Genomic DNA, 113,461 nt, shown 5'->3' with positions numbered 1-113,461 from the left:
CCTTCTTTCATGTGGCGGTACAGCGAGCGCCAGTAAGGCTGGATGGTCACGCCTTCTTCCTGGATTAGGGCTTCGCCCCTGGCGACGACTTCGCGCCGCTTGTCTGCATCGGCCAGAGCCAGTGCTTCACCAAGGATCGCGTCGAATTCGGGGTTTGCCCAGCCGAATTCGTTCCAGGCCTCGCCGGAACGATAGGCCAGCGCCCAGATCTGGACTCCAAGCGGACGGTGGTTCCAGTTGGTCGAGCTGAACGGATACTTGGTCCAGTCGTTCCAGAAGGTCGAACCGGGCAGCACTGTCCGCTTGACCTTGAAGCCTGCGTCACGCAGCTGCGCTGCAACGGCGTCGGTGGTGTTCCGGCGCCAGTCGTCGTCGATCGAGACGATTTCGTGCTCGAAATCCATCATGCCGGCTTCTTCCATCAGCGCCTTGGCCGCAGCCGGGTCGTGCATGCGCGGCGGCAGTTCGGCATATTCGGGATGGCTCGGGCCGACATGGTGGTTTTCTGCCACCGCACCGCGTCCGCCATAGCCCAGTTCGAGGCAGACAGCGTTGTTTACGGCCATGGTAATGGCCTGGCGTACGCGCTTGTCGGCATAGGGCTTCTTGCCGTCAACCTCTGCCAATTGGTTCGGCCGAATGACCAGCGTACTCATCGTCACGACTTCGGATTTCGCGTAGCCCAGACCATCCATCACGTCGATGAATTCACCCACGGATTCGTGCAGCATGTCGACTTCGTCGGATTCCAGTGCCGAGAGCCACGCCGACGGGTCGGTGCCGTAGTCGATGTATTCGATCCGGTCCAGCGCAGCCGGACCAAAGACGTCGTCGCCCCACCATTTATGGTTCTCGTTGCGAACCAGGGTGCATTTCACGCCGACTTCCAGTTCCTCGATCACATAGGGGCCGGTGCCGACGTTGTTGGTCAGGTCGCTTTCGCTGAACGAGCTGTGCACGATGGCCGCCGGGTAGTCGGACATGCCGGCAATCAGCGAAATGTCCGAATTGGGCAGGTTCAGGCGAATGGTGTGGCTGTCGACCACCTCGATGCCGCCTTCGATCGCCTGACCGGTATCGGCGTCGATCAGGGTTGCGAAACGGCCCGCCATCGAGTTGGTTTCCGAGGTCTTGTCGCACCAGCGCGCGATGTTGCGGGCCACGTCATCGGCGGTGAAGTCGTCGCCGTTGTTCCACTTGACGCCCTTGCGGACATTCAGTGTGTAGACGGTTGCGTCGTCGTTGATTTCCCAGCTTTCCAGCAGCATGCCGCGGAATGTACCGTCGGAGTTGTACTCGACCAGATACTCCATCGTGCCACGGGTTTCGTTGCCCAGTTCGGACCAGTCGTAGGTACGCGGATCCTTCAGTTCACGCACGTTCATCTGAACGCGGATGGTGCCACCCTGCTTGGCCTGCGCCGCGGCAGGGGTCGGCGCAGTCAGGCCGATCAGGCCATAGGCGGCTGCGGCACTCACGCCGAGGCCGGTTGCGCGGGCGAGGAATTCGCGGCGGCTCAGTTTGCCATCGCGATATTCTTGCGCATGCATTTCCGCCGCCCAGTGAACGGGCTTGGATGATGTGTTTTCGACAGTCATGAAAGTCTCCCTGTGACTTCTTTCTTGTTCCTGAGGGATGTCTTGCCGAAGGCGCCTTGATGCGCCTCGCCGGTCTCCCCCGCCTTATGGAATTCTTGCGTCCCCATTACCCTATTCCGCAATAGAATTGCCCGGACGTCAATGATTGGTTTCGTCACATGATGATCGAAAAGCGACATCGGCCAGTCGAATTGATGCTCTGCCGTGGTTAAAATGGACAGGCATGTCCAATTCCTCAGGCGCCACGGTCCCGCAGGGCGCGCGGCGAATGACCTGTCTGGTGACGGACGAACCTGGAAAAAGACTGCGCGCTGGAAAACCCGAGCGCTCTGGATATGTCGCCAAAAGAGGCCCCCGAGTGGCAAACCAGAGTCCGTGCCGCGTGTTCGACGCGGCCCGACAAGAGTTCATGTGCGGTCAGACCGGTTGCGCTTTTGCACATGCGCGTCAGGTGCTCGGGCGAAAACTCCAGCCGGGAGGCGATATTGGATACGTTATCGCCGCTGTCAAAGCGTTCCACTATCGCTGCGAGGTATGTTCGGCACAATCGACGAGAGGGAGAGTCGATGCCATATATCTCCTGTTTTTCGTCAAAACGGCGCAGCCAGATTGCTACCAGCTCTGTCCAGGCGGCGATTGCACTTGTCGATAACGGCCGATTGCCGGATTGCTCGCGCCCAACTGCCTCGAGCAGGCCCGACAGTTCCGCCTGCGAGCCCGAGTCGCGTACGCGCAAGTGTCGCGGCCGCGCGGGCAGGATAATCCCGGTGTGTCCGGGGATGGCCAGCGCCAGTCCGATGCAACCACGACCGGGGTACAGTGCCATCAGGTGCCGGGCCGGCACGAAAAGTGCGTTGTGCGCGCCAAAGCCTTCGCGGGCCCCATCCAGCAGGCATGTTCCCTGTCCGCGGGTGATCCAGACCAGCAGATGATGGTCGCGGTCGTGTGGCAGTTCGATCTGCCAGCGGCCACCGGCGGCAAGCTGTGCCAGCGTCTGCAGCCGGATCTCGGCAAGGGGTTCTGGGACAAGGGCCATGCGACTCCGCCTTTGCTGCGTTTGTCCGGGATTTCCAACCGGTCAGGTCGGCACAGTTAGCGAGTGCCATTTCCCCATCCGTGCCCTGAACCAGGTCCGTTGTCTTTTGGCGTATTGGCGCGTGGCAATTGTCGCTTTTTCGCGGGCTTCGTCCAGAGTGATCTCGCCGCGCAGGTGTGCCATGAGTTCGGGCACGCCAATGGCCTTGAAGGCCGGCAAGGAGGGATCGTAGCACGCAGCAGCCCTGGCGACCTCGTCAAGGGCGCCATTGTCCAGCATCTGATCGAAGCGGCGGGCGATCCGGTCCCACAGCCAGTGTTTTTCGACCTCCAGAACCAGAGGAACGGTGGCTGCCAACGGCAGGCGCGGTGCCGGGGTCTCGGCTTGCCACAGGTGCAGCGCGCGGCCGGTGGCGCGTTCGACCTCCCAGGCGCGCTGGACGCGGGCCCGGTTCATCCGGTCCAGCCCGGCGGCCGTGACGGGATCGATCTGGTCCAGCAGGACGTCCAGCGGAAGGGCGTCGGCCGCTGTCCTGATATCGGGCGGGGTGGCCGGGATATCCGCCATGCCTTCGGTCAGCGCCGAAAAATATAGCCCGGTCCCGCCCACGATGATCGGGCGATCCGGCCCCTGGAGCAGCGCTGACACATCGCGCAGCCAGTGACCCGTCGAATAGGACACGCCGCAGGAGACATGGCCATAGAGCAGGTGCCGCGCGCGCGCCTCGTCGGCGACGGAGGGGCGGGCGCTCACCACGCGCCAGCAGTCGTAGACCTGGCTGGCGTCCGCATTGATGATGACGCCGCCAAAGCGCTCGGCAATGCGCAGCGCCAGTTCCGATTTGCCAGAAGCGGTTGGTCCCGCGATCAGCACCGGTTCTTGCGGCGGGATCGGCGGCAGTTGGTCGATCAGCCCCATTGTTTTCCCCGGATCAATTCTTTCATTCTGTGCAACCTGGTGCGACCCGCATTGAACCTCTTGGGGTTTTCCTTCATTTTGCGCCGGAAAAATAGACCTGTGCCAGAGCGGAGCGCAACATGACCTCTTCCCGGACCCCGGATTCCCCTGAAACAAAGTACCAGCGCGTGATGCTGAAGATCTCCGGCGAGGCGTTGATGGGGGATCAGGGATTCGGCCTGCACCCGCCCACCGTGCAGCGGATCGCGCAGGAGGTGAAGTCGGTGCATGATCTCGGTGTCGAGATCTGCATGGTGATCGGAGGCGGCAACATCTTTCGCGGCCTCAGCGGCGCCGCGCAGGGGATGGAGCGCACGACCGCGGACTACATGGGGATGCTCGCCACGGTGATGAACGCGCTGGCCATGCAGGCGGCGCTGGAAAGCCTGGGTGTGTTTACCCGGGTCATCTCGGCGATCCCGATGGATCAGGTCTGCGAGCCCTACATCCGCCGCCGCGCAGTCCGGCACCTAGAGAAAAAGCGCGTCTGCATCTTTGCGGCGGGAACCGGCAACCCCTATTTTACGACGGATACGGCGGCGACACTGCGCGCGAACGAGATGGGATGCCAGGCAATTTTCAAGGGCACGAAGGTCGACGGCGTCTATGACAAGGATCCTGTGAAGTTCCCGGATGCCAAACGTTACGAGGTCGTGAGTTATGATGATGTCCTGGCCAAGCGGTTGGGGGTGATGGATGCGAGCGCAATTGCGCTGGCCCGCGACAACAACCTGCCCATCATCGTGTTTTCGCTGGACGAGCCTGGCGGGTTCCGCGGCATTCTCGCCGGACGCGGCACATATACGACGGTCTGCGGCTGAGACCGGGCCGATGATCATGCAACGGCTGGCCTCGGCACGGTGCCGGCCGCTGATGATTGCTATACATCCAGATGACGATGGCGTAAGACCCAACGGAACAGAGCCTGAATTAAGGGAGTGAGCAGCATGTCTGACGATTTCGAGCTGGACACAGATGATCTCAAGCGCCGCATGGACGGAGCGATGCACAACCTGAAGACCGAGTTCGCCTCGCTCCGGACCGGGCGTGCCTCGGGGTCGATGCTGGAGCCGATCCAGGTGGACGCTTATGGCCAGATGACTCCGATCAACCAGCTCGGAACGATCAACGTGCCCGAGCCGCGCATGGTGACCATCAACGTCTGGGACAGGTCGATGGTAGGCAAGGTCGAAAAGGCGATCCGCGAATCCGGCCTCGGCATCAACCCGCAGCTCAACGGCACAATCATCATGCTGCCAATCCCCGAACTGAACGAGGAGCGCCGCCGCGAATTGACGAAAGTTGCCGGGCAATATGCCGAACATGCCCGCGTCTCCATTCGCAACGTCCGTCGTGACGGCATGGACCAGATCAAGAAGGCCAAGGCCGACGGCATGTCCGAGGACGACCAGAAGTTCTGGGAGTCCGAGGTGCAGGAACTGACCGACAAGATGATCAAGGCGGTGGATGCGGCACTGGAGACCAAGCAAGCCGAGATCATGCAGGTCTGACACCATCCATGGCGAAAGACCCCAGAACCGAACCGGAACTTCCTGGCCCGCACCATGTCGCCATCATCATGGACGGAAACGGTCGTTGGGCGCAGGCCCGGGGTCGTCCGCGCCTGTTTGGTCATCATGCCGGGGCAAAAAGGGTGCGCGAAGTCGTTGAGGCATGTCCTGCTCTCGGGATCAAGTATCTGACGATATTTGCCTTTTCCACCGAGAACTGGAAACGTACCCAGGTCGAGGTGGCCGGGTTGATGAGCCTCTTCCGCCGCTACATCGCCAAGGAAACCCGGGCGCTGCACGCCCGTGGCGTCAGGGTCCGGTTCATCGGCGACAGGGTGCGGCTCGACGCCAAGCTGATCGCTCTCATGGACACTCTCGAAGAGCAGACCCGCGACAATGATGGCGTACACCTGACCATCGCGCTCAACTACGGCGGCCGCGATGAGGTCGCTCGCGCCACCCGGCGTCTGGCCCGCGATGTCGCCGAAGGCCGGCTGAAGCCCGAGGACGTCGACGAGGAAACGCTGCCGCGCTACCTCGACACGCGCGTGCTGCCGGATCCCGACCTGGTGATCCGCACCAGCGGAGAAGCGAGAATTTCCAATTTTCTGCTCTGGCAATCCGCGTATTCGGAATACGAGTTCATCGACACGCTGTGGCCCGACTTCACCGCCGAGGAACTGGCGCGTCTCTGTCGCGGCTACGCCCGCCGCGACCGCAGATATGGTGCGGTAAAGGCATGAGCGAGGGGCGCTGGTCCGACCTGACGGCCCGCATAGGGTCGGCGGCCGTACTGACGGCGGTGGCCGGAACCGAAGTGTGGCTTGGCGGGTTGTGGTTCGAAAGCTTCATCGCCGTCGTCGGCGGGCTCATGGCATGGGAACTGGTGCGGATGATCGCACCGGAGAGGCGTGACCTCTCGATACAGATGGCGGTACTGACAGGCGTGGCCGTCATGCTGGCCTACCACCTGCCGCCTCTTTACCGGCTGCCGGTTCTCATCGCTCCCGCCCTGGTCGGTGCCGGGCAAGTGACGCGCTTGAAAGGGCTTTACCTGACCTTTGCGTTGTGGATCGCGCTTGGGGGGCTGGGTTTCATATGGATACGCGAGTCGATGGGGCTGGTCTGGATGCTCTGGCTGATCCTAGTCGTCGTTGCGACCGATGTGGCCGGGTATTTCGTCGGCAAGTCCGTCGGCGGTCCCAAGTTCTGGCCACGGATCAGCCCCAAGAAAACCTGGTCCGGTATCGCCGGGGGGTGGGGCGCGGCGGCCTTGATCGGGGCGATCTTCGCATTGAATACAGAGGCCGGAGTCTCGCTGGTTCTTCTCTCAGTGGTCGCGTCGATGTCTTCTCAGGCAGGAGATATCGCGGAAAGCGCCCTCAAAAGACGAACCGGCGTCAAGGACAGTTCGAACCTGATCCCGGGCCATGGCGGGTTTCTCGATCGGTTCGATGGGATGATGGGCGCGGCGGTTTTCGTGCTGCTGGCAAGCCTTATTTACGCGCCCGGAGTGACGTGATGCGCAGGGTTTCGATTTTCGGTGCAACCGGGTCGATCGGGCAGAACACCATTGATCTGATCGCGCGCGATCCGGATGCCTATGACGTGGTGGCGTTGTCCGGCGGCGCCAATATCGCGCAACTGGCGCAGGATGCGCGGCGGCTTGGCGCGGATGTGGCGGTGACCGCCTTTCCCGAGAAACTCTACGATCTGCGCGCTGCGCTGGCCGGCAGCGGTGTCGAGGCGGCGGCCGGGCCCGTGGCATTGGTCGAGGCAGCCGCGCGCCCGGCCGACTGGGTGATGTCGTCGATTGTCGGGGCAGCGGGGTTGGCGCCGGGCCTCGAGGCATTGAAGCAGGGCGCAACCCTGGCCCTGGCCAACAAGGAAACGCTGGTATGTGCCGGGCCACTGGTGCTCGAGACCGCCCAGGCACATGGCGCCCGCCTGCTGCCGGTGGACAGCGAGCATTCGGCGGTGTTTCAGGCGCTGGTGGGCGAGGATATGGCCGCGCTCGAACGGATCGTGATCACCGCCTCGGGCGGCGCCTTTCGGGATTGGCCGCTGGAAGATCTGGAGACTGCGACCGCGGAGCAAGCGGCGCGCCACCCCAATTGGACCATGGGACAAAGGATCACCATCGACAGCGCCTCCATGTTCAACAAGGCCATGGAGGTGATAGAAACAAAGGAGTTTTTCGGAATCGAGCCGGATCGGATAGAGGTTATCGTCCATCCTGAATCGATGGTGCATGCGTTGGTCGGTTTCCGGGACGGGGCGTTGATGGCGCATCTTGGGGCACCCGACATGCGGCATGCCATCGGCTATGCCTTGCACTGGCCCGAGCGCCGTGAGCTACCGGTTGCGCGTCTGGATCTGGCCGTGCTGGGGCAGTTGAATTTCCGCGCTCCTGACGAAGCGCGCTATCCGGCCCTTCGGCTGGCCCGCCACGTGATGGCACGCGGGGGGCTTTCGGGCGCCGTGTTCAACGCGGCAAAGGAACGTGCGCTGGATCATTTCATAGCCGGACGTATTGGTTTTCTCGACATGGCCCGGCTTGTCGAGGCGGTTCTGGACAGGTTTGAGTCCGACCCGGGTCTTATTGATGCCCGATTGACACTTGATACAGTGACACAAACCGACCATCTGGCCCGTCAGAGGGTGGACGAGGCAATGGCGAAACGAGCAGGGTAGGGACTTTGGAAACTTTGGGTTTGATACCGCAATTCGGCGGATTGCTGTACACGGTCGCGGCTTTCATTGCGGCCTTGTCCGTAATCGTCGCAGTCCATGAATACGGCCATTACATTGTCGGCCGCTGGTCGGGAATTCACGCCGAGGTCTTCTCGATCGGTTTCGGTCCGGTGCTCTGGAGCCGCGTCGACCGGCGCGGCACGCGCTGGCAGATCGCGGTTTTGCCCTTTGGCGGTTACGTGAAATTCATGGGCGATGCCAATGCCGCGTCCGGCAAGGACGGCGAGACAATGGCGGAGATCTATCGCCGCAATCCCGAGGAACTGCGCCGGACGATGCATGGTGCGCCACTTTGGGCGCGGGCAGCGACGGTTGCGGCGGGGCCGATTTTCAATTTCGCGATGTCGATTCTGGTCTTTGCGGCCATCTTCATGGCGCGCGGTGTCCCGGTCGAGCCACTGACCGTTGGCCAGACTCGCGACCTGCCCGGCATCGAAAGCGCGCTGCTGCCGGGCGACCGGGTGGTCTCGATCGCGGGCAATCCCGTGCCGGCCGGTGCGGAAGCGATGGATTGGGAAGGGTTCGAAGCGCGGTTGCCGCTGGAGAGCCCGCTGGACTATGTGATCTTGCGTGATGACGCGGAACTCGAGGTTCCGGGGCCGCATCTCTATCCCGCTATCGTGGGCTCGGTGATTCCGCGCAGCGCGGCGCAGGACGCGGGGTTGCAGCCTGAAGATGTCATCATGGCAATCGACGGCAGCCCGATCGTCGCCTTCAGGCAATTGAAGGAAACGGTCGAAAGCTCGGATGGCAAGGCGCTGGTGCTGGATGTCTGGCGTGAGGGCCAGGTGCTTCAAATGCTGTTGGTTCCACGCCGCACCGATACGCCGACCTCGGATGGAGGATACGAGACCAACTGGCGGATCGGCGTCGCCAGTGGCCAGGCCTTTGATCCCGCAACGACCACGCCGGGACCTGTCGAGGCGCTGAAGACCGGCGTTCAAAGCACCTATGAAATCGTCCGGTCATCGCTTTCGGGGCTTTGGCACATCATTGTCGGACAGATTTCGACCTGCAACATTTCCGGTCCAATCGGCATCGCGCAGGCGTCAGGCGCTGTCGCGTCGCAAGGGGCACAGAGTTTCATCGCGTTTATCGCGGTCCTGTCCACGGCCGTGGGGTTGTTGAACCTCTTTCCAATTCCGGCGCTCGACGGAGGACATCTGATGTTCTACGCCTACGAGGCCGTGGCAGGCAAACCTCCCAGCGACAACGTGCTGCGTGTGTTGATGGCGATCGGGATTACCCTGATCCTGTCGCTGATGCTGTTCTCGCTGAGCAACGACCTGTTCTGCTGAGCCGTCACGGTAGGCGCACACGCCCAAGTCTCGCCACATTCCATTGCTAGGTTCGACGCTAACGAGACGTTAGCAGGAGCAAGGCAATGCAGATGTTGCAGCAATCCTACCGAGGGCTGGGGCTATTGATGCAGTTGAACTGGGACAGGATACTTTTTGTCGGGGCGATTGCGGGGGCACTGTTTTTGGGCGCTTTCCTAGGCAGTCTGTGATCTTTGCTCTACAGATAGGGAACAGAACGCGGCCTTTCAGGCCGCGTCTGTCGTTTGGGCTTTTGACAACCCGGCCCAATCCCGGTACTGACTTTCCAAAGTCGGCTGGCAATCTGGGTTGATACTGAAGATGAATATCGGGAGTGGCGCAGGTATATTCTGTGGTGGCGGTTTTACAGCCCGCCATATGTTGAAGAATTCTGTCGCGGCGGTTTTTCTTGTAACCGCTTCGAGCCTGGTTAGCCTGCCCCAAGCGGCAACGGCGCAGACCTATACCTTTACCTCGGTTCAGGTCGAAGGAAATCAGCGTATCGAAAGTTCGACCATCGTGGCGCGCACCGGACTGGAGCGTGGGAGAGAGGTCACTCCCGGACAACTGAACGATGCGTATCAGCGTGTTCTGGACAGCGGGGTGTTCGAAACGGTCGAACTGATCCCGCGCGGAAACACGTTGGTTATCAAGGTTGTCGAATACCCGACGATCAACAAGATCAATTTCGAAGGCAACAGACGAATCAAGGACGACACGTTGCAGGGCGCGATCGCTTCGGAATCGCGGCGGGTCTTCACCCCCGAGCAGGTCGAACGTGACGCCGCCACGATCGCCGAGATCTATTCTGCCCAGGGCCGCGTGGCGGCAACGGTCGTACCCAGGATCATTCGCCGCAGCGACAACCGCGTGGATCTGGTATTCGAAATCGCCGAAGGCGACACGATCGAAATCGAACGGGTGAGCTTTGTCGGTAACCGGGCCTTTTCCGACCGGCGTTTGCGGCGCGTTCTCGAAACCAAGCAGGCCGGGTTGCTGCGCACATTCATCCGGTCGGATACCTTCATTGCGGACCGGATTGAATTCGACAAGCAGGTGATGCGCGATTTCTACCTGTCGCGTGGTTATGTCGATTTCCGTGTCAACAGCGCCAATGTGGAATTCACCCGCGAAAGGGACGCGTTCTTTCTGGTACTGGATGTGACAGAGGGTCAGCAGTTCTCCTTTGGCAAGATCACGACGGTCAGTGAAATTCCCGGCGTTGACCCAGCCGCGTATCAGGAAGTTCTGAAAATCAAGCCCGGGGTGGTTTATTCTCCGAGCCTGGTCGAGAATTCTCTTGCGCGTCAGGAACGTCTTGGCCTGAAGAATGGCGTGGAATTTTTGCGGGTTGAACCGCGTATCAAGCGCAACGACCGCGATCTGACACTGGATATCGAGTTTGCCCTGGTCAAGGGACCGCGGATCTTCGTGGAACGGATCGACATTGAGGGCAACACGACAACGCTCGATCGGGTGATCCGGCGGCAGTTCCGTACGGTCGAGGGCGATCCCTTCAATCCGCGCGAGATCCGCGAAAGCGCTGAACGCATCCGGGCCCTGGGTTTCTTTGCCGATGCCAATGTTGAAACCCGTGAAGGATCGACCCCGAGCCAGGTGATCGTCGACGTCGATGTCGAAGAACAGCCTACCGGTTCGCTGAGCTTCGGCGGCAGCTATTCGGTATCCGATGGTTTTGGTGTGGCAATCGGCCTGAGCGAGAGCAACTTCCTCGGGCGTGGGCAGCGGCTGGGCGTGACCCTCTCCACAGCGCAGGATGCAGAACAGTATATCCTGTCGTTCACCGAACCACAGCTTCTGGGGCGTGATCTCAGGTTCGACATCGACCTTGGCGTTGCGGCAACGAACTCGAGTTTCGCCAGTTACGACACGGACCGACGTTTCTTTGAGCCCGGATTGACCTTCCCGCTTGGCGAGTTGTCGAGCCTTCAGGTGCGGTATCGCTGGGATGCCAGCGAAATGACCCAGCGGACAGCGACAACGGTCAGCGGAGCGGTGATTGCCAGCGAAATCGCTCAGGGGCGGTTGTCATCCAGTTCGCTAGGGCTGACCTATGCATATGACAGCCGCATAGGTGGGTTGAACCCGAATGCGGGCGTGTTGTTCGAAGTGGGCGTCGACGCAGCCGGTCTGGGCGGCGACAACGAGTATTTCAAGACAACGGCGCGGGCCATCGCCCAGACCCGTGTCTGGCACGAAGAAATCACCCTGCGCGCCTCTCTGGATCTGGGTGCCTTCAGCTGGCAGGGATCAGGGTTCAGCCGGGCCATTGATCGTTTCGTGATTGGTCCCAACACGTTCCGCGGGTTCGAGCCTGCCGGTGTCGGGCCTCGTGATCTCTCCAACGGTGTGAACGACGCGCTCGGCGGCAACTTTTACGCGGTGGCACGGTTCGAAGCCGAGTTTCCGTTGGGCCTGCCAGAGGAACTCGGCCTGCGCGGCGGGTTGTTCTACGACGTTGGGAACGTCTGGGACCTGAGCGATGTGAACACTGCGGGAGGTACGATTGTCGGGGCGGACGGCTCGTTCCGGCATGTTGTCGGCTTCTCTTTGTTGTGGACCACTGCCTTCGGACCGTTGCGGTTCAACTTCTCCAAGGCGCTCAAGAAAGAGACCTTCGACAAGGAGCAGAGCTTCGACCTGACGATCCAGGCGCGGTTCTGATTCCGAATGCGGCGCGCGGGCTCAGGGTGGGGATCTGCCAGCCTCGGTCTCGTGCTTGCCGTGCTCATGCTGTCAGTACCCATGAGGCCCTTGACTGCGCAGCAGCTTGGGTTTCCGCGTCAGGAGGTGCTGACCATTTCCGGTGAGATCCTGTTCGCCAAATCGGCCTACGGGCGTCGGGTGATCGACGAATTGGAGGCGGAAGGCGCCCTGCTTGCAGCGGAAAATGAACGCATCGTGGCAGAACTCAGCCGCGAAGAGCAGGAACTGACCGAACGAAGGGCGAGTATGGAACCTGACGCGTTCCGGATCCTTGCCGAAGCCTTTGACCGTAAGGTGCAGTCGCATCGCGAAAACCAGGAGGCCAAGAGAGAGGCTCTGGAGCGGCGCGGCGACGAGGCCCGCGTCGCTTTTGTCGAGTTGGCCCGCCCCATTCTGGGGGGGCTGATGCGTGATACCGGCGCCAGTGTCATTCTTGACCGCTCCATCGTCTTTTTCAGCCTGGATTCGACCGATGTCACCGCATTGGCGATCAGCCGTATTGACGAGGCGATCGGCGATGGCAGTGCCCTGCGCAGGGAAGGCAACAATTGACCCAAATGGCTATGCTTGCCGTTGTCTGTCAGTATTGTTAATTCCAGATCATCACTTCCGAACACAGGACATGCGCCTTATGAGCTCCGAGACCAAGAGTGCCGACATTCAACTGATCCAGCGGATCCTTCCGCATCGCTACCCGTTCCTGCTGGTGGATAAGGTTGTCGAGATCAACGGCTACTCTTCGTCCGTGGGAATCAAGAACGTGACCATGAACGAGCCGCATTTCCAGGGACATTTTCCCGGAACGCCGATCATGCCGGGCGTGACCATCATCGAGGCGATGGCGCAGACCGCCGGCGTGATGCTGGGCGTCGGCATGAACATCATCGACAGCGAATTGCTGATCTATTTCATGAACATCGACAACTGCAAGTTCCGCCGAAAGGTGGTTCCGGGCGATGTGATGAAGATGCATGTCGAGACGCTGCGCGGCAAGATGGGCGGAAAGATCTTCAAGTTCAGGGGCGTCGCAACAGTCGATGGCGAGGTTGCCGCCGAAGCGGAATTCTCTGCATATGTCGATCTGACCGGGGAAAAAAGCAAATGAGCCGCATCCACCCCAGCGCGGTCATCGAAGAGGGGGCGCAGATCGGTCGGGATTGCGTGATCGGTCCCTTTTGCTGGGTCGGTCCGAATGTCGTCCTGGGCGATCGGGTGGAGTTGAAAAGCCATGTTGTCCTGACAGGAAACACGACGATCGGCGAAGATACCGTGATCTTCAATTTCGCAGTCGTCGGTGAAATCCCTCAGGACAAGAAATTCGGAGGCGAGGAAACCCGGCTCGAAATCGGGGCGCGCAACCGCATCCGGGAACATGTCACGATCAATACCGGAACAGCCGGTGGCGGCGGTGTCACGCGCATCGGCAATGATGGCCTGTTCATGGCGGGCTGCCACATCGCCCATGACGCCCAGGTCGGCGACAGGGTGATCGTGGTCAACAACGTGGCCATCGCCGGACATGTGGTGCTGGAAGACGATGTTATTGTCGGCGGCCTGGCCGGGGTTCATCAATGGGTCCGTGTCGGTCGTGGCGCGATCATCGGCGGCCTGGCCAAGGTCACGCATGACGTGATCCCCTATGGCCTGGTCAATTCCGATAGCGGCGTTCTGGCAGGGCTCAACCTGGTCGGGCTCAAACGCGCCGGTTTGCCGCGCGCTGATATCTCGGCGCTGCGGGCTGCATTCAAGGAACTCTCCGAAGGCGACGGTACTTTTCTGGAACGGGTCGACCGTGTGGCCGAAGGCACAGATAACGCCTATGTCTGCGAAATCGTCGATTTCGTGCGTGCCCACAGCGACCGTTCTTTCCTGACACCCGGAGCCTGAGAAATGATCGCGCTGCTTTGCGGGCAAGGCGCATTGCCGAGTGCCATTGCTGCGGCCTCGGCAGAGCCGCCATTGGTTTGCGCCCTTGAAGGCTTCGAACCAGATGGTCTGGACATCGACTTGTCGTTTCGCCTGGAAACCATGGGAACGCTGATTGCCACACTGAAACAGCGTGGGATCAGCGAAGTTTGCCTTGCCGGAGTGATCCGCCGACCGCAGATCGACCCGTCGAAAATCGACGCTGCAACCTTTCCATTGGTTCCCGTCTTTCAAAAAGCGCTGATGGCAGGTGATGATGGGGCTTTGCGTGCCGTGATGAGTGTGCTGGAGCATTCGGGTCTGACCGTGCGGGCCGCGCATGAGATCGCACCTGATCTGCTGCTGCAACCGGGCTGCGCCACCGCCGCCAAGCCCTCGGATGCGGACCAAAAGGATGCCGCACGTGCCGCTGACATCATCATGGCGCTGGCGCCGACGGATGTCGGGCAGGCCTGCGTTGTCTACAAGGGCCAGGCGCTGGCCATCGAAACCGTCTTTGGCACCGACTGGATGCTGCAAAGCCTGACCCAGCGCCCGGATGCCGGTGGCGGTGTGCTCTACAAGGCGCCGAAACTGGGTCAGGATCGGCGGGCGGATATGCCCACCATAGGACCTGATACAGTGACGGCGGCCGTGGCCGCCGGCCTGTCGGGTATTGCCATCGAGGCGGGTGGCGTGATCGTTCTGGACCGCGACCGGGTGATTGCCGAATGCGACCGGCTCGGGCTGTTCCTGACCGTGCTGGAACGGGCGTCCTGATGCGCGTGTTCATCCTGGCGGGGGAACCTTCGGGTGATCGGCTGGGGGGCGCGTTGATGGAGGGGCTCCGGACGCTCCGTCCGGAGGCGGTGTTCGAAGGTATCGGCGGCCCCGCGATGGAGGCCCAGGGATTGCGCAGTCGCTTTCCAATGTCCGAACTCAGCATCATGGGGCTGGTCGAGGTTCTGCCTAAATACTTTCATCTTAAGCGCCGGATCGAAGAGACCGCCCGGGCGGTTCTGGAGATGCGGCCCGATGTTCTGATCACGATCGACAGCCCCGATTTCAGTCTGCGGGTGGCCAGGCGGGTCAAGGCGGCCAGCGATATCCGGACAGTGCATTACGTCGCGCCCAGTGTCTGGGCCTGGCGGCCGGGTCGGGCAGACAAGATGGCAAAGGTCATCGACCATGTGCTGGCGCTCTTGCCGTTCGAGCCGCCCTATATGGAACGGGCCGGGATGGAGTGCGATTTTGTCGGTCATCCGGTGGTGGGGGAGCCACAGGCGACTCTCGCAGAAATTGCCGAGTTCCGCGCGGCATCCGGCCTGGGCGGCGCACCGCTGTTGCTGGTTCTTCCTGGTTCACGCCGAGGGGAAGTAGAACGGCTGGCGCCCATCTTCGGGGCCGCGTTGAAGATGTTCTTTCATGATAACAAGGATATGCGCGTCGTTGTTCCGGTGGTTCCGCATGTGGCCGATCTGGTTGCGGACCATGTGGCGCATTGGCCCGGTGCGCCGGTGCTGGTGGATGCGCGTGGATTGCAGGCCGAACTTGCCGCAAGCCGCAAGCGTGCGGCTTTTGCGGCGGCAGAACTGGCCTTGGCTGCATCGGGGACGGTATCGCTGGAACTGGCGGCAGCGGGCACGCCGATGGTGATCGCCTACAAGCTGAACTGGCTGACTCAGAAGATGGCGGAACGACTGGTCAAGGTCGATACCGTGACGCTGGTCAATCTGGTCAGCGAAACGCGGGTCGTGCCGGAATGCCTGGGGCCGGGCTGTACGCCCGAGGCGATTGCGGCCTGCCTGAGCGACGTGCGTCGCGCCCCGCACGCACAGGATCAGGCAATGGCCCTGACGATGGAGCGCCTGGGGCGGGGCGGCGAGCCTCCGGGTCTTCGGGCGGCGCGGGCCGTGCTGCGCCGTCTCCGGGCCTGACCGGCGGGCTCAGTACCCCCGCCAGATCCAGCCACCGCCAAAGATGCGGCTGCCTTCGCTGGCATAGAACACGCAGGCCTGTCCGGGCGAGACGCCCTCTTCGGGGGTCAGCAATTCCACCTCGGCCTCGGTCTCGCTGATCGGCCGCACGATGGCCTCGCGCGGGGGGCGGGTCGAACGGACCTTGACCGACAGGCGCCATTCGGGGCGCGATGTGAAGGGCACATCGCCAAGCCAGTTGATTTCACGCACCGGGATGGTGCGGGTGGCCAGCATCTCCTTGGGGCCGACGACGACCTGTTTCTTGTCCACGTCCAGGCGCACCACGTAGAGCGGATCGCTGAGGCCCCCGATGCCCAGGCCGCGCCGCTGGCCGATCGTGTAATGGATGACACCCTCGTGGCTGCCCAGAACGCGGCCGTCGGCATGCACGATCTCACCCGGTTCGGCCGCACCGGGGCGCAGTTTCTCGATCACGCTGGCATAATTGCCATTGGGAACGAAGCAAATGTCCTGGCTGTCGGGCTTGTCGGCCACGGCCAGGCCATATTGGGCCGCCATTTCGCGGGTGGCATCCTTGGACGGCAGATGGCCCAGCGGAAAACGCAGGTAATCGAGCTGTTCCGGGGTGGTTGAGAACAGGAAATAGGACTGGTCGCGCGTCGAGTCCTCGGCACAATGCAACTCGGGCCCGTTCGGACCCATCTTGCGCTGGATGTAATGACCGGTGGCCATGCAGTCGGCCTCGAGATCGCGGGCCGTTTCCAGCAGGTCCTTGAACTTCACCCGCTCGTTGCAGCGGATGCAGGGCACCGGGGTGGCGCCCGCCAGATAGCTGTCGGCGAACTCGTCGATCACCGCATCCTTGAAGATGTTCTCGTAGTCGAGAACGTAGTGGGGGAAACCGCGCTCTTCGGCGACGCGGCGGGCATCGTGGATGTCGATGCCGGCGCAGCAGGCGCCTTTCTTCGCCAGCGCCGCGCCGTGATCGTAAAGCTGCAAGGTTACGCCCACGACATCATAGCCCTGATCCGCCAGATAGGCTGCTACCACAGAACTGTCGACACCACCCGACATGGCGACGACCACTCGCGTTTCCGAGGGAGGCTTGGCAAAGCCGAGCGAGTTCAGCGGTATTTCATGGTCCAGCGCCATGCGGGCAACTCCTGAAGATCAAGGAAGACCGGCAGAATATAGGAAAATACGAAATACTCTCAAGAGGCGGTTTCATCCCGCATTAAGTAGGCTGCCACCAGAGTTCCTTTGTCAGAGGAAGGGATAGGTGATGTTCTTGCGAAAGGTTGAAGGCCCCCGATCGGTAACCCTGCCGGATGGTTCCATTATGACACGGGCGGATCTGCCCCCGCCCGAGACCCGCCGCTGGGTTGCCTCGCGTAAAATCGCGGTCGTCCGGGGGGTCTTGTACGGGCTGATTCCCATGGTCGATGCAAAAAGAATCTACGGGCTCAGCGACGAGGAGTTCAACAGCTGGGTTTCAGCCTTCGCAGAGCACGGGAAGGATGCGTTGAAAGTGACCGCCCTAAAAAAATATCGACAACTATAAGTTGATTGTGGCAGGATAAATTATTGGTAACGTAGAGTTAACCTTTGTTCGGCAGATTTGATTTCAAATTTGAACGGATCGAAGGCGGAGAATAAAGATGCGCATCCTTCTGGTAGAAGATGACTCGACGACGTCGAAAAGCATCGAGTTGATGCTTACGCATGCAAACCTGAATGTCTACGCGACAGACCTGGGTGAAGAAGGCATCGACCTTGCGAAACTCTATGACTACGATTTGATCCTTCTGGATATCAACCTGCCAGATATGAATGGGCACGAAGTCCTGCGCCAGTTGCGCTTGGCCCGGATAGAGACGCCGATACTCATCCTCTCGGGGGTTGATGACACTGAAAGCAAAATCAAGGGTTTCGGATTCGGTGCTGATGATTACCTCACCAAACCGTTTCATCGGGACGAACTGATCGCGCGCATCCACGCAATCATTCGCCGTTCCAAGGGGCATTCGCAGTCGATCATCCGGACAGGCCCGATAGCGGTGAACCTTGACGCGAAAACGGTGGAGGTGGGCGGGCAGGCCGTGCATCTGACCGGGAAGGAGTATCAGATGCTCGAGCTTCTCAGCCTGCGCAAAGGCACGACCTTGACCAAGGAAATGTTCCTGAACCACCTTTACGGTGGAATGGACGAACCGGAACTGAAGATTATCGACGTCTTTATCTGCAAGTTGCGCAAGAAACTCAGCAATGCAACGGATGGAGCAAATTTCATCGAAACCGTCTGGGGGCGGGGGTACGTTCTGCGCGATCCCAAGTCGGTGGAGGATCCCGAAACCCGGATTGCGGCCAACGCCTGAAGACGCCTGCTGATACCGTCGCGGGTCCAGCGCGGCGCCACCACTCACACAGACAGTCTCTGGACCTGACCAAGGCCTCGCCCTATCACTGGTCGAAAGACCAAGGGGGCAGGGCGAGGCCATGGCAGAAATTCTTCCGGTGGAAACAATGAGCGAAAAGGAGGCGGCTGCGGAACTGGCCCGCCTTGCGATCGTCATTTCCCAGGCGAACCTCGCCTATCACACTCAGGACGCGCCCGAGATCTCTGACGCCGAGTACGACGCGCTGAAAAGGCGAAACGAGGAGATCGAACGGCGATTCCCGCATCTGAAGCGCGATGACAGCCCGTCTGACCAGGTCGGTGCGCGACCGGGCGAAGGGTTTGCCAAGGTCGTGCACGCCATGCGCATGATGTCACTGGGCAATGCGTTCGACGATGTGGAAATCGCAGATTTCGACCGTTCGATCCGCAAGTATCTGGGGTTTTCGGACGCAGAGCCGCTTGCCTATACCGCCGAGCCAAAGATCGATGGCCTGTCGCTGTCCTTGCGATATGTCGATGGCACTCTGGTGCAGGCTGCCACCCGTGGCGACGGAGAAACTGGTGAAAACGTGACCGCCAATGCCCGCACTATTGCGGATATTCCGCAACGGGTCGAAGGTGCCCCTCAGGTTCTCGAGGTGCGCGGAGAGGTCTACATGAGTCATGCCGATTTTGCGGCGCTCAATGCGCGCCAGCAAGAGACGGGCGGCAAGACCTTCGCGAATCCAAGAAACGCCGCAGCCGGATCGCTGCGCCAACTTGATCCGTCGATCACACGAGAGCGTCCGCTCCGGTTTTTTGCCTATTCCTGGGGCGAACTTTCCCACTCTCTTGCAGCAACCCAGATGGAGGCAATCGAACGGCTGCACGATTTCGGGTTCCAGACCAACCCCCTGACCCGCCGGTGTACCGGCCCTGCCGAAATGATCGCGCATTACCGCAGGATCGAGGCCCAGCGGGCGACACTGGGCTATGACATCGACGGAGTCGTGTACAAGGTCGATGATCTGGCCTTGCAGGCGCGGCTGGGGTTCCGGTCGAACACGCCGAGATGGGCAATCGCGCACAAGTTCCCCGCCGAATTGGCCTGGACCCGGCTCGAGGCGATCGACATTCAGGTTGGGCGTACAGGGGCGCTCAGCCCCGTGGCGCGTCTTGCGCCCGTGACGGTGGGCGGGGTGGTGGTTTCGAACGCCACCCTTCACAACGAGGATTACATTGCCGGGCTGGATGCGCGCGGACAGACCATCCGTGACGGCAAGGATATCCGCGTCGGCGACTGGGTGCAGGTGTATCGCGCGGGAGACGTCATTCCGAAAATCGCCGATGTCGATCTGTCGAAACGGCCCGATGGTGCAGAACCCTATGTCTTTCCCGATACCTGCCCGGACTGTGGCAGCCCGGCTGTTCGAGAGGATGGGGATGCTGTGCGCCGTTGTACCGGCGGGGTGATTTGTCCCGCCCAAGTCGTCGAAAAGCTGAAACATTTCGTGAGCCGGGCCGCCTTTGACATCGAGGGGCTTGGAGCCAAGCAGGTAGAACAGTTCCACGCCGATGGCTGGATTCGCGAGCCGGCCGATATATTCGAGCTTCGCAGCAGGTATGGAGAAGGGTTGCAGCAGCTGAAAAACCGCGAAGGCTGGGGCGAAAAATCCGCTGCAAACCTGTTCGACGCGATCGATGAACGGCGCAATATCGCGCTGGCCCGTCTTATCTTTGCTTTGGGGATCCGCCATGTCGGCGAGGTCGGCGCCAAGGATCTGGCGCTGCACTACCGCGATTGGCAGTCATTGGAGCGCGCGATCGACGCGGCCCGCCCCGCGGCGCTTGCCCATCGTGCCGCGGACGAGGCCGAAGAGGCCGAGCGGATCGCGGCCATGACAGAGGGCCGCCGGGCGCGCATCACCGATACGCGCGCAGCCGCTGTCGCGGCCTGCAATGTTTCACCCGAGGCCGCAGCCGCCTGGGAGGATCTGATAGGGATCGATGGCATCGGCGCCACGCTGGGCCTGTCGCTGTCAGATGCCCTGGCCAATCCCGAAGAGCGGGCGGCCTTTGACAGGCTGGTGGCCAAGTTGACGATCGTGCCCCCAGAATTGCCGACGCAGGACAGCCCGGTCGCGGGCAAGACGGTCGTGTTCACCGGCACTTTGGAAAAGATGACGCGGGCCGAGGCCAAGGCAAGGGCCGAGGCATTGGGCGCCAAGGTCGCGGGATCGGTCAGTGCCAGGACCGACCTGCTTGTCGCCGGGCCGGGTGCCGGCTCCAAGGCGAAAAAGGCGGCGGACCTGGGGATAGAAACACTGGACGAAGACGGTTGGCTGCGGCTGATCGGGGATCTATGAGCGGACGACCGGAGCAGCTTTTCCCGCTTTTTGCGGGGTTGGAAACGCTGGAGGGTGTTGGTCCCAAGACGGCCCAGCTTCTCGGGCATCTCGATGTCGAAACGCCGCGCGATCTCTTGTTCACGTTGCCTTATGGGGTCGTGGACCGGCGCCGTCGGGACACGATCCGGGGGGCCGATCTGCCCGCTACGCTGACGGTCGAGATCACGGTCGGCGCGCACCGGCCGCCCCGGGGGCGTGGCGGTGCCTACAGGATCTTTGTCGAGGATGCCCAGACCGATTTCCAGCTCGTGTTCTTTCACGCGCGCGGGGACTACTTGAAGAAGGTGCTGCCCGAAGGTGCGCGCAGGGTGGTGTCCGGCAAGGTCGAATTGTTCGACGGCATGGCCAATATGGTGCACCCCGATCATATCTTGCCGGTTGCCGAGGCGGCCGAGATCCCGGAGTTCGAGCCGGTCTATCCGCTGACTCAGGGGCTGACGCAGAAAATTGCCTACAAGGCGGTGCAGAGTGCCCTCGCGCGGCTGCCGGATTTGCCGGAATGGAGCGACCCGGCGCTTGTCCGGCGCGAAGCTTGGCCCGATTGGGGCACGGCGGTCCGTTCGGCGCATGGGCCGCATGGGCTTGACGACGTGGCGATGACCGCGCCCGCGCGGGTCCGGTTGGCCTATGACGAATTGTTCGCACATCAGCTGACGCTGGCGCTTGCCCGACGGCGCGAACGCAAGGCCCGTGGGATTTCCAGCGTTGCGACCGGCAAGTTGCAGTCCAGAGTCCTGTCCAGCCTGCCGTATCGGCCGACAGATGCGCAGGCGCGCGCGATCGAGGAGATTGCCGCCGACATGGCCGCACCCGCACGGATGAACCGGCTGTTGCAGGGCGATGTCGGAGCGGGCAAGACCCTGGTTGCGTTCATGGCGCTGCTGGTCGCGGTCGAGGCAGGCGGGCAGGGTGTCATGATGGCCCCGACCGAAATCCTTGCCCGCCAGCATCTCGAAGGGTTGCAGCCCCTGGCCGAGGAGGCCGGCGTCGTGCTGGAACTGCTGACCGGACGCGACAAGGGGGCGGAACGGCAGGCAAAGCTCGACGCGCTGGGTCGCGGCGATATCCAGATCCTGGTCGGGACACATGCAGTGTTCCAGCCGGATGTGGCATTTTACGATCTGCGCCTGGCGATCATCGACGAACAGCATCGGTTCGGGGTGCGTCAGCGCATGGAACTAGCGGAAAAAGGTGTCGGCGCCGATGTGCTGGTCATGACGGCGACCCCGATCCCGCGAAGCCTGGCCCTGGCGCAATATGGCGATATGGATGTGTCGGTGCTGGATGAGAAGCCGCCAGGCCGCAAGCCGATCCGAACCGCAATCGTCAGTACACAACGACTGGACGAGGTGATCGACCATCTGCGCAAGGCGATCGCCGAGGGGCGGCAATGCTATTGGGTCTGCCCGCTGGTAGACGAATCCGAGGTGAGCGACCTCATCGCTGCCGAGGAACGGTTCAAGCGTTTGCGCGCCGTGCTGGGCGAGGGGATCGTGGGCCTGGTGCACGGGCAGATGCCGCCTGCGGACAAGGATTCGGCCATGGCCGGGTTCCAGTCCGGTCAGACCAAGGTGCTGGTGGCGACAACCGTGATCGAGGTGGGCGTGAACGTGCCAAACGCCACGATCATGGTGATCGAAAGAGCCGAGATCTTCGGCCTGGCGCAACTGCACCAGTTGCGGGGCCGAGTGGGTCGGGGCGAGGCGCAATCCACCTGTCTGCTGATGTACCAGCCCCCCCTGACCGAAGGCGGACGGCGCAGGCTGGAAGTTTTGCGCGAAACCGAGGACGGGTTCCGCATTGCCGAGACCGATCTGGAAATGCGTGGCGCGGGCGATCTGATCGGCACCGCACAATCGGGCCTGCCCAGGTTCCGCATTGCGGATCTTGAGCGGCAGGCAGCGCTCATGGCTCTGGCGCAGACGGATGCGCGCGCGCTGCTTGCCGCCGACCCCGCTCTTGACGGTGCGCGAGGCAAGGCGGCGCGAATGCTGCTCTGGCTGATGAAACAGGATCAGGCAATTCGTTTGATTTCAGTTGGATAGGCGTGGAATTCGCAAAAGTTCACAAATGTTCTCAAAAAGTTCTTGATCGAGTCGCGGAAAAATGAGAACAAAAGGTCAACAAAGGATTAACCGATGACCCGGAGGTGAACCGATGATGACCCAGATCAAGATAGTTCTGTCCCGTTCCCAGGACACACTTTTGCAGGACGCGATCGGTGCGGCCTCGCTCTTGGTCATTCTGCTGGTCGCGCTTCACATGCCGGGCGCGTATTAACCTTTTCTGCCTGCGATCTCGTTCCGGCGTGCTGCGCATCCTGTCCCATTCGATGCAAGGGTGACCTGCCTGTCCAAAGACCCTTCCCTGGGCCAGCCTCGGCCCAAGGCGTAGAACTGCCGGATCCCCTGCGAGAAACGCATGACTTGCCGCCGCCCTTCATGCCCGAAGGTGCGGCGGTTTTTTCGAGATGTCATTGGGTGTTCAGGAATTTTGCAAGCGGGACAGGGGTATTTCGGGCTTTTCCGCAAGAATACCGGCACCTTTAGGCGCAGTTTGCGCGCTCTGCCTGTTCCATCGCTTCGAGCGTCGCTTCGAGCGCCAGCAGGATCGAGGCATGCCGGTTCTTGTAGTCGCGTGCCGGCATCAGAACTTCCAGACCGTCAAACGGGGCATCGGGTACAGGCCCGTTTTCCTTGAGCATGGCCTTCAACTGATCCCGCGCTTTTTCGACCTGGGCGCGTGTTGCCCCGATGACCGCGCCGCCAACCACAGCGGCAGATGCCTGCCCCAGCGCACATGCCTTTACATCCTGCCCGAACTCGGTAATGCGACCGTCGTGCATCGTTACATCCACCGTCACGGTCGAGCCGCAAAGTGGCGAGCGTTTCTTGGCTGTTGCATCCGGGCTGTCCAGCCGGTCGAGATGTGGAATATCGGCTGCCAAGGCCAGGATGCGGCCCGAATAAAGCTTGATCAGATCGGTTTCCGTGGACATGGCTTTCCCTCTTGGGCTGTTCCCCATACATAGTGGCCGACAAACTGGATGCAAAAGGTTTTTGATCATGTCCTTTGACCCTTCGACACTAAAGTACGATGCAAATGGCCTGATCCCGGCCATTGCGCAGGACGCGGTGACCAGCGACGTGCTGATGATGGCCTGGATGAATGCCGAGGCCGTGGCGCGCACACTGGCCAGCGGTCGGGTGACCTATTGGTCGCGGTCGCGGCAGAGCTTCTGGATCAAGGGCGAAAGCTCGGGGCATGTCCAGGAACTCGTCGACCTGCGGGTCGATTGCGACCGGGATTGCCTGCTGGTCATGGTGCGCCAGACTGGTCCGGCGTGTCACACGAACCGACGCAGCTGTTTCTACACCGCGGTGCGCGAAGGTGCAGAAGTGGAACTGATGCAGCCCGAAGGCTGAGGTCAGAGCCCGACCATCCGGCGGATATCCTGTGGCGTGGCCCCTTGCGCGCGAAAAGTTGATATTGCACGGGCATCGTCGCGTTTGGCGAGCCGTTTTCCCTGTTCGTCGCGGATCAGGGCGTGATGGTGATAGACTGGCGTGGGCAGGCCCAGCAGCGATTGCAGAAGCACGTGGATGCGGGTTGCTTCGAACAGGTCTTCACCCCGGATGACATGGGTGACGCCGCAGGCGGCATCGTCGATGACGACGGACAGGTGATAGGAGGCGGCCATTTCACGCCGGGACAACACGACGTCGCCCACCGACTGAAGCAGGTCCCCAGCCGCAAGCTTGTGAAGTCCGAGATGACGGGGGCCGGTTTCGGAGAACTCCGCCGGAAGTCCGGCCGCACAGGCACGGGCGATGTTCAAGCGGCTGCAGGTCGTGGCCGCGGGCGGCAAGCCAAGCTCGCGGCAGGTGCCAGGATAGATCCGTCCGTCGGGGCCGAATTCCGGCACACCTTCTTGCGGGGCATTTGCCGCAGTCTCGATATCGCGGCGGGTACATTGGCACTCGAAAATCAGCCCGACCGCGCGCAACTTGTCGAGCGCGTCGGAATAGTCCTTGAAATGTTCCGATTGGCGGCGCGGCGGCGCGTCCCAGGAAATGCCCAGCCAGTGCAGATCGTCCTGCAACTGCGCCTCCCATTGCGGCCGGGCGCGGGACTGGTCGATATCGTCGATCCTCAGTAGAAAACGCCCGCCCGAGGCTCGGGTCAGGTCATGCGCCAGGAGCGCCGAATATGCATGTCCAAGGTGCAATGGTCCGGTTGGAGACGGCGCAAATCGGGTGGTGAAAGTCACGCTTTTTCAACGATGAAGATGTCAGAGTTCAGGTCGATACCCGGCAGGTGCGGGCCCGAGTTGCGCGCCAGCAATCGCGCCGCGCCCATGTCCAGCCAATCGTTCAGGCGACCGATATAGGCGCGGTCGGCCAGCGCAATGTCGTTCAGCGAGAATCCCAGTACGCCCCCCTTGGGCAAGGCCCGCAGCAAATGGTCGATTGTCTCGGGAGGCGCGGCGCCCTGTCCGATGACACCGATTGCCGTGATGGCGCGATAAGCGCCCTGTGGGATCGGCGGTGCGGCCGTGATGTCAAAGCCGCTCAAGGTTCGATAGATGCCCTTGTCCTGTGCGGCTTCCAGCATTCCCGGTGTCGGGTCCATTCCGTCAAGTACCTGGAATCCTGCTCTGCGCAAGGCGAGACCTGACAGACCGGTGCCGCAGCCGAAATCGAGAACCGGCATCTGGCCGTCCGGGCGTATTTCCCACAAGGCAAGCGCCAGCCTGTCCGGCGTCGCATAGCCGTTTTCGGTCAGTTCCTCGTCATAGCTTCCGGCCCATTTGTCATAATGGGCCTGCGTATCCTTTGGAGAGGACAGAGAGTAGGTGGATTTGAGAAACCGCAGGATCATGCCGGATGTTAGACACAGGCCGCGATTTCCGTCCAGTCAGGAGTTTGCCAGCCAGGCGCTCCACGCCTCTTTGGCACGGTCTGTATAAGCCTTGTAGCGATCCTTGCGTCCCCTGCGCCCGCCTTTCAGCCCGTCCACGGGACGAAACAGTCCGAAGTTGACGTTCATCGGCTGAAAGGTCCTTGCGTCGGCACCACCGGTTATGTGGTGGATCAATGCGCCCATGGCGCTGTCCTGCGGTACCCGGGGCAGGCTGCGACCTTGCATCTCGGCGGCGGCGAGACGCCCGGCAAGCAGCCCCATCGCCGCGCTTTCGACGTAACCCTCGACCCCTGTGATCTGGCCTGCAAAGCGGATATTCGGGCGGGACCTGAGTCTCATCTGTTCATCCAGAAGCGTTGGCGAATTGATGAAAGTATTGCGGTGAATGCCGCCCAGACGCGCGAAACCGGCCTCTTCCAATCCCGGTATCATCCGGAAAACAGAAGTTTGTGCACCATACTTCATCTTGGTCTGAAAGCCCACGATATTGTAGAGTGTGCCAAGGGCATTGTCGCGGCGCAGTTGTACAACGGCATGCGGCTTGACTTCGGGCTGGTGCGGGTTGGTCAGACCCACCGGTTTCATCGGGCCGTGGCGTAGGGTTTCGCGCCCGCGTTCCGCCATCACCTCTATTGGCAGGCATCCGTCGAAATAGGTTGCGGTCTCACCTTCATGGAACTCGGTTTTCTCGGCCGCCAGCAGCGCGTCGATGAACGCTTCGTACTGGTCCTTGTCCATCGGGCAGTTGATGTAGGCGGTTCGTTCCTCTTCGGTGTCGCCCTTGTCATAGCGCGATTGCAGCCAGGCGCGGCTCATGTCGATGGTGTCGGCATAGACGATCGGCGCAATGGCGTCGAAAAAAGCCAGCGAATCGGCCCCGGTCTCGCGCCGGATCGCCTCGCCAAGGGTGGGAGAGGTGAGCGGGCCGGTCGCGAAAATCCAGTGGCCCTCTTGCGGTAGCCCGGTGACCTCTTCTTCGGTGACGGAGATGTGCGGGTGTTCGCGCAACCTGGCGGTTACCGTTTCTGCAAAGGGATCGCGATCCACCGCCAGCGCTCCGCCGGCCGGCAGGCGATGGGCATCTGCGGCGGCCATGATCAAACCGCCGGCCGCCCGCATTTCCCAATGCAGCAGGCCAACCGCATTCTGTTCGTCATCGTCGGACCGGAAGGAGTTCGAACAAACCATCTCGGCCAGGTTGCCAGTCTGATGGGCAAAAGTGCCGATTTTTGGCCGCATTTCGTGGATCACCACGTCTACGCCCATTTCCGCCGCCTGCCAGGCGGCCTCGGACCCGGCCATGCCGCCGCCCACGATATGCAATCTGTCTGTCATGGGACGCCAAATAGGGCAGGGCGCGGGGTGGCGCAATGGTGCAGGTGGCCAACAATAGGAAATGCCGGACCGGCCCTCAATATTGGCGGGAGGAAGTTCTTTTGATCCGGGAATTTTGGGGTCGCCGCTGCGGGAATGTCGGCGCCGGTGAGAGAGTCCGGCTGGAGGGACCTTCCGCCCACGGCGACCCAAAAGTCAGAAAGGCATAGGCCTTGCCAAAGCTTTGCCACAGTGTTGCCCAAATTAAAAGTGCTCGTTTGGAAACAATTCCACACTATTGATCACATGATCCGTCTATTGGCTCCAATCGGGGGGGCGCTTCTCGATAAAGGCGGCGATGCCTTCCTCGGTGTCGCGATAGAGCATGTTCTCGACCATGACATCGCCGGTATACGCATAGGCCTGGTCCAGCGGCAACATCTGCTGGCGGTAGAAGGCTTCCTTGCCGATACGCACGGCGGCGCCAAGTTTGCCTGCGACGGTTTCGGCCAGTGCGCGGGTCTCGTCCGCGAGACGTTCGACGGGCACCACATGATTGACCAGTCCAAGCTCGGCGGCGCGCTCGGCTTCAATGAACCGGCCGGTCGTTAGCATTTCGAACGCCTGCTTGCGCGGGATATTGCGGCTGAGCGCGACCATGGGCGTCGAACAGAACAGGCCGATATTGACACCGTTCACTCCAAACCTGGTGCCTTCGGCCGCGACGGCCATGTCACAGGTAGCGACCAGCTGGCAGCCTGCGGCGGTGGCGATGCCGTGGACCTGGGCGATAACGGGTTGCGGCAGCGACTGGACCGACATCATCATTCGCGCGCAGCGGTCGAACAGATCCTTGAAATACGCCTTGCCGCCATCCGGAGCCTGCCTGCCCGCGGTCATCTGCTTCAGGTCGTGGCCCGCGCAGAACGCCTTGCCGGCGCCCGAAAGGATGACGGCCCGGATGGTCCGGTCGCCGCGCAGGCTGTCAAACTCGGCCTGAAGCGCAGCGAGCATCTCGTCGCTGAGCGCGTTGAGCCGTTCCGGTGCATTCATGATCAGTTGCGCCACCGCGCCCGTGTCGTGACGTTCCAGAATTGTCATCTTGCCCTCCGCTGCAAACTCGGGGCAACTCTAGGCTCGGATGTCGAGGAGGGAAAGCATGACATTGGCGTTGAATCAGGGGGAATTGTCGCAATATCTGGCCGAGGTATTTCCCCAGGTGCGCGAGGATTTCGCCATAGATGAGCTGACCGAGGACACGGTGACCATGCGGCTCTTGACTGCCGAGCGTCATCTTCGTCCCGGCGGCACAGTATCGGGGCCTTCGATGTTCGCCCTGGCCGATGTCTGCGTCTACGCGATGGTATTGGCACGGCTGGGACGTCAGGCGCTGGCCGTGACCACAAACTGTTCGATGGATTTCATGCGCAAGCCCGAAGGTGGTGCGCAGATCGTCGCCGAATGCCGTCTGTTGAAACTGGGCAAGACACTTGCGGTGGGCGATGTGCTGATGTTTTCGCAGGGGTCGGGCAAGCCGGTGGCGCGGGCGACGATGACCTATTCCATTCCTCCGGCCGGCAGCGCCGCGGCGGCATTTTCACAAAAAATGGCCGGGGCGAGCCCCGGCCAGTGAAGAGGTCCCATCAAGGGACTGGGGAATTCGATTCAGCCCTGCCAGAACATGCGGGCGGTCTCATGGCGCATCTGGCTGCGGGTGAGGCCGACGTTCTGCAAAAGACGATCGTCCAGCCGCCCGAGATTCAGGCGGGTGCGCCGACGTTGCTCCCACTTGGTCACGGTCGCGGCAAATCCCACGGCCAGAGCAGCGATCAGCGGCAGCCGGGGGCTGGCGTTCAGCAGCATCAGGGCGGGCGAGGGCATTGCGCGTGTCATGACAGTGGTCCTTTTCGATTGTATTGACACAAATTGGATAATCTTGATACACAGTTGGTACATTTGAAGGTGATATGAGATCAAAGGAAAGATTGTAATGGGTACAATTTGGCCGGACTCTCTTCCTTCAGCCAAGGGGCCGAAATACACTCTTGTTGCCGATGCCATCAGAAAAGCCATCGCAAACAAAAGTCTTGAGGTTGGGGCAAAGCTGCCCCCGGTGCGTGATCTTGCCTACAAGCTGAGCATTACGCCGGGCACGGTGGCGCGCGCTTATTCGATCCTGACGGATGAGGGGCTTTTGTCGGCCGAAGTTGGGCGTGGTACATTCGTGGCGGAACCCAAGCGTCCGGTTCTGGATGACGTGTGGTCGCGACAATTGTACCGGCTCGAAGAGCAGGACGACCACCACGTCAGCCTCTTCAGCCCCAGGCTGGCAGACGTGGGCCAGGTGGCCTTGATTCGCGAATGCCTGGCGAAAATCGCGCGGGGCGATCCGGCCATGTTCCTCAACTATCCGACGCGCGATGCCTATGCCGGGGTGCGCAAGGCCGTGGCCGAGTGGCTGGCGAATCTGCCGCTTGGCCCGCTGGCCCCGGATGATATCGTTCTGACCCATGGCGGTCAGAACGGGCTCTGTGTGGTGTTCCAGAGCATCTTTTCCGGCCCCAAGCCGGTGGTCTTCGTCGAAGATCTGTCTTACGCAGGGTTCCGCCGTGCTGCCGAGTTGATGCGGGCCGAGGTGGTGGGCATCCGCATGGACAAATGGGGTATCGACCCCAGGTCACTTGATCTTGCCGCGCGCCAGGCTCCGGCGCAGGCCGTTTGCGTATCGCCTGAGGTGCAGAACCCGACCGGCAGCCATGCCCCACTGGAGCGCCGGAAAGAGGTGGTCGAGGTGGCGCGCAAGCATGGCCTCCAGATCATCGAAGACGATTGTTATCGCATCGGTCAGCCGCGCGCGCCCAGCTATCGGGCGCTTGCGCCGGAACGGGGCTGGCATGTGTCGTCGATCTCGAAATCGCTTACACCTGCCTTGCGGGTCGGCTTTGCGATTGCACCGGCGGGGCAGGCGGCACGGCTGCGTCGGTCGGCTGAATACGGGTATTTTGGTCTGGCACAGCCTCTGGCGGAACTGACGCGGCTGTTGCTCTCGGATCCCCGGGCGCGACAGTTGGCATTGGACGTTCGCAAGCGTATGTCCGAATATGTTCGTGTCGCGGTCAACACGCTTGGGGCATTCGATCTGGTGTGGGATCCGGACGTGCCCTTTGTCTGGCTGCGTCTGCCCTCGGGCTGGCGCTCGGCCGCCTTTACCCGTGCGGCGGAACGCGCCGGCGTCCAGGTCCGCTCGGCGGACGAATTCGCGCTGCGTGACGGGCGTGCACCCAATGCGATACGCATTGCCGTCAATGCGCATGTATCCTTGGAAAGCTTCGAGGATGCCATGCAGCGCCTGCGGGGGCTACTGGACAATCCGCCGGAGCAGATCAGCGTCTGAATTGTGGGGTATTTTAATACCTATTTTGCAAGTCATTGAAAATCAATGATTAATACTGAACCTGTTCGCTTGACGCGGTATCTGGCAATCACTAGAAACCGCCCATCGGATAAGGGCCGGCCGCTAGCGGTCGGTCTGTCACATCAAACAGGACCATCCTGCCATGAAAACCTTTTCTGCAACACCTGCAGACATCGACAAGAAGTGGATACTGATCGACGCCGAGGGCGTCGTTCTGGGCCGTCTTGCCTCGATCGTTGCCATGCGCCTGCGTGGCAAGCACAAGCCGTCGTTCACCCCGCACATGGACATGGGCGACAACGTTATCGTCATCAATGCCGACAAGGTGCAGATGACCGGCAAGAAGCGCGAAGAGCACTTCTACTGGCACACCGGCCACCCGGGCGGCATCAAGTCGCGCACCAAGCAGCAGATCCTCGAGGGTGCCCACCCCGAGCGCGTGGTCTATCAGGCCGTCAAGCGCATGCTGCCGGGCAACCGCCTGTCGCGTCAGCAGATGACCAACCTGCGTATCTATGCCGGGACCGAGCACCCGCATGAAGCTCAGGCCCCCGAAGTTCTGGACGTCAAGTCCATGAACAAGAAAAACACCCGGAGCTGAAACCGATGGCTGATCAGATCAATACTCTCGAAGAGCTGGGCGCCGTCGCAGGCCTCGAAACACTGGCTGCCGACGAACCGCGCGAACCCGTTCGCGACGAGCTGGGCCGCTCCTATGCCACCGGCAAGCGGAAGGACGCGGTTGCCCGCGTCTGGATCAAGCCGGGTTCGGGCAAGGTCATCGTCAATGGCAAGGACCAGGACGTGTATTTCGCCCGCCCCGTTCTGCAGCTGATCCTGCGCCAGCCGTTCCAGGTGGCTGGCGTCGAAGGCCAGTTCGACGTGATGGCGACCGTGAAGGGCGGTGGCCTGACCGGTCAGGCCGGTGCGGTCAAGCACGGCATCTCGAAGGCGCTGCAACTCTATGACCCGAGCCTGCGCGGCGCGCTCAAGACCGCCGGCTTCCTGACCCGCGACAGCCGCGTCGTGGAACGCAAGAAATACGGCAAGCGCAAAGCCCGCCGTTCGTTCCAGTTCTCGAAGCGCTAAGTTTCGGACCCAGAACAGAAAAGGCCGCGCTTTGCGCGGCCTTTTTCATTTCGGGCGCAGGTGGGCGGGGCTCACTCCTCGCGTATATACCAATCGTCGAACCGCGATATGTCTTCCAGAACGCGACGGTATCCCCTGCCGGTCAGCAGGGCATGAATGTCTTCGCGCTGGGGGGCGTGGTTGTGTTCCACCGTCATCACCCCGAATGTCCAGCGATCGAAGTCGAAGGCGTTCAGGATGTCGAACTCGCTGCCCTCGGTGTCGATCGAGATATAGTCGATATGCGCGGGGGCCTGGTGTATTTCCAGCAGATCGACCAGCGAGATTGTTTCAACCTTGTAATTCTGCCCGCGAATCCGGCGCGAGGATTTCACGAAAGTCGAAATGCCCGAGTTCTCGCCGCGCGGCGCCTCGGTAAAGGCCAGCGTTTCGCCCGTGGTGTGCCAGACACAGCGGGTTTCCACGGTGCATTTCCTGTTTGCCTTGAGCGCATCGTGCCACCCGCGGGCCGGTTCGGCCAGAATGCCGGACCAGCCAAACCGGGTTTCCAGAAGGTAGGAGTTATTGAGCTCGACGCCATCGGTCGCACCGAACTCGACGAAAAAGCCGCCGGTCTTGAACCCGTTCCTGCACAGGGCGAACAGATCCTGTCGCAGCTGCGATTTCGACTGATCGAGGAGATCGATGCAGCGGTTCCTGTCGTCAGGATCCATAGCCTTGAGGAACTCCAGGTCGAACCATGACTTTTCGCGTTGCTGCAATTGCTTCAGGCGATCGCGGCGGACAAGGGTAGTGTTCGAAATCAGGTGGCTCACGAGGTCGTTACTCCGAAGTTGCCGCTTCTGGGTACCGATCCGGACAGGTGCAGGCAAGAGACTTTGTCAGTCTGGGGCGATCAGTCCCAACCCGCGCAAATAGATGCCGACCCCGGTTTCAAGCAGGTCCTCCGGCGAAAAAGGTGAAGCGGCGCCGGTGTTTCTGGCAAACAGTTCAACCACGCCATGGCTCATGGCCCAGATATGGGCGGACACCATTGACGCGGGCGGGCGCCGGTCGGGCGGGATATGCTTGCCCAGGTCGGTTGCGGCCTGTTCCAATACGGCCTTGGCCCGGTTCGCCGCAGCGGCAAGTTCCGGTGTGCGGTTCAGCGACACCCCGCTTTCGAACATCGCGATGTAATGGCCGGGATGTTTGCGGGCAAAGGCGAGATACGCGCGGCCGGTTGCCTCGAACGCAGCCATCGCCGAGGGCTGGCCCTTGTCATAGGCATATTGCATCAGGTCCGCGAACATCTCGAAGCCCTGGCGGGCGGCTTCGGCGATCAGGTCCTCGCGCCCGTCGAAATGACGATAGACTGCCGCCGGGGTGACACCGGCGGTCTTTGCGGCCTCGGACAGGGTGAAACCCGTCGGCCCCTTTTCACGGATCAGTTCCAGCGCGGCGTCGATCAACGCCTGGCGCAAATTGCCGTGATGGTAACCCTGCTTACGCATCCCAGATGTCCGGGCCGCCGCAAATAGCGCTGTCGATCCGGCCCAGCGCCTTGGTATCCTTGTCGTCGTAGTCGATGGTCGACAGAACCGTCTGGATGGCCGCGATGCGGGCGCGTTTCTTGTCGTCCGAGCGCACGACCGTCCAGGGTGAGCGTTTGGAATGGCTTCGCGTCAGGGTTTCAGAAATGGCGCCGGTATACTCATCCCACTTGTCCAGACCGGCGACATCGACCGGGCTCAGCTTCCAACTCTTGAGAGGATCGTTCTCGCGAGCGAGAAACCGGTGCAACTGTTCGGCGCGCCCCACGTTGAGCCAGAACTTGAACAGGTGAATCCCGTCTTCGATCAAAGCATGTTCGAAGGGCAGCGCCTGTCGAAAGAAATGCTCGCGCTCTTGGGGCGTGCACCAGCCGAATACATGTTCGACCACGCCGCGATTGTACCAGCTTCGGTCAAAGAACACGATCTCGCCGGCTGCGGGCAGGTGCTGGATGTAGCGCTGGAAATACCATTGCGTGCGCTCGGCTTCGGTCGGCTTTCCCAGCGCCACCACGCGCGCGCCGCGCGGGTTCAGGTTCTGGCGGAACCGGCTGATCGTTCCACCCTTGCCCGCGGCGTCCCGGCCTTCGAAGACGATGGCAATGCGCGCGCCGCTTTCCTTGACCCAGGCCTGCATCTTGACCAGTTCGATTTGCAGCGCTTCCATTGCCTTGTCGTAGTCCTTTGACGACATCTGCTCGTCATAGGGATAGGTATCGCTGAGGATATCATCCTTGCCCGCCGCCTCGATCGCCTCGCGGATCGACTTTGGCGCCCGGTCCTGAAAATAGCGGGTGATCTGGCCGGCCTGAGTCTTTGTCATCCGCTTCGGTCCTTGATCTGGTTGACTTGCCGTCACTATGTAAGCATCCGAGGCTCAACGCAAACCCGCACGCTGGGCCGCGCGCAGGACGGCGGCGGCGACCTCTTCGGAGGCGACATGGTGGGGCATGTGTCCGATGCCGGCAAGCGCGCGCAGTTGCGCCGCAGGGATCTGGCGGGACAGCGAAACCGAATGCAGGTCGAAATTGACCGTGTCATCGGCGGTGCCATGCACGATCTCGGTCGGAACCGCGATCTCGCCATAGCGCCGATGCAGGGCCCGGATTTCATCCAGCAGAATGGCCCGGTGCCAGGCGTTGGCGCGCAACGAACTGCGCCGCAGCGATAACCCCGGGCCGAAATGGGCGGCATAGTCAGGTGGTTCGGGTTGCGGGGCGAACACTTCTTGGAGCGATCTGATGACGTACGAGTCAGGCACATAGGCGGTGATCAGCGGCACCGCGATGGCGGCGCCAATCGGCGACGAGGTGACGCGGTAGAGCGGATCAAGCGGCGTTGTCCAGGGGTTTGAGGCGGCGGAAACGGCAATGAGACCCGAGATGGCCTCGGGATGGTGGACCGCCCAAGCAAGCGCCACCGCGCCACCGTAGCTGTGGCCAAGCACCATCGGACGATCCGCGCCAAGTTCCCGCGCCGCCTGCATCATGGCCGCGGCCTGATGGGCAATTCCTGCCGAGGGCTTCGGCAGCGGGTCGGAAAAGCCCAACCCTGGGCGGTCGAAGAGGATGACGCGAAACTGCCGTGCCAGTAATGGCGCCAATGCATAGGTCAGGTCGCGTGTATTGCCGTTCGAGCCGTGGATCATCACGAGGTCCGGCCCGTTGCCCATTACCTCGGCGTGAATGCGTAACCCGTCGATCTCGACGAATTGCCCGCGCGGCGGGTGAGAGGCCTCGGCACGTGCTTCGTGCCGTGCTGCGCGCCAAAGGGTAAACATCCAAAAGGCCGCAACAGCCAGGCCGATTGCCAGGATGATCCACACCGGCCGTCACCTTCGCAAGTCGGTGGTTTCCAGCCCGATCCGTTCGAGGTCATAGGGCGTTGTCTCGTAGATCTCGCTGATCCAGTTGCCGTAGAGCAGATGCGCATGGCTGCGCCAGCGGTTCAGCGGCTTCTGCGAGGGATCGTCATCGGGATAGTAGTTGAGCGGTACGTTGATTGCGGTGCCGCTGGCGACATCGCGGTCGTATTCCTGTTTCAGCGTATCGCTGTCATATTCGAAATGGTTGAAGATGTAGAGCGCCCGGTGGCCGGGATCCTCGACCAGACAGGGGCCGACCTCGTCGCTGCCCAGAAGTGTGCGCAGGCCCGGCACCGCGTCGATCTCGGCCTGTTTCATCTCGGTCCAGCGGCTGACGGGAATCACGAAATCGTCCGAGAACCCGCGCAGATAGGGCGAGGCCGGGGCAAGGTTCTTGTGCCGGAAACAGCCGAATGCCTTGTGGTCCAGCATGTGTTTCCGCACGCCATGAAAATGGTTGATCATCGCCATGCCACCCCAGCAGACCCCAAAGGTCGAGTGCACGTTGGTCTGGGTCCAGTCAAAGACCTCGCGCATTTCGCCCCAATAGGTCACGTCGCCGAATTCGAGGTGTTCGATCGGTGCGCCGGTGATGATCAGCCCGTCGAACTTCTCGGCCTTGACCTCCTGAAAGGGTCGATAGAATTCCTCCATATGCGCTGCGGCGGTATTCTTGGTCTGATGCTCGGTCATCCGGATCAGGCTCAGCTCGATTTGCAGCGGCGTGGCGCCGATCAGGCGGGCGAACTGGTTCTCGGTCTGGATCTTTTTCGGCATCAGGTTCAGCAGCCCGATCCGCAGCGGGCGGATATCCTGCCGCGCGGCCTGATCCTCGGACATGACCATGACACCCTCTCGGCTGAGGACGTCATAGGCGGGCAGATGTGCGGGGATCTTGATGGGCATTTTCGGACTGTCTTTGTGAACTGAATTGCGGAAACTAGGTCTGTGCGCTGCGCGCCTCAAGAGCATTGGCGATCAAATCGTCGAAATCGGCCGCGTCTCGGACGGATCCCATCTGGTCGGCGGTCACGGTGATGCCCCAGTTTTCCGCCATCGCCGCATAGCGCGGCTGCCGGTGCGCAAGGGCCTGGGCGTAGGTCCAGCGCAGAAACGCCTGCGGATCGACGCTGTCCGGCGACAGGTCCTTGAGGGACAGATAGTCATCCCACATGCGGGTCAGCAACTCGGACTGGTAGGCCATTGGCTTGGGGTCGCGGTCGAAGCGGCGGATCAGTTTTTCGGTATGGGCTTCGTCGCCCTTGATCCAGATCATCAGCGTATGCTGGCTGAGGTTCTTCAGGATCGGGTCCTCGGGGTTGTCGGGATTCACCCATTCGCAGATCGAACCGCCGGTGTCGCAGATGAAATGCGGGTAGCCATAGAGCCGCTCGGCCCGGTCGATGAAATACTCGGTGTCGAGCAGCGCATAGATTTCGGCATGCCGGAACTGGTCCTGCCGGCGGCGGTATTCGGCGATGTCGAGTCCTCCCTTTGCCGGATCGCCCGGAGTGCCGAGGTAGGAGGCAACGGGCTTGAGGTTCTCGAAGCTGATGTTGGATCCGATATAGATCGAATCGGTCATCAGAAGGTCGCGGAGAAATGGCACTTTCATCGCCTCGGCCTTGGCGTTGTCAGCGATGAACTCGCCCATGTAGCGGGTGCCGATGCGATAATCGATCGAGTAATGGAACCAGTTTCCGGCATCCCGCAGGATGTTCGAGACATAGGTCTTGCCCAGACCGGACATGCCGAAGAACAGCACCTTCTTGCGCGGCGCGTCGCGCCATTCCTGAGCCGAGCCGTAGATCATTGTGCACCGCTATCCCGTTGTTCCGGCCGTTGTTAATGGGCGCCGTGGGCTTGGTCAATCGCGGCGGCGCGGGCCGTTCAACACAATCAACCCCAGGGCCAGCAGGGCAAAGCCCGCATAGGTGTTCGCGTCCAGGGCTTCGTGTCGCACCAGCGCGCCCAGACCGATTGCCACCGGCGGGATAATCAGCGTCACCAGCATCAGGTTCGCCGACCCCGCCATCGCCAGAACCCGGTAATAGAGCAGATAGGCACCCGCCGTCGCGACAAGTGAATAATAGGCGACCGCAGTCCAGGTTCCGAGGCGCAGGTCGAACCGGGGCGGGCCTTCGACCAGGAGTGCAAGCGGCAGCAGGACGAGCGTGGCCCCTGTCAGCATGCCCGCAGCCGCCAGTTGCGGTGGCAGATGGCCGAGGCGCAGCCGTGCCCAGACGCCGGCCAGCGCATAGCACAGCGTGCCGGCCAGCACCGCGACTTGCGCCGTCGACCGCAGGTCGAATTGCGCCAAATGACCAAGACCAATGGTTGTCGCCACGCCGAGAAAACCCAAAGAAACACCCAGGGATCGGCGCTTTGTCAGTCGCTCGTCGGCAAAGACTAGTGTCGCGACCAGGATGCCGAAAATCGCCGTCGTGGCGTTCAGGATCGAGGTCAGCCCGGTCTCGATATGTTGCTGCGCCCAAGCCATCAGGGCAAAGGGCAATACGTTGTTGAGCACGCCCATCAGGACAAAGGCCGCCCAGACCCGAGGCTCGCGAGGCAGGGGAATCCGGCCTGCCAGCACGACCGCCCACAACACCACGGCGGCCCAGAAGGTGCGATGCAAAACCGTGGTCAGAACCGGCAGCTCGTCAAGCGCAATGCGGATCGACAGGAACGAGGCGCCCCAGATGAGGCCGAGCAGCAGAAGCTCGGCCCATGCGCGGGGAGAGAGAGATTTCTGAACGGTCATGGTTCCTTGTGCCCAAAGGGAAGGCGCCGCTCCACCCGATTCCTGCGCTTTTGTCAGCTCAGCGCAAGGGTGATCCGTAAACCGGCATCACAGGCGCTGTTGCCGGTGAACTCGGTTTGAAAAAATTGTTGGCGACAATTGCCCAAGGGCACGCCACCCAAGCTGCCGCCACCTGTCAGGCACAGGGGTCGGGCGACCACTGGCCGAACGTCACCACGCACCAGATTGAAGCTGCGTTATCGGGCCCTGCTGCGGGTCTCGGCCAGCAGGTTGAGATAGTTGCCGCCAAAGATCACGGCCGCGCCAACGAGGACCCAGACATCGAGTGGTTCGCCGTAAAGCAGCATGCCGACCACGGCGATTGTGGGCAGGCGGACGAAATCGATAGGGACAACCACCGTGGCGGGGGCGATAGCCAGGGCATTGGTGATGCAGAAATGCGCCAGCAACCCCGCGAGGCCGACCAGAATGAGAAACGGCGCCGTTTCGGCCGTGGGCAGGGCGATCTGGCCGTCATAGCCCGAGGCGGCCAGCCCTAGGACAGCCTGCATGACGGTGAGCCAGAACATGATGCAGCCGATACTTGCGATCCGGGTGAGCCTTTTTGTTGAAATCGTTGTCAGTGCGAAGAAAAAAGCCGACAGGGCAGCAGTGAGAATGCCGATGTTCAGGCTGCTGGCGCCGGGCCGGGCGACGATCAGGATGCCGATGAACCCGATCACTGCTGCTGCCAGTCGGACCGGGGTCATCCGCTCTCCCAGAAGCAGGGGCGACAGCAGGATGACCCAGAGGGGCTGGGTGAATTCCAGCGCAAAGACCTGCGCCAGTGGAATTACGGTGACAGCAAAGAACCACAGGTTCTGGCCGGTGAAATGGACCGTGTTGCGCAATGCATGCAGTCCCAGCGCGTGGGTGCTGACCTGATGCCACTTGCCCGTGACCGTCAGCGCCAGCGACACGACCAGTATGCCTACAAAGCTGCGGTACATCATGATCTCGAACGTATTGTGTACCGCACTTAGCTCGCGCCCCGCCACGGCCATGGTCGAGAAGGAGGCGATTGCGCCGGTCATCCAAAGCGCGGCAGTGAAGGTGGGGTTCATGTCGGGGGAAACTCCGGGTGAGCCGGTGTCGCGGCAATTCAGCGAATGGGAACCGAGCGTGCAATGCTGTGGCAATGTCCGGCACTTTCACGCTGCATGTTTTCTACAGCGGAAGATCTGGCAAGGCCAGTGCATTGAGCAACGGAGGAAACCACGCACGCCCCTCCGGGTTCGCAGGGGCCGCAGGGGTCAAGATGGATGCGACAAATTGAGTCACCACGGATTGCATGCTGCTTTCGACGTACTCCCCGGGTGGTGGGTTGTGGTAGGGCGCGACCAAATCGTCGGGCAGTTGAATTGCATTTTGTTATTTATTAACAATATGTTAGACTGGAAATCTTACCTTGTTTGACCTGGAGTTTCACTGATTGCGCCAACCGGAGCGCTGGCCGGGTCTGATGGTCGCATCGGCACAGTGTCGTTCACCGGCGCAATGCGGGAGCGTGCATTGGCGAACATGAATGCACATCTGCAGACGCGCTACCGGCAATATGACATGCTTGCCAATCTCGATGCGGTGCCGTCGCGGGACTTTGTCGTGGGTGCGACCGCTACTGTCGAAACACCGCTCGCGACGCCGGCGGCCGAGGTGACGGGCTTTGGTCCTTCGATCAACGGCGGGACCTCGCTCGACCTGCATCTGGCGGCGTTCAACGACGACCTGGCCACACATGGCGACGACCTGTTCCTGCGGATGGTGCGCGTCGAAGTGACCGGATTCGCGGACATTGCGGCGGATATCAAGCGCGGACCGACCGAAATCAGCGGCCGCGTCCGGTATGATGCGACGCTCGATGCGCGGATGAGCGCACTCGGCGAAGGTTTGCGTGATTTCGACCGCCGTGCCGGGCATCTCAACCCGGCGCAGCTGGCAGTGACCGACGAGTCGTTCGATCAGTAGGGCGCTTCGCTGAAACTGATGTTCTGATCACGCCGGGCTGTCTTGCTATACACCTCAGGCGGGGTGTCGACATGCCTGGTACGCGTCACTCCCACTCGATGGTTCCCGGCGGTTTCGATGTGATGTCATAGGTGCAGCGGTTGATGCCCTTGACCTCGTTGATGATCCGGGTTGCGGTCTCGCCCAGGAACTCGTGACTGAACGGGTAGTAGTCGGCGGTCATGCCATCGACCGAGGTCACCGCGCGCAGCGCGCAGGCATAGTCATAGGTGCGCCCGTCGCCCATCACGCCGACAGTGCGGACGGGGAGGATGGCGACGAAGGCCTGCCATATCTCGTCATAGAGCCCATGCTTGCGGATCTGGTCGATGTAGATCGCATCGGCCTCGCGCAGGATGTCGAGCTTTTCGCGGGTAATCTCGCCGGGGCAGCGGATGGCCAGGCCCGGACCGGGGAAGGGATGCCGGCCGATGAAGCTTTGCGGCAGGCCCAGTTCGCGGCCCAGCGCGCGAACCTCGTCCTTGAAAAGTTCGCGCAGCGGCTCGACCAGTTTCAGGCCCATCTTTTCCGGCAGGCCGCCCACGTTGTGGTGGCTCTTGATGGTGACCGAAGGGCCGCCCGAGAAAGAGACCGATTCGATCACGTCGGGGTAAAGCGTACCCTGGGCCAGGAATTCGGCGCCCTCGATCGTGTCGGCATGTTTCTGGAACACGTCGATGAAGAGCCGGCCGATGATCTTGCGCTTGGTCTCGGGGTCGGATTGCCCTTCAAGCTCTCCGAGGAACAGCTCGGATTCGTCGGCGTGGATCAGCCGGATGTTGTAATTGTCCCGGAACATGCCGACGACTTCGGCGGCCTCGTTCTTGCGCAACAGACCGTGGTCGACAAAGACGCAGGTGAGCTGGTCGCCGATCGCCTCGTGGATGAGGATCGCCGCGACCGAGCTGTCGACGCCGCCCGAGAGGCCGCAGATGACCTTCTTGTCGCCGACCTGTTCGCGGATCTTGCGGATCATTTCCTCGCGGTAGGCGCCCATGGTCCAGTCGCCCTTGAATCCTGCAAGCTTCACGAAGTTCTCGTAGAGCTTGGCGCCGTTCGGGGTGTGGTGCACCTCGGGATGGAACTGGACGGCATAGAAGTGCCGGCTGGTATCGGCGGTAATGGCAAAGGGCGCACCGGGCGAAGTGCCGAAAACCTCGAAACCGGGGGCGATCTCGGCGACGTGGTCGCCGTGGCTCATCCAGACCTGTTCGCGACCTTCCGCAAACCAGCCATCCAGAATGTCGAGTTTGCCCTTGGGCGTCACATAGGCGCGGCCGAATTCGGCGGTTCCATGGCCGGATTCGACGCGCCCGCCCAGCTGGGTCATCATCGTCTGCTGGCCATAGCAGATCCCCAGGATCGGCACACCGTAGTCGAAGATTTCCTGCGGGGCGCGCGGGGACCCCTCGCGCGTGACGCTGTCCGGCCCGCCCGAGAAGATCACGGCCCGTGGCGCCATTTGGCGCACGAAGTCCATCGTGACGTTCTGGTAGGGGTGGATTTCGCAATAGACGTTCAGCTCGCGCAGGCGGCGGGCGATCAGCTGCGTTACCTGGCTGCCGAAGTCGATGATCAGAAGGCGGTCGTGGGATGTCTGGCTCATGTCTGGCTCTTAGGACGCGCATGGGGGTTAGGCAAGGGGCGAGATGGGGGCATCCTGTCGCCTTTGTGCGCGAAACATGTCGCTTTTCCCCCGATAGCGCCGCAATCCACATTCGGGCAATGCGCAGTCCTGATAAAAGGCGGTCAACGCAAACCAATCAGCCAGGGGATCAACCATGGAAGAGGCCAACACGCGTCGACGCGCCCGGGGTGGCGGCGGTGCCGCACGGCGGGCGGAACGCACCGCGGTGCATATCGAAACCGCCAAGTACATCGAACGCAACATCCCCAATTTCGAAGTGCTGAACGAAGAGGCACTGGAAATCATCGAGGCCAACGCCGAAACGGTGCTGGCCGAGATCGGTGTGAATTTCGTCAACAACCCCGCGGCGCTTGAGCGCTGGCGCGCGGCGGGTGCCGAAGTGCAGGACGAGCGGGTGCGCATTCCGCGCGGCCTTGCGCGCCAGTTGTGCGCGACCGCGCCCAGCCAGTTTACCCAGCATGCGCGCAATCCCGAGAAATCGGTTGTGATCGGTGGGCGCAACCTGGTGCTGGCGCCGGTCTATGGCCCGCCCTTCGTGCGCGACGCGCAAGGCGGCCGCCGTTATGCCACCATGGCCGATTTCGAGAAATTCGTGAAACTGGCCTACATGTCGAAATGGCTGCACCATTCCGGTGGTACCGTCTGCGAGCCGACCGACATTCCGGTGAACAAGCGGCACCTGGACATGCTGCTGGCGCATATGACGCTGAGCGACAAGCCCTTCATGGGGTCGGTTACCGCGCCGGAACGGGCGCAGGATTCGGTCGACATGTGCGGCATCCTGTTCGGCAAGGACTTTGTGCGCGACAACACGGTGATGACCTCGCTGGTCAACATCAACTCTCCCATGACGTTTGACGACATCATGATGGGCGCGCTCGAGGTCTATGCGGCCAACAACCAGGCCGCGATCGTATCGCCCTTCATCGTCGGCGGCGCGATGGCGCCGGTGTCGGTTGCGGGGACCCTGACACAGGTTCTGGCCGAGGTTCTGGCCGGTGTGGCCTATAGCCAGCTGGTGCGTCCCGGCGCGCCGGTGATCTTTGGCGCCTTCGTGTCGTCCATCGACATGAACTCGGGAGCGCCGACCTTTGGTACGCCCGAGGCGTCGCTGATCACCTATGGCGCGGGCCAACTGGCGCGCCGCCTGAACCTGCCGTACCGCTCGGCCGGGTCGTTCTGCGGCTCGAAACTGCCCGATGCGCAGGCGGCCTATGAGACCGCGAATTCGCTGAACATGGGGCTGATGGCGGGCGTGAACTTCATGCTGCACGCCTGCGGATGGCTCGAAGGCGGTCTGGTAGCCGATTTCGAGAAATTCGTGATGGATGCGGACCAGCTGGGCGTTCTGCACGGTCTGGCCAAGGGCATTCCCGTGGATGTGAACGCCCAGGCGATGGACGCCATCCGTGAAGTGGGGCCGGGCGGGCACTACCTGGGCTGTGCGCATACCCAGGCCAATTTCAAATCGGCGTTCTGGAAAACAGAGCTGCTGGATTACAAACCCTTCGAGACCTGGGAAGAGGAAGGCGCAAGGGACACTTACGCCCTGGCCTCGAACCGGGTGGAGAAACTGTTGGCCACGTATCGCCAGCCGGACATGGACCCGGAGATCGCCGGAGCGCTTGCCGCCTACGTGGCCGAAAAGAAAGCGTCGATGCCGGACGCTTTCATGTAATCAATCCTGGAGCGAGGCGCGGTTGGCCTGAACCAGTTGCGCCTCGCCCATCATGGCGATCAACAGATCGACATGCCGTGACAGCGAATATCCCGCATCCTCCGCGCGGCGCTGATCATCTATCTCCCGCTCCATTTCCATAAGTCTCAGAAGCGCCACCGCTGGCCGTGGCAGGCTGCCGTATCCCAGTATCCTCTGGAGGTGGCGGTCTCTGTTGTATTCTGCCTGCCCGATCCGTGCGGCACGTATCAAAAGGCGCGGACGGCGCAGGGCGGTCAACATGGAGAACACATCTTGCATTGCAATACCTCGGCTGAGTGAGTGTTGGTGTTTGCTCGAAGATAAAGCAACCCAAGGTAGTGTTGCGCTTGATGGGAAATACCGCGCGGTCGCTTCAGTTTTGTTTATTTTTTTGAAACAAATATGGCGTTCAAGTGCCAACAGTTAACCACAGGGTAACAAAAAAACACGTAAAACGTGTAAAATTTGTGGATAACTCGGGGATAACAGGAATAGCCAAAGTGTCGTCAGGGTTCGAAAACAATGGTTGATGTATTTGAAACCGCGATCCCGGGATGGGTGCCTGAAAGTGCGCAACACTACCTTGCCCATACCGAGGCCGGTTTTTCGATACGAGATCTGGCGCGTGGAGCCGGGTGCCATGCCTCGACCGTGCTGCGTCAGATACGAAGGGTCGAGTTGCGGCGTGACGATCCGTTGGTCGATGCCGCTCTGCACACTTTGGCAGCAGCCCTCTTTCCGCCGCTCGGCGGACGCCCCACAAAGGATCATCCTGCAATGAAATCTTTGGCCGTACAAACCGACGAAACGCTCGATTCGCTGACATTCTACCGTGAAGCCGTCCGGGTATTGCGCAGGATGTGCGAAAGTGGTGCGGTCCTTGCAGTGGCCGAGGATATGGACAAGGCCGTTGTAGTGCGAGACGACCGGAATGGCGGGAACACGCGTACAGCGGTGGTCGACAGCGGCATGGCGCAGGCTCTGGCGCTCAAGGATTGGATCGCCTGTGACCATCCGGGACGCATAAGCCGCTACTACATCACTTCGTCAGGGCGCAGCGCCCTGAGCAGGCTGATTGCGGAAGAAGAAAACCGGGTTCGCGCGGCAAAGGATGGTTTCGCCGAGGCGCAAAGCCCGTTTCAGTTACAAGATCGGTCAACGGGTCCCGGATCGGCAATGGGCGACGGCAATGACCGACCACGCAGGGTACGTTACGGTGGGGTGGAAAGCCCGCTTGTCACACTGGCGAGGCGCAAGGACCGCGATGGAACGCCCTTTCTGGACGATACATTGGTACGGGCGGGAGAGCGGTTGCGCGAGGACTTCGAACTCGCGCAACTGGGTCCAGGTGTGACACAGAACTGGGATCGATTCCTGACAGGCGGCGTGCGGGGCAGCCTGCCGGGAGACGGCGGTGTGGGGCATGGACCCGACGCGGCTCGGAAACGGGTGGTTCGGGCCTTGTCGGACCTTGGTCCGGGGCTCAGCGACGTGGCGCTGCGATGCTGCTGCTATCTCGAAGGGCTGGAGCTGACCGAAAAACACATGGGATGGTCCGCCCGCTCCGGCAAGATCGTGTTGCGCATCGCGCTGCAGCGCCTCAAACGCCACTATGACGAACAGGCGTCCAGCGATCGCCTGATCGGCTAGGACCGCACGCCCTGGCATGCCACGCGCCCTGCGCCATCCAGGGCCAACCCAAGGGTTTCGGTTCTGTCTTTGCGTCCGGTTGAAGAACCAGTTTTTTCGGGTGATCGTTGGCCCGCCGTTTCACGCAGTTCGAACGCGACGTTCCAGGGGATTTCCGGTCGACCGAGAAACGCATTGCGGATTTTCGTGAAGCTCTTAGAGTCTTCCAATGACCTTCACCCTGCGGCAACTCCATTATTTCAAGGCTTTGGCCGAACAACGAAATTTCGGGCGGGCAGCCGATATCTGCCATGTCTCTCAACCGGCGCTATCGGTGCAGGTCCGCGCACTTGAGGAGAGCCTTGGCGGCAGGCTCGTGGAACGCCGCGCCCGCGACGTGGTCTTGACGCCGTTTGGCCGCAGCATCCTGCCGATGATCGAAGAGGTTCTGACAAGCGCGGATCGCCTGGAGCGGTTTGCCCAGGCCCAGGCCGGGGCGGGTGTTCTGTCGCTGGGCCTGATCCCGACCATGGCGCCTTATCTGTTGCCCGGCGTCCTGTCCGAACTGCGGGCACGGAATGTGGCGCTCAAGATTCATGTGCGCGAAGCCCGCACCGAACAGTTGCTGAACGCCCTGACCAAGGGCGAACTCGATGCTGCGGTGCTGGCCCTGCCGTTGGGGCAGGCCGGGCTTACGGCCGTCGAGCTTTTCGAGGACCGCTTTCTGCTGGCCGGGTCCGCGGAACGGCTGGACCGTCTGCGGCAACAGACCGACAGGGTCAGGCCGACCGACTTGCAACCGGCGCAATTGATGCTGCTGGAAGACGGACATTGCCTGACGGATCAGGCCCTTGAGGTTTGTGGCCGGGACCGGAGCGGGGCGGGCATCAACATGGGGGCATCGTCGCTGGCCACCCTGTCGCGGCTGGTGGCGGGCGGGTTCGGGTTCACCCTGATGCCCGAGCTTGCGGCCAAGGCGGAAATGGCGGCGGTTCCCGATCTGTGTCTCCACCGGTTTCCCGGCCCCGAACCAAAGCGAATCGTTGGCTTGGCCAGGCGCAGCTCGACCCACCGCGAAAGCTGGTTCGACGACTTGGTCGATGTCATCCGTTCCGTGGGGCAGGAGATCGTATCGCAAACGCGCAACGAAAAAGTGGCGACCTCGGCACACGGGTGATCAGCGGTTCGGCAAACTTGCATGGCGGCCATGCGTCGCTGGCCTTACACGCGACGTAACGTTATGTTACAGACACCGCAGACATTTCCAGCCAAGGGAAATCCGCCCGTGCGTGACCTGAAGATCCCCGAGCAGCGCCACCCCGAAAAGGCGCACCGCCCCGACCAGTCGCAGCCCAAGAAACCGGACTGGATCCGGGTCAAGGCGCCAGGCGGCAAGGGTTATGCCGACACCCGCCGGATCATGCGCGACAACAACCTTGTCACCGTCTGCGAAGAGGCCGGATGTCCCAATGTCGGCGAATGCTGGAGCCAGGGCCACGCCACCATGATGATCATGGGCGAGATCTGTACGCGCGGCTGCACTTTCTGCAACATCGCCACCGGTCGCCCCGATGCGCTGGATGCGTTCGAGCCGGGCCGGGTGGCCCATGCGGTCGAGAAACTGGGGCTGAACCATGTGGTGATCACCTCGGTTGACCGGGACGACCTCGCAGATGGTGGGGCCGAGCATTTTGCCCAGACCATCCGCGCCGTGCGTCACCGCAGCCCGACCACCACGATTGAGATCCTGACGCCCGATTTCCTGAAATGCGCGCCCGAGGTGCTGGAGGTGGTTGTGGCCGCGAAGCCGGACGTGTTCAACCACAACCTGGAAACAGTGCCGGGCCTTTACCCCGAGGTGCGCCCCGGTGCCCGCTATTTCCATTCGCTGCGCCTGTTGCAGCGGGTCAAGGAACTCGATCCGTCGATCTTCACCAAGTCGGGGATCATGGTTGGCCTGGGCGAGGATGCACAGGCAGTGCGACAGGTGATGGACGACATGCGCGCGGCGGAAGTGGATTTCCTGACCATTGGCCAATATCTGCAACCGACGCCGAAACATCACCGGGTCGACCGGTTCGTCACGCCCGAGGAATTCGCCTCTTACGAAAAGGCGGCCTATGGCAAGGGCTTCCTGATGGTCTCGGCAACCCCGCTGACGCGGTCGTCCTATCATGCGGGCGACGATTTTGCGCGCCTGCGCGAGGCCCGGCAGAAGAAGCTCGGCCTGGCATGACGCCGGCCGATCTGGACCGGTTGACGGCGCTGCGCCATGCCTTGCACCGCCGGCCCGAGATTTCCGGCGAGGAAAAGGAAACCGCGGCCCATCTGGCCGGTCTGCTGCGCAGCATGGGGGCGGACCGGGTGCTGACCGGGATCGGTGGGCATGGCGTGGCGGCAGTCTTCGAAAGCGGTGTCGAAGGGCCGGTGGTGGGTCTCCGCTGCGAGCTCGACGCGCTGCCGATCACCGAGCTTGGGCTCTCGGACCATGTCAGCGAGATTGCCGGGAACGGGCACCTGTGTGGCCATGACGGCCATATGGTGACGGTTCTCGCGGTGGGCGAGGCGCTGGCGCGCACAGGCCCGGCGCGGGGCCGCGCGGTGCTGATATTCCAGCCTGCCGAGGAGACGGGCAAGGGGGCGGTGGCCTATCGCGCCGATCCGCAGTTTGCCGATATTGCGCCCGATATTGTCCTGTCGCTGCACAACCTTCCGGGATTGCCGATGGGCGCGGTCGAACTTTGCACAGGTGCCGCCAATTGCGCTTCGCGGGGGATGGCGATCCGGCTTTTTGGCAAAACCGCGCATGCCGCCGCACCGCAGGACGGGTTGTCGCCCGCTGCGGCCATGGCGGCGCTGATGCCGCGTCTGGCGGCGCTGGGGCCGGGCGGTCCGCTGGATGACCGGTTTGCCCTGACCACGCTGACCCATGCGCGCCTGGGACAGGCTACCTTTGGCGTGTCGCCCGGCGAGGGCGAATTGTGGGTGACCCTGCGCACGGTGACGGATGCGCGCATGACGGAACTGATGGCTGAGGCCGAGGCACTGGTGCAGGCCGAGGCGGCAGCGGCCGGGCTGGGCGTCGAGATATTTTATGACGACGTGTTCGAGGCCTGTACCAACGATCCCGAGGCGGTCGAACTGCTGAAAACGGCCTGCAACGACGGCGCGGTGCCGCTGCGCCTGACGAGCACGCCGCAGAAGTTTTCCGAGGATTTCGGTCAGTTCGGCAAGGGGGCGCGGGCGGGCATGTTCTGGCTGGGCGCGGGCGAGGATCATCCGCGCCTGCACAACCCCGACTACGATTTCCCCGACGCGCTGATCCCGGTCGCTGCCGGCATCTTCGAACGCGCCCTGCGCGCGGTCCTGGGGCACGGCCCGGTCAATTCGCAGGCAGCGCCTTGAGATAGGCGGCAATCGCGGCCCGGTCCTCGGGCGGCAGCAGCGCGGTATTCTGGATCACATCGGCCATCGCACCGCCTGCGCTGTCGAAATCAGGGGTGAACCCGGTTTCGAGGTAATAGGCGATATCCTCGGCGCTCCATTTCAGTGCATTTGGGGTCAGGTCGGGAAAGCGGCCCTTGCTGCTGCCGGGGATCGGGCCGCCGGTCAGCCATTTGTCGCGCTGCATTCCGCCCAGCGCATCGCGGGGCGTGTGGCATTCGCCGCAATGGCCCAGCGCCTCGACCAGGTATCGCCCGCGGGCAACCTGTGCATCGCCGGGATCTGCCATGACCCAGCCCTTGCCCACGTTCAGCCATTTCCACAAACCCAGCCCGCGCCGGATATTGAAGGGAAAGCCCACATCATGGGCGCGGCTCGGGGTGTCCGAGACGGGCAGGGTGATCAGATAGGCATAGAGATCGGCGATATCGCCCAACTCTGCATTTGCGTAGGAAACATAGGGAAAGGCGGGATAGTAATGCTGCCCTTCGGGCGAGGTGCCGTGTTGCATCGCGTTGGCCAGATCCTGCGCGCTCCAACCGCCGATGCCATGGTCGGGCGAGGGCGAGATATTGGGCGCATAGAAGGTGCCGAAGGGGCTGGCAAAACCTTCGCCGCCTGCCAGCACCAAACGCGCCTCGCCCTCGGCCCCGGGCGCGGCATGGCAGGCGGCGCAACCGGCGGCGGCAAAGACAAGCTGCCCGCGCGCCGCATCGCCGGTCATGCCCGACATCGAGGAAGGATCGAGGCGCTCCGGCCGGGTCAGAAGCCAGAAACCGGCGAGACCGGCCAGCACCAGCAGGCCGAGATAGCGAAACAGCCGCATCCATCCCTCCAATCTCAATGGACAACCGGCCCCAGTCTAGCCGGGACCGGGGCTGACGTCACTCTTCGGCGCGATAGGCCTTGTGGCAGCCACCGCAGGCCGCGCCAACAGGGCCGATGGCGCCACGCAACGCTTCCAGATCGGTGCCAGCGGCGGTCTGCAGGGCAGCAACAGCTTCGCTCAAGGCCTGCGCCTTGGCGCCGATGTCGGAATCGCCGGCCCAGATCGCGGGCAGGGCGCGCGTGCCTTCGGTCGAGGCATTGTCGGACCCCTCGGGCCATGCCGTCGGCATCCAGATTGAGCTAGACGCAGCCAGGTTCGAGGCCGCCAGCCCGGCGGCTTCGGCATCGTATTCCATCTCGCCCTTGGCCATTGCGCCAAGAATGCCGAGGTTGAAGGCGTTTAGCGTCATCTGCGCCTGGCGCGCCTTGATTTCGCGGGCGAATTCGCCTTGCGAATGGCTTGCGGCAAAACCCACGCCGGACATGGCGACCAGCGCGACGGCTGCTACGGAAATTCTGGCTTTCGAAATCATGTAACGTCTCCACTGTTGGAAAGTTATTGGCAACACTTAAACTCTAGCTGTGATAATCTGCGAGTGTAGTCGGTAATTCTGTCAAAAGGGTAACAATTTTTGCACAGGCTGAATTGGGACGATCTGCGGTTCGTGTTGGCCGTGGCCGAAGCGCAAAGCGTTGCCGGCGCGGCGCGACAACTGGGTGTGAACCATGCCACCGTGTTGCGGCGGATCGCAGCCTTCGAGGACAGCGTCGGGACCCAGGTTTTTGACCGGACGCCGAGGGGTTATACGCTGCGGCCCGACCGGTTACGCCTGATCGCGGCCGCCCGCGAGGTCGGTCAGGCTGTCGGCACGCTGCGGCTTCTGGCAGATGGGATGGATGCCCCTTTGGGCGGTCACGCCCGCGTCACCTCGACCGACTCGCTGTGCCAGACGGTGCTGCCCGAGATCCTGTCGGAAGTGCGCGGCAAGGCGTCCGAATTGCAGATGTCTCTGATCTCGACGAACAGTCACGTGAACCTGTCGCGACTCGAGGCGGAGTTGACTGTCCGCCCGGCACCTGTCCTGCCCGAGGGACTGATCGGCGAAACCCCGGTCGAGATGCATTTTGCGGCCTATGCCGCGCCCGGATGCGCCGATCTGGGCTGGCTCGGGTTCGATGGTACGATGCGGCGCTCGCGCCCCTGGCTCTGGCTTGAGCCGCAGATTGAAAAACACGCGGTCGTCGCTTCGGCCGACAGTTTCCTGGTGCTGCGGGAACTGGCGGCGCGCGGCGTCGGCAAGGCGGTTCTGCCCGTGTTCGTTGCGCGCAACGATTCAAGGTTGCAGCGGCTGGATATCGCGCTGCCGGAAGATCTGGCAACGCCGGTCTGGGTCGCCTGCCACGAGGATCTTGCAGACATGCCACGCCTGATCCGAATCCGGAAGCTTCTGTGCGAAGCGCTTGAGATGCGGGCCGCGCTCTTTGCGGCCTGATGCTACTTCAACAGATCGGAGACGATGCCGACGGCATCGATCACGGTACGGGAATCCTCGTAAATCGACACGATGTCATCATCGATCCGGATATATCGCTGGCCGGGCGGCAACGGCGTCAGTTTCCATTTGTCGAGATCGTCGATGTAGTCGAACCGCAGGTCGTCGGGCAGTTTTGCGCCCCGCGTGTAGCGCTTGATCTGCCCCGGCGGGATGACCTTGGGGCCGTTGGACTTGTCGACCTTGATTTTGTCGTGCCCTTTGGCCTTGCCCTTGTCGTCCTTGGCTTCGGCAACGCCCGAGGCAAGGGCCACTGCAAGGATGCACATAAATGCGGCTATGGCTCTTTTCATGGTCTCTCCCTTTGTCGTCCTCCTCCGACAGCTTAAGCCCGTCGGTTCTGGAACGAAAAAGAAATCCTGATGACCGGACAAGGTCGGAGGCTGCGATCCGCCAGATCAGTTTTCCACGAACCGGACCTTGCCAATGTAGGGAAGGTTGCGGTTGCGCTGCGCGAAGTCGATGCCATAGCCGACAACAAATTCGTCCGGAATTTCAAAGCCGATCCAGTCGGAGCGGAAATCGACCTCACGCCGACTCGGCTTGTCCAGAAGCGCGATGGATTTCAGCCGTTTCGGCTGTCGGCTTTGCAGCAGGCGGATGACATGATTCAGCGTGTGTCCGGTATCGACGATGTCTTCGACGACCAGCACGTCGCGCCCCTCGATCGGGCTGCGCAGGTCCTTGAGGATGCGCACCTCGCGGCTTGATTCCATTGCATTGCCATAAGAGGATGCTTCAAGGAAATCCACCTCGATCGGCAGGTCAAGCTCGCGCACGAGGTCGGCGATGAACACGAAACTGCCGCGCAGCAGGCCGACCACGACCAGCTTGTCGGTGTCACTGAATTCCTTTGAAATCTCGCGGCACAGCGCCTCGATCCGGGCGGCGATTGCCTTGGCCGAGATCATCTCGTCAATCACATAAGCGCGGTCAGTCATCGCAGCCCCCTTGATCTTTGGCGCGCAACATACGACATGACGCGCCATTGTCATCAACAAATGCCCAAGGACCGATGCCCACCCATTCGGAAACCCGACGCCTGCCTCATACCGCCCAGCAGATGTACGATCTGGTTGCCGATGTGGCCAAGTATCCCGAGTTCCTGCCCTGGTGCGCCGCGGCAAGGATCCGCCGCTCCACGCCGCAGGGCGAGGTGGTGGTGATGGAGGCGGATCTCGTCATTTCCTTCAAGGTGTTCCGCGAACGTTTCGGCAGCCGGGTGACACTGTTTCCCACGCAGATGCGGATCGACACGGAATACCTGGACGGGCCGTTCAAATACATGAAGTCCAACTGGGGTTTCGCCGATGTGGCCGAGGGCGGTTGCGAAGTGTCGTTTCACGTCGATTTCGAGTTCCGAAACGCGATCCTGCAAGGGGTGATCGGCATGGTCTTCAACGAGGCGATGCACCGAATCGTGCGCGCCTTCGAGGATCGGGCAAGGGCGCTCTATTCCTGAGCGATGACCTCTTTACGCGGCCCTGTCCGGCGCTAGACTGCGCGCCATGCCAGAATTGACCCTTGCCCTTTCCGAATTCGCCACCGGCTCCATCACCACGACACCTGCCGCCCGGCTGGTCGCGTCGCTGTCTGCCCTCGACTGGTTTGCGGTCGGCCGTGCCGGGGCGGACGAACCCGTGTCCGGGATCGTGCGCGACATGGTGCTGGAGGAGGGCGGCGCGGGCCAGGCCCACCTGTTCGGTGCGGGCGCGGCGCCGTTGCGCGGCGCGGCGCTGGTCAATGGCACGGTGTCGCATGCGCTGGATTACGACGACACCCATTTCGCCCATATCGGCCACCCGTCGGTAGCGGTGTTTCCCGCCGCACTGGCGATGGCCGAAAGCCGCGATGCGGCACTTGTCGAACTGCTCGAGGCGGCGCTGGTCGGAATGGAATTGTCGGTCCGTGTCGGTCTCTGGCTGGGACGGGGGCATTACCAGGCAGGGTTCCACCAGACCGCCACCGCGGGTGCGTTCGGCGCGGCGGCCGCGGCGGGCCGGCTGGCCGGGTTCTCTGCGACGCAGATGGCGCAGGCGTTGGGGCTGACCGCGACGCGGGCAGCGGGGCTGAAGGCGCAGTTCGGCACGATGGGCAAGCCCTACAATGCCGGGATTGCGGCGGCGGCGGGGATCGAGGCGGTGCAACTGGTGCGTCGCGGTTTTGTCGCTAACCCGGACGCGATGGAGGGGGCATTCGGATTCGGGGCGACTCATCATGGGGCCGGCGATCTGTCGGCGCTGGATGGTCTGGGCGAGACCTGGCTGTTCGAACAGGTCAGCCACAAGTTCCATGCCTGTTGCCACGGTCTGCACGCGGTGCTTGAGGCGGCGCGCAGCCTGGATATAGCTGAACCCGAAGTGGCCGCGCTGACGGTACGAACGCATCCGCGCTGGATGAGCGTCTGCAATCAGCCCGCGCCCACGACGGGGCTTGGCGCGAAATTCTCATATACCACCGTTCTGGCCATGCGGGCGCTGGGGCATGACACGGCCCGTCTTGAAAGCTATTCCGACGCGATCTGCGCCGATCCCCGCTTGATTGCGCTCAGACAAAAGGTCGAGGTCCGCGCCGATGAAAGCCTGAGCGAGACCCAGGCGCATCTGTCGCTGCTCAGGCGCGACGGGCAGCGGCAGGAGGCCGAACACGACTTGATGACGCCCTTGACCCTGGCCGCGCGCGAGGAACGGGTGCGCGCCAAGGCGGTCAAGCTGATCGGCGGGCGCATGGCAGACGAGATATGGGGGATGCTGCGCACTGGCGGGCGGGCCGCCGACCTGGGTGCGCGCCTTGCCGCCAGGTAGAGCCGGTTTGTCGGGACATGAAAAAGCGGACCCGTGACGGGTCCGCTTTTTGCCCTTTTCAGGACAAGGAGCGCGCCGAGGTGGGCTCAGCTGCTCATGTCATAGGCCCGCTCGCCATGCACCGAGAGGTCGAGCCCGTTTGTTTCGGTCTCGGCATCCACGCGGAACGGAGTGATCAGGGCCACCAGCTTGATCAACACGATCGTGACAGCGGCCGTAAAGACACCGACGATCACGAGGCCGCCCAGTTGCGCGCTCCAGCTTGCGGCGCCGAAGACCGCGACCATGATCGTGCCGAAGATGCCGCCGACGCCATGGACGGCGAAGACATCGAGCGTGTCGTCGATCTTGAGGATATTGCGCACCAAGCCGACCGCTTCCTGGCAGAGCACGCCCGCGACGGCACCGATGATCAGCGCCTGGACCGGATCGACATAGCCGCTGGCCGGAGTGATCGAGGCCAGCCCGGCGATGGTGCCGGTCACCAGGCCCACGAGCGAGGCCTTGCCATACTTGATGCGTTCCCACAGCGCCCAGCTGAGCGAGGCGGTGGCGGCCGAGATATGGGTCACGGTCATCGCCATCGCGGCGCCACCGTCGGCAGCCAGTTGCGAACCGCCGTTGAATCCGAACCAGCCGACCCAGAGCATGGCCGCGCCGATCATCACAAAGCCGGGATTGTGCGGCGGCGTGGTGCGGTTGCGGCGCGGGCCGAGAAAGACGGCGATGATCAGCGCCGCCAGACCTGCGGTTTCATGCACCACGATGCCGCCGGCGAAATCGCGCACGCCAGTTTCGCCGAAGATGCCGCCATCCGCCAGCATGCCGCCGCCCCAGATCCAGTGCACCACCGGCGCATAGCAGAGCAGCATCCAGAGGCCCGAGAAGGTGAGCACGAAGCCGAAGCCCACGCGCTCGACATAGGCGCCGACAATCAGCGCCGGCGTGATGATGGCAAAGGTCATCTGGAAGGCAAAGAACAGGATCTCGGGCAGGGTGCCGCTGAGGCTTTCGCTGGTGACGCCGGTCAGCAGAAGCTTGTCGAGCCCGCCCCAGACACCCGAAGTGCCGCCGCCGAATGCGATGGAGTAGCCTGCGACGAGCCAGAGAACGCTCATCACGCAGGCAATCGAGAAACAATGCATGAAGACGCTGAGCACGTTGCGTGCCCTGACCAGACCGCCATAGAACAGGGCAAGACCGGGCAGGGTCATGAAGAGGACCAGGGCCGTGGCCACGATGATCCAGGCTGTATCGGCTCCATTCATGGGCCGCTCTCCTTTGCTGCGAATACGAGTGGTGAGAGCGGTTGACAGAAAAAACCACGCGGGAAAAAGAGGCAGCCGGGCGCAAGGGCGCTCAAAAATGACGCTTTTCCAGAAGTGATTAATTTGTGTGCGGATTTGGCGATCAATTGCCCGATTTGCTGGCGATCAGAGAAAGCCCGCGATCCAGCAAAACCAGGGCGTGTTCGCGCGCGGCGCGGCGCACGGCATCCCGTCCCGGTGCGCCGAATTCTACGGTTTGCGTTTCAGTGTCGAAACCTTCACCCGCAAGGGCGAAACAGACCCTGCCTTCGGGCTTGAACTCGGAGCCTCCGGGGCCGGCAATACCGGTGATCGCAACCGATAGCGTGGCCTGCGAGAAATCCAGCGCCCCTTCGGCCATCTCGCGGGCCACTTCCTCGGACACGGCCCCATGCGCGTCCAGGGTCGCCTTGCGCACGCCCAGCATGTCGCGCTTGGCGGCGTTGGTATAGGTGATGAACCCGCGGTCGATCACGGCTGAACTGCCGGGAATGTCGGTCAGCGCCGCCATGACCATGCCGCCCGTGCAGCTTTCCGCCGTTGCGATGGTGACGCCAAGCGTCTTGGCGCGGTCCAGAAGGTCGGCGACGGTCACAGGCCCAGCACTCCATGAGACAGAGTCGCCAGCAGGGCGGTTCCCAACGCGGCGAACCCACCGGCGACGATATCGTCCAGCATCACCCCCAACGGGTCGCCGCGCCGGTCGGCGCGGCCGACCCAGCCGGGCTTGGTGATGTCGAACAGGCGAAACAGCACGAAGGCCGACACCCAACCGGGCCAGAGCGCCGAAATGTCGAGCCCGTGCAGCCAGGCCGGCAGCGAGATGGCCCAGAGCGCAAGGAACTGGCCCGCGACTTCGTCGATGACGATTTCCGAGGGGTCGTGATCGGCCTGCCCGGCGGTCATGACGCCGGTGGCCCAGAGGCCGCCGAAAAACGCGATCAGTGTCGCCACGACCAAAGCCGGAAATCCGCCCGCCTGATGGATGATCCAGGCCAGCGGCAGGGCCGCCAGCGAACCCCAGGTGCCGGGGGCCGGGCGCAGGTATCCGACGCCCGCAACGGTAGCGATCAGCCGGGCGGCGGTCATGGCCGCACCAGGCAGGCGGTGGCAAGTGCCGCGATGCCTTCGCCCCGGCCAGTGAAGCCAAGACGCTCGGAGGTGGTGGCCTTGACCGAGACACGGGTTGCGTCGATGCCCATGATCCGGGCCATTTCCTGTTGCATGGCAAGGGCATGCGGGCCGATCTTGGGATATTCGCAGACCAGTGTGCAGTCGATGTTTGACACCGTGTAGCCGCGGCGGGCCGCGAGGTCGACGGCGTGACGCAGGAAGATTTCGCTGGCCGCTCCTTTCCATTGCGGGTCAGAAGGCGGGAAGTGGCGGCCGATATCGCCTTCGGCCAATGCGCCATAGAGTGCGTCGGTCACCGCGTGCATGCCGACGTCGGCATCGGAATGGCCCTGCAGACCGCGGTCATGCGGCACACGAACGCCGCACAGCATCACGTGATCGCCGGGGCCGAACCGGTGTACGTCGTAGCCATTGCCGAGTCTCACATCCATGTCCTGCCTCAATATCCGTTCGGCACGGGCGAAATCCCCGGCGCGGGTGATCTTCAGATTATCCGGCTCTCCCGGAACGATGGCAACCGAGATCCCGGCTGCGCGGGCGACCTCGACATCGTCGGCCGCATCGTCCGGGTGGGCGGCATGGGCGGTGCGGATGTCATCGTAGTGAAAGCCCTGCGGCGTCTGCGCGGCAAACAGGCCCGCGCGGTCGCGGGTGCCTGTGACATGGCCCTCGCTTCCGGACCAGAGTGCATCCGTGACCGGCAGCCCCGGCGCCGCCGCGCGATGGGTGTCGAGCGCGTTCAGAACCGACATGATCAGTTCCCGCGATACACAGGGGCGGGCTACGTCATGGATCAGCACCTTTGTGATGCCCAGACCGTCGAGCGCCGCCAACCCGTTGCGCACCGATGCCGCCCGGTCCGACCCGCCGGGGGCGAGGATCAGCGGCTTGTCCGCGAATTCATTCCAGGCTTCGCGGTCCTCGGGGTGCAGCACCAGCACCACATGGCCGATCTGCGGAATGGAGAACCGCTCCAGCGTCCAGTCCGCGACGCGCCGGCCCGCCAGCATCTGCCATTGCTTTGGCAGATCGCCCCCGGCGCGTGTACCGCGCCCGGCTGCGACGATGATTGCGGCTGTGGACATGGTGTCTCCCTGACGTTTGCGGGCCGATCTTTATGAGGTGATGCGTTCGCTGGCAATCACCTGCGCCCACCAGCTTAAAAATTAGGCAGATGCGCATTTCTTCCGCCTTGATCCCCGTGGATTCATTGTGCAAAAGGCTATGCCTCATTACCAATGGCTCAACTGCACAAGGATTAGGCAGACGTGACCTTGCGTCTTGGAGAGAAAACCCTGACCCCGCCGGTTCTGCTGGCGCCGATGGCTGGAATCACCGATAGGCCGTTTCGCGACCTGGTGATGGAGTTTGGCGCCGGGCTGGTGGTGAGCGAGATGGTCGCGAGCCAGGAGATGGTTCAGGCCAAGCCCGGCGTGCGTGAGCGCGCCGAACTGTCGGCGGACGTGGAAAACACCGCCGTGCAGCTTGCCGGGCGCGAGGTGCACTGGATCGCCGAGGCTGCCCGCCAGGTCGAGGACCGGGGCGCCCGCATCATCGACATCAACATGGGCTGCCCGGCAAAGAAGGTGACCAACGGTTACTCGGGCTCGGCCCTGCTCAAGACACCCGATCATGCGCTGCGACTCATCGAGGCGGTGGTCGAGGCGGTCGCCGTGCCGGTGACGCTCAAGACCCGTCTGGGATGGGACGAACACCTGATGAACGCGCCCGACGTGGCCTATCGCGCACAGGAGGCCGGGGTGCAGATGGTCACGATCCACGGACGCACCCGGTGCCAGTTCTACAAGGGGCGGGCGGACTGGGCGGCGATCCGCGCGGTGCGCGAGACCGTGAACGTGCCGCTCGTCGCCAATGGCGACATCACCGATGCCGCCGCCGCCCGTGCCGCGCTGGCGCAATCGGGGGCCGACGGGGTGATGATCGGACGCGGCGCGCAGGGCAGGCCCTGGGCGCTGGCCGAGATCTCGCATGCGCTGTATGGCACGACCGCACCAGAAATCCCGCGCGGCCAGGCACTGGTCGACATGGTGACCCGTCATTACGAGGCGATGCTGGCCTTCTACGGCGCCGAACTTGGGCTGCGGGTCGCACGCAAGCACCTGGGCTGGTACATGGACGAGGCCGGCACGGCCCCGGAATTGCGCAAGGCGGTTCTGACCGGCCGCGAACCTGCTGTGGTCATCCGCTTGTTGGCCGACGCCTTGACACCGGAAACGGAGGTGGCGGCATGAACGCCGATGGCGCCATCTGGACCTCGCTGCCGGTTCCGGCCTTTCTGATCGACGAAAACGACCGGATCGCGGATGTGAATTCGGCCGCCGAGGGTTTCCTCAACGCTTCGCGCAAATCGGTTGTCGGGCACCCGATCTGGGACCAGCTTGCGATCGACGCGCCAATCGAACAGGCGTTCGAACGGGCCCGCAAGCAGGGCACGCCGCTGTTCGTCAACGATATCGACGTGGGCTCGGGCAGCCGCGCGCCGCTGCAATGCGGCTTGCAGATCGCGCCGCTGGTCGGGCACCCCGGCTCGATGCTGATTCTGGTCAGCCCGCGCGAACTGGCCGGGCGCATGACCCAGAGCCATTCGGTGAAATCGGCCGCGCAATCGGCCATCGGCATGGCCGAGATGCTGGCGCACGAGATCAAGAACCCGCTGGCGGGCATCACCGGGGCGGCGCAACTGCTGAGCATGAACCTTGCCGCAGAGGATCTGGAACTGACCGACCTCATCGTCGAGGAAAGTCGCAGGATCGTGAAGCTGCTGGAGCAGGTCGAGCAATTCGGCAACCTCAGCACGCCCGATTTCAAGCCCGTGAACATCCACGACGTGCTGGACCGAGCGCGGCGTTCGGCGCTCCTCGGGTTTGGCGCGCACATGACCATCATCGAGGATTACGACCCCTCGCTGCCGCTGGCCTATGGCGATCCCGACCAGCTGCTGCAGGTGATCCTGAACCTGCTCAAGAACGCCTCCGAAGCGGCGGGATCCGATGGCGGGATCATCCGGCTGCACACCTATTTCGAACATTCCTTCCGCCTGCGCCGCAGCGACGGGTCGGGCCATTCGCTGCCGCTTCAGATCGAGATCATCGACGACGGCCCGGGCCTGCCCAATGACATCCGCGCCGATATCTTCGACCCGTTCGTTTCGGGGCGCGAGAACGGAACCGGACTGGGGCTGGCGCTGGTCAGCAAGATCATTTCCGACCATGACGGCTGGATTTCCGTGGACTCGGTGCCTGGACGCACCGTGTTCCGCCTGTCGTTGCCGCGCGTGCCCAAGGGCCGCGCAGAAGAGGAGAAGACCTGATGGATGGCACGGTTCTGGTTGCGGACGACGATCGCACGATCCGCACGGTTCTGACCCAGGCGCTGACCCGCGCGGGATGCAAGGTTCACGCGACATCGAGCCTGACAACGCTGATGCGCTGGGTGGCCGAGGGCAAGGGCGACGTTGTGATCTCGGATGTCATGATGCCGGATGGCAACGGGCTGGAAATGCTGCCGAAGATTTCGCAGGACCGACCCGGCCTACCGGTGATCGTCATTTCCGCGCAGAACACGATCATGACCGCAATCCAGGCGGCCGAGGCCGAAGCCTATGATTACCTGCCCAAACCCTTCGATCTGCCCGACCTCATGAAGCGCACCGCGCGGGCGCTGGAGAAAAAGCGGCGTTCCCCGCAGGACAGGCGCGAGGAGGTCAGCGAACGGCCCGACGAACTGCCGTTGATCGGGCGGACACCTGTCATGCAGGCGCTGTACCGCCTGGTGGCCAAGGTGATGAACACGGATCTGCCGGTCATGATTTCCGGTGAAAGCGGTACCGGAAAGTCTCTGATCGCCCGGACGATCCACGACTTTTCCGATCGCCGGACCTTGCCCTTCGTCACGGTCACGGCTGCGGATATGCAGGAGCTTGAGGGGCCGGCGCGTGTTCTCGCCCGGGTCAAGGGCGGTACGCTTCTGATCGACGAGATCGCGGATATCGGCGACGAGATCCAGGCCCGGATCGTGCGAATGATGGATGCCCCTGGCGACTATGTTCCGAGGTTCATGGCCACCAGCCAGACCGACATGGCCGCGGCGATGGAGGCGGGCAGGGTTCGACAGGACTTGTATTACAGGCTATGCGGCGCACCGATTCACGTGCCCTCGCTCCGAGAACGGGTAGATGACATTCCCTTGCTGACCGAGTTCTTCCTGAACAAGTCCGAGCGGGACGGCGCCCCCAAACGATGGCTGAGTGCGCAAGCCGCCGAACTGTTCCGGATCTATTCCTGGCCGGGCAACGTGCGGCAACTGGAAAACGCGGTTCGACGGCTGTCGCTGATCAGCCGGGCGGAGGAGATCACCCGCGCCGAAGCAGAGCAGGTTCTGGGCAATCAACCGGATCTGGAGCCGGCGCTGGGGGGGCGGGGCGATACCGAGAAGCTCTCTGCCTCAGTGGCCCGGCATCTGCGGCGGTACTTCGATTTGCACGGCAACGTCCTGCCGCCGCCCGGCCTGTACCAGCGCATCCTGCGTGAAGTCGAAGCGCCGCTGATCGAGATCGCCTTGGACGCATCCGGAGGCAACCAGGCGAAATGCGCGGATCTTTTGGGGATCAACCGGAATACGTTGCGAAAGAAAATCACCGATCTCGATATTCAGGTGACACGACGCCGCAAACTGATGTAATATCGTCACACAAGCCGTGGCATCCGGGTCGCATCCCGGCAAGGACCACGAGATATGGCGGTTCGTCGCGCAAGCGGCACATCAGGATGAGGGCAGCAGGTGGCATCCCGGTCACAGAGCGGGTCGTTTCTATCGCTTACCGATTGGCGAAAAACCCGAAAGGCCCGCAATATCGGGACTTTGGGGCTCGTCATTCTCGGCCCGGCCCTGACACTGGCGACCTATCTCGTGACCGGGCCTTTCGATCTGGGCGCCACTTCCAACACGCTGCGACTCATCCTGCTGGCGGACCTGATCTACATTCTGGTCCTGGCGGCGCTTGTGATCTCTCAGGTCGGTCGTCTTGTCGCCGCGCGGCGCGAGAAATCGGCGGGTTCCCGCCTGCACCTGCGGCTGATCGGGGTCTTCACGCTGCTGGCGCTGATACCGACGGTCACGGTGGCCGTGTTTGCCGGACTGACGCTCAATATTGGTCTCGAAGGCTGGTTCTCAGACCGGGTGCGCAACGTTGTCGGCGCCTCGTTGGCGGCTGCCGAAGCCTATGAGAAGGAGCACCGCGAAGGTCTGGAACAGGATGCCCATGCCCTGGGCCGCTACCTCGACCAGGCGCGGGCGGTCAATTTCTTCATCACCGATGCCGAATTGCGCGGTGTGCTTGCGCAAGGGCAGAAGCAGATACAGCGCGGCCTGCGCGAGGCTTACGTGATCGACGGAACGGGCCAGATCAAGGCGCGCGGGGATCGGTCCTATCAGTTCGACTACGAAGAACCCTCGCGTACGGAATTCGACTCGGCGCTGTCCTCCGGGCTGGCGATCATCCAGGACTGGAACAACAACGAGTTCCGGGCGCTTGTTCCGCTCACCGCCTATCCCGACCGCTATCTCTATGTCAGCCGAACGGTGGATGGCAGCATTCTGAACCTGCTCGATGACACCAAGGAAACGGTTCATCTCTACCAGCAGCTTGAAAACGAACGGGGCAGGGTGCTGTTCGAATTCGGCCTGCTCTACCTGGGATTTGCCGTCATCCTGATTCTGGCCGCAGTCTGGTTGGGGTTGTGGTTCGCCGAACGCCTGTCGCGGCCCGTCGGCCGGTTGACGACCGCGGCGCAGCGGGTCGGCGGCGGCGATCTTGGCGTGCAGGTGCCGGAGGAAAGCGGCGATGACGAGATCGCGATGCTGGGGCGGTACTTTAACCAGATGACCCGGCAGTTGAAGGCTCAGCGCGACGCCTTGCTGGAAAACACGCATCAGATCGAGCGCCGCAGGCGTCTGTTCGACTCGGTTCTCAGTTCTGTCACCTCCGGGGTGGTCGGTCTCGACCCGCAGGGGCGGGTGACGTTCGTGAACCGGTCGGCGGAACGCCTGCTCGACTGGTCGGGTGATGAACAGAGCCTTGCAATCGGTATCGCGGTGCCCGAGTTCCTTCCGCTGTTCGAAACCTTGATGGAAGGCAATCAGGAAACCGTTCAGGCCGAGGTCAAGGTGACCCGCAAGGGGCAATTGGAAAACCTGCTTGTGCGCATGGCGACCCGCCGCGGCGACGGCCAGACGCTCGAAGGCTATGTGATCGCGTTCGACGATGTGACCGATCTTGTAAGCGCGCAACGCATGGCCGCCTGGGGCGACGTCGCGCGTCGCATCGCTCATGAAATCAAGAATCCGCTGACGCCGATCCAGCTGAGCGCCGAACGGATCAAGCGCAAGTTCTCGCAAAAACTGGATGAGGCGGATAGCGAAAGTCTCGAATCCATGACCGACGTGATCGTACGACAGACCAATGATCTGCGGCGCATCGTTGACGAATTCTCGAAATTCGCGCGCATGCCCGAACCGGTCCGGCATGAAGAAAACCTGGTGAAACTGGTGCGCGACGCCGTGTTGTTGCAGCAGACCGGCCAGCCGGGCGTAAAGCTCGCTCTCTCCATTCCGGACGAAGAAGTCTGGGGCGATGTGGATGCAACCATGTTGGGTCAGGCTCTGACGAACCTTATCAAGAACGCCGGAGAAGCCATTGAGAGCTTGCAGGAAAAAGGCGCCCCCGAAAATCTGAGGCCCGAAATCCGGGTAAGCCTCGCGGCAGAAGGCGCCGGAACTGTCATCAGCATTGCGGACAACGGGATCGGCCTGCCTGAGGACAGGGCGCGCCTGTTCGAGCCCTATGTGACGACGCGTGACGAAGGCACCGGCCTGGGCCTGCCCATCGTCAAGAAAATCATCGAGGAACATGGCGGGACGCTTCAGCTCGAAGATGCTCCCGTTTTCGACGGACAGGACCATTTCGGTGCGATGGCCGTGATCCGTCTGCCGGGGCACAACCCGGCGCAAAAGTCCGCAACCCAAAGACCAGCGGCCAAAACCAAAGCGAAAGCAGGGCGAAATGAGTGATATTCTGATCGTTGATGACGAGCGTGACATCCGCGAACTGGTGTCGGACATTCTCGAGGACGAAGGGTTTTCCACCAGGCTAGCCGGAAATTCCGAAGACTGCATGGCGGCCATCAATGCCGAACCACCGGGGCTATTGATCCTTGATATCTGGCTCAAGGACAGCCGGATGGATGGGATCGACATCCTGAAGGCGGTAAAGCGCGACAATCCGGATGTGCCGGTGGTCATCATCTCGGGTCATGGCAATATCGAGATCGCCGTAGCCGCGATAAAGCAGGGCGCCTACGACTTCATCGAAAAGCCCTTCAACATCGACCAGCTCATGGTGGTGATCCGCCGCGCGATGGAAACGTCCCGGCTGCGCCGCGAGAATGCGCAGCTCAAACGCCGCGAGGTCTCGTCCACCGAAATGATCGGGCAATCCGCGGCCTTTCGGGCGATGCTCAATCAACTGGACAAGGTCACCAAGTCGAACGGGCGCGTCATGCTGCGCGGTCCGGCTGGCTCGGGCAAGGAGATTGCCGCGCGCTATATTCACGCCAATTCCAACCGGTCGAACGCGCCTTTCGTGACCGTCAACTGTGCCGGGGTTGAACCGGAGCGGATGGAAGAGGTCCTGTTCGGCCGTGAAACCGCCGACCGCGGGGTCGAACCCGGGCTGCTGGAACAGGCTCATGGCGGCATCATCTTCTTCGACGAAGTCGCCGACATGCCGCTTGGCACCCAGTCCAAGATCCTGCGCGTGCTGGTGGATCAACAGTTCCAACGGGTCGGCGGCGCCGACAAGGTGCGGGTGGACTTGCGGGTCATTTCCTCGACCAACCGCGACCTCGAAGAGGAAATCCGCGCCGAACGGTTCCGGCAGGAACTGTATCACCGATTGAATGTGGTCCCGATTTCCGTTCCGTCCCTAGAGGACCGGCGCGAGGATATTCCCGTGCTGGCCGCGCATTTCATCGAAAGCTGCCATCAGAGCCAGGGGCTTCCGCTGCGCGAGATCAGCGAGGAAGCCGTGGCGCTCATGCAGACCATGCCCTGGCCCGGCAACGTACGGCAGCTGAAGAACCTTGTCGAAAGGGTATTGATTCTCGGAGACAGCACCGGCCCGATCGAAGCCCGCGAATTGCCCAGCAACGAGGAAAAGATCGAAGAAGGCCGGGTAGTCCTGTCCGGAGCATTGGCCACCCTGCCGCTGCGTGAGGCCCGCGAGGCATTCGAGCGCGAGTATCTGCTGACCCAGATCAACCGGTTTGGCGGCAATATCAGCCGCACCGCAAGTTTCGTCGGCATGGAGCGCAGCGCCTTGCATCGCAAGCTGAAGTCGCTGGGAGTGGTAACATCCGGCAAATCCGGCGCGCGCCTGGCCTTTGCCGATGACGAGGTCGAGGCGGCGGAATAAGGCTTTTCGGGAAAGTCCCGCGTCACCCGCGGGATCAACCCGCAGCCGGTGTTACGACTTGTATCGAGCCGTCCTCGAACCTCACGACACAGGACTTGGGACCCAGCGGGGGCAGCTTGGCGCCCCTGACCGGCTGGACCTGGGCCGCGACGTTCTGGCTGCAACTGGGCAGCTGAACCGGTGAGTAGCCTTTTTGCGCCATGCATTGCTGTTCGACCCGGCTGCGCAGACCGGCATTCGGATCGACCGAATAGACATTTCCGGGCTCCCACCAACCCGGCGTTGTATAGCACTGGCCAGCGGCATTGCAGACCGTCCGGCCCGGAAAATAGATCGGCGGGCGTTGCCGGATCTCGGTGGCGACAGGCGCATCCCTGAGCGCCTTGACCTGGCAGTCGGTTGTATCGGACTGCATTCTGGAGACGCTGATGCCTTCCCGAAAGTAAATCGACAAAGGGCCGCAGCCCGTCAGAATCAAAGCGGTCAGCACTGTTCCCAGAACATGTTTCATGAGGCCCAGATTGGCACCAACCCGCAGTCCTGACAATTGAATTGACCCGGTCACGGCCATCTGTCATTCAAAAAACCTCAGGCAAAAGGGGCCAGAGCATGAAGGTCATCATCTGTGGTGCGGGGCAGGTCGGCTGGCAGATCGCCCGGCATCTGTCAGGCGAGTTGAACGACGTTACCGTGGTGGACAACAACCCAGACCTGGTGCGTCGGGCGACCGAGACGCTGGATGTCCAGGGGATCGCCGGTTTTGCCTCTTATCCCGATGTGCTGGAGCGAGCCGGCGCGCGCGATGCCGACATGATCATCGCTGCGACCTACTCCGACGAGGTTAACATGGTGACATGCCAGGTTGCGCATTCGGTTTTCGGCGTCCAGAGAAAGATCGCGCGCCTGCGGTCCCAGTCCTATCTGAATGCAATCTATTCCGATCTTTACCGGCGTGAACATCTGCCCATCGACGTGGTCATCAGCCCCGAGCGTGAAGTCGCCGCGGCCGCCATGCGCAGGCTCTCGGCGCCGGCCGCATTCGACACGGAAGTGTTCATGGGGGGAATGGCGCAGCTGGTCGGCCTGTCGGTGGACGAGGAAAGCCCGATCATCAATACGCCGTTGCGTCAGCTGACCGACCTGTTTTCAACCCTGCGGTCGATCGTAGTGGGCATACGGCGCGAGGGGACCCTGTTTGCGCCGGAACCGGGCGATCAGATTTTTGCCGGCGACGAATGCTATGTGTTCTGCCATGTCGATGACGTGAGCAGGACGATAGAAGTATTCGGAAAGACACAAAAAAAACAGGATCGCGTCGTGATCGTGGGCGGTGGCAACGTGGGGCTTGAAGTCGCCCGCGAACTGGAAAGCCATAAAAGCCGCATCCATGCCAAGGTGATCGAACGCGACCGGCGCAATGCCGAACGCGCGGCCGAGGCACTGGAACGGACCATCGTGCTGCACGGCGACGGGCTGGATGCCGCATTGCTGAGCGAGGCGGGCATCGACCGTGCCGACGCGATGCTGGCGGTCACCGATGACGACCGTACCAACTTGCTGGCCGCGGTGCGGGCCAAGGCCGCCGGATGCCGGTTGGCAATTGCGCTGATCAACGACCCGACGCTGGTGGCGCTGATGGGGCCGCTTGGCATCGACGCATACATCAACCCGCGGGCCACCACCGTGAGTTCGATTCTGAGACATATCCGCCACGGACGCGTGCGCCAGGTCTATTCCATCGGCGATGCCGAGGCCGAAGTGATCGAGGCAGAGGTTCTTTCGACCTCGCCGATGGCAGGCCAGCGCCTCCGCGACATCGACTTTCCCGAAGGTGTGCTGGTCGGTGCGGTCAGCAAGGACGGCAAGGTGCTGCGCCCGACGGGCGAGTTGCGCATATCGGAAGGGGATGTGATCGCATTGTTCGCCATGGCCGACGACGTGCCGGAGGTTGAACGGTTGATGCAGGTCTCGATCGATTTCTTCTGATGGCACACCGCAGGCATCAGCAGGAAAGGGGACTGTTGCGGCGCCTGCCGCTGTTCCTGCTCATCTGGGGCGCTTTCTCGATCGCCATGCTCTTGCCGTCGGTTCATGCGCTTGTTCTGAACGATCACGAAACCTCGCGCTCGTTTCTCTATTCGTGCATTCTAGGCCTGACGATCGTGTCCATGATCGCGCTTGCGCGTGCCGGAAGGCCGTCGCGCCATGGAACGCTGGGTCAGCTGCTTGCGCTGTTGTCCACATTCGCGGTCCTGCCGCTTTTTCTGGCGATACCGTTTCACGATGCGCTGAAGACCACGAGCTTTCTCAATGCCTATTTCGACATGGTCAGCGCCATAACCACGACCGGTGCCGAGATGTTTCCAGACCCGTCCCGGCTGAGCGCCCCCCTGCATCTCTGGCGGGCCACGGTTGGTTGGCTGGGCGGGCTTGTGATGTGGATTGCCGCGTCGGCGGTGCTCGCTCCTTTGTCGCTGGGCGGGTTCGAGGTTACGGCCCAGGGGCAACCCGGTCGCATCGTGTCGGGCCTGGGGCAGGGAGATCTGGTGGACAGCCGGGGCCGGCTGATCCGGGTCGCCGTCACATTGACCCCGGTTTACGCCGGTTTGACCGGTGTTGTCGCCATTCTGTTACTGGCGGCGGGCGAGACGGAACTGACCGCGATCTGTCATGCGATGTCGGTGATGGCAACTTCGGGTATTTCTCCGGTTGGCGGATTGTCGGGGTCGACCGCCGGACTGACCGGCGAGGCAATCCTGTTTCTCTTCATGTTCTTCGCCCTGTCGCGTTTGACTTTTTCCTCGGATACGGCCACGCGCGGCCATGCCCGGCTTGACCGCGACCCCGAATTCCTGATCGGCCTGTTGATCGTGGCCGCGGTGACGGCCCTGTTGTTCCTGCGGCACTGGTCCGGCGCCATCGAGTTCAATTCGACGGAGAACCTCGGGCTCGCCTTGCACGCGCTCTGGGGCGGGCTGTTCACGACCCTGTCGTTCCTGTCCACGACCGGGTTCGAATCCGCCGACTGGACCGAAGCGCGGCAATGGTCCGGCCTTGGCACGCCGGGCCTGATCCTGCTGGGCCTGTCGGTTATCGGAGGGGGGGTGGCAACGACGGCCGGAGGCGTCAAGCTGTTGCGTGTCTATGCGCTCTACCTGAACGGAACGCGAGAGCTGCAACGCCTGGTTCATCCTTCATCGGTGAGTTCCGCGGTGGGCCGCAACCGCCGCATCCAGCGCGACGGCGCTTTTATCGCATGGGTATTTTTCATGCTTTTTGCCATTTCGCTTATCGCTGTCTGTGTCGCCTTGGCTGCGGCCGGGTTGGATTTCGAGCAGGCGATGGTGCTCAGTATCGCGGCGCTCAGCACCACTGGACCATTGATCGAGACCGCCACCGAGGCACCCATCCGCCTGATCGAAATGACGGTGGCGGCCAAGGTGATTTTCTGTGCGGCGATGATCATCGGACGCCTGGAAACCCTGGCGATCATTGCCCTGATCACACCGGCGCTGTGGCGGAATTGAAACCGGCCTGCCAATTCCTTTGTGCAGTTCCATTTTTTTCGACTGGCAAATCCTTTATCAGGCATTCATACTCTTAATGAAGGTGCACGCAGATCCGCGGCGTGTAGCAAGAATAAAGGCGAGATTGGACAGAAATGGCTTCGGACAGACAGAATCTTCAGGACGCATTCCTGAATCACGTTAGAAAAACAAAAGTCCCGGTCACGATTTTCTTGATCAACGGTGTAAAATTGCAGGGTGTGATCACCTGGTTCGACAATTTTTGCGTATTGCTTCGCCGTGATGGACAGTCGCAGCTGGTTTACAAACACGCGATCTCTACAATCATGCCGGCCCAGCCGATCAGCCTCTATGAAGGTGAAGATTCCAATTGATGGAACATGATCGGGCGCGCACCCGTGCCTGGGTGCTGCACCCCGAGTTGAAATCCGATCCCGAACGTCGTGACCCTGTTCCGGCGCTCGGGGAAGCTGTCGCGCTGGCGGCGGCCTTACCCGAACTCGAGGTGATCGGTTCGGGTATCGTTCGTCTTGCGAAACCGCAGCCGGGCTATCTTTTCGGGTCGGGCAAGGTCGAGGAACTGGGCGCGCTGTTCAAGGCCAATGACATTGAACTGGTGCTGATCGACGGTCCCTTGACCCCGGTACAGCAGCGCAATCTGGAAAAGGACTGGAAGGTCAAAATACTCGACCGGACCGGCCTGATTCTCGAAATCTTTTCGGACCGCGCCCGGACCCGCGAGGGTGTGTTGCAGGTCGAGATGGCGGCGCTCAGCTATCAGCGGACACGGCTGGTACGCGCCTGGACCCACCTGGAGCGCCAGCGGGGCGGATTGGGCTTTGTGGGCGGGCCGGGCGAAACCCAGATCGAAGCCGACCGCCGCGCCATCGACGAACAGCTGGTCCGGTTGCGGCGGCAATTGGACAAGGTGGTCAAGACACGCGAGCTGCATCGCAAGGCGCGCGCCAAGGTGCCTTACCCGATCGTGGCGCTGGTGGGTTACACCAACGCAGGCAAGTCCACCCTGTTCAACAGGATGACCGGGGCCGAGGTTCTGGCCAAGGACATGCTTTTCGCGACGCTCGACCCGACCATGCGCCGGGTCCGGTTGCCGGACGGGCCGGAAATCATCCTGAGCGATACGGTGGGATTCATCTCCGATCTGCCGACAGAACTGGTGGCGGCCTTCCGCGCCACGCTGGAAGAAGTTCTTGCCGCGGATCTGATCCTGCATGTGCGCGATATCAGTCATGCCGCGACCGAGGAACAGGCCCGCGATGTCGAGACCATCCTGACCTCGCTTGGCGTTGCCGAGGGCAGCCCTCGTCTTGAGGTCTGGAACAAGATCGACCTGCTGTCGCCCGAGCAACACGCATCGGCACGGGTGAGAGCCGAGCGCGATGCCAGTCTGTACGCCGTGTCCGCGGTGACGGGTGAGGGGTTGGACGGGTTGCTGGCCGCGATTGCCAGTCAACTGGACGAGGTGCGCCACGAAACCGTTCTCAGGCTTGAGTTCTCCGACGGCCGCCGCCGGGCCTGGCTGTTCGAGCGAGACGTGGTTGAGACAGAGCGCCAGACCGAGACCGGTTTCGAAATCACGGTTTCGTGGACCGCACGACAAGAGGCGCAATTCGCCGCCCTATAGACGGCTCTTCTGTGAAACCCGGCGCAGGGCGAGGGCCGCGACCAGCGGGCCGAGCAGTTCAAAGGCGACCGTCGCGGAAATTGCCAGTGCCGTGATCATGTCGCCATGCTCGGGAAAGTAGTCGGCCGCAATCAGGGCCATGCCGATGGCGACGCCGGCCTGCGGCAACAGGGCGGGACCATACCATTTTCGCTCCTGGGGCGGCACGGCTGCAAGCGTTCCACCCAACCAGCCGCCGACGACCCGGCCCACGATCCTCAACAGAACATAGGCCAGCCCGATCGGGCCGACCGCCAGCAAGGCTCCGGCATCCAGCGATGCACCCGCGAGGATGAAGAACACGATCAGGAAGGGCCATTCGAAATGTTCGATCTCGCGAAACGCCATGGTGTGGTGATGGGCGAGGTTGACGATGACGGCACCAGCCGTCATGCCCGCGATCAGATAGGACAGATCCAGCCACAAGGCGAGGCCGGCGGTCAGGAACACGACACCCAGCGCTTCGATCCGCAACGGTTCTCCGTCCGACAGCCGCCCGGTCAGATAGGCGGCGGGCAGGCCAATCCCGAGCCCCAGGGCGATGGAGCCCGCAAGCTCGCCCAGGGCGTCGGTGATCAATCCGGTTCCGGCCCCATCTCCGGTGACGGTCTTTGCAACCACGATCAGAAGTGCAAAGACCAGTACGCCCCAGGCGTCGTCGATGGCGACGATACCTTTCAGGGTCTTCGTGAAATCATTTTCCTTTCCGGACTGTCGGATCACGTCGACCGTGGCGGCGGGATCGGTCGCTGTCGCCAGTGCCCCGATTATCAAGGCGGCTGACAGTGGCACTCCGACCGCGACCAGACCCGTGGAAACGATCAGCAGAGTGCCCAGCACCACCGCAATCGAAATCGTCACGATTTCCCGGCCATGCCCGCGCAACGTTTTGACCGACAGTTCGCCACCCAACAGAAAGGCCACCATGCTGAGCGCGAGCACGGAAACGATCGGATAGATTTCCCGCAGGCCCTGCGGGACAAGATCAAAACCGGCGCTGCCGGCGACCAGCCCGCATCCCAATAACAGCGTCACCCGGGGCAGGCTGGTGCGTCGCCCGATACCGTCGGCGGCCAGTCCGGCAAGGAACAGAAGGCCAAGCGCTACCAGGGCGGAGGCATAGCCTTCCATCACTGTTTGGGAACCAGCTGGGTCAGACCAACCGCCGCTGCGCGTGCTAATTCGGTATCCAGCGACATCGGAATATACTCACCGCGCCGCCAGAGCTGGGCAAGGTCGTCGTAATGCCGGGACAGGAAATGTCCCGATTGCCCGGTCGAGATGACAAAGACCGAACTGTCCGGATCCGCGAAATCGTAAACCCCCCGGAACCCGGCGCCATGCACGTTCTGGAATGGATCCGGATCCTCTCCCGACGTTCGGCCGCGCTGCAAGGTATTGTCGCCGCCGCTTGTCGATTGGCGGATGTTCACGAAATGCCGCAAAAGCGGGACTTCACCCAGAACGGGATGATCGTGGGTCGCCTGATGGGCGTCCCCCCAACGCAGCGATTCCAGTGCGGTGCCATAGCGCTCGCCAATCCAGACCAGCGCATCGTCCAATGCCAGCCTTGCGATTTCGGTGCAGGTTTCCACGGGCGCGCTTTGCCGGATATCGCACCAGGCAGACGCCCCGTCGATATCCTTGTAGACCCGTTCAATGAACAACGGTTCCACATGTTTGAACTCCTCCGCCAGCGGTCCGAGTTCATCCATGATCAGACGTTTCTGCAAGGCACGTACCCAGGCGGCATAGATCAGCGGTTCAGGCAGATGCTCGTTCATCTCGCCATTCCATTCCGCCAGAAGACCAAGCGCGATCTGGCGCTGCCGTTCAGGCGTGCCGGCTGGTGCGGCTTCTCCGGTGAACCACAGATCGGCACCGATCAGGGGCAGCAGGTTCCGGGCGGTCGGGCTGACCGGGTCAAGCTGGGCCTCGATGAAACTGTCGCGGGTGTGTACCTCGCGCGATTGCATCAGCCGCTGCCATCGGCTCACGCGCTGGGTATCGCCCCAGACAAACGAGATATGGTTGGGAAACGGCCGCTCCAGCAACTTGTTGTTGGTATTGCCAAGCAGACCGCCGACCGGAGATACGAATTCAGGGTTGGAGGCGTTTGGCATCCGGCCTTGCCAGCGGTTTTCGGCCCGCCAGCCCTGTGATGGCAACCTGCCCTGGCTCTGATGGGCCGCGTCCCGTCGCGGCACCGCGCCCAGCATCTTCAAGGCGATGGTTTCCCGATCCGCCAGGGTCAGGTTCTGTGAGGGTGCCACATATGTTTCGGTCGCACGCAGGGCTTCGGCCACGGTTCCCGCGTTCATCAGCGCCATGGCGGCCGAGAACGAGGTATCTCGGGGATCCAGCATGGTCCAGCCAAGCGAGACCACGTGACCCGGCGGCGTTATGGTCTCAAGGTCGTAGACCGACCCCGGCAGAACGGGACCATTCTCGGTCCAGCGCAAGGTCAGCGTGATCGGGGCGGCATCCTTTATCTCGATGATGGATGGCCGGGTTTCGAAGGCTTTGTACCCCGAAGGTGTCAGGTATTCCTCGGGGTTGTCCGGGTTCAGCTTTTCGATGAACAGATCCTGATCATCCATGTACGAAGAAGTCAGGCCCCATCCCAGCCGTTCGCCGCGCCCGACCAGAACAAGGGGTACGCCCGGGATGGTTCCGCCGATGACACCGCCCCTGGCCAGTTCCAGACGGGCCAGATACCAGGTCGAGGGCGCCGCGAACCCCAGATGGGGGTCGTTGGCCAGGAGTGTGCCGCCGCTGGCCGAGCGGGACGGAGCCGCGGCCCAGGCATTCGACGCGCCGGCAAGCCCGTGCCGGGGCAAGGGGGACAAAGGGTCCCGCGGATCTGACCGGGCTTCGGCGTAACGGGGGACGCCGGGAAACATGGCCGCATATTCCGGAAGCGCCGCCACCCCGGTCCCGGGCGCGTCGGGCAGGATATCGACCAACCTTGCCTGATCATCCAGCATCAGAGAGGTGCGGGCCCGCAGGATCTCTTCCTCCAGGTGCCCAGACAATTGCAGCCCCATCAGCTTGATGATCGCGATGCTGTCGGCCGGGTGCCAGGGCGCGACAGGCGCGTTGAACAGGAACATTTCCGGCGCGCCCCGGCCCAACGCCTTGGCGTTGATCTCTTCGAGACGGGCGTTCACCCCTGCGGCATATGCTTCAAGCGCAGCAGTGGTGTAAGCATCCTGCGCGCTGACCGATTGCTGCGCCAAGCGATACAGATCGAGCCGCCGCAAAAGCCGGTCGATGGATACCGTGCGCTGTCCGAAAACTTCGGACAACCGGCCCTGAACGGTGCGGCGCAATGTTGTCATTTGCCACAACCGGTCCTGCGCATGGGCGTAGCCCAGTCCGAAGAACACATCCGGATCCGAGCTGCCGAAGACATGCGGAACATTGTTGTTGTCGCGCATGATCTCGACCGGCGCGCCGACGCCGGAAACTTCCAGTGTCTGGGTGTAGTCGGGCAGGGATTGCCCTGCGAGATAGTAGACCAGTGCCATGGCCGCAACGACGAGCGCTACAAGTCCGGCAGCAAGGCGCAGAAGCCAGCGAAAGATCAGACCCATGAGTATCCCGAGGCGTAACCGATTACAGATTTTGCCGCGATCCTAGGGTATTGGCAGCTGGAACGAAAGGGTTGAACCGTCAGTCTGACAGCGGGTTCCACTGGTGGAGCCGACCTTGAAACAGGCCGGCTCCGCCCGCGATCAGGGAATGATGCGCGTATATTTGGTGCCTTCCAGCGTGGCCCCGACCCGAAGGCCCGCTCGCCCGAAAACCGCCGCCAGTACCGGCGAACGCAAGGTATTGGTATCGGCCGCCAGCGAGTCGCCCTGATCACTTACGACATATTCCAGATCGGCCCCCGCGGCCCAGCCGCTGGACCGGCGGAATTCGCTGAGTGCATCCTGGGTCATGAAGAACAGCACATGCGCATATTGCTGGGCGCCCACCTGCAGACCGGCACTGCCCTTCACGGCGGAATAGTAATCCACGGTCACACCGTCGATCCGCAGTGCGCCGCGGCCATAGCCGCCGCCAAAAACGAACCCGGCTTCGGTCAACAGAGGCATCACCAGCATGCCGGCGGCCTTTTGCGAGATCTCGACCGTGTTCGGAAACTCGCTGTACATCTCGTTCAGCGTCGCGGTGACCCGCGCGTCGATCTGGGCCGCGTTGGAATTGCCAACGCCGTTGCCGCAAGCGGCGGTAAGGGTCAGCCCGGCCATGCCAAGGGCAAAGCAACGACGGGTCAGTCGGTGGGTCCTGATGCTGCTCATGTCTCTCGTCTTTCGCAGAGTTGCCTGAAAAAAGCCGGGTTTTCCCGGTCTTGCGGCTAACATTATGCCGAAGAGACAGCCCTGTCACGCCAGAACTGTCCGGGTTCGGCGGCTTCTCGCCCGAAAATGTCGTCAGCCGTTCAGAATGCGGGCCACTTGTGGGGCGAAATAGGTCAGGATCCCGTCACAACCGGCGCGTTTGAAGGCCAGAAGACTTTCGAGCATGACCTTTTCGCCGTCGATCCAGCCATTCTGCGCGGCCGCCTGGATCATCGCGTATTCGCCTGACACCTGATAGGCGTAGGTCGGTGCGCCGAACGTGTCCTTCACACGCCGGCAGATGTCGAGATAGGGCATTCCGGGCTTGATCATCACCATATCCGCGCCCTCGGACAGGTCGCGTTCGATCAGGCGCAGCGCCTCGTTCGAATTGCCGGGGTCCATCTGATAGGTCTTTTTGTCACCGGTCAGGGCGCCGGATGCGCCGACCGCATCGCGGAACGGCCCGTAAAAGGCGCTGGCATATTTGGCGGCATAGCTCAGGATCATCACGTTGTGGTGTCCCGCGGTTTCAAGCGCCTGACGCATCGCGCCGATGCGCCCGTCCATCATGTCCGAGGGGCCGATGATGTCGGCGCCTGCCTCGGCCTGCGCCAGCGTCATCTTGACCAGCGCCTCGACCGTCTCGTCATTGACGATCTCTCCGTCGACCACATAGCCGTCATGCCCGTTGATGTTATAGGGGTCCAGTGCCACATCGGTCATCACCGCGATATCGGGGGCGGCGGCCTTGATCGCGCGGATGGCGCGGTTCGACAGGTTGTCCGGACTCCAGGCTTCGGCGCAGTCCTCGGTTTTCAGGGCGGCGTCCGTATAGGGGAACAGGCAGATCGCGGGAATACCCAGCGCCTGCGCCTCGACCGCGGCTTTCGCGATCAGGTCAACCGATCGCCGCACCACGCCCGGCATCGAACTGACCGGTTCCTCGATGCCTTCGCCATCGCGCACGAAAACCGGCCAGATCAGATCGTCTACGCTCAGGCTGTTTTCACGCACCAGGGCGCGCACGGCGGACGAACTGCGCGCGCGGCGGAACCGGGCAGCGGGAAAGGGGGCGACGGTGGGCTTCATGCAGCGCTCTCCTTGCACATTTGCCCATTGGGTGGCATGGATTTGATCCGGTCACAAGGGTACCAAAGGCCGCGTATTGGGGATAGAAGGCCGCGAACGGGGCCAGCAGAGGGGCAACACGGTTGGATTGGTATTCGTCGATCTTCGAAGTCATCGACATGCGGAGCTTTTCGAACCTGTGGTTCTGGATTGCACTGGCCGTTGTCTGGTCGTCGGCCAGCCACTGGGTGCTGGGTGTTCCATACGATATGGTCACCCGCGCCCGCAGGGTCGGAGGCCAGGCCGTACAGGACCTGAATGATATTGCCCGGGTCAACGTGAACAGGATGCTATATATCGTTGATGTTTCAGGGATCTGGCTGCTTGCGTTTTCCTGTTTCATCCTGTCCGCCTTGGCGATGAGCGGTTTTTTCTATGGGATCGAGTTCGCCCAAGCGGTGTTCCTGCTGGCTTTTCCGTTGACTTGGGTTGCCCTGCTGAACCTGTCCACGGCGCGCCGTATCCGGGCCGGCGCACTCGAAGGCGAAGATCTGGCGCGTGCATTGGGACGATGCCGGTTCTTCACGCAGATCATTGGCATGGTGGCTATTTTCTTCACGTCCCTTTGGGGCATGTTTCAGAACCTGTCAATCGGTGCTCTTGGCTGAACACGGCAGACGGAGGCAGCAGAGATGAAAGCACCGAACCACGTTCTGGTCGGCGGAGCGCCCGAGGGCTTTGACGCGCAACTGATCCTGAAGGAAGTTGCACGCACCGGCGGTCCGGTGCTGCATGTCGCGCGCGATGACAAACGGCTGGAGGCAATGCGCGCAGGATTGGCCTTTTTCGCCCCTGACCTGCCGGTTTTCGTGTTCCCGGCCTGGGATTGCCTGCCCTATGACCGGGTGTCGCCGAACCCCGATGTATCGGCGGCGCGCATGGCGACACTGGCGGCATTGGTGCATCAGATGCCGGAACGGTTCGTCCTGCTGACGACACTCAACGCCGCCACCCAGCGCGTGCCGGCGCGGGCAGTGCTGCGCGAGGCGGCCTTTACCGCGCAGGTGGGCCGAAGGGTCGACGAAGACGCGCTGCGCCAGTTCCTTGTCCGCATGGGTTTCAGCCAGAGCCCAACGGTGATGGAACCCGGCGATTACGCCATCCGGGGCGGTATCATCGACATCTATCCGCCGGGCGACAGCGGCCCGGTTCGGTTCGATTTCTTCGGCGACGTGCTGGATGGCGCACGCCGGTTCGATCCGGCAACGCAGCGGACCACGGAAAAGCTCGACATCGTCGAACTGGCCCCGGTGAGCGAGGTCATCCTGGACGAGGCGGCGATCACCCGGTTCAGGCAGAACTATCGCATCGAATTCGGGGCGGCGGGCAATGACGACCCGCTCTACGAGGCGGTCAGCGCCGGGCGCAAGCACCAGGGGATGGAACATTGGCTGCCGTTCTTTCACGAGGATCTGGAAACCCTGTTCGACTATCTCCCGGGAGCAACGGTGATACTGGATGACCAGTTGACGGCCGCGCGCCTGTCACGCTGGGACGGAATCCAGGATCAGTATGAAACCCGGCGTCTGGCGATGTCCGACAGGGCGCGGATGGACAGTGTCTACAAGCCCTTGCCGCCGGGCCTTCTGTTTCTGGACGATGCCGATTGGGGCGCGCTGTTGCAGGAGCGGAGGGTGATGCAGTTCAACCCGCTGCCGCAAGCCAGCGGGCCGGGGGTCATCGATGCGGGTGGCCGGATCGGGCGCAATTTCTCGCCGGAGCGTGCCCTGGAAAATGTCAGCCTTTTCGGGGCTTTGGCGGATCACATCAAGGCAAGGCTCGGCAAGGGCCCGGTCCTGATCGCGTCTTACTCCGAAGGCGCGCGCGAGCGTCTGATGGGGCTGATCGAGGACGAGGGCCTGGCCGAGGCGATCCCGGTTCCGAACGGCACCCGGATCGGCAAGCGCGGCCTGCATCTGGCGGTCTGGGCGCTGGAACACGGCTACGAGACGCCGGAGATCACGGTGATCTCGGAACAGGACGTTCTGGGCGACCGGCTGATCCGCCAGCCCAGGAAGCGGCGCAAGGCCGAGAACTTTCTGACCGAGACGCAATCCCTGTTGCCCGGCGATCTGGTGGTGCATGTCGATCATGGGATCGGCCGCTATCAAGGCATGGAAGTGATCACCGCCGCCGGGGCCGCGCATGAATGCCTGTTGCTGGAATATGCCGAGGACGCCAAGCTCTACCTGCCGGTGGAGAACATCGAACTCTTGTCGAAATACGGCCACGAAGAGGGTCTGCTCGACCGACTTGGTGGCGGCGCCTGGCAGGCCAAGAAGGCCAGGCTGAAAGAGCGCATTCGCGAGATGGCGGATCGCCTGATCCGCATCGCGGCCGAACGCGCCCTGCGCAAGGCACCGGTGATGGATCCACCTCCGCACGCCTGGGAGGATTTCAGCGCCCGCTTTCCCTATCAGGAGACCGACGACCAACTTCGCGCCATCGCAGACGTAATGGACGATCTGCATTCCGGCATGCCGATGGACCGGCTGATCTGCGGCGATGTCGGCTTTGGCAAGACCGAGGTGGCGATGCGTGCGGCCTTTGTTGCGGCCATGTCTGGGTTGCAGGTGGCGGTCATCGCGCCGACCACGCTCTTGGCCCGCCAGCATGCGGGCAGTTTCCGCGAAAGATTCCGGGGCTTTCCGCTGGAGGTCCGGCAGTTGAGCCGTTTCATCTCGGCCAGGGAGGCACAGCAGACCCGCGAGGGGCTGGCGCGCGGCACCGTGGATATCGTGATCGGCACCCATGCGCTCTTGGCCAAGGGGATCCGGTTCCAGAACCTTGGCCTGTTGATCATCGACGAAGAGCAGCATTTCGGCGTGGCCCACAAGGAGCGGCTGAAACAGCTGCGCTCGGACGTTCATGTGCTGACACTGACGGCAACGCCGATCCCGCGCACCCTGCAACTGAGCCTGACCGGCGTGCGCGACCTGTCGATCATCGGCACGCCGCCAGTGGACCGGCTGGCGATCCGCACCTATGTCAGCGAGTTCGACGCGGTGACCATCCGCGAGGCGCTGTTGCGCGAACATTACCGGGGCGGGCAGAGTTTCTATGTGGTGCCCCGCATCACCGACCTGCCGGATATCGAGAATTTCCTGAAGGAACAATTGCCCGAACTGACCTATGTGGTGGCACATGGCCAGATGGCGGCGGGCGAACTCGACGACCGGATGAACGCCTTCTACGACGGCAAATACGATGTACTGCTGGCCACGACCATTGTCGAAAGCGGGCTGGACATCCCCACCGCCAATACGATGGTGGTGCACCGGGCGGACATGTTCGGTCTGGCGCAACTCTACCAGATCCGGGGCCGCGTGGGCCGGTCCAAGGCGCGCGCCTATGCTTATCTGACCACCAAGCCGAGGGCGCGCCTGACCCCCGCCGCCGAGAAGCGTCTTAGGGTGCTCGCTTCGCTCGACACGCTGGGGGCGGGGTTCTCGCTGGCCTCGCAGGACCTCGATATTCGCGGCGCGGGTAATCTGCTGGGCGAGGAGCAGTCGGGTCAGATGCCCGATGTAGGATATGAGCTCTACCAATCGATGCTGGAAGAGGCGATCGCCAGGATCCGCAGCGGCCAGATGGAGGGGCTGAGCGAGGCCGATGACCAATGGGCGCCGCAGATCAACCTGGGCGTGCCGGTGCTGATCCCCGAGGACTATGTACCGGATCTGGACGTGCGGCTGGGTCTCTACCGGCGGCTTTCGTCGCTCAGTACCAAGGTTGAACTGGAAGGCTTTGCAGCCGAGCTGATCGACCGGTTCGGTAAGCTGCCGAAAGAGGTGAACACGCTGCTTCTGGTGGTGCGGATCAAGGCCATGTGCAAACGCGCGGGCATAGCCAAGCTCGATGGCGGGCCAAAGGGGGCAACGATCCAGTTCCACAACGACAAGTTTGCGTCACCTGCCGGGCTGGTGGAATTCATCCAGGGAGAAAACGGACTGGCCAGGATCAAGGACAACAAGATCGTTGTGCGCCGCGACTGGCGGTCGGATGCCGACAAGATCAAGGGGGCCTTTGCCGTCGCCCGCGACCTTGCAGAGAAGGCTTCGGTGGGCAGGAAAGACGGCAAGGGCTAGGACGCAGATTTTTCGTCGAAAAATCTGTAGGCCAAATCTTCTACGAAGATTTGGCGCCCTTCGCTCAGCGTCCCGAAGCGAAGGTGCAGGGCAGCCAGGCCTCGGATCCGGGGACAGGTGACCGGCAAGGGCGCAGGGCAAAGCAGCATCTCATTTCGCAGCCCGCATCGCCGCCTGTGCGCAGAAGCAGGACGCACCCACCGCGCGGTCGGCCCGGGCCAGCGCAAGGTCAAGCCGCTGCCGGATCTGCACGATCTCGACGGTTTCACCGCGCGCCTTGAGGCAGTCGTGCAAGCCCCTGAGACTCCATACATTATCTGGATGCACGGCGGCGCGGCTCAGGTGGCCGCCAAGCCCCAGATCGGCGCGGTACACTTCCTCGGCTTCGGCACGGTGGCCTTGCTCGAACAGCAGCGCGCCCAGCGCGTGGCGCGTCGGCTGCATCCAGCCCCAGGGCTCGTCATAGGGCAGGTTGTCGTCCAGCTCGACCGAGCGGCGCAGGTGGCTGTAGGCCGCGTCATGGTTTCCCTTTCGGTACTCGATCTCGCCGCGCAGCATTTCCCTTGCGATTTCCAGCAGATCGACGACGCGGTTATTGTGCAGGAGCCGGCTGTCCGGAACCCGTTCCGCCGCCGCCAGAAAGACCTGTTCCTCGGCCTCCGCTTCGGTCACGCGGCCAGTGGCGGCAAAGGCAACCGCGCGGGCATAATGCACCGTGGCGGTCAGGGTGCGGTACAGGTCGCGGTCGGCGGGCGGTTCCAGCGCGATCGCCTCTTGCCAGCGCCCGAAGCGGATCAGGATATGCGGGCCCATTGCCATGTAGCTTTCGAAGTAATCCGCCATCGGCGGGCTTTCGATACGCAGCATCTCTTCGGGGGTGGTTTCCCACAAGCCCCGGTTCGCGTCGAGCGCCGGCTGCATCTGTCCCAGGAACAATGCGCCGTAGATCACGAAATGGTAGTCGTGGATGCGGTAGCCAGAATAGATATTGAACGCACCTTCGCGGCGGAAGTATTTCAGATCGGCTTCGACCGCCTTCTGGTTCCAGTAGACGACATCGTGATAATGCCCGCACAAGACGTCAATATGCGTGGACATATGCACCAGATGCCCGGAATCCGGCACCAGCGTGCGCAGCACATCGCCGGCCTTGAGAGCTTTTTCAGGGAATGGCGACATTTCCATCAGGTGAACGTAGAGGTGCAGCAGGCCCGGGTGCGACATGGCGGCCGGATCGTCGCGCAACGCCGTTTCCAGAACCTCCTGCGCCTCCAGCGTGGCGGCCCCTTCGGCGGGGCGCCCGGTCTTGAGGTCCCACATCTTCCAGGGTGTCAGGTTGAGCAAGCTTTCGACGTAGACCGTACGCAGGTCGAGATGCGCCGGATCGGTAGCATAGGCTGCCCGCATCGCACCCGCAAAGTCATGGTCCCAGCGATGCATGTCGTCGTCAAGTTCACGCTGCGGATAGCGCGCGGGCAGGGCGCGGATCAGCGCCTGTTCCACCGGCGTGCAGCCATCCAGCCGTGCCAGCGCGGCCCGGGTGGCGTCGAATGCGGTCTGCAATGCCGTGGCGCGGCCATCGGTGTCGAACAACTCCCAGGGCATGTTGTAATTGGGGCCGGTGGCATAGGCGACGCCCCAATGGGCCATGGCGCAGTCCGGATCATGCTCCAGCGCGCGCTGGAAGCAGACGGCCGCCTCTTCGTGGTTGTAGCCATAGGTCCAGATCAGACCGCGATCGAACCAGAGTTGCGCCTCGGGCGACGTGGTCGTTATCGGGCAGGTATGGCTGCCCAGGTCATAGCCATAATCGTCCATTCCGGATACTCCCCTCTCTTACGAGAAGAGTACGCGAAAGCGGGTTACAGGGAAACCTCAGGCAGGCGGTCTTCGATCCGTCCCATGTGCAGCATCAGCAGGAATCCCAAGGTGCACATGGTCAGAATACCTGTGGTGAGCGGTGCCAAAGAGCCATCGAACAAGAGCCCGACGGGGGCGGCAATCGCGGCCGCGAGCACGGTGGCCACAGCGCCGATGACCGAGGCGGCCATGCCCGCGATATGCCCCATGGGTTCCATCGCGATGGCGTTCAGGTTGCCCAGTGTCGTGCCCGCCATGAAGAACACCGCCGTCTGCCAGGCGATGAACAGGCCGAAAGACAGGCTGTCCGACAGGGGCAAGCTGTTCAACGCGATCACGGCGAGAGTGATGATGATCTGCGCCCCAAGCGACCATGTCACCATACGGCGCATGCCGACCCGAACCACCAGGGCGGCGTTGAGCAGGCTGGCAGAGCCCGAAAGCAGAGCCACCAGGGCAAACCAGAACGGGAAACTGTCCGCCCGGTCGTGGATCACGTCATAGACTGGCTGAACCATGGTCAACATGGTGAACAGCGTCCCCATGCACAGCGTCTGCACCATGATCGACAGCCGGACCGTCGGGTGGCCGAACATCTGCCGTACCGCGTCGGCCAGCAGGGGAAGGCGGAACGGGCGCCGGTTCTCGACGGGCAGCGACTCCGGCAGGCGGAAGCCCATCCAGAGAATGGAGACGGTGGAAAACAGCACGAAGGCCGCGAAGATGCCGCGCCAGCCTGTCAGCGCGATGAGACCGGCCCCCATCAGCGGCGCAAAGGCCGGAAACAGGGTAAAGATCATCATGGCGATCGAGACGATGCGCGCCATCTGGCGGCCTGAGTAGAGGTCGCGGACGATGGCCATGGCGACGACTCGCGGACCTGCCGCACCCAGTCCCTGAGCGATACGGGCCGCCAGCACCAGTTCCAGCGAAGGGCTGGCCCAGGCAACGACGCTGGCCAGGACATAGAGCGCGGCGCCACCATAGATCACCGGCTTGCGTCCGAAGGCATCCGAAAGCGGCCCGGTGAAGAACGTGCCGATCCCCATGCCCAGCACGAAAGAGGTCAGGATCAATTGCGCGCGGTTGGGTTCGTCGGGGCTCAGCTCCAGCCCGATTTCGGGCAGAGCCGGCAACATCGAATCAATCGAAAACGCGATCGTGGCGAACATCATCGCGATCAGCGCGATGAATTCGGTCCTGGACATCCGGTCTGCCATGGGCGGTCTCCTTACCGATTAGCCGCTAACATGACCGGGGCAAGGGGGCCAGTCGCACAAACGCACAGAGCCATGTGGGATTATGCAGTACTGGTCTCAAGCTGGGACATGATCTCGCGGATCACCTTTTCCCAGAGTTCGGGCGGTTGTGCGCCGGGAACAGCATGCTGATTGGCCACGATGAAGGTCGGAACCGAGTTCACCCCCATCTCGCGCGAATGGGCATCGCGCTTGGCGATGTCGTCGCGGTCGGCGTCGGTCTTGAGCAGTTTCTGCACCACTGCCGCGTCCATTCCGATACTGTCGGCGATATCGCCCAAAACCTCATGATCCCCGATGTCGCGGCCCTCGGTGAAATAGGCGCGGAACAGCGCGTCGACCGCCTGCGCCTGCTTGCCTTCGATCCCGGCCCAATGGATCAGGCGATGGGCGTCGAGCGTGTTCGGCGTTCGTTTCATCGCTTCGAAATTGATGTTCAGCCCGGCCTTTTGCGCGTGTTCGACCACTGGGGCATAGGCGCGCACGGCCTCTTCCTTGCCGCCGAACTTGCTTTCGAGGTATTCGCGCCGGTCCATGCCGGCGTCGGGCATGTCGGGGTTCAGCTGGAACGGATGCCATTCGATGACAAAGGGATGATCGGGAATGGCTGCCAGCGCCTTTTCAAGATTGGCCTTGCCGATATAGCACCACGGGCAGATCGGATCGGACAGGATATCGAGCTTGACGGTCTGGGTCATCGGGACGGCCCCTTGAAATAGGCCGGCAGCGCCCGGCGCAGGAGTTTGCCGTTGCCGCCCGTAGGCAGCGCGGGAAGGTGGACGAAGGCGCGTGGTTGCTTGTACCGCGCCAGGTTGGCCTCGACATAGGCCCTGAGCGCGGTTTCGTCCAGTTCCCGGGGACCGGAATAGAAGGCGGCGATCACGAAGGTGTCGGGTTTGACCTCGACCGCGGCCGCTCCAGCCTGGTCGATCCCCGGATAGCGTGCCAGCACCGCTTCGACCTCGACCGGAGAGACGCGGTACCCGCCCGCGTTCATCATGTCGTCGTCGCGGCCCAGATAGGTGACCTGCCCGTCGATGGCCATCGCGCCCTGGTCGCCGGTCAGGAACCAGTCGCCCTGCATGCGGGCGGCGGCCTCGTCCGGGGCATTGAGATAGCCCAGCATCAGGCCAGGGTCACTCCGGTGCACGGCGATGGTGCCGGGTTCGCCCTGGGGCACGGGTCCGTCGGGTCCCAGGATCGCCACACGCCGGCCCGGCTGCGGTTGACCCAAGGCATCGCCCCTCGCCGGATGCGCCGGGGATGACGAGATGAATGTGGAGCATTCGGACATGCCGAATGCCTCGTATAGTTCGGAGCCGGTGGCCCGGCTCCATTGTTCGTGCAAGGCCCGAGCCAGTTTTTCACCGGCGCACAGGCCGTGGCGCAAAGCGGGCAGGTCCAACCGGTCGCGCCCTTGCAAGAGCTTGCGGTACACGCCCGGGGCGGCGGCAAAAATCGTCGCGTGATGCCGGGCCAGCAGATCCGGCAGCCGGTCGATATCCGTGCCTGGCGCGGGAATCAGCGCGGTGGCGCCAATGGTCCAGGGGTCCATCAGCCCGGTACCCAGTGTATAGGTCCAGTTGAACGCGCCTGCGTGGCACAGCCGGTCGTCTTCGGTCAGGCCGTACCAGCCATCGACCATCATCTGACGTGCCCAGATCGCCCGGTGGGCATGGGCCACCGCGCGCGGCTTGCCCGAGGTGCCGGAGGTATAGACTGCATAGGCCAGCCTGTCGGGGTCGCCCATGGCGAAATCGGACGGCGGCAGATCGTGCATGGCATTGAGTGCCTCGGTCCCAATCTGCTTGGGATGCGGGGCACAGGCGACATCTGCATCGCGCAGGACGGCGGCCGGGTTCAGTTCGGCGATCATCCGCGCGGTTTCCGGTTCGGTCAGTTGCGACGAGGTTGGAACCGGCACGATCCCTGCCGCAATGGCCCCCAGATAGGCAACCGGGAACTCGACCGTATTTCCCAGCCTCATCAGGACGAGATCCCCGGGTTTCAACCCGGTCTCCAGCAACCCGGTCGCCGTGCCGAGAATGGCCTGGCGCAAGCGTGCATAGCTCCAGTCGTCGGTCCGGGTGTCATGAAGAACGGACAAGGCGGTCTTATCCGCCAGTCGCTCTGCGTGACGCAGGACATGGGCGGCCAGGTTGAACGGGGCGGGGCAGGGCGGCGGTGGCCCTTGATCAAAGATCGACAGCATGGCTCTTGGCTAGCCTGCCTCCGCACCCGTTGCAAGCGGGCTGCTATGGTCCTATAGACAGCGACATGACCAGCCGCGACCCGAAATCCCTGATCCGAATTGCGCGTTCCAACGGTAGCCAGGGCGACGCCGAGCCGCTGGATCTTGGCGCCCGTGTCCGCGAGTTGCGCAAGGCGCGCGACTGGACGCTGGAACAGGCGGCGACCAAGGCCGGGTTGGCCCGATCCACGCTCAGCAAGATCGAGAATGGCCAGATGTCGCCGACCTATGAGGCGCTCAAGAAACTGGCGGTGGGGTTGCAGATCTCGGTGCCGCAACTGTTCACGCCGCCGCAGAAGGACCAGATCAACGGACGCATGGCGGTGACGAAATCCGGCGATGGCGCGGCCCATGCGACGGCGACCTACGAGCACGAGCTTCTTGCCGACACCCTGACCAAAAAACAGATGCTGCCCTATCGCGCGCGCGTCCGCGCCCGATCGATGGAGGAGTTCGACGGTTGGGTGCGACACGACGGCGAAGAGTTCCTGTACGTGCTGACCGGCGTCATCCGCCTGTACACCGAGTTCTACGAGCCGGTCGAGATGCGCCGGGGCGACAGCGCCTATTACGACGCATCCATGGGCCATAACGTGATTTCGACCAGCGACGAGGATGCAACGATCCTGTGGGTCACTTCGCTGTCCTGAGCATCTTCATTTTCCGCATTCGCGGTTCAATGCTTCGACATAGAGAAAATCGGCAAACTCTTCGCGCGCCTCGTCCAGCGTCAGGTTGTGCCTTTCCGCCAGATAGGCTTCGAAGCGGGCACGATCGAGCTTGAGAAAAGGCATGTCGCGTTCATGCAGGTTGGGAAATCTGACCTTCGCCCGTGCGAAGGAAGTACCCCAGTCACGGGTGAGGTCTGTCCAGGTCAACATGTCGAGCATTCCTCTGTGAGCCCCATGCGAAATGCTCCCCCCGCGGGACAGAGTAGAAATGTAACGGTTCAGCAAGCACCGGGCAAAACGCCGCACGACAAAAAGGCGAAGTGCCTTGGAGATTTCGCGAAAAAGGTGTGCTCCGGTCTGTTCCCCGGCTGACAGGCAGTTCAGCACCACATGGCCGTTGCCGACGGCGATCAGTTGCATGAGGATGAATATAGGAAGGTGGCCGAGGTAGAACTCGGCCTGAGTGTCTGCGAACCCGTGCACGACGGCCACCGCCGGGTTGGTGAAGGCGGCCTCGCAAATCACATATTTCAAGAAAGGTGAAAATATGGATCGGGAGTCAATCCCGGTACCACCAGACATCCGGCATGTACTGCGGCCCGTCGCCATAGATCGGCGTATAGTCCGGATGCCGCATCTGCCGGACATGGGCGATACGGCCAACGTCGAAATTCCAGATCGGGATCACGTAGCGCCCGGCGGTCAGAATGCGGTCGAGCGCACGGGTGGCGGCGATCAGTTCGTCCTGGCTGCGGGCGGACAGCATGGCGTCGATCATCGCGTCGATGGCCGGCAGGTTCGCACCCATCAGATTGCGGGTGCCGGGCTGGTCAGCGGTCTCCGAACCCCAATACAGCCGCTGTTCATTGCCCGGCGACAGGGACAGGTCACGTCGGAACGGGGTCAGGTCGAAATCCAGCTCGGCGATTCGGGCGGTGTACTGGGCGTTGTCGACCTTATCGGTCGTCGCGAGAATGCCCAGCCGCGCCAGTGCGCGAGTGTAGATCTCGATCACCGTCTGCATATCGGTGTCGCCCTGGCGGATCAGGAAGCGGAACGCAAAGCGATTGCCATCCGGGCCAAAGAGTTCGCCATCCCGGATGCCAAAACCGGCCTCGGCCAACAGGTCGGCGGCCTTGCGCAGATTGCTCCGGTTTCGGGCCGTGCCGTCGCCTTGCGGCAGGTTGTAACCCTCGATCGTGCCCGGCGGCAGATCGTGGACATACGGGGCCAGCAAGGCGGCGACGGCCCCGCTGGCTGGGCCGGGGCGATAGGCCAGATCGGTGCCCGAGAAATAGGAGGTGATCCGCCCCATGGCACCGCCGGTCACCGTGTCGTTGATGTATTCGAAGTTGAAGGCGAGCATCAGCGCCTCGCGTACCCGCCAGTCATCAAATGGCGCGCGGCGGGTATTGATCACGAAACCGGTCATGCCTGACGGTTTACCGTGCACGATCTCGGTCTTGAGGACATCGCCGCGTTGGACGGCCGGGAAATTGTAGACACTGTCCCATTTTTGCGCGTTGAACTCGCGTACCGCACTGATCTCGCCCGCCTTGAAGGCTTCGAACAGCACCGACTGGTCGCCGAAGAAGTCGATCCGCATCTCGTCGAAATTCATCGTGCCGCGCCGGAACCCGATATCGCGGCCCCAGTAGTCGGCGTTCCGGGAAAAAGTGACATAACGGCCCGGTTCGTAGGCGGACACGACATAGGGACCGGTGCCGATCGGGATATCGTGAATGTCGCCCTCGGCCAGGCTGCGCCCGTCCCATTGCGCCTTTTTCAGAATTGGGCGCAAACCGGCCAGCATGGCGAGCTCCCGGTCGTCATCGGCAAAGGTGATGCGCACGCTGCGCGGCCCGGTCGCCTCGATCGCCGCTATGCGCGACCAGAACCCGCGATAGCGCAGGTGTCCTTCGGTGCCGAGCGTCCGGTAGGACCAGATCACATCCTCGACCGTGACAGGGCTTCCGTCCGAGAATCGGGCCTCGGGCCGCAGGGTGAATTCCACCCAGGAACGGTCTGCAGGTGTCTCGACCGATTCGGCAAGGAGGCCGTAAAGGGTGAACGGTTCGTCCCAACTGCGGCCCATCAGGCTCTCGTAGGACCAGAACTGCATCTGCCAGGGAACCGTGCCTTTCTGGGCAAAGGGATTGAGGCTGTCGAAGCCCCCGGTGTTCCCGAACACGATGCGGCCACCCTTTGGGGCGTCCGGATTAGCATAGGGCAAAGACACAAAATCCGGTGGCAAGGCCGGTTCACCATACATAGCTATGGCATGTCGCGAATCTGCCGCGGCGTTGCCTGCGGTCAGAACGAGGACGATTCCCGCCGTCAGCCGGCGGAAAGTACAGAAAAAATCTAGTCGCACTTGCGCAACAATCCTGCTCGGGCCTTATTTTCTTGGTCATCACCCTAACGACGGATTCACGTATTTTCAAACTTTTAGCTTGGATGCGAGCACGGAATTGCTTATAAAGGGGTCACTGCTCGATAGGTTTCTTGCCTGTATGAAACCTGCCTCAATAACTTAACGCCCGCCTTGCGCGGGCGTTTTTTTTTGGTTTGCCGGTAATGGATTTCGGCTTCAGCAAAACCTTCCAGGGAAACGAGGCCGCGCGTTTTGCCGTTCCCTTTGCAAGTGCAGCATGGCAGGGTTCCGCGCGACGGACATTTCAAGAGAGGGCAAGACATGTCGCTGAAGGGAAAGACCGCTATCGTTACCGGCTCCAACTCCGGTATCGGCCTTGGCATTGCAAGGGAACTGGCGCGTGCGGGAGCGGACGTCGTGCTGAATTCGTTCACCGACCGGGATGAAGATCACGCGCTGGCCGCGCAGCTCGCGGGCGAGTTCGGAGTTGCGGTGCGGTATATCCAGGCCGACATGTCCAAGGGCGAGGAGTGCCGTAATCTCATCGCGCAGGCAGGGGTCTGCGATATCCTTGTGAACAATGCCGGTATCCAGCATGTGTCGCCGATCGACGAGTTTCCGGTCGAGAAATGGGATGCGATCATCGCGATCAACCTGAATTCGGCGTTTCACACCACCGCTGCGGCGCTGCCGATGATGCGGGCTGCGGGCTGGGGGCGGATCGTCAACATCGCCTCCGCACATGGTCTGACGGCCTCTCCTTTCAAGGCGGCCTATGTCGCGGCCAAGCATGGCATCGTGGGGATGACAAAGACCGTGGCGCTGGAAACCGCGCAGGAACCGATCACCTGCAATGCCATCTGCCCGGGCTATGTCCTGACGCCGCTGGTCGAGGCTCAGATCCCCGACACGATGGCCAAATACAACATGGGACGTGACGAGGTGATCAAGAAAGTCATGCTGGAACGCCAGCCGTCCAAGGAATTCGCCACTGTCGAACAGCTGGGTGGCACTGCGGTGTTTCTGTGCTCGGATGCGGCGGCGCAGATCACCGGCACCACGATCAGCGTCGATGGCGGCTGGACCGCGCTGTAATCAAAAAGGAACCGGCCGGGGGATGCCTCGGCCGGCTGCCGGATTATCGTTCGGGATGCGGTCAGGCGGTCGAAGTTGGCGGCCTGGCCCAATCGGTCAGTGTTGTCTCAAGATCGCCATAGCCGGTGAATCGCCGCTCGAAGGCGAGGCCGAGCCGGTCGGCGCAGGCGCGCGCCTTGGCGGTCAGGGCCGGGTCGTCGGTCTGGGCCTGGTAGATCAGCTTGGTGTAATTGCCGAACATCATCGGGATCAGTTCGGGGTGGCGGTCGAAGCCCATCGGTTTCCACACGAAGGCATCGAACTGGCGCACCAGGAAATCGGTCAGGTAGAAGGCGGTGAACTCCTGTTCCGCGATCTCGGCGAAGCGATCGTTGCCCTCGAAGAAGGAATAGCAATGCGGCCCCTTCACCATCTCGACCCCGAGCCGCGCGCAGGCCTGTTCCAGCAACCCGCCGGTGCCGCAATCGGCATAGACGACATAGATGCGGGCATAGCGCGCCCGGTGTTTGGCGACTGCCTCCTCTACGGCGGCAGTGATCCGGTCGGGGTGAACATGCAGGATGGCCGGCAGGCAGGTCAGGTCCATGTGCGACCAACCGTTGCGGTCGCGCAGGTCCAGGATCTCGCGCGCCAGAGCGCCGCAGGCGATCAGCAGGATACGCGCCTGGCCACTGCGCAGGTCGAGCCCGTCGCGGGTCAGCGCGTCGTCGTCGGGCAGGGGGCTGGTATCGGTCATCGCGGTTCCGTCCATGTCTGGACCCTGAGAATGGTGCATTACAGGCCGGGGGCAAGCCCCTGGCCGACATGGCGCATGAAAGTTCCGACACCGGGGCCGGGCGCCGTGCGAAACGCCAGCTCCCGGAACGCGCGAGGCCACCCGCAAGGGTGGCCCCGGCCTTGTACGGTTGCCCTGTCGGCTCAGACGGCCATGCGGTTGTGCTTGCGACCAACCCAATCCTTGGCGGTTTCCACTGCCACGGCCGCGTCGCGGCAATAGGCGTCGGCGCCGATCGCCTTGCCGAATTCCTCGTTCAGCGGCGCGCCGCCGACCAGGACGATGTAATCATCGCGCACGCCTTTTTCGACCAGCGTGTCGATCACCACCTTCATGTAGGGCATGGTGGTGGTCAGCAGCGCAGACATGCCCAGGATGTCGGGCTGTTCCCGCTCCAGCGCGTCCATGTAGTTCTCGACCGGGTTGTTGATGCCCAGATCGACCACTTCGAAGCCTGCGCCTTCCATCATCATCGACACAAGGTTCTTGCCGATGTCGTGGATGTCGCCCTTGACGGTGCCAATCACCATCTTGCCCACGCGCGGGGCACCGGTTTCGGCCAAGAGCGGTTTCAGGATGGCCATGCCGCCCTTCATCGCGTTGGCGGCCAGCAGCACTTCGGGCACGAACAGGATGCCGTCTCGGAAGTCGGCGCCGACGATGGTCATGCCGCCCACCAGTGCCTCGGTAAGGACGCGGTAGGGCGCCCAGCCGCGTTCGAGCAGGATGTTCACGCCCTCCTCGATCTCTTCCTTCAGACCGTCGTAGAGGTCGTCGAACATCTGCTGGACGAGTTCTTCGTCGTCGAGTTCCGACAGGATGATGTCTTCTTCTTCCGACATGGCGCGATTCCTTGAGCGTTGGTGGGGGGCTGCCCCGGATACTTTTCCCCTTTTTGCCCAAGGGTCACTTTTCGACTGCGTCGATTGCGACATGGGCGGTGTTGCAACCGACCTATAGAAAGGAAATCCCCCGAATAAAAATGAGTAATTCGCAGAATGATCATGGACAGGGCGCATGATCCGGTCCGCCGCGGTGCTTTCGGGACTTGATCGGGCTGATCCCGTGCTTGCGCAATGTTCGCAAAATGTTCTATTCATGTTCCATGACGCGACCAGATTCTTCCCTCAATCCCGGCATGCGTACGCTTGGCCGTGGCGCGCTCAGCAACGAGGTGGGGCGTTTCGAACGATATGGGCGGGTCTGCGAATCCGATGGATGGGACAACGACCCGGACTTGCCGCTGCTCCGGACCGATGTCGCGTTTGAGACCGCGCGCAGCCTGATCACCTACAACCGTTCGCCGGATCTGCCCTTCGACCGGTCGATCAACCCCTATCGGGGCTGTGAACATGGCTGCGTCTATTGTTTCGCGCGTCCGACCCATGCCTATCTGGGACTGTCGCCGGGGCTCGATTTCGAAACCCGCCTGGTAGCGCGGCCCAATGCGGTCGATGTGCTGCGGTCGGAACTGAGCGCGCGCCGCTACAAGGTCGCCCCGATCGCCATTGGCACCAATACCGACCCCTATCAACCGATCGAGAAAACCCACAGGATCACCCGCGCCTGCCTGGAAGTTCTCGCCGATTTCGGTCACCCGGTGGCCATCGTGACCAAGGGCGCGCTGATCGAACGGGATCTGGACATCCTGGCTCCGATGGCGGCGCGCGGGCTGGTGCGCGTAGGCATCTCGCTGACAACGCTCGACGCCGATCTGTCGCGGCGGATGGAGCCGCGGGCGCCCGCGCCGAAGAGGCGTCTGGCGATGATCCGTGTACTGACCGATGCCGGGGTTCCGGTTCGGCTGATGACCTCGCCGTTGGTGCCGGGGCTTACCGATCACGAGATGGAGGCGCTGCTGGCCGCCGGGGCCGAGGCGGGCGCCGACACGGCCAGCTGGATCATGCTGCGCCTTCCGCGCGAGGTGTCGCAGCTCTGGCAGGAATGGCTGGCCGAACACGTGCCGAACCGCGCGGCCAAGGTGATGACGCGGCTGCGCGAGATGCACGGCGGGCGCGATTACGATCCGCGCTGGGGCCACCGGATGCGCGGTGAAGGGCAATACGCCGAGATGATGGCGCAACGGTTCAGGACCGCTTGCAAGCGACTAGGGCTGGCACAGCAGGCGCCAGCCCTCAGATGTGATCTGTTCCGGGTGCCGGCGCAGGCCGGCGATCAGCTCAGCCTGTTCTGACCGGACAGCGGACTCAATAGGTTTCGACCAGATCCATTTCTTCGACCGGCTCGCTCGCCATCATTTCATAGGCCAACTCGTCATGCATGGGCTGGGTCATCAGCGCCATGACATCGTTCAGGTAATACTGGTCGTCGCAGATCGGCGGTTGCGGTTCCTCCTCGCACTGGCCGATCAGTTTCAGAGAGTCTTCGCGGTCGTCGCTGCCCTCGTCTCCGACCGAGGTCAGCCGCAGGCCAAAGAACTCGCCGCTGAAATCCTCGAGACTCAGCCCGTCGGGATGTGACAGGGTAAAGCTGGTGGCGCGAATATCGTCGCCTCCTCCGATACCGGTGTGCCCGATCGCGATACCGGCATCGAACCCGTTTGCGGTCTCGCTCGTCTCGCCTTCCTGCGTACCGTGCATGTTGACGCCGTTGCCCAGATTGTTCACGGACCCGGCCGCGAATTGCGATCCGGTCACATCGTCGCCGGTCACGGTCATGCCGTTCAGGAGGCTGTCATCGGCGACGTTGAAGAACAATCCGTTGATATCGCCGATCTGTCCGGTGGCGTCCGGATCGTCGCCCTCCAGCACTTGCAGATCGACCCGGATATCGCCGTTCTCCAGCTGGGTCAGTACCACTTCGGTATTGACCGGCCCCTCGATGAGGAAGGCGCACTCGTCATCTTCATGCTCTTCCTCGCCATAGCCGTCGCCGCTGTTGGTGCTGTCGCTGACCGTCTTGACGATACCGTTCTCTGTATCCGAGTTCACCACCGCGGCGAGGCTGTCGAGGTCGATATCCTCGATGCTGAGCGGGCCGTTTTCCGACCACATCGTAAAGTTGGCGGCGCTGACATGGCCTTGGGTCGAATCCGGTGTCAACCCGAACTGAATGCCGGCGTCATAGGTTTCTGCCAGTTGCGCACCATTGCTCAAGCTGTCGACCGCATCCGGGTTCATCTGGATGTCCGTGACGGGGGCCCATTGCGTTCCCTGGTTTTCGTCGGGCCAGATATGCAGCCCGTTCATGGTCGCATCGTCGGTGAAATTGAAGAAGAAACCGTCGAGATCACCAACTTCTGCATCCGGGTCTTCGGATTTGATATCTATGAAAAGGCCGCCATCAAACTTTTCCACGATGGTGACCAGCAGACGCGGTTCGCAGCCCAAAGTCACGGTGATCTGTGTTTTTTCGCCAATCGTTCCGGTCATATTGACCCCCCTAAGATGAACCGCAGCCGAAGTTAGAGAGGTGGCCACAATTTGGACATATAATAAACGATTTCTCGTCCAAAACCCGTGGTTTGGGGCCCTTGTCGTTGATCTTTCGGAAACAAAATCTTTATGTGCGGAGATCCGTTCGCGATACAGGAAACAACACCCGCAGGTCAGTCCCTGGTCGGCGCGGGCATGATTCTCCGGAAGGCGAGGCTGCGGGCAACCGCCGGCGCATGATTTGCGAAACAGGCCGGTTGGTCCTTCGTGCCTGTGCGAAACGATCGGTTGCATGTGTCAAACGAAAAACTCCGGCGGACGGGCCGCCGGAGTCCGGAAAACAGGCTGACCGGTCGGATCAGCGGTTCTCGATATCCACGTAGTCGCGTGCGGTAGAGCCCAGGTACAACTGGCGCGGCCGCCCGATCTTGTGCTGTGGATCGGCCAGTTGTTCCTTCCACTGGCTGACCCAGCCCACGGTGCGCGACACCGCGAAGATCGGGGTGAACATCGATGTCGGGAAACCCATCGCCTCGAGAATGATGCCCGAGTAGAAGTCCACGTTCGGAAACAGTTTTTTCTCGGCGAAGTAGTCATCGGCCAGGGCGGCGCGCTCGAGCTCCTTGGCCGTGGCCAGGATCGGGTTGTTCTCGACGCCCAGAAGGTCCAGCACCTCGTCTGCGGATTGCTTCATCACCGTCGCGCGCGGGTCGAAGTTCTTGTAGACGCGGTGGCCAAAGCCCATCAGGCGGAACGGATCGTTCTTGTCCTTGGCGCGGGCGATGAATTCGGGGATGCGATCGGGGGTGCCGATCTCCTTGAGCATCTCCAGACACGCCTGGTTCGCGCCACCATGCGCCGGCCCCCAGAGGCAGGCGATGCCGGCGGCGATGCAGGCAAACGGATTGGCGCCCGAGGACGAGGCCAGACGCACCGTCGAGGTCGAGGCGTTCTGCTCGTGATCGGCATGCAGGGTAAAGATCCGGTCCATGGCGCGCGCCAGGATCGGATCCACATGGTAGGTCTCGGCCGGTACGGCAAAGCACATCTGCAGGAAGTTGGCCGCATAATCCAGGTCGTTGCGCGGATACATGAACGGCTGGCCGATCGAATACTTGTACGCCATCGCGGCAATGGTCGGCATCTTCGCGATCAGACGGTGGCTGGCGATTTCACGCTGGTGCGGGTCGCTGATATCGGTCGAGTCGTGGTAGAAGGCCGACATCGCGCCGACCACACCCACCATCGTCGCCATCGGATGCGCATCCCGGCGGAAGCCGCGGAAGAAATAGTGCATCTGCTCGTGGATCATGGTGTGACGGGTGATCGTGGTTTCGAACTTCTCCAGATCCTTCGCGGTCGGCAGCTCACCATAAAGCAGCAGGTAGCAGACTTCGAGATAGTGCGACTTTGCAGCCAGCTGGTCGATCGGATAGCCGCGGTGCAGGAGTTCGCCCAGTTCGCCGTCGATATAGGTGATGGTGCTGTCGCAGCTTGCGGTCGAGGTGAAGCCCGGATCGTAGGTGAATACGCCCGCCTGTCCATAGAGCTTTCGGATGTCGATCACGTCCGGGCCGGTCGATGGCGAAAGGACTGGCAACTCGTAGTTTTGGCCGTTCAGGCTGAGCGTCGCGGTTTTCTTTTCTTCAGTCATTTATGTCCCTTCCTCATGGCAGGCACGGGCGCACTTCGGCGGTGCGCGATACGTGCGGGCGGGCCTGCGCGCGGACGCGCAAGCTCAGGTAGTAACCGCGAGACATTGCACGATCATGAAGATCAGGCAGCGTCCGCCGCGTCCTGGATACGGGCCAGAGTTTCATCTCGTCCCAAAACCAGCATCATGTCGAAAACCGAGGGCGTTACCGACCGTCCTGCAAGTGCTGCCCTCAGCGGGCCAGCCAGCTTGCCGAACTTGGTTTCCTTGGCCTCGGCAAAAGCGTTCAAAGCTTCTTCAAGACTATCTCGCGTCCAGCTAGCATTTTGCAAATGCGGCGTCAATTCATTCAGTATACCGTCGGATACAGAGGCGAGCGCCGCTGCGGCCTTCTCATCCGGGACGATCGGCCGGGACGTGAGGGCAAACTCAGCTTTTTCAAGGAGTTCCGGAAATGTTCGGGCGCGGTCCTTGAGGCAATACATCGCACGTTCCAGAGCATCGGACTGCGCCGGCGTGAGTGGCGGAAGTTTGGCCGCCACCATATATTCCTCAATCTCATGCCGCAATGCAGCATCATCGGAAACCGCGATGTGCTGGCCGCAAAGATTCTCGAGCTTCTTCAAGTCGAACCGGGCGGGCGACTTGCCGATTCCGTCCAGATCGAACCATTCCCTGGCCTGTTCATCGGTAAAGAATTCGTCGTCACCGTGGCTCCAGCCCAGCCGGGCCAGGTAGTTGCGCATGCCGGCAGCGGGATATCCCATTGCCTGGTATTCCTGCGCACCAAGCGCGCCGTGCCGTTTTGACAGTTTCTTGCCGTCCGGTCCGTGAATCAGAGGAATATGTGCCCAGACCGGAACCGTCCATCCCATCGCTTCGTAGATCATCATCTGGCGCGCGGCATTGTTCAGGTGATCGTCTCCGCGGATTACATGGGTCACACCCATGTCGTGGTCGTCGACCACCACGGCAAGCATGTAGACCGGAGTTCCGTCCGACCGGAGCAGCACCATGTCGTCAAGCTGGTCGTTGCGGATGCTCACGTCTCCCTGCACCCGGTCCCGGATCACGGTTGTCCCTTCCAGCGGCGCCTTGATGCGGATCACATGGGGCGCGTCGGGATGCGTCGCCGGATCGGCATCGCGCCAGGGCGAGCGATAGAGCGTACTGCGGCCTTCGGCGCGGGCCGCCTCGCGGAAGGTTTCGATTTCCTCTTGCGTCGAAAAGCATTTGTACGCCTTGCCGGCGGCCAGCAGTTCATGCGCGACCTCGGCATGACGGGGCGCGCGTTCGAACTGGCTGATCACCTCGCCGTCATGGTCGAGCCCCAGCCAGCCCAGACCCTGCAGGATGGCGGCCGTCGCTGCGGGAGTCGAACGGACGCGATCTGTGTCCTCGATACGGAGCAGGAATTTTCCGCCGCGCCCCCGGGCATAAAGCCAGTTGAACAAGGCGGTACGAGCCCCGCCGATATGCAAGTAACCTGTGGGCGAGGGGGCGAAACGGGTGACGACCTGATCCGTCATGAGAGCATTTTACCTTTTGGTAACCGTAAGGGGGCTAGGGTTCTGCGGTCTGTCTAACGAGCCGGGCGGGTAGGAGCAAGCATGCGTCTCGTGGCACCGATCGAACGCGCCCTGCTGATTCAGAGGGGGCATCTTTTCCCCTGGGTACCGGTTTGCTTGGGGGTTGGGATCGGTTTGTACTTTGCACCCCTGCACGAGCCCGGACTAGCGGTCATCGTGACATGCGCCACTCTGGCACTGGTGCTGGCTTTTGTCGCGGTCCTGCATCCAGGGGCATGGACGCCACTGATATGGGCCGCAGCTCTGGTGGCGGCGGGCGTTGTTCTGGTGTCATCGCGGGCACATCACGTTGCGGCACCGGTTCTGGGTTGGCGCTACTTCGGGCCAGTCGAGGGCCGGGTCGTCGGGCTTGACCGCTCCGCCACGGACCGTTTGCGGGTGACGCTCGATCAGGTGCGGCTGGACAGGGTGCCGCCGGCCGCAGTGCCGCATGGCGTGAGGATATCTGTGCCCGAGGACAGTCTACGCATCATTCCGGGGGCCCGGATCATGACTACGGCGCATCTTTCTCCGCCTCAGGGGCCGGTTGAGCCCGGTGGCTTCGACTTTCGGCGTCATGCCTGGTTCCAGCGCCTTGGCGCGGTTGGCTATACGCGCGCACCTGTCGTGATCGCCGCTCTGCCGGACCATGATGAGCCGAGGCTGCATGTGTTTGCGATCCGGGTCGCGATCTCGAAACACATACAGGATCGTTTGCCGGGCGATGTCGGCGGTTTTGCGGCAGCGGTGACCACCGGTGACCGCAGTGGAGTGGGCGAGGAAGCGATTGCGGCGCTGCGGGCGAGCAATCTGGCCCATCTGCTTGCCATTTCCGGGCTTCACATGGGGTTGCTGGCGGGTTTCGTCTATTCGTCGATCCGGTTCGGCCTGTCCCTGATCCCGTCCCTGGCGCTGCGTCTTCCGGTCCGCAAACTTGCCGCGATCGGAGCCCTTGTGGTCGCGGCTGGCTATCTCGCGCTGTCCGGGGGCAATGTTGCCACCCAACGCGCCTTCGTTATGGTCGCGGTCATGCTTGGTGCTGTTCTGGTCGACCGGCGGGCGCTGTCGCTGAGATCCCTGTCGGTTGCGGCGCTTGTGGTCCTGCTGCTCAGGCCCGAGGCGTTGCTGGGACCGGGGTTTCAGATGAGTTTCGCCGCAACCGTGGCGCTGGTCGCGGTGTTCGGATGGGTGCGTGACGCAGACATCATGCTTGGGCCTCGGTGGCTGCAACCGGTTATGGGTGTAGTGCTGTCATCGGCAGTCGCCGGGCTTGCTACTGCGCCTTTCGGGGCCGCGCATTTCAACACTGTGGCGCATTACGGGCTGATGGCCAATCTTGTGTCGGTTCCGGTCATGGGGACTTTGGTTATCCCGTCGGCGGTTCTGGCCCTGGTGCTGACGCCTGTCGGGCTGGACTGGATCGGGCTGGAACTGATGGGGCTCGGGTTGCGCTGGATCCTGGCAGTGGCGCATTGGGTGCAGGACTTGGACGGGGCGCAGGGCCATGTGGTCAGTTCCGGCCCGGCGGTGTTGCCGCTGTTGGCGCTCGGCGGTCTGTGGCTGGTCCTCTGGCGGGGAAGGCTACGCCTGGCGGGTGGGGGCGCAATGATCCTGGCACTGGGTCTTTGGGCGCAGGCGGAACGCCCCGCGATACTGATAGCGGATACCGCCGGGCTGGTCGGGGTGATGACCGACGAAGGCCGTGCGCTCAGCAAACCGCGCGGCGCCGGTTTCATTGCCGATGTCTGGCTTGAAAACGATGGCGACGGCGCCGATCAGGCCACCGCTGCCGCGCGTTGGCCTGACAGCGGCGGCACGCGGCGGCTTTCGACTGGGACCGTTGAAGTCATACATGTGACCGGCAAACGCAGCGCAGGCGAGTTGACCACCTGTTTGGACAACCAGATCGTGGTTTCGGCCGTACCGTTGACGCTCGACGGATCCTGCTTGGTTTTCGACGCCGACCATCTTTTGAGTACCGGTTCGGTCAGCCTGACCAGGGATGGCAAACTGACGGGTATTGCCGGAGAGGGCCGTCGACTGTGGTCGCCGCCTCGATCTTTTCAATAGGTGCGGATCAACCCGACCAGGCGGCCCTGGATGCTGACCTTGCCTTCCGGAAAGACGCGCGTCTCGTAAGCCGGGTTCGCCGCTTCGAGGGCAATACCGCCGCCCCGGCGATAGAACCGTTTCAGCGTCGCCTCGTGGCCTTCGATCAGAGCAACCACGATATCGCCGTTGTTGGCGGTGGAGGTTTCGCGGATCACCACCACGTCACCATCGTTGATCCCTGCCTCGATCATCGAGTCGCCCTTCACCTCGAGCGCATAGTGATCGCCCTGACCGATCATGCTGCCGGGAACGGCGACCTGATGCGAGACATGGCTGATCGCTTCGATCGGCACGCCGGCGGCGATACGTCCCATCACCGGCAGTTCGATTGCGTGAACCGCGACCGCCTCGGCCTGTGCCGGGCGCGGGTGGTCCGGCCGATCCCCGTCGATCACCCGGGGCGTGAAGCCCGCCACAGGTTCTCCGCCAAGGCTTTCAGGCAATTTCACGATCTCGATCGCCCTTGCACGATGGGCGAGGCGACGGATGAAGCCTCGTTCCTCAAGCGCCGTGATCAGACGATGAATGCCTGATTTCGATCGCAGGTCCAGGGCCAGTTTCATTTCGTCGAAACTGGGTGGAACGCCATCCTTCTGCATCCGCTTGTGAATGAACTCCAGCAAATCCAACTGCTTCTTGGTCAGCATTGCCCGTCCTCATTGATCCATGCGTTTACATTTGTTCTACGCATGTTCCTGTTTTGTGTCAACAGCGGCCTGAGCAACCTATAAAGGCACGTAGAATACCTGGGTTCCGGCATCCAGGGCAGGGTCGTTCGGCGGGCGCATCAGAAGGGCGTTCGCCTGGGCAAGGATGGACAGGAGCGAACTGTCCTGATCTCCGAACGCGGTAATCCGCCCGTTTTCCACCATGGCACGCATGTAGTGCTCGCGCGGTCCGTTCGCCGGCAAAGACTCCGCCAGGGTCGCGTGCTGGAAAGACACATCCGTTTCCAGCCCCAGCATGCGCCGCACCATCGGCAACACGAAGATATATCCGCAAACCATTGCCGATACCGGGTTTCCGGGCAATCCGACCATCGCGCGCCCGTTCAATCGACCGGCCATGAGAGGTTTTCCGGGGCGCATGCGCACCTTGTAGAATGAACGTTCCATGCCAAGGTCGGCGGCAACGTCCTCGACCAGATCATGATCTCCGACCGATGCCCCCCCGATGGTGATCACAAGGTCTGATCCCTCGGCCAGACCGAGCGCAGTCCTGAGCGAACCGTGGGTGTCGCGGGCGATCGGCAGCAATCGCACATGCGCGCCCTTGCCTTCGAACAGCGCCTTGAGACCGAAGGTGTTCGAGGCAATGATCTGGTCAGGGCCGGGCGTGCCGCCTGGCATCACCAACTCGTCGCCTGTCGAGATCAGAGAGATAACCGGTTTGCGGTAGACACGCACGAACGGTCTGTTCATCGCGGCGAGCAAGGCGATGTCTTCGGGCCGCAAGACGCGCGGTGCCGAAATCGTCTGACCGACACGGAAATCGGCCCCCGCCGGACGGATGTTGGGCTTGGTGCCTGGATCGTCGGTGATGGTGATCAGGTCACCCTTGCGCTTGACATCCTCTTGAATCACCACGAAATTGGCCCCTTCAGGAACCGGGGCGCCGGTGAATATCCGCACGGCCTGACCGGCGCGGACGGTTCCGGTGAACCGGTGCCCGGCGGCGGCTTCGCCGATGACCTTGAACATGGCATGGCGCTCGACCTCGGCGGATTGGAGCGCATAGCCGTCCATGGAGGAGGCGGCGAACGGTGGCTGATCCCGCGTCGCCGCGGCATCTTCGGCAAGGACCCGCCCGGCGGCTTCGGCCAGCGGCACATCTTCGCTGTCCAGTGGAGAAACCAGCCCCAGCAGCAGTTTCCGCGCTTCTTCGACCGTAATCATTTAGCCTCGTAACGTCCTGATTTTCCACCATCCTTCAGGACAACGCGGATGCCGCCGATCTGCATCGCCTTATCGACGGCCTTGACCATGTCGTAAACCGTCAACGCCGCGGTGGATACCGCCGTCAGCGCCTCCATCTCGACCCCGGTCTGCCCGGTGGTCTTGACCGTCGCCTCGATCTGGACCCCCGGCAAATCGGGGTCGAGGGTCAGTTCGACCGCGACCTTGGTCACCGGCAAGGGGTGGCACAGCGGTATCAGGTCCGGGGTCTTCTTGGCGCCCATGATCCCCGCCAGCCGGGCCACGCCCAGCACGTCGCCCTTCTTGGCGCGGCCTTCCGAGATCAGGGTAAACGTCTCGGTCGCCATCTCGACATGGCCGCGGGCGACGGCAACCCGGTCCGTGACCGCCTTGTCGGACACGTCGACCATATGCGCATCGCCCTTGGCATCGAAATGGGTCAGCGCCATCACATTGCCCCCGGCATCAGCGGCTCCGCCAGCAGGGACCGCGTGGCCGCCGCGACATCGTCCTGCCGCATCAGGCTTTCGCCGATCAGGAAGCAACGCGCGCCATAGCGTGCCATGTCCGCCAGGTCCGCAGGCGTGTTCAGCCCGCTTTCGCAAACGATCATTCGGTCGGGGGGGACCAGCTTCGAAAGCCGGCGCGTGGTATCCAGTGAGGTCTCGAAAGTCTTGAGATTTCGATTGTTGATCCCGATCAGCGGGCTTTCCAGCCTTGCGGCCCGTTCCAGCTCGGCCTCGTCATGGACCTCGATCAACACGTCCATGTCCCAGTCGATAGCGGTCTGTTCCAGCTCTGCGGCCTGTGCGTCATCCACCGAGGCCATGATGATCAGGATGCAATCGGCCCCCAGGGCGCGCGCCTCGACGACCTGATAGGGGTCGTACATGAAATCCTTGCGCAAAGCCGGCAGGTTACAGGCCAAGCGGGCAGCGGGCAGATACTCCTTTGCTCCCTGGAAACTGGGGGTGTCGGTCAGCACGGAAAGGCAGGTTGCACCGCCTGCAGCATAGGCGCGGGCAAGTGCGGGCGGCTCGAAGTCGGGTCGGATCAATCCCTTGGACGGGCTGGCCTTCTTGATTTCGGCAATCAGGCCATAACCGGTGCGGGTGGCGCGCGACAACGCCTTGGCGAAGCCGCGCACAGGCCCGGCATCGCGTGCCGCGGCATCAACCGCCGAGAGCGGTACACGGGCCTTGTCGGCGGCCACTTCTTCAAGCTTGTAGGTCTTGATCTTGTCCAGGATAGTCTCGGTCATGCGGGTTCCTGTGTAATGCGGGCAAGTGCTTCGACCTTTGCGCGGGCCCTGCCGCTGTCGATGCTCTCGGCCGCCATTGCAACGCCTTCGCGCAGATCGCTGGCGGTTTCGGCCACCACCAGGGCGGCAGCGGCGTTCAGCAGCACCGCATCGCGATAGGCCGAGGGCGCACCGGCCAGCAACGCGCGAAACGCGGTTGCGTTTTGCTCGGGCGTGCCGCCAATGATTGCCTCGAACGGGTGCGCGGGCAGGCCAGCGTCTTCGGGGTGCAACTCGACCTCCTTGACCTGACCGTCTTCCAGCGCGGCAACCCAGGTGATGCCGGTGATCGTCATCTCGTCGGTTCCGTCCGAGCCATGCACCAACCAGGCGCGGTCCGACCCGAGCACGCCCAGCGTTTCGGCCATGGGCCGGATCAGCGACCGGGCAAACGCGCCGGTGAGCTGACGCTTGACACCGGCCGGATTGGTCAGCGGCCCGAGAATGTTGAAGATGGTGCGTGTGCCCAGTTCGGTGCGCGTCGGCATTACATGGGCCGTGGCCGGATGGTGCATGGGCGCCATCATGAAGCCGATACCGACCTCTTTCAGTGCCTTTTCAACCACTTTCGGGCCAACCATCACGTTGATCCCCATCTGTGACTGCAGGTCTGCCGTGCCCGATTTGGAACTCAGGTTGCGGTTGCCGTGCTTGGCCACCACCACGCCTGCGCCAGCGGTGACGAAGGCAGTGGCGGTCGAAATGTTCAAGGTGTTCTTGCCGTCGCCGCCGGTGCCCACGATATCCATCGCGCCCTCGGGCGCGATTACGGCATTGCACTTGGCCCGCATCACGGCGGCGGCGGCGGCATATTCGTCGACCGTTTCGCCACGCGTTCTGAGCGCCATCAGCAGGCCGCCGATCTGACTGGGCGTCGCCTCGCCTTCGAACAGGATGGTAAAGGCCGCCTCGGCCTCGGCCCGGCTCAGCGGACGGTCGGCAGCAGCGCCGATCAATGGCTTCAGCGCGTCGCTCATGCCGGAGCCTTCATCGTGTCAAGGAAGTTCTTCAGCAGGGCATGCCCGTGCTCGGAGGCGATCGATTCAGGGTGGAACTGCACCCCGTGAATGGGCAGGTCCCTGTGCTGCAGGCCCATGATCGTGCCGTCTTGCAGTTGGGCGGTGATTTCAAGGCACTCCGGAAGGGTTTCGCGTTCGACCACCAGCGAGTGATAGCGCGTCGCCTCGAAGGGCGAGGGCAGGCTTGCAAACAGGCCCTTTCCGGTATGATGCATCTTGCCCATCTTTCCGTGCACGATCTCGTGGCAGCGCACGACCTTGCCGCCAAACGCCTGGCCGATTGTCTGGTGCCCCAGGCAGACGCCCAACAGGGGGGTGCGCGTTTCTGCGGCCGCCTGGGTCAGTGCCAGGCAGATGCCGGCTTGATCCGGATCGCAGGGGCCGGGGCTCAGCAGGATTCCCGCAGGCCGCAGGGCCATCGCTTCCTGCACATCCAGCGCGTCATTCCGGCGCACCTCGATCTCGGCGCCCAGTTCGCCCAGATAATGTACGAGGTTGTAGGTGAAACTGTCGTAGTTGTCGATCAAGAGCAGCATCTTGGGCCTTGTCCTGTCGGGCATTAGGGGCTGGTGGCACGGGGTCCAGCCAAGCTATAGTGGTCGCGCCCCTACATGTTCAGGCTTGCGCGGCAGCGTCAAGGGCAGACGGGTGCAACAGGCAAAAACTAGAAACAAGACTAATCTAAAGAGGCTTCACGAGATGGGCGGATATTTCGGAGGTATCCTGACGGGGGCAATCCTGATTGTGATTGCCGGAGTGTGGCTTTCGCTGTCCACGCCGATGCCGAAGCGCCCCGACGTCGCAAGCGACGTTCCGGCGGCGCAGGGCGGGGATGCTCCGTCCGAGACCGGGAATGTCTCAGGAATCGGGCGCGATGCCGATCTGGTCGAACTGGCGCCACGCCAGCCGGATGCGAAAGAGGCGGGCGAATCCGTTGCCCTGTCCAAGGCCGATACCCAACCTCCCGAAAAACCGGTGGTGGGCCCGGCCACCTCCATGATCGACGAACCTGCGCAAGCCGCCGGGGCGGATGTTTCCGTCGATACGATCGCACCGGTCGAACCCTCGCCGAAAACCGATGCTCCCTTGACGCCGCAGGATAGCGCGGAACCGTCCATCAGTACCTCGGCCCCCGTGCAACCCACGTTCCCTGCGACCCCTGCGCCCCAGCAGGCAACGGCGCCATCGGTGCCCGAAACGGCGCCGGATGTCGAAACCGCGAGCGACACGCAACCCGCCCAGGAAGGCGCCCCAATCGCAAGCGCGCCGGAAACCGATGCGACGCCGGTGCCGGACACGCAACCCGCAGTAGCGCCCGAAGCCGAGGAGGAAACGCCGCCTCGAATCGCCGCCCTGCCACAGATCGGGGACGACAGCACCACGTCCACACCGCAGGTGGGTACTCCGGTGATTCCCCTGACGGAACGCAACAAGATGTCCGAAGCGGCACTTGGAAAGGCGCCGCGCCCGATCGAGGACTTCGCCGCGCATTTCGAGAATCCCGACGACAAGCCGCTTTTGTCGATCGTTCTTATCGACGACGAGGACGGGCTTGGCGGAGAGGCTTTGCGCGATTTTCCCTACCCGCTGAGTTTCGCGCTTGATCCGAATGACCCGCAGGCCGCCGACAAGATGGCGCGGTATCGCGAGGCCGGAAGCGAGGTCCTGCTGATTACGGATCTGGCCGCGACCGCGACAGCCCAGGACGCCGAAGTCTCGCTGTCGGTCTGGCTGAACAAATTGCCCGAGACGGTCGGTATTCTGGAAGGAACCGGGACCGGCATTCAGGGCAACCGGGAGCTTTCGGACCAGGTGACGGCGATCGCGGCGGACACAGGGCGTGGTTTGCTGACGCAGGACAACGGGCTCAACACCGTCTATAAGCTCGCGGCACGGGACGGCGTGCCGGCGGCGGTGGTTTTTCGCGATTTCGACGGGGCTGGCCAGACTCCGACAGTGATGCGCAGGTTCCTGGATCAGGCCGCGTTCCGCGCAGGCCAGGAAGGCGCGGTGGTGATGCTTGGCCGGGTGAGACCGGACACGATATCGGCGCTCCTGCTCTGGGGGTTGCAGGACCGCGTGGAACGGGTCGCGCTTGCGCCGATTTCGGCAGTGCTGACCAGGGGTGTGCAGTAGAGGATATCGCGCCCCTGGGCGCGATGCCTTCGGCGAGAGCATTCCGGAAAAGATGAAGGGTCAGGGGCGGCGCGACACGGTAACGCGCAGCGCCAGAGTATCGTGGTCGAGCTCGAGCGGCGCCGTGCGGTGCAGGATCATCCGGCCCCCCGTCACGTCCATGCCGTCGCAACCGGCCCGGCCGCTCAGAACATGGAGAGCGACCTCGTCTGTATAGACGGGCAGGGTACGCGGACCGCTGACCGGCGCGACCGAGGCGATGACCTGACCCGGATCGAATATCAGGTTCAGGTCACGCACCGGGCCGTGGGGGAGCCTGCCGGCGATCGGCTCGTCCCCCGAAAAGCTCAGAGGCTGGCCGAACCGCGCCTGTTCTGTCCGCTGTTCGAAATGCAGCTCCATCCCGGCGCCCTCGATCACCGTCAGGATCCGTCGGAGCCCGGCAAACACCGAAAATGGCCCCTCGCTGGCCACATCAGCCAGGCTGAGCCGCCAAAGCGGCGGATTGCCGGCGATCTCCCGTGTCACACCGCCACCGTTCCGCCAGGGAACGGAAGCCAGGGTGAGCGGGTCCAGCACCCGCATCAGCGGTTGCCGCTGCCGGTGAACCGCGCCGCGTCCGCCGCCGCGCGCCGGATGGCGTTGGATTTGTGCACGGTTTCCATGAACTCGGCCTCGGGGTCGCTGTCATAAACCACGCCGCCACCGGCCTGGATATAGAGTTTGCGATCCTTCACGATCGCGGTGCGCAGGGCGATGCACATGTCCATGTCGCCACCGGCGCTGAAATAGCCCACGCCTCCGCCGTAGATGCCGCGCTTCTCGGGTTCCAGCTCGTCGATGATCTGCATCGCGCGCACCTTCGGCGCGCCGCTGACCGTCCCCGCGGGCATGCCGGCGAAGAAGGCGTCGAGCGCGTCCTTGTCCGGGGCCAGTTCGCCCACCACGTTCGACACGATATGCATGACGTGGGAATAGCGCTCGATGATGAATTTCTCGGTCGGGCGCACGGTGCCGATCCTGCTGACTCGACCGGCATCGTTGCGGCCCAGATCCAGAAGCATCAGGTGTTCGGCCAGTTCCTTCTTGTCCGCCAGCAGGTCGGCCTCGAGCGCGCGATCCTCTTCGGGTGTGGCGCCGCGCGGGCGAGTGCCGGCGATCGGGCGGATCGTAACCTCCTGCCCGAACACGCGCACCAGGATTTCGGGGCTGGCGCCCACCACCTGAAAACCGCCGAAGTTGAAATAGAACATGAAGGGCGAGGGGTTGGTACGCCGCAGCGACCGGTAGAGCGCGAAGGGCGGCAGCGGAAACTCCTGCGTCCAGCGCTGCGCCGGCACAACCTGAAAGATGTCGCCGGCGCGGATGTATTCCTTGGCCTTCTCGACCGCCGCCTTGTAGCCCTCCTTGGTGAAGTTCGATACCGGCGGCGCGGCCTCATGCGCTTCGCCCAGGTCGCGGCTTTCGCCGGGCATGGCGCGTTCCAGATCGCGCACCGCGTCCATCACCCGCTCTGCCGCCTGCGCATAGGCGGCACGCGCAGACTGCCCGTCGCTAACCCAGGCCGGAGAGACCACCGCAACCTCGCCCTTGACCCCGTCCAGCACGGCAACGACCGAAGGCCGCATCATCACCGCATCGGGCAGGCCCAGCGGGTCCGGGTTCACGTCGGGCAGATGTTCGACCAGACGCACCATGTCATAGCCGAGATATCCGAAAAGACCCGCCGAGGCCTGGGGCATGTCCTCGGGCAGGGCGATACGGCTTTCCGCCAGCAGCGCCCGCAGGTTGGCCAGCGGATTGCCGTCCTGGACCTCGAACGCGTCAGGGTCGAACCGGGCCGACCGGTTGAGCGACGACGTGGCCCCGTGGCAACGCCAGACCAGGTCCGGTTTCATCCCGATGATCGAATAGCGCCCGCGCACCTCGCCACCGGTGACGGATTCGAGCATGAAGGCGTCCTTTTGCGCGCCGGTCAGCTTGAGCATCAGCGACACCGGCGTATCGAGATCCGCGGCCAGTCGCGTGTAAACGACCTGGTTCTCGCCGGCCTCGTAAGCACGGGCGAAGGTTTCGAAATCAGGGGTGAGCGCCATGGTGTGGCCCCTTACTGGAAACTTGTCTGGACCGCATTCAACGCCCTCTGGTCCAGCATGGGCTGGGCGCGGGTCTGGGCGTCACGGACATAGATATCAAAGATGTTCTGGGCCAGCGCCTGGCTCATCTGTGCGGTGAGGGCCTGTTTCATCTGCGCCAGTTCCTCGGTTTCGGCGGGGGGCAGGATCTCGTCAAGACGCACGATGAAGGCTGCATCGGTGCCGGCAATAACCTTGAGATCTCCGGGCTCCATGGCAAAAACCTGCTCCATGAAATCGACCGGAGTGCCGTCGATGTAGGCGGTGCGGGTCAGGGCGTTCTCGACCCGGTAGGGCAGGCCGAGGGCCGTGAAATCGCCTTCGGTCGCCAGGCGCGTCACCATGGTTGCGGCCTTGTCTGCAAGCGCCTTCGCGGTCTCGTTCGCGATCCAGGCGGCGGCCACGCGGTCGCCCGCGCTTTCCAGCGGTTCGGGGCGCGGGGAAAGTTCTTCGTCCAGGCGCAAGGCAAAGACGGATCCGTCTTCGAGAAAGCGGATCTCGGGGAAATCCTCGGCCGTTACCTCGGTCGCGGCATCGCGGAAGCCGGAATAGGCGGCAACCCCTTCGGAACTGTCATTGACCCAGTCGATCTGTGCCAGTTCCATTCCGGTTTCCCGCGCCAGTTCCTCGAGCGTGGCGCCGCCAGCGAGCATGTCGTTCAGCGTTTCGGCCTGTGCCTCGATCTGGCGGCGGGCCTGTTCGCCGGCCAGTTCATCGCGCAATTCGCCCTCGACGCTTTCAAAGCTGGTGATGCGTTCGTCCAGTGTGCCATTGACCCGGAACAGGGCCGGCCCCAGATCCGTCGGGAAGGGACCCACCACATCGCCGACGACCGCCGCAAAGACCGCTTCGGCAGCCGCGCCCAGGTCGGCGGCGGTCATGTCACCAAGATCGACATCCGACAGTTGCAGGCCACGGCCCTGAACCAGTTGCTCGAACGTGGTTCCACCGACCTCCAGCTGTGCCTTGGCGCTTGCCGCGGCCTCGTCGTCGGCAAAGACCAGGCGCTCGACCAGGCGGCGCTCGGGCTGGTGGTATTCGCTTTCCCGGCTTTCATAGAGCCGCCGGACCGCGCCCTCGTCGAGCGTGACGCTGTCGAGCAGCATCTCCGGCGAGAGCAGGGCATAAGTGATACGCTTTGTCTGCGGCAGCATGAACCGCTCGGGATGCTCGGCGTAATAGGCTTCGACCTCGGCGTCAGTGGGTTCGGCTATCGGTTCGTCCAGCGTCGAAGGGGTAACGGTCGCCATGGTGAAACTGCGGCGGGCACCGACAAACCGGGCAAGGGTCTCGGCATAGGTCTCGGGCATGGCAAGCCCACCCATGATGGCGCCCTGAACCAGGGTGCGCGCCGATTCGCGGCGCAGATCGGCTTCGAACTCGGCCTCGCTCAGCCCGGCGTTGTCGAGCGCAAAGCGATAGCCTTCGGGATCGAACTTGCCGTCGACACCCTGAAAGGACGGGATCTGGACGATCTCCTTGCGCAGGTTCTCGTCGCCGATCGAGACCCCCAGACCGGCAACCTCGTTGTCGAGAGCTGCAATAGCCACCAGGCGGGCCAGCACATTCTGGTCGATCCCCAGGTCGCGCACCTGGCTCATTTGCAGGGCTTGGCCGGTCTGCGCCTCGATGCCGCGAATCTCGCGCTGCAGTTCGCGGGCATAGTCGTCGACGCTGATCGTCTCGTCGCCCACGGTGGCCACCGTGCGGACCGTACCGCTCAGGTTCACGGCTCCAAACCCGGCAAGGCCGGCCATCAACAGACCCATGAGGATCCAGACGAAGGTTCTCGATAAGCTCTTGACGCGTGCGGCCATGTCGCCCCCTTGTTGCGGCTTGGTCTGGCGGTTCTGCCATGCCTCGTTGATTGCCGCACTGAATACGCCGGGCGGCACCGGTGGGCAAGGTCAGATGCGGATTGTGGAAAGCCGGTCGAACAGTTGCCCTATTCCCGCGCGGTCGAGATTGGCAAAGGCGATGCGCAACTGTCTAGTTCCGGCGGTGTCGCCTTCGGGCATGAACATGGTTCCAGGCAGCAGAAGCACACCCGCCTCGCGCACCAGGCGTTTCGCCAATTCGTCCGAAGGGATGTCGAACGGATGCTCGACATAGGCGAAATAGGCGCCCAGCCCCAGCAGTTTCCAGCCTTGCGCTTCGAGCGCGGGCATCCCGTCGAGGATCGCCGCCCGCCGGTCGAGAATCTCGTCCCGTTCACCCGCCACCCACTGACCGAGGTTCCGCATGCCCCAAAGAGCGGCATGCTGTCCTATCTGTCCGGGGCAGATCGCGACAGTGTCGAGGAATTTCTCAATCTCGGCCAACAGCGCCGGATCCGCCGCCAGGGCGCCGACGCGGTGGCCGGTCAGGCGGTAGGCCTTGGAGAAGGAATAGAGATGGACCAGCGTCTTGTCCCAATCCGGGCGCGTGAACAGGTCATGCGGCGCACCGGAACGGCTGTCGAAATCGCGATAGGTTTCATCCACCAACAGACGCAGCCCGTGTTCGACGGCCAAGTCGAAAAAGGCGCCGACCAGATCGGCAGGGTATTCGACTCCGCCGGGATTGTTCGGCGTGACCAGCGCGATGGCGCGGGTGCGCGGGGTGAGCAGCTCGCGCGCGGCCTGCACGTCGGGCAGCAGATCGGAGCCAGTTGGCAGCGGCACCGCCCGGACACCGGCCATGTCGAGCCACATCTTGTGATTGAAATACCAGGGGGTGGGCAGGATCACCTCATCCCCTTCGCCGGTGATCGCAGCAATCGCTGCCGAGAACGCCTGGTTGCAGCCCGAGGTGATCGCCACCTGTGCCGCCGTGACCGGCCCGCCATAATGATCCGAGATCTGGCGCGCCAGTTCGGCGCGCAGGTCGGGATTGCCCAGAACCGGGCCGTAGAGATGCGCTGAATCCTCGGTCAGGGCGAAGTCTGCCATTGCCTGCCGCAATGCCTGCGGCGGCGGCTCGACCGGGGCCGCCTGGCTGACATTGATCAACGGTCGGTCGGGCGGGAAGCTGACGCCCTCGAGCCAGCGCCGCGCCTCCATCACCGGAGGGGCGAAAGTGGTCGCGGTGCGGGTCTGGGTCATCGGGGCTGCCCTGTCTGTGGCCTTTGGGATGGAAACGCGCCCTGCGGGGCGCGTGATCCGGGTGCGTTCAATCGGTTCCCCGGTAGGGTTCGACATATTGCAGCGCCATGTCCCAAGGGAAGAAGATCCAGGTATCCTGGCTGACCTCGGTAATGAACGTGTCCACCATCGGCCGGCCCTTGGGCTTGGCATAGACGGTCGCGAAATGCGCCTTGGGATACATTTCGCGCACCAGCTCCAGCGTCTTGCCGCTATCCACCAGGTCGTCGATAATCAAGACCCCTTCGCCGTCCCGCATCAGACCGGCATCGGGCGCCTTCAGAACCTGCGCCTGCCCCTGCGCCTGATGGTGATAGGACTTCACGCTGATCGTGTCGACGGTGCGGATGTCCAGCTCCCGGCTGACAATCATCGCCGGGGCCATGCCGCCACGGGTGATCGCCACGACCGCACGCCATGCGCCGTTGTCGGGGCCCTGGCCATCCAGCCGCCAGGCCAGCGCCCGGCTGTCGCGGTGGATCTGGTCCCAGCTTATGTGAAAACCCTTTTCGTGGGGCAGGCGGTGCGTGTCCTTGGCGCTCATGGCTGTCATCCCTTGTCGATGTCGGGAGCGTCGACCGCCTTCATCCCGACGATGTGATAGCCACTGTCGACATGCAGGTTCTCGCCGGTGACGCCCGAACTGAGGTCGCTGAGCAGATAGAGGGCGGATTTGCCCACATCTTCGATGGTAACATTCCTACGCAGCGGCGAGTTGTATTCGTTCCATTTCATGATGTAGCGGAAATCGCCGATGCCGCTGGCAGCCAGGGTCTTGATCGGCCCGGCGCTGATCGAGTTGACGCGGATCCCGTCCTTGCCAAGATCCTCGGCCATGTAACGGACCGAGGCCTCCAGCGCCGCCTTGGCCACACCCATCACGTTATAGTGCGGCATGACCTGCTCGGCACCGTAATAGGTCAGTGTCACGGCGCTGCCGCCTTCCGTCATGAGCTTTTCGGCGCGTTTCATGACGGCAGTGAAGGAAAACACCGAAATATCCATGGTCAGGCTGAAATTGGCGCGGCTGGTGTCGACATACCGGCCGCGCAGTTCGTTCTTGTCGGAGAAGCCGATGGCATGAACCACGAAATCGAGCTTGCCCCATTTTTCGGCCAGCGTCGCGAACAGCGCGTCGATCGAGCTTTCGTCGCCCACGTCGCAGGGCAGAACGATTTCGCTGCCCAATTGCGCGGCCAGCGGGTCAACCCGTTTCTTGAGCGCCTCGCCCTGATAAGAAAACGCCAGGTCCGCGCCCGCGTCGGAGAGTGCCTTGGCGATCCCCCATGCAATGGACTTGTCGTTGGCCAGCCCCATGATGAGGCCGCGTTTGCCGGCCATCAACTGATTTGACATGTTCGGTTCTCCGCCTCTCGTCGCGTCATGAGATTGTGGTTTATGCCATCGGACTTAACGCTTCAAGGGTGAGCGCTCTTGCCGGGGGGCAGAAGACCGCCTAGGCTTTGCCATAGCTTGTTCTAGGGGATGGATATGAGTGACAGATCTGGCATTTTTGCCGGCGATGATCCGTTTGCCATAGCGCGGTCCTGGTTGGCCGAGGCTGAACGAACCGAGGTGAACGATGCGAATGCCATCGCCCTGGCTACGGTGGACGCCGATGGGCTGCCCAATGTCCGTATGGTGTTGCTGAAGGATATCGAGGCCGATGCCTTCGTTTTCTACACGAACTACGAAAGCGCCAAGGCCAGGGAACTGGACGGCGCAGGCAAGGCGGCGTTTGTGATGCACTGGAAATCGCTGCGGCGGCAGGTTCGGGTTCGGGGCCTTATCTCGCGCGAGGACGGGCCGCAGGCGGACGACTATTATGCGTCGCGATCGCTCAAGAGCCGGCTGGGGGCCTGGGCTTCCCGGCAATCCCGGCCACTGTCGAGCCGTGCCGCCCTGATGGCCGAAGTCGCAAAGGTTACTGCCGCAAAGGGACCCAATCCGCCACGGCCGCCATTCTGGGGGGGATTCCGATTGGTTCCGGTAGAAATAGAGTTCTGGGCCGACGGTGCTTTCCGGTTGCATGATCGCTTTGCATGGCGCCGCGCCCAGCCCGGTGACAAGTGGGAAATTCAGCGCCTGAACCCTTGAAGCTCACGTAACGTGAAATGCAAATACCTGAAATATGAGGTATATTTTCGCTTGAAAATCGGGTCGGAAATCCGGCACACCAAGGGTCTGAAAAATTCAACCAACCACGATGGAAACGAAGTGGCCGAAGATCTGGGTAACATGTGTCAAGTGCGGGGTCGCGTGAAATGGTTCGACCCGACCAAGGGCTACGGGTTCGTGGTCTCCGATGAGGGTGGGCCGGACATTCTGCTGCATGTGAACGTGCTTCGGAATTTCGGGCAAAGCTCGGTTGCGGATGGCGCGCAGATCGAGTTGAACGCGCACCGTACGGAAAGAGGCGTGCAGGCGGTGGAAATCTTCTCGATCATACCACCCGAACGTTCGGAACACGTGGTGCTTTCCGATTTTGCGGAACTGGATCTCGAGACGATCAAGACCGCTCCGTTGGAACCGGCGCGCGTCAAGTGGTTCGACAAAAGCAAGGGCTTCGGTTTTGCCAATGTGTTCGGCCGCAACGAGGATGTGTTTCTGCATATCGAGGTTCTGCGGCAGTCGGGACTGTCCGAATTGCAACCCGGCGAGGCGCTTGCGATGCGCGTGATCGACGGAAAACGCGGCAAGATGGCAGCCGAGGTCTTGGCCTGGGAAGCGGCGATCAAGGACTAGGGGCGAGCGATGTGGCGTGCAATTCTGGTGCTGGCGGGACTGTTGCTGGCGATGCCGGTTTCGGCGACCGAAGCCTGCCGTGAAGACATCGTCCATATCAGGACGGAAATCTCTGAACTGAGTTTCGAAATCGAACTGGCCGCGTCTCCTCAGGACCGATCACGCGGTCTCATGTTTCGTGAAAGCCTGCCACTGCAAGCGGGTATGCTTTTTGTATTCGAGCGTCCACAAAGGGTCGCGTTCTGGATGAAGAATACCCTGATTCCGCTCGACATGATCTTTGTCGATTCCTCGGGCACGGTCACACGGATACATGCGAACGCGGTTCCCCATGACGAAACGCCGATTGCCGGCGGCGACGGGGTATTTGCCGTTCTCGAAATCAACGGCGGTCTCGCAGACCACTACGGCATAATGGCAGGCAGCGAGATGCGGCATCCGGTTTTTTCGCAGGGCCCTGCGGTTTGGCCTTGTTAGGGCTTTTCAAATCCCGAACACACCGTTAGGAAGACGCACGGTCCGGGGCGTGGCGCAGTCTGGTAGCGCACCTGTTTTGGGTACAGGGGGTCGTGAGTTCGAATCTCGCCGCCCCGACCACTTTCAGTTCGAGATGGGTTCTCCGCCGAGTTCGTCGAGCATGCGTGCCATGCTGCGACGGCTACCGGGATCGTCATAAACGATCCGGCGTGCCGGCCCCGAGTTTTGGGGCACGTTCAGAAAATTCTCAAGGTCAACACGGTAGGACCCGTCCGGCAGCGGAGTTGTATGCATCTGAAGAACCAGGCGAGGCAGGTTCTCATGCGTACCGTCATGCGCCAGGATGAGCGCGGCGGTGACATCGGGCGGCAGGTAGATCCAGCACTGCGCAGTATGTCTGTCTGGACGAAGGAAGGATTCGCTGGGATCCGAACAGGCAGATTCGAAACCCTCCGCCAGGGCCAACGGTTCGCTGCGGAATCGGGCAGCCGTATGCATCTCCGCTACATCTTGTGTGCATGCTGCAACGGCAATCGGTACCAACAACAGGATTCTATGCACATCGATCACGTCGATTTCTCGGCTTCCGTACCTAGTTTGCGAAAGAGTCTATTTCATTTCCAGATCGACCGCGAGGCGATTCCGGACGCTGCGCCGCAGAAATGGAGCGTTCAATAAATTCAAGAAAGCCACCTAACAGTCCTGCGAAAAATCGGAAATCCGTTTGCGGTCATTTGCAACAGCGCAGCAATTGCCTGTGCATAATCTGTGGAGGAATCGCAAGACATCAAACCGAGGGATAACC

Annotated in this window: 106 protein-coding genes and 1 tRNA gene (1 of these 107 running past the window's edge); 50 read left to right on the top strand and 57 right to left on the bottom strand. The window is 62.4% G+C overall.

Annotation, left to right across the window (positions count from 1 at the left end; genetic code table 11):
• The 3 genes from BLT75_RS01660 to miaA all read right to left on the bottom strand — a co-directional run.
• Positions 1-1,598 carry the 5' portion of an ABC transporter substrate-binding protein gene (locus tag BLT75_RS01660; RefSeq protein ID WP_093027039.1) on the bottom strand. The gene continues 67 nt to the left of window position 1, outside the view, so the window shows 1,598 of its 1,665 coding nt (coding positions 1-1,598); the start codon lies at positions 1,596-1,598; the stop codon falls past the left edge of the window.
• 235 nt (positions 1,599-1,833) lie between these two features.
• Positions 1,834-2,634, bottom strand: a complete 801-nt coding sequence (locus BLT75_RS01650) for an AraC family transcriptional regulator (protein WP_093027035.1) — start codon at positions 2,632-2,634, stop codon at positions 1,834-1,836.
• 42 nt (positions 2,635-2,676) lie between these two features.
• A complete protein-coding gene (gene miaA / locus BLT75_RS01645) occupies positions 2,677-3,552 on the bottom strand; it encodes a tRNA (adenosine(37)-N6)-dimethylallyltransferase MiaA (protein WP_093027033.1) in 876 nt (291 codons plus the stop codon).
• 119 nt (positions 3,553-3,671) lie between these two features.
• On the opposite strand from miaA, the gene pyrH reads away from it, so the two are divergent.
• The 12 genes from pyrH to lpxB all read left to right on the top strand — a co-directional run bounded on the left by pyrH (position 3,672) and on the right by lpxB (position 15,744).
• The gene (pyrH, locus tag BLT75_RS01640) at positions 3,672-4,412 is read left to right on the top strand and encodes a UMP kinase (RefSeq protein ID WP_093027031.1); all 741 of its coding nucleotides are present in this window, start codon (positions 3,672-3,674) and stop codon (positions 4,410-4,412) included.
• A gap of 126 nt (positions 4,413-4,538) precedes the next feature.
• Complete coding sequence (gene frr / locus BLT75_RS01635; protein WP_093027029.1) at positions 4,539-5,102, top strand: ribosome recycling factor; 564 nt, start codon at positions 4,539-4,541, stop codon at positions 5,100-5,102.
• Positions 5,103-5,110: 8 nt separating this feature from the next.
• Positions 5,111-5,845, top strand: a complete 735-nt coding sequence (locus BLT75_RS01630; protein WP_093027027.1) for an undecaprenyl pyrophosphate synthase — start codon at positions 5,111-5,113, stop codon at positions 5,843-5,845.
• Positions 5,842-6,624 carry a phosphatidate cytidylyltransferase gene (locus BLT75_RS01625; RefSeq protein ID WP_093027025.1) on the top strand — a complete coding sequence of 261 codons (783 nt, stop codon included), beginning with the start codon at positions 5,842-5,844 and terminating at the stop codon, positions 6,622-6,624. Before BLT75_RS01630 ends, BLT75_RS01625 begins: the two co-directional genes overlap by 4 nt.
• On the top strand, positions 6,624-7,796 hold the full coding sequence (dxr, locus tag BLT75_RS01620; RefSeq protein ID WP_093027023.1) for a 1-deoxy-D-xylulose-5-phosphate reductoisomerase: 1,173 nt from the start codon (positions 6,624-6,626) through the stop codon (positions 7,794-7,796). The genes BLT75_RS01625 and dxr overlap by 1 nt, the downstream gene beginning before the upstream one ends.
• Positions 7,797-7,801: 5 nt before the next feature.
• A complete protein-coding gene (rseP, locus tag BLT75_RS01615; protein ID WP_093027021.1) occupies positions 7,802-9,154 on the top strand; it encodes an RIP metalloprotease RseP in 1,353 nt (450 codons plus the stop codon).
• A 399-nt stretch (positions 9,155-9,553) separates the two neighbouring features.
• Positions 9,554-11,860, top strand: a complete 2,307-nt coding sequence (bamA, locus tag BLT75_RS01610; RefSeq protein ID WP_245706301.1) for an outer membrane protein assembly factor BamA — start codon at positions 9,554-9,556, stop codon at positions 11,858-11,860.
• A 6-nt stretch (positions 11,861-11,866) separates the two neighbouring features.
• The gene (locus tag BLT75_RS01605) at positions 11,867-12,454 is read left to right on the top strand and encodes an OmpH/Skp family outer membrane protein (protein WP_245706300.1); all 588 of its coding nucleotides are present in this window, start codon (positions 11,867-11,869) and stop codon (positions 12,452-12,454) included.
• Between the two features lie 79 nt (positions 12,455-12,533).
• Positions 12,534-13,007 carry a 3-hydroxyacyl-ACP dehydratase FabZ gene (gene fabZ, locus BLT75_RS01600; RefSeq protein ID WP_093027015.1) on the top strand — a complete coding sequence of 158 codons (474 nt, stop codon included), beginning with the start codon at positions 12,534-12,536 and terminating at the stop codon, positions 13,005-13,007.
• Entirely contained in the window at positions 13,004-13,789 is a 786-nt protein-coding gene (gene lpxA, locus BLT75_RS01595; RefSeq protein WP_093027013.1) for an acyl-ACP--UDP-N-acetylglucosamine O-acyltransferase, read from the top strand. The genes fabZ and lpxA overlap by 4 nt, the downstream gene beginning before the upstream one ends.
• Before the next feature lie 3 nt (positions 13,790-13,792).
• A complete protein-coding gene (locus tag BLT75_RS01590) occupies positions 13,793-14,587 on the top strand; it encodes an LpxI family protein (RefSeq protein WP_093027011.1) in 795 nt (264 codons plus the stop codon).
• A complete protein-coding gene (gene lpxB, locus BLT75_RS01585) occupies positions 14,587-15,744 on the top strand; it encodes a lipid-A-disaccharide synthase (protein ID WP_093027009.1) in 1,158 nt (385 codons plus the stop codon). The genes BLT75_RS01590 and lpxB overlap by 1 nt, the downstream gene beginning before the upstream one ends.
• 9 nt (positions 15,745-15,753) lie before the next feature.
• Here lpxB and mnmA read toward each other — a convergent pair whose 3' ends face one another.
• A complete protein-coding gene (gene mnmA / locus BLT75_RS01580; RefSeq protein ID WP_093027007.1) occupies positions 15,754-16,899 on the bottom strand; it encodes a tRNA 2-thiouridine(34) synthase MnmA in 1,146 nt (381 codons plus the stop codon).
• A 130-nt stretch (positions 16,900-17,029) separates the two neighbouring features.
• Here mnmA and sciP point away from each other — a divergent pair, with 130 nt between their 5' ends.
• The 4 genes from sciP to recG all read left to right on the top strand — a co-directional run bounded on the left by sciP (position 17,030) and on the right by recG (position 22,577).
• Positions 17,030-17,308, top strand: coding sequence for a CtrA inhibitor SciP (gene sciP / locus BLT75_RS01575; RefSeq protein ID WP_093027005.1), 279 nt, complete (start codon positions 17,030-17,032; stop codon positions 17,306-17,308).
• A 97-nt stretch (positions 17,309-17,405) separates the two neighbouring features.
• Entirely contained in the window at positions 17,406-18,122 is a 717-nt protein-coding gene (gene ctrA / locus BLT75_RS01570; RefSeq protein ID WP_093027004.1) for a response regulator transcription factor CtrA, read from the top strand.
• A 148-nt stretch (positions 18,123-18,270) separates the two neighbouring features.
• Positions 18,271-20,490 carry an NAD-dependent DNA ligase LigA gene (ligA, locus tag BLT75_RS01565; RefSeq protein ID WP_093027327.1) on the top strand — a complete coding sequence of 740 codons (2,220 nt, stop codon included), beginning with the start codon at positions 18,271-18,273 and terminating at the stop codon, positions 20,488-20,490.
• The gene (gene recG, locus BLT75_RS01560; RefSeq protein WP_093027002.1) at positions 20,487-22,577 is read left to right on the top strand and encodes an ATP-dependent DNA helicase RecG; all 2,091 of its coding nucleotides are present in this window, start codon (positions 20,487-20,489) and stop codon (positions 22,575-22,577) included. The genes ligA and recG overlap by 4 nt, the downstream gene beginning before the upstream one ends.
• Before the next feature lie 500 nt (positions 22,578-23,077).
• Here recG and BLT75_RS01555 read toward each other — a convergent pair whose 3' ends face one another.
• The gene (locus BLT75_RS01555; RefSeq protein ID WP_093027000.1) at positions 23,078-23,530 is read right to left on the bottom strand and encodes an iron-sulfur cluster assembly scaffold protein; all 453 of its coding nucleotides are present in this window, start codon (positions 23,528-23,530) and stop codon (positions 23,078-23,080) included.
• A 67-nt stretch (positions 23,531-23,597) separates the two neighbouring features.
• Between BLT75_RS01555 and hisI the strand changes: the two genes are divergently transcribed.
• Positions 23,598-23,957 carry a phosphoribosyl-AMP cyclohydrolase gene (gene hisI / locus BLT75_RS01550; protein ID WP_093026998.1) on the top strand — a complete coding sequence of 120 codons (360 nt, stop codon included), beginning with the start codon at positions 23,598-23,600 and terminating at the stop codon, positions 23,955-23,957.
• Positions 23,958-23,959: 2 nt separating this feature from the next.
• Here hisI and gluQRS read toward each other — a convergent pair whose 3' ends face one another.
• The 4 genes from gluQRS to BLT75_RS01530 form a co-directional block, all read right to left on the bottom strand.
• On the bottom strand, positions 23,960-24,802 hold the full coding sequence (gene gluQRS / locus BLT75_RS01545) for a tRNA glutamyl-Q(34) synthetase GluQRS (RefSeq protein WP_093026996.1): 843 nt from the start codon (positions 24,800-24,802) through the stop codon (positions 23,960-23,962).
• Positions 24,799-25,413 (bottom strand): class I SAM-dependent DNA methyltransferase, encoded by a 615-nt coding sequence (locus BLT75_RS01540; protein WP_093026994.1) that lies wholly within the window; start codon positions 25,411-25,413, stop codon positions 24,799-24,801. The genes gluQRS and BLT75_RS01540 overlap by 4 nt, the downstream gene beginning before the upstream one ends.
• A 36-nt stretch (positions 25,414-25,449) precedes the next feature.
• Positions 25,450-26,790, bottom strand: coding sequence for a methylenetetrahydrofolate--tRNA-(uracil(54)-C(5))-methyltransferase (FADH(2)-oxidizing) TrmFO (trmFO, locus tag BLT75_RS01535; protein WP_093026992.1), 1,341 nt, complete (start codon positions 26,788-26,790; stop codon positions 25,450-25,452).
• A gap of 294 nt (positions 26,791-27,084) precedes the next feature.
• Positions 27,085-27,870 carry an enoyl-CoA hydratase gene (locus BLT75_RS01530; protein ID WP_093026990.1) on the bottom strand — a complete coding sequence of 262 codons (786 nt, stop codon included), beginning with the start codon at positions 27,868-27,870 and terminating at the stop codon, positions 27,085-27,087.
• 58 nt (positions 27,871-27,928) lie between these two features.
• Between BLT75_RS01530 and BLT75_RS01525 the strand changes: the two genes are divergently transcribed.
• Positions 27,929-28,402 (top strand): PaaI family thioesterase, encoded by a 474-nt coding sequence (locus tag BLT75_RS01525; protein WP_093026988.1) that lies wholly within the window; start codon positions 27,929-27,931, stop codon positions 28,400-28,402.
• Between the two features lie 32 nt (positions 28,403-28,434).
• Here BLT75_RS01525 and BLT75_RS01520 read toward each other — a convergent pair whose 3' ends face one another.
• Complete coding sequence (locus BLT75_RS01520; protein WP_093026986.1) at positions 28,435-28,662, bottom strand: DUF1127 domain-containing protein; 228 nt, start codon at positions 28,660-28,662, stop codon at positions 28,435-28,437.
• 97 nt (positions 28,663-28,759) lie between these two features.
• On the opposite strand from BLT75_RS01520, the gene BLT75_RS01515 reads away from it, so the two are divergent.
• The 3 genes from BLT75_RS01515 to rpsI all read left to right on the top strand — a co-directional run bounded on the left by BLT75_RS01515 (position 28,760) and on the right by rpsI (position 31,273).
• Positions 28,760-30,163 carry an aminotransferase-like domain-containing protein gene (locus BLT75_RS01515; RefSeq protein ID WP_093026984.1) on the top strand — a complete coding sequence of 468 codons (1,404 nt, stop codon included), beginning with the start codon at positions 28,760-28,762 and terminating at the stop codon, positions 30,161-30,163.
• A 163-nt stretch (positions 30,164-30,326) separates the two neighbouring features.
• Positions 30,327-30,785: a 50S ribosomal protein L13 gene (rplM, locus tag BLT75_RS01510; protein WP_093026982.1), complete on the top strand. Its 459-nt coding sequence runs from the start codon at positions 30,327-30,329 to the stop codon at positions 30,783-30,785.
• A gap of 5 nt (positions 30,786-30,790) precedes the next feature.
• The gene (gene rpsI, locus BLT75_RS01505; RefSeq protein ID WP_093026980.1) at positions 30,791-31,273 is read left to right on the top strand and encodes a 30S ribosomal protein S9; all 483 of its coding nucleotides are present in this window, start codon (positions 30,791-30,793) and stop codon (positions 31,271-31,273) included.
• 71 nt (positions 31,274-31,344) lie between these two features.
• Here the strand turns inward: rpsI and BLT75_RS01500 are convergent, their stop codons facing one another.
• From BLT75_RS01500 to BLT75_RS01465, 8 genes are all read right to left on the bottom strand, one after another.
• A complete protein-coding gene (locus tag BLT75_RS01500) occupies positions 31,345-32,088 on the bottom strand; it encodes an FkbM family methyltransferase (protein ID WP_093026978.1) in 744 nt (247 codons plus the stop codon).
• Between the two features lie 66 nt (positions 32,089-32,154).
• Entirely contained in the window at positions 32,155-32,766 is a 612-nt protein-coding gene (locus BLT75_RS01495; protein WP_093026976.1) for a TetR/AcrR family transcriptional regulator, read from the bottom strand.
• On the bottom strand, positions 32,759-33,628 hold the full coding sequence (gene ppk2 / locus BLT75_RS01490; protein WP_093026974.1) for a polyphosphate kinase 2: 870 nt from the start codon (positions 33,626-33,628) through the stop codon (positions 32,759-32,761). Before ppk2 ends, BLT75_RS01495 begins: the two co-directional genes overlap by 8 nt.
• Before the next feature lie 54 nt (positions 33,629-33,682).
• On the bottom strand, positions 33,683-34,630 hold the full coding sequence (locus BLT75_RS01485; protein ID WP_093026972.1) for an alpha/beta fold hydrolase: 948 nt from the start codon (positions 34,628-34,630) through the stop codon (positions 33,683-33,685).
• Positions 34,631-34,636: 6 nt separating this feature from the next.
• The gene (gene metA / locus BLT75_RS01480) at positions 34,637-35,575 is read right to left on the bottom strand and encodes a homoserine O-acetyltransferase MetA (RefSeq protein ID WP_093026970.1); all 939 of its coding nucleotides are present in this window, start codon (positions 35,573-35,575) and stop codon (positions 34,637-34,639) included.
• A gap of 34 nt (positions 35,576-35,609) precedes the next feature.
• On the bottom strand, positions 35,610-36,482 hold the full coding sequence (locus BLT75_RS01475) for an ATPase (protein ID WP_093026968.1): 873 nt from the start codon (positions 36,480-36,482) through the stop codon (positions 35,610-35,612).
• 54 nt (positions 36,483-36,536) lie between these two features.
• Positions 36,537-37,433, bottom strand: coding sequence for a DMT family transporter (locus BLT75_RS01470; RefSeq protein WP_093026966.1), 897 nt, complete (start codon positions 37,431-37,433; stop codon positions 36,537-36,539).
• A gap of 236 nt (positions 37,434-37,669) precedes the next feature.
• Entirely contained in the window at positions 37,670-38,536 is an 867-nt protein-coding gene (locus BLT75_RS01465) for a DMT family transporter (protein ID WP_093026964.1), read from the bottom strand.
• A 415-nt stretch (positions 38,537-38,951) separates the two neighbouring features.
• Here BLT75_RS01465 and BLT75_RS01460 point away from each other — a divergent pair, with 415 nt between their 5' ends.
• A complete protein-coding gene (locus BLT75_RS01460) occupies positions 38,952-39,437 on the top strand; it encodes a hypothetical protein (protein WP_143028495.1) in 486 nt (161 codons plus the stop codon).
• Positions 39,438-39,522: 85 nt separating this feature from the next.
• Here the strand turns inward: BLT75_RS01460 and guaA are convergent, their stop codons facing one another.
• Positions 39,523-41,082, bottom strand: a complete 1,560-nt coding sequence (gene guaA, locus BLT75_RS01455; RefSeq protein ID WP_093026961.1) for a glutamine-hydrolyzing GMP synthase — start codon at positions 41,080-41,082, stop codon at positions 39,523-39,525.
• 175 nt (positions 41,083-41,257) lie between these two features.
• Here guaA and BLT75_RS01450 point away from each other — a divergent pair, with 175 nt between their 5' ends.
• Positions 41,258-42,802 carry a trimethylamine methyltransferase family protein gene (locus tag BLT75_RS01450; protein WP_093026959.1) on the top strand — a complete coding sequence of 515 codons (1,545 nt, stop codon included), beginning with the start codon at positions 41,258-41,260 and terminating at the stop codon, positions 42,800-42,802.
• Here BLT75_RS01450 and BLT75_RS01445 read toward each other — a convergent pair whose 3' ends face one another.
• Positions 42,803-43,243 (bottom strand): DUF6477 family protein, encoded by a 441-nt coding sequence (locus BLT75_RS01445; RefSeq protein WP_342726688.1) that lies wholly within the window; start codon positions 43,241-43,243, stop codon positions 42,803-42,805.
• 102 nt (positions 43,244-43,345) lie between these two features.
• On the opposite strand from BLT75_RS01445, the gene BLT75_RS01440 reads away from it, so the two are divergent.
• From BLT75_RS01440 to BLT75_RS01425, 4 genes are all read left to right on the top strand, one after another.
• Entirely contained in the window at positions 43,346-44,473 is a 1,128-nt protein-coding gene (locus BLT75_RS01440) for a DUF6456 domain-containing protein (protein ID WP_093026955.1), read from the top strand.
• A gap of 208 nt (positions 44,474-44,681) precedes the next feature.
• Entirely contained in the window at positions 44,682-45,629 is a 948-nt protein-coding gene (locus tag BLT75_RS01435; protein WP_093026953.1) for a hydrogen peroxide-inducible genes activator, read from the top strand.
• A gap of 108 nt (positions 45,630-45,737) precedes the next feature.
• Positions 45,738-46,688: a lipoyl synthase gene (gene lipA, locus BLT75_RS01430; RefSeq protein ID WP_093026951.1), complete on the top strand. Its 951-nt coding sequence runs from the start codon at positions 45,738-45,740 to the stop codon at positions 46,686-46,688.
• Positions 46,685-47,857, top strand: coding sequence for an amidohydrolase (locus tag BLT75_RS01425; protein WP_093026949.1), 1,173 nt, complete (start codon positions 46,685-46,687; stop codon positions 47,855-47,857). The genes lipA and BLT75_RS01425 overlap by 4 nt, the downstream gene beginning before the upstream one ends.
• Here BLT75_RS01425 and BLT75_RS01420 read toward each other — a convergent pair.
• Positions 47,835-48,722 carry a c-type cytochrome gene (locus tag BLT75_RS01420; protein ID WP_093026947.1) on the bottom strand — a complete coding sequence of 296 codons (888 nt, stop codon included), beginning with the start codon at positions 48,720-48,722 and terminating at the stop codon, positions 47,835-47,837. The two genes, BLT75_RS01425 and BLT75_RS01420, sit on opposite strands and share 23 nt — an antisense overlap.
• Before the next feature lie 58 nt (positions 48,723-48,780).
• Positions 48,781-49,257: a c-type cytochrome gene (locus BLT75_RS01415; protein ID WP_093026945.1), complete on the bottom strand. Its 477-nt coding sequence runs from the start codon at positions 49,255-49,257 to the stop codon at positions 48,781-48,783.
• Between the two features lie 99 nt (positions 49,258-49,356).
• Between BLT75_RS01415 and BLT75_RS01410 the strand changes: the two genes are divergently transcribed.
• Entirely contained in the window at positions 49,357-50,217 is an 861-nt protein-coding gene (locus BLT75_RS01410; protein WP_093026943.1) for a LysR family transcriptional regulator, read from the top strand.
• A 2-nt stretch (positions 50,218-50,219) separates the two neighbouring features.
• Here BLT75_RS01410 and BLT75_RS01405 read toward each other — a convergent pair whose 3' ends face one another.
• Positions 50,220-50,570: a hypothetical protein gene (locus tag BLT75_RS01405; protein WP_143028494.1), complete on the bottom strand. Its 351-nt coding sequence runs from the start codon at positions 50,568-50,570 to the stop codon at positions 50,220-50,222.
• 105 nt (positions 50,571-50,675) lie between these two features.
• Positions 50,676-51,218, bottom strand: a complete 543-nt coding sequence (gene hpt / locus BLT75_RS01400; protein WP_093027325.1) for a hypoxanthine phosphoribosyltransferase — start codon at positions 51,216-51,218, stop codon at positions 50,676-50,678.
• A gap of 74 nt (positions 51,219-51,292) precedes the next feature.
• Between hpt and BLT75_RS01395 the strand changes: the two genes are divergently transcribed.
• Together BLT75_RS01395 and BLT75_RS01390 are read left to right on the top strand one after the other, a co-directional pair.
• Complete coding sequence (locus BLT75_RS01395; RefSeq protein WP_093026939.1) at positions 51,293-51,739, top strand: type II toxin-antitoxin system RatA family toxin; 447 nt, start codon at positions 51,293-51,295, stop codon at positions 51,737-51,739.
• A gap of 46 nt (positions 51,740-51,785) precedes the next feature.
• Complete coding sequence (locus BLT75_RS01390) at positions 51,786-53,081, top strand: MmgE/PrpD family protein (protein WP_093026937.1); 1,296 nt, start codon at positions 51,786-51,788, stop codon at positions 53,079-53,081.
• Between the two features lie 86 nt (positions 53,082-53,167).
• Here the strand turns inward: BLT75_RS01390 and BLT75_RS01385 are convergent, their stop codons facing one another.
• From BLT75_RS01385 to BLT75_RS01370, 4 genes are all read right to left on the bottom strand, one after another.
• Entirely contained in the window at positions 53,168-54,349 is a 1,182-nt protein-coding gene (locus BLT75_RS01385) for an ammonium transporter (RefSeq protein ID WP_093026935.1), read from the bottom strand.
• Positions 54,350-54,491: 142 nt separating this feature from the next.
• The gene (locus BLT75_RS01380; RefSeq protein ID WP_093026933.1) at positions 54,492-54,983 is read right to left on the bottom strand and encodes a CinA family protein; all 492 of its coding nucleotides are present in this window, start codon (positions 54,981-54,983) and stop codon (positions 54,492-54,494) included.
• Positions 54,980-55,477, bottom strand: a complete 498-nt coding sequence (locus tag BLT75_RS01375; protein ID WP_093026931.1) for a phosphatidylglycerophosphatase A family protein — start codon at positions 55,475-55,477, stop codon at positions 54,980-54,982. The genes BLT75_RS01380 and BLT75_RS01375 overlap by 4 nt, the downstream gene beginning before the upstream one ends.
• Positions 55,474-56,607: a bifunctional 2-C-methyl-D-erythritol 4-phosphate cytidylyltransferase/2-C-methyl-D-erythritol 2,4-cyclodiphosphate synthase gene (locus tag BLT75_RS01370; RefSeq protein ID WP_093026929.1), complete on the bottom strand. Its 1,134-nt coding sequence runs from the start codon at positions 56,605-56,607 to the stop codon at positions 55,474-55,476. Before BLT75_RS01370 ends, BLT75_RS01375 begins: the two co-directional genes overlap by 4 nt.
• A 183-nt stretch (positions 56,608-56,790) precedes the next feature.
• On the opposite strand from BLT75_RS01370, the gene dusB reads away from it, so the two are divergent.
• The 5 genes from dusB to ntrX all read left to right on the top strand — a co-directional run bounded on the left by dusB (position 56,791) and on the right by ntrX (position 64,013).
• A complete protein-coding gene (gene dusB, locus BLT75_RS01365) occupies positions 56,791-57,774 on the top strand; it encodes a tRNA dihydrouridine synthase DusB (RefSeq protein WP_093026927.1) in 984 nt (327 codons plus the stop codon).
• Positions 57,771-58,853, top strand: a complete 1,083-nt coding sequence (locus BLT75_RS01360) for a two-component system sensor histidine kinase NtrB (RefSeq protein ID WP_093026925.1) — start codon at positions 57,771-57,773, stop codon at positions 58,851-58,853. Before dusB ends, BLT75_RS01360 begins: the two co-directional genes overlap by 4 nt.
• Positions 58,853-60,223, top strand: a complete 1,371-nt coding sequence (locus BLT75_RS01355; RefSeq protein ID WP_093026923.1) for a response regulator — start codon at positions 58,853-58,855, stop codon at positions 60,221-60,223. Before BLT75_RS01360 ends, BLT75_RS01355 begins: the two co-directional genes overlap by 1 nt.
• Before the next feature lie 99 nt (positions 60,224-60,322).
• The gene (locus BLT75_RS01350; protein ID WP_093026921.1) at positions 60,323-62,611 is read left to right on the top strand and encodes a sensor histidine kinase NtrY-like; all 2,289 of its coding nucleotides are present in this window, start codon (positions 60,323-60,325) and stop codon (positions 62,609-62,611) included.
• Positions 62,604-64,013 carry a nitrogen assimilation response regulator NtrX gene (ntrX, locus tag BLT75_RS01345; RefSeq protein WP_093026919.1) on the top strand — a complete coding sequence of 470 codons (1,410 nt, stop codon included), beginning with the start codon at positions 62,604-62,606 and terminating at the stop codon, positions 64,011-64,013. The genes BLT75_RS01350 and ntrX overlap by 8 nt, the downstream gene beginning before the upstream one ends.
• Positions 64,014-64,047: 34 nt before the next feature.
• On the opposite strand, the gene BLT75_RS01340 is transcribed toward ntrX, so the two are convergent.
• On the bottom strand, positions 64,048-64,428 hold the full coding sequence (locus tag BLT75_RS01340) for a hypothetical protein (protein ID WP_245706299.1): 381 nt from the start codon (positions 64,426-64,428) through the stop codon (positions 64,048-64,050).
• Positions 64,429-64,622: 194 nt separating this feature from the next.
• Here BLT75_RS01340 and trkA point away from each other — a divergent pair, with 194 nt between their 5' ends.
• The 4 genes from trkA (at position 64,623) to hflX (ending at position 69,185) form a co-directional block, all read left to right on the top strand.
• Positions 64,623-65,999 (top strand): Trk system potassium transporter TrkA, encoded by a 1,377-nt coding sequence (trkA, locus tag BLT75_RS01335; RefSeq protein ID WP_093026917.1) that lies wholly within the window; start codon positions 64,623-64,625, stop codon positions 65,997-65,999.
• Positions 65,999-67,540, top strand: coding sequence for a TrkH family potassium uptake protein (locus BLT75_RS01330; protein ID WP_093026915.1), 1,542 nt, complete (start codon positions 65,999-66,001; stop codon positions 67,538-67,540). Before trkA ends, BLT75_RS01330 begins: the two co-directional genes overlap by 1 nt.
• A gap of 134 nt (positions 67,541-67,674) precedes the next feature.
• Positions 67,675-67,914 (top strand): RNA chaperone Hfq, encoded by a 240-nt coding sequence (gene hfq / locus BLT75_RS01325; RefSeq protein ID WP_005611588.1) that lies wholly within the window; start codon positions 67,675-67,677, stop codon positions 67,912-67,914.
• On the top strand, positions 67,914-69,185 hold the full coding sequence (gene hflX, locus BLT75_RS01320) for a GTPase HflX (protein WP_093026913.1): 1,272 nt from the start codon (positions 67,914-67,916) through the stop codon (positions 69,183-69,185). The genes hfq and hflX overlap by 1 nt, the downstream gene beginning before the upstream one ends.
• Here hflX and BLT75_RS01315 read toward each other — a convergent pair.
• The 4 genes from BLT75_RS01315 to hemB form a co-directional block, all read right to left on the bottom strand.
• Positions 69,180-70,355 carry a cation:proton antiporter gene (locus BLT75_RS01315; protein WP_093026910.1) on the bottom strand — a complete coding sequence of 392 codons (1,176 nt, stop codon included), beginning with the start codon at positions 70,353-70,355 and terminating at the stop codon, positions 69,180-69,182. The genes hflX and BLT75_RS01315 overlap by 6 nt on opposite strands.
• Positions 70,355-72,820 (bottom strand): penicillin acylase family protein, encoded by a 2,466-nt coding sequence (locus tag BLT75_RS01310; protein ID WP_093026908.1) that lies wholly within the window; start codon positions 72,818-72,820, stop codon positions 70,355-70,357. Before BLT75_RS01310 ends, BLT75_RS01315 begins: the two co-directional genes overlap by 1 nt.
• 141 nt (positions 72,821-72,961) lie before the next feature.
• Positions 72,962-73,534, bottom strand: a complete 573-nt coding sequence (locus tag BLT75_RS01305; protein WP_093026906.1) for a lipid-binding SYLF domain-containing protein — start codon at positions 73,532-73,534, stop codon at positions 72,962-72,964.
• Between the two features lie 132 nt (positions 73,535-73,666).
• Complete coding sequence (hemB, locus tag BLT75_RS01300) at positions 73,667-74,665, bottom strand: porphobilinogen synthase (RefSeq protein ID WP_093026904.1); 999 nt, start codon at positions 74,663-74,665, stop codon at positions 73,667-73,669.
• A gap of 122 nt (positions 74,666-74,787) precedes the next feature.
• On the opposite strand from hemB, the gene BLT75_RS01295 reads away from it, so the two are divergent.
• Together BLT75_RS01295 and mfd are read left to right on the top strand one after the other, a co-directional pair.
• Complete coding sequence (locus BLT75_RS01295; RefSeq protein WP_093026902.1) at positions 74,788-75,312, top strand: component of SufBCD complex; 525 nt, start codon at positions 74,788-74,790, stop codon at positions 75,310-75,312.
• 24 nt (positions 75,313-75,336) lie between these two features.
• Positions 75,337-78,792 (top strand): transcription-repair coupling factor, encoded by a 3,456-nt coding sequence (gene mfd, locus BLT75_RS01290; RefSeq protein ID WP_093026900.1) that lies wholly within the window; start codon positions 75,337-75,339, stop codon positions 78,790-78,792.
• Between the two features lie 150 nt (positions 78,793-78,942).
• On the opposite strand, the gene BLT75_RS01285 is transcribed toward mfd, so the two are convergent.
• From BLT75_RS01285 to BLT75_RS01270, 4 genes are all read right to left on the bottom strand, one after another.
• Positions 78,943-80,610 (bottom strand): tetratricopeptide repeat protein, encoded by a 1,668-nt coding sequence (locus tag BLT75_RS01285; RefSeq protein WP_093026898.1) that lies wholly within the window; start codon positions 80,608-80,610, stop codon positions 78,943-78,945.
• A gap of 44 nt (positions 80,611-80,654) precedes the next feature.
• Entirely contained in the window at positions 80,655-81,872 is a 1,218-nt protein-coding gene (locus BLT75_RS01280) for a multidrug effflux MFS transporter (protein ID WP_093026896.1), read from the bottom strand.
• 80 nt (positions 81,873-81,952) lie between these two features.
• Complete coding sequence (locus BLT75_RS01275; RefSeq protein ID WP_093026894.1) at positions 81,953-82,609, bottom strand: DsbA family oxidoreductase; 657 nt, start codon at positions 82,607-82,609, stop codon at positions 81,953-81,955.
• Positions 82,606-84,123: a class I adenylate-forming enzyme family protein gene (locus BLT75_RS01270; protein WP_093026892.1), complete on the bottom strand. Its 1,518-nt coding sequence runs from the start codon at positions 84,121-84,123 to the stop codon at positions 82,606-82,608. Before BLT75_RS01270 ends, BLT75_RS01275 begins: the two co-directional genes overlap by 4 nt.
• Positions 84,124-84,188: 65 nt before the next feature.
• Between BLT75_RS01270 and BLT75_RS01265 the strand changes: the two genes are divergently transcribed.
• The gene (locus BLT75_RS01265) at positions 84,189-84,812 is read left to right on the top strand and encodes a helix-turn-helix domain-containing protein (protein ID WP_093026890.1); all 624 of its coding nucleotides are present in this window, start codon (positions 84,189-84,191) and stop codon (positions 84,810-84,812) included.
• A 6-nt stretch (positions 84,813-84,818) separates the two neighbouring features.
• On the opposite strand, the gene BLT75_RS25175 is transcribed toward BLT75_RS01265, so the two are convergent.
• Complete coding sequence (locus BLT75_RS25175) at positions 84,819-85,415, bottom strand: hypothetical protein (protein ID WP_342726676.1); 597 nt, start codon at positions 85,413-85,415, stop codon at positions 84,819-84,821.
• Positions 85,393-87,207: an extracellular solute-binding protein gene (locus BLT75_RS01255; RefSeq protein WP_425441106.1), complete on the bottom strand. Its 1,815-nt coding sequence runs from the start codon at positions 87,205-87,207 to the stop codon at positions 85,393-85,395. Before BLT75_RS01255 ends, BLT75_RS25175 begins: the two co-directional genes overlap by 23 nt.
• Before the next feature lie 321 nt (positions 87,208-87,528).
• Here BLT75_RS01255 and BLT75_RS01250 point away from each other — a divergent pair, with 321 nt between their 5' ends.
• On the top strand, positions 87,529-88,302 hold the full coding sequence (locus BLT75_RS01250; protein ID WP_093026886.1) for a 3-hydroxybutyrate dehydrogenase: 774 nt from the start codon (positions 87,529-87,531) through the stop codon (positions 88,300-88,302).
• A gap of 61 nt (positions 88,303-88,363) precedes the next feature.
• Here the strand turns inward: BLT75_RS01250 and BLT75_RS01245 are convergent, their stop codons facing one another.
• Positions 88,364-89,038 carry a DUF1638 domain-containing protein gene (locus tag BLT75_RS01245; RefSeq protein WP_093027319.1) on the bottom strand — a complete coding sequence of 225 codons (675 nt, stop codon included), beginning with the start codon at positions 89,036-89,038 and terminating at the stop codon, positions 88,364-88,366.
• Between the two features lie 182 nt (positions 89,039-89,220).
• Positions 89,221-89,919 carry a corrinoid protein gene (locus BLT75_RS01240; protein ID WP_093026884.1) on the bottom strand — a complete coding sequence of 233 codons (699 nt, stop codon included), beginning with the start codon at positions 89,917-89,919 and terminating at the stop codon, positions 89,221-89,223.
• Positions 89,920-90,215: 296 nt separating this feature from the next.
• Between BLT75_RS01240 and BLT75_RS01235 the strand changes: the two genes are divergently transcribed.
• Entirely contained in the window at positions 90,216-91,271 is a 1,056-nt protein-coding gene (locus BLT75_RS01235) for a PA0069 family radical SAM protein (protein ID WP_093026882.1), read from the top strand.
• Between the two features lie 13 nt (positions 91,272-91,284).
• On the opposite strand, the gene BLT75_RS01230 is transcribed toward BLT75_RS01235, so the two are convergent.
• The 3 genes from BLT75_RS01230 to gltX form a co-directional block, all read right to left on the bottom strand.
• Positions 91,285-92,469 (bottom strand): hypothetical protein, encoded by a 1,185-nt coding sequence (locus BLT75_RS01230; RefSeq protein WP_093026880.1) that lies wholly within the window; start codon positions 92,467-92,469, stop codon positions 91,285-91,287.
• 361 nt (positions 92,470-92,830) lie between these two features.
• Positions 92,831-94,126 carry a citrate synthase gene (locus BLT75_RS01225; RefSeq protein WP_093026878.1) on the bottom strand — a complete coding sequence of 432 codons (1,296 nt, stop codon included), beginning with the start codon at positions 94,124-94,126 and terminating at the stop codon, positions 92,831-92,833.
• Positions 94,127-94,248: 122 nt separating this feature from the next.
• A complete protein-coding gene (gltX, locus tag BLT75_RS01220) occupies positions 94,249-95,655 on the bottom strand; it encodes a glutamate--tRNA ligase (protein WP_093026876.1) in 1,407 nt (468 codons plus the stop codon).
• A 174-nt stretch (positions 95,656-95,829) separates the two neighbouring features.
• On the opposite strand from gltX, the gene BLT75_RS01215 reads away from it, so the two are divergent.
• On the top strand, positions 95,830-97,764 hold the full coding sequence (locus BLT75_RS01215) for a ComEC/Rec2 family competence protein (RefSeq protein WP_245706298.1): 1,935 nt from the start codon (positions 95,830-95,832) through the stop codon (positions 97,762-97,764).
• Here the strand turns inward: BLT75_RS01215 and lexA are convergent.
• The 6 genes from lexA to BLT75_RS01185 form a co-directional block, all read right to left on the bottom strand.
• Complete coding sequence (gene lexA / locus BLT75_RS01210; RefSeq protein ID WP_093026874.1) at positions 97,758-98,453, bottom strand: transcriptional repressor LexA; 696 nt, start codon at positions 98,451-98,453, stop codon at positions 97,758-97,760. The genes BLT75_RS01215 and lexA overlap by 7 nt on opposite strands.
• Before the next feature lie 78 nt (positions 98,454-98,531).
• Positions 98,532-99,701 carry a molybdopterin molybdotransferase MoeA gene (locus BLT75_RS01205; RefSeq protein WP_093026873.1) on the bottom strand — a complete coding sequence of 390 codons (1,170 nt, stop codon included), beginning with the start codon at positions 99,699-99,701 and terminating at the stop codon, positions 98,532-98,534.
• Entirely contained in the window at positions 99,698-100,171 is a 474-nt protein-coding gene (moaC, locus tag BLT75_RS01200; protein ID WP_093026872.1) for a cyclic pyranopterin monophosphate synthase MoaC, read from the bottom strand. Before moaC ends, BLT75_RS01205 begins: the two co-directional genes overlap by 4 nt.
• Complete coding sequence (gene trpC / locus BLT75_RS01195; RefSeq protein ID WP_093026871.1) at positions 100,171-100,983, bottom strand: indole-3-glycerol phosphate synthase TrpC; 813 nt, start codon at positions 100,981-100,983, stop codon at positions 100,171-100,173. The genes moaC and trpC overlap by 1 nt, the downstream gene beginning before the upstream one ends.
• Entirely contained in the window at positions 100,980-101,999 is a 1,020-nt protein-coding gene (gene trpD, locus BLT75_RS01190) for an anthranilate phosphoribosyltransferase (RefSeq protein ID WP_093026870.1), read from the bottom strand. Before trpD ends, trpC begins: the two co-directional genes overlap by 4 nt.
• Positions 101,996-102,577 carry an anthranilate synthase component II gene (locus BLT75_RS01185; protein WP_093026869.1) on the bottom strand — a complete coding sequence of 194 codons (582 nt, stop codon included), beginning with the start codon at positions 102,575-102,577 and terminating at the stop codon, positions 101,996-101,998. Before BLT75_RS01185 ends, trpD begins: the two co-directional genes overlap by 4 nt.
• Before the next feature lie 163 nt (positions 102,578-102,740).
• On the opposite strand from BLT75_RS01185, the gene BLT75_RS01180 reads away from it, so the two are divergent.
• On the top strand, positions 102,741-104,177 hold the full coding sequence (locus BLT75_RS01180) for a divergent polysaccharide deacetylase family protein (RefSeq protein WP_093026868.1): 1,437 nt from the start codon (positions 102,741-102,743) through the stop codon (positions 104,175-104,177).
• 60 nt (positions 104,178-104,237) lie between these two features.
• Here BLT75_RS01180 and BLT75_RS01175 read toward each other — a convergent pair whose 3' ends face one another.
• The 6 genes from BLT75_RS01175 to fabI form a co-directional block, all read right to left on the bottom strand.
• Positions 104,238-104,762 carry a HutD/Ves family protein gene (locus tag BLT75_RS01175; protein WP_093026867.1) on the bottom strand — a complete coding sequence of 175 codons (525 nt, stop codon included), beginning with the start codon at positions 104,760-104,762 and terminating at the stop codon, positions 104,238-104,240.
• Positions 104,762-106,273 carry an anthranilate synthase component I gene (gene trpE, locus BLT75_RS01170; RefSeq protein WP_093026866.1) on the bottom strand — a complete coding sequence of 504 codons (1,512 nt, stop codon included), beginning with the start codon at positions 106,271-106,273 and terminating at the stop codon, positions 104,762-104,764. Before trpE ends, BLT75_RS01175 begins: the two co-directional genes overlap by 1 nt.
• Positions 106,274-106,284: 11 nt before the next feature.
• On the bottom strand, positions 106,285-108,129 hold the full coding sequence (locus BLT75_RS01165) for a peptidylprolyl isomerase (RefSeq protein WP_093027317.1): 1,845 nt from the start codon (positions 108,127-108,129) through the stop codon (positions 106,285-106,287).
• A 90-nt stretch (positions 108,130-108,219) separates the two neighbouring features.
• The gene (locus tag BLT75_RS01160; RefSeq protein ID WP_093026865.1) at positions 108,220-109,395 is read right to left on the bottom strand and encodes an aminotransferase; all 1,176 of its coding nucleotides are present in this window, start codon (positions 109,393-109,395) and stop codon (positions 108,220-108,222) included.
• Between the two features lie 67 nt (positions 109,396-109,462).
• On the bottom strand, positions 109,463-109,978 hold the full coding sequence (gpt, locus tag BLT75_RS01155; RefSeq protein ID WP_093026864.1) for a xanthine phosphoribosyltransferase: 516 nt from the start codon (positions 109,976-109,978) through the stop codon (positions 109,463-109,465).
• Positions 109,979-109,983: 5 nt separating this feature from the next.
• On the bottom strand, positions 109,984-110,790 hold the full coding sequence (gene fabI / locus BLT75_RS01150; RefSeq protein ID WP_093026863.1) for an enoyl-ACP reductase FabI: 807 nt from the start codon (positions 110,788-110,790) through the stop codon (positions 109,984-109,986).
• 135 nt (positions 110,791-110,925) lie between these two features.
• Here fabI and pdxH point away from each other — a divergent pair, with 135 nt between their 5' ends.
• The 4 genes from pdxH (at position 110,926) to BLT75_RS01130 (ending at position 112,776) form a co-directional block, all read left to right on the top strand.
• Entirely contained in the window at positions 110,926-111,531 is a 606-nt protein-coding gene (pdxH, locus tag BLT75_RS01145) for a pyridoxamine 5'-phosphate oxidase (protein ID WP_093027315.1), read from the top strand.
• 120 nt (positions 111,532-111,651) lie between these two features.
• A complete protein-coding gene (locus BLT75_RS01140) occupies positions 111,652-112,179 on the top strand; it encodes a cold-shock protein (protein WP_093027313.1) in 528 nt (175 codons plus the stop codon).
• 51 nt (positions 112,180-112,230) lie between these two features.
• On the top strand, positions 112,231-112,656 hold the full coding sequence (locus BLT75_RS01135; RefSeq protein WP_245706311.1) for a DUF192 domain-containing protein: 426 nt from the start codon (positions 112,231-112,233) through the stop codon (positions 112,654-112,656).
• A gap of 43 nt (positions 112,657-112,699) precedes the next feature.
• Positions 112,700-112,776: transfer RNA gene (locus BLT75_RS01130), tRNA-Pro, on the top strand.
• Positions 112,777-112,779: 3 nt separating this feature from the next.
• Here the strand turns inward: BLT75_RS01130 and BLT75_RS01125 are convergent.
• A complete protein-coding gene (locus tag BLT75_RS01125; RefSeq protein ID WP_143028493.1) occupies positions 112,780-113,226 on the bottom strand; it encodes a hypothetical protein in 447 nt (148 codons plus the stop codon).
• Positions 113,227-113,461 lie beyond the last annotated feature (235 nt).

It is taken from the genome of Ruegeria marina, assembly GCF_900101475.1.
In the GTDB taxonomy this organism is placed as follows: domain Bacteria; phylum Pseudomonadota; class Alphaproteobacteria; order Rhodobacterales; family Rhodobacteraceae; genus Ruegeria_B; species Ruegeria_B marina.
The sequence above is the reverse complement of the archived record's forward strand: the minus strand, read 5'-3'. Positions and strand labels throughout refer to the sequence as shown.

What these genes read in the sequence shown, in the direction of transcription:
- trpE (WP_093026866.1), bottom strand. Translation starts at nt 106,273, where the DNA reads ATGGCGCTCACCCCTGATTTCGAAACCTTCGCCCGTGCTTACGAGGCC.
- BLT75_RS01385 (WP_093026935.1), bottom strand. Translation starts at nt 54,349, where the DNA reads ATGAATGGAGCCGATACAGCCTGGATCATCGTGGCCACGGCCCTGGTC.
- BLT75_RS01440 (WP_093026955.1), top strand. Translation starts at nt 43,346, where the DNA reads ATGGTTGATGTATTTGAAACCGCGATCCCGGGATGGGTGCCTGAAAGT.
- BLT75_RS01515 (WP_093026984.1), top strand. Translation starts at nt 28,760, where the DNA reads ATGGGTACAATTTGGCCGGACTCTCTTCCTTCAGCCAAGGGGCCGAAA.
- BLT75_RS01275 (WP_093026894.1), bottom strand. Translation starts at nt 82,609, where the DNA reads ATGACCCAGACCGTCAAGCTCGATATCCTGTCCGATCCGATCTGCCCG.
- BLT75_RS01630 (WP_093027027.1), top strand. Translation starts at nt 5,111, where the DNA reads ATGGCGAAAGACCCCAGAACCGAACCGGAACTTCCTGGCCCGCACCAT.
- mfd (WP_093026900.1), top strand. Translation starts at nt 75,337, where the DNA reads ATGAAAGCACCGAACCACGTTCTGGTCGGCGGAGCGCCCGAGGGCTTT.
- BLT75_RS01465 (WP_093026964.1), bottom strand. Translation starts at nt 38,536, where the DNA reads ATGAACCCCACCTTCACTGCCGCGCTTTGGATGACCGGCGCAATCGCC.
- BLT75_RS25175 (WP_342726676.1), bottom strand. Translation starts at nt 85,415, where the DNA reads ATGTCTGGTGGTACCGGGATTGACTCCCGATCCATATTTTCACCTTTC.
- rplM (WP_093026982.1), top strand. Translation starts at nt 30,327, where the DNA reads ATGAAAACCTTTTCTGCAACACCTGCAGACATCGACAAGAAGTGGATA.
- BLT75_RS01625 (WP_093027025.1), top strand. Translation starts at nt 5,842, where the DNA reads ATGAGCGAGGGGCGCTGGTCCGACCTGACGGCCCGCATAGGGTCGGCG.
- rpsI (WP_093026980.1), top strand. Translation starts at nt 30,791, where the DNA reads ATGGCTGATCAGATCAATACTCTCGAAGAGCTGGGCGCCGTCGCAGGC.
- BLT75_RS01605 (WP_245706300.1), top strand. Translation starts at nt 11,867, where the DNA reads ATGCGGCGCGCGGGCTCAGGGTGGGGATCTGCCAGCCTCGGTCTCGTG.
- lpxB (WP_093027009.1), top strand. Translation starts at nt 14,587, where the DNA reads ATGCGCGTGTTCATCCTGGCGGGGGAACCTTCGGGTGATCGGCTGGGG.
- BLT75_RS01230 (WP_093026880.1), bottom strand. Translation starts at nt 92,469, where the DNA reads ATGACCGGAACGATTGGCGAAAAAACACAGATCACCGTGACTTTGGGC.
- BLT75_RS01525 (WP_093026988.1), top strand. Translation starts at nt 27,929, where the DNA reads ATGACATTGGCGTTGAATCAGGGGGAATTGTCGCAATATCTGGCCGAG.
- BLT75_RS01270 (WP_093026892.1), bottom strand. Translation starts at nt 84,123, where the DNA reads ATGCTGTCGATCTTTGATCAAGGGCCACCGCCGCCCTGCCCCGCCCCG.
- BLT75_RS01475 (WP_093026968.1), bottom strand. Translation starts at nt 36,482, where the DNA reads ATGATCTACGGCTCGGCTCAGGAATGGCGCGACGCGCCGCGCAAGAAG.
- BLT75_RS01225 (WP_093026878.1), bottom strand. Translation starts at nt 94,126, where the DNA reads ATGACTGAAGAAAAGAAAACCGCGACGCTCAGCCTGAACGGCCAAAAC.
- pyrH (WP_093027031.1), top strand. Translation starts at nt 3,672, where the DNA reads ATGACCTCTTCCCGGACCCCGGATTCCCCTGAAACAAAGTACCAGCGC.
- BLT75_RS01540 (WP_093026994.1), bottom strand. Translation starts at nt 25,413, where the DNA reads ATGATCCTGCGGTTTCTCAAATCCACCTACTCTCTGTCCTCTCCAAAG.
- BLT75_RS01355 (WP_093026923.1), top strand. Translation starts at nt 58,853, where the DNA reads ATGGATGGCACGGTTCTGGTTGCGGACGACGATCGCACGATCCGCACG.
- trpD (WP_093026870.1), bottom strand. Translation starts at nt 101,999, where the DNA reads ATGAGCGACGCGCTGAAGCCATTGATCGGCGCTGCTGCCGACCGTCCG.
- mnmA (WP_093027007.1), bottom strand. Translation starts at nt 16,899, where the DNA reads ATGGCGCTGGACCATGAAATACCGCTGAACTCGCTCGGCTTTGCCAAG.
- BLT75_RS01360 (WP_093026925.1), top strand. Translation starts at nt 57,771, where the DNA reads ATGAACGCCGATGGCGCCATCTGGACCTCGCTGCCGGTTCCGGCCTTT.
- BLT75_RS01235 (WP_093026882.1), top strand. Translation starts at nt 90,216, where the DNA reads ATGCGTACGCTTGGCCGTGGCGCGCTCAGCAACGAGGTGGGGCGTTTC.
- lexA (WP_093026874.1), bottom strand. Translation starts at nt 98,453, where the DNA reads ATGCTGACCAAGAAGCAGTTGGATTTGCTGGAGTTCATTCACAAGCGG.
- ppk2 (WP_093026974.1), bottom strand. Translation starts at nt 33,628, where the DNA reads ATGACAAAGACTCAGGCCGGCCAGATCACCCGCTATTTTCAGGACCGG.
- BLT75_RS01415 (WP_093026945.1), bottom strand. Translation starts at nt 49,257, where the DNA reads ATGATTTCGAAAGCCAGAATTTCCGTAGCAGCCGTCGCGCTGGTCGCC.
- trkA (WP_093026917.1), top strand. Translation starts at nt 64,623, where the DNA reads ATGAAGGTCATCATCTGTGGTGCGGGGCAGGTCGGCTGGCAGATCGCC.
- BLT75_RS01135 (WP_245706311.1), top strand. Translation starts at nt 112,231, where the DNA reads ATGCCGGTTTCGGCGACCGAAGCCTGCCGTGAAGACATCGTCCATATC.
- gpt (WP_093026864.1), bottom strand. Translation starts at nt 109,978, where the DNA reads ATGAGCGCCAAGGACACGCACCGCCTGCCCCACGAAAAGGGTTTTCAC.
- hfq (WP_005611588.1), top strand. Translation starts at nt 67,675, where the DNA reads ATGGCTTCGGACAGACAGAATCTTCAGGACGCATTCCTGAATCACGTT.
- BLT75_RS01590 (WP_093027011.1), top strand. Translation starts at nt 13,793, where the DNA reads ATGATCGCGCTGCTTTGCGGGCAAGGCGCATTGCCGAGTGCCATTGCT.
- gltX (WP_093026876.1), bottom strand. Translation starts at nt 95,655, where the DNA reads ATGACGGATCAGGTCGTCACCCGTTTCGCCCCCTCGCCCACAGGTTAC.
- BLT75_RS01395 (WP_093026939.1), top strand. Translation starts at nt 51,293, where the DNA reads ATGCCCACCCATTCGGAAACCCGACGCCTGCCTCATACCGCCCAGCAG.
- BLT75_RS01240 (WP_093026884.1), bottom strand. Translation starts at nt 89,919, where the DNA reads ATGTCGGAAGAAGAAGACATCATCCTGTCGGAACTCGACGACGAAGAA.
- ctrA (WP_093027004.1), top strand. Translation starts at nt 17,406, where the DNA reads ATGCGCATCCTTCTGGTAGAAGATGACTCGACGACGTCGAAAAGCATC.
- frr (WP_093027029.1), top strand. Translation starts at nt 4,539, where the DNA reads ATGTCTGACGATTTCGAGCTGGACACAGATGATCTCAAGCGCCGCATG.
- miaA (WP_093027033.1), bottom strand. Translation starts at nt 3,552, where the DNA reads ATGGGGCTGATCGACCAACTGCCGCCGATCCCGCCGCAAGAACCGGTG.
- BLT75_RS01245 (WP_093027319.1), bottom strand. Translation starts at nt 89,038, where the DNA reads ATGACCGATACCAGCCCCCTGCCCGACGACGACGCGCTGACCCGCGAC.
- BLT75_RS01265 (WP_093026890.1), top strand. Translation starts at nt 84,189, where the DNA reads ATGACCAGCCGCGACCCGAAATCCCTGATCCGAATTGCGCGTTCCAAC.
- BLT75_RS01495 (WP_093026976.1), bottom strand. Translation starts at nt 32,766, where the DNA reads ATGCGTAAGCAGGGTTACCATCACGGCAATTTGCGCCAGGCGTTGATC.
- lpxA (WP_093027013.1), top strand. Translation starts at nt 13,004, where the DNA reads ATGAGCCGCATCCACCCCAGCGCGGTCATCGAAGAGGGGGCGCAGATC.
- metA (WP_093026970.1), bottom strand. Translation starts at nt 35,575, where the DNA reads ATGCCCATCAAGATCCCCGCACATCTGCCCGCCTATGACGTCCTCAGC.
- BLT75_RS01470 (WP_093026966.1), bottom strand. Translation starts at nt 37,433, where the DNA reads ATGACCGTTCAGAAATCTCTCTCTCCCCGCGCATGGGCCGAGCTTCTG.
- BLT75_RS01185 (WP_093026869.1), bottom strand. Translation starts at nt 102,577, where the DNA reads ATGCTGCTCTTGATCGACAACTACGACAGTTTCACCTACAACCTCGTA.
- trpC (WP_093026871.1), bottom strand. Translation starts at nt 100,983, where the DNA reads ATGACCGAGACTATCCTGGACAAGATCAAGACCTACAAGCTTGAAGAA.
- ntrX (WP_093026919.1), top strand. Translation starts at nt 62,604, where the DNA reads ATGAGTGATATTCTGATCGTTGATGACGAGCGTGACATCCGCGAACTG.
- BLT75_RS01285 (WP_093026898.1), bottom strand. Translation starts at nt 80,610, where the DNA reads ATGGACGATTATGGCTATGACCTGGGCAGCCATACCTGCCCGATAACG.
- BLT75_RS01520 (WP_093026986.1), bottom strand. Translation starts at nt 28,662, where the DNA reads ATGACACGCGCAATGCCCTCGCCCGCCCTGATGCTGCTGAACGCCAGC.
- BLT75_RS01370 (WP_093026929.1), bottom strand. Translation starts at nt 56,607, where the DNA reads ATGTCCACAGCCGCAATCATCGTCGCAGCCGGGCGCGGTACACGCGCC.
- trmFO (WP_093026992.1), bottom strand. Translation starts at nt 26,790, where the DNA reads ATGACAGACAGATTGCATATCGTGGGCGGCGGCATGGCCGGGTCCGAG.
- sciP (WP_093027005.1), top strand. Translation starts at nt 17,030, where the DNA reads ATGTTCTTGCGAAAGGTTGAAGGCCCCCGATCGGTAACCCTGCCGGAT.
- BLT75_RS01315 (WP_093026910.1), bottom strand. Translation starts at nt 70,355, where the DNA reads ATGGAAGGCTATGCCTCCGCCCTGGTAGCGCTTGGCCTTCTGTTCCTT.
- BLT75_RS01340 (WP_245706299.1), bottom strand. Translation starts at nt 64,428, where the DNA reads ATGCAGTCCGATACAACCGACTGCCAGGTCAAGGCGCTCAGGGATGCG.
- guaA (WP_093026961.1), bottom strand. Translation starts at nt 41,082, where the DNA reads ATGAGCCAGACATCCCACGACCGCCTTCTGATCATCGACTTCGGCAGC.
- hflX (WP_093026913.1), top strand. Translation starts at nt 67,914, where the DNA reads ATGGAACATGATCGGGCGCGCACCCGTGCCTGGGTGCTGCACCCCGAG.
- dxr (WP_093027023.1), top strand. Translation starts at nt 6,624, where the DNA reads ATGCGCAGGGTTTCGATTTTCGGTGCAACCGGGTCGATCGGGCAGAAC.
- bamA (WP_245706301.1), top strand. Translation starts at nt 9,554, where the DNA reads ATGTTGAAGAATTCTGTCGCGGCGGTTTTTCTTGTAACCGCTTCGAGC.
- recG (WP_093027002.1), top strand. Translation starts at nt 20,487, where the DNA reads ATGAGCGGACGACCGGAGCAGCTTTTCCCGCTTTTTGCGGGGTTGGAA.
- moaC (WP_093026872.1), bottom strand. Translation starts at nt 100,171, where the DNA reads ATGGCGCTGACCCATTTCGATGCCAAGGGCGATGCGCATATGGTCGAC.
- BLT75_RS01330 (WP_093026915.1), top strand. Translation starts at nt 65,999, where the DNA reads ATGGCACACCGCAGGCATCAGCAGGAAAGGGGACTGTTGCGGCGCCTG.
- BLT75_RS01390 (WP_093026937.1), top strand. Translation starts at nt 51,786, where the DNA reads ATGCCAGAATTGACCCTTGCCCTTTCCGAATTCGCCACCGGCTCCATC.
- BLT75_RS01280 (WP_093026896.1), bottom strand. Translation starts at nt 81,872, where the DNA reads ATGGCAGACCGGATGTCCAGGACCGAATTCATCGCGCTGATCGCGATG.
- BLT75_RS01405 (WP_143028494.1), bottom strand. Translation starts at nt 50,570, where the DNA reads ATGAAAAGAGCCATAGCCGCATTTATGTGCATCCTTGCAGTGGCCCTT.
- fabI (WP_093026863.1), bottom strand. Translation starts at nt 110,790, where the DNA reads ATGTCAAATCAGTTGATGGCCGGCAAACGCGGCCTCATCATGGGGCTG.
- BLT75_RS01205 (WP_093026873.1), bottom strand. Translation starts at nt 99,701, where the DNA reads ATGATTACGGTCGAAGAAGCGCGGAAACTGCTGCTGGGGCTGGTTTCT.
- BLT75_RS01425 (WP_093026949.1), top strand. Translation starts at nt 46,685, where the DNA reads ATGACGCCGGCCGATCTGGACCGGTTGACGGCGCTGCGCCATGCCTTG.
- BLT75_RS01650 (WP_093027035.1), bottom strand. Translation starts at nt 2,634, where the DNA reads ATGGCCCTTGTCCCAGAACCCCTTGCCGAGATCCGGCTGCAGACGCTG.
- pdxH (WP_093027315.1), top strand. Translation starts at nt 110,926, where the DNA reads ATGAGTGACAGATCTGGCATTTTTGCCGGCGATGATCCGTTTGCCATA.
- BLT75_RS01420 (WP_093026947.1), bottom strand. Translation starts at nt 48,722, where the DNA reads ATGCGGCTGTTTCGCTATCTCGGCCTGCTGGTGCTGGCCGGTCTCGCC.
- BLT75_RS01450 (WP_093026959.1), top strand. Translation starts at nt 41,258, where the DNA reads ATGGAAGAGGCCAACACGCGTCGACGCGCCCGGGGTGGCGGCGGTGCC.
- BLT75_RS01310 (WP_093026908.1), bottom strand. Translation starts at nt 72,820, where the DNA reads ATGGGTCTGATCTTTCGCTGGCTTCTGCGCCTTGCTGCCGGACTTGTA.
- BLT75_RS01250 (WP_093026886.1), top strand. Translation starts at nt 87,529, where the DNA reads ATGTCGCTGAAGGGAAAGACCGCTATCGTTACCGGCTCCAACTCCGGT.
- BLT75_RS01435 (WP_093026953.1), top strand. Translation starts at nt 44,682, where the DNA reads ATGACCTTCACCCTGCGGCAACTCCATTATTTCAAGGCTTTGGCCGAA.
- BLT75_RS01530 (WP_093026990.1), bottom strand. Translation starts at nt 27,870, where the DNA reads ATGACAATTCTGGAACGTCACGACACGGGCGCGGTGGCGCAACTGATC.
- BLT75_RS01160 (WP_093026865.1), bottom strand. Translation starts at nt 109,395, where the DNA reads ATGACCCAGACCCGCACCGCGACCACTTTCGCCCCTCCGGTGATGGAG.
- BLT75_RS01165 (WP_093027317.1), bottom strand. Translation starts at nt 108,129, where the DNA reads ATGGCCGCACGCGTCAAGAGCTTATCGAGAACCTTCGTCTGGATCCTC.
- BLT75_RS01175 (WP_093026867.1), bottom strand. Translation starts at nt 104,762, where the DNA reads ATGCGGGTGCTGGACCCGCTCACCCTGGCTTCCGTTCCCTGGCGGAAC.
- hpt (WP_093027325.1), bottom strand. Translation starts at nt 51,218, where the DNA reads ATGACTGACCGCGCTTATGTGATTGACGAGATGATCTCGGCCAAGGCA.
- hemB (WP_093026904.1), bottom strand. Translation starts at nt 74,665, where the DNA reads ATGAAGCCCACCGTCGCCCCCTTTCCCGCTGCCCGGTTCCGCCGCGCG.
- hisI (WP_093026998.1), top strand. Translation starts at nt 23,598, where the DNA reads ATGTCCTTTGACCCTTCGACACTAAAGTACGATGCAAATGGCCTGATC.
- fabZ (WP_093027015.1), top strand. Translation starts at nt 12,534, where the DNA reads ATGAGCTCCGAGACCAAGAGTGCCGACATTCAACTGATCCAGCGGATC.
- ligA (WP_093027327.1), top strand. Translation starts at nt 18,271, where the DNA reads ATGAGCGAAAAGGAGGCGGCTGCGGAACTGGCCCGCCTTGCGATCGTC.
- BLT75_RS01375 (WP_093026931.1), bottom strand. Translation starts at nt 55,477, where the DNA reads ATGACCGCCGCCCGGCTGATCGCTACCGTTGCGGGCGTCGGATACCTG.
- BLT75_RS01180 (WP_093026868.1), top strand. Translation starts at nt 102,741, where the DNA reads ATGGGCGGATATTTCGGAGGTATCCTGACGGGGGCAATCCTGATTGTG.
- BLT75_RS01555 (WP_093027000.1), bottom strand. Translation starts at nt 23,530, where the DNA reads ATGTCCACGGAAACCGATCTGATCAAGCTTTATTCGGGCCGCATCCTG.
- BLT75_RS01305 (WP_093026906.1), bottom strand. Translation starts at nt 73,534, where the DNA reads ATGAGCAGCATCAGGACCCACCGACTGACCCGTCGTTGCTTTGCCCTT.